Genomic DNA, 113,629 nt, shown 5'->3' on the forward strand with positions numbered 1-113,629 from the left:
CTGACACGGGCAAACAGCGCCAGGTCGCGATTGAGCTGGTAGTTGCCGCCCACCGAATACGAGGTGTGATGAATCTTGTAGTCGACCAGTTGTTCGTTGGCCGGTTCGTAGACCAGGCCATTGGTGGCGATATTGGCCGTGCCGTTGGCGCGCTGGCGATCCTGGCGCACGCTGGCGTCAAAGTTCAGCGGGCCCTTTTCCCATCCCACGTTCAAGTAGGGCGAGAGCAGCTTGTATTCCATGTCTACCGCGCGCATGCAGCAGCCGCCAAAGGCCGGTCCGACATAGCCGGGCGTGGCCGATGCGGTCTGCAGCAGCGCGGGGTTGTCGCCGGTAAGCTGCATCAGGTATTCGTTGAAGTTCCAGGTCAGGCCCAGTTTCTGCAGCGAGGTGTACAGGCCGCCCGTGGCGGTCAGCTTGCCGCCGTTGATGGTAAAGGTCTTGGCCAGTTTCAGGTCGTTCAGGGTATTGTCGGCGTTGTCGATCGAGGTGTTGAATACCACGGCGGAGAAGGCCATGCCGTTATAGGCCTTTCCCTTGTCCGGGCCGGTGGCGATCACGTAATTGCCGGCCACGCCGTTATTTGCCGGGAATACGCCGAGGAAGCGGCCGCTGTTGTTCGACTTGCGGAAGCTGTCGCTCAAGGTAATGCCGTTGCCAAGGTCGAAGGAAGCGGCAATGCCGAAGCTGTCGCTCTTGACGCGCAGGCCGTCGTTGACATTGCTCGATGCCTTGCCGTTTTCCTTGGTCAGCGAGATATCGCGCGTCCAGTAAGGCGAATAGAACGTGGTGTCGCGCGGATCGATGCCGGGGATTTCGCTGATGCGGCCATTGGTGACGCGCACCGGCACCGGCAGCGCGGTCGGGGCCTTGTCGTCCAGGTGCTTGAAGGATAGCCTGATCCAGCCGTTCGACAGTTCCTGCGTGATGTTGCCGCGGATCTGCCCACCCTCTTCCGTGTTCATGCCGGTATTGCGCTGGCCTTCGCCGGTGCGGTAATGGCCGCCGATGAAGAAGCGGGTCTTTTCCGCCAGGCGGCCGCCGTAGTCGAAGTCGTAGCGCGTTTCGTCGTAGCCCAGGCCGCGCTGGATGCCGATATTGCCGCCCTGCTGTTCGCCGGTCTTGCTGATGAAGTTGATGATGCCGCCCGGCGAGTTGGTGGCCAGGGTCGAGGCCGAGCCGCCGCGCACCACTTCCAGGTGGTCCAGCGAACCGTCGATCTTCACAAAGCTGTCCGGCGTGATGAAGTTGAAGTCGCCCGACTGCAGCACGGGCAGGCCGTCTTCCTGCATCTGCACATAGCGCGCACCGCCGGCAGAAATCGGCACGCCGCGCACGGTGATGTTGGCATTGCCCTCGCCGCCTGAGGACTCGGCGCGTACGCCGGGCACGGAGCGCAGCACTTCAGCGGCGCTGGTCGGGGCGGACAGGGAAATCGCTTCCGACTCCATGGTACTGACCGAGATACTGGAGCGCATCTTGGAACTGCGGCTGGCGGTGCCGGTGACCACCACGCGCTCCAGCTTCAAGCCATCGGCTGGCGCCGCGGCAGCAGACACTGGCGCTGGCGCCTGGTCGTCGGCGTGGGCTGGCTGCGGCGCAGCTTCCTGGGAATAGGCGGGGTGGGCGAATGCAGCAGCGATGGCAGCAGCCATGCAGCCACGCTGGGCTGTACGTAAAACCATTGTCTCCTCCGTTGATCGGGCTTATTCATCGGCCATCTGGCCGCGTCTGTTTATCTGCAGATGCCTCATTATTCATCAGCTTTTTGCAAATTGCAATCGATTGCAAAAATTATTTGCAGAACGCTCGTGCGCTAGTGCCGTGCGCAATGCAAACGGTTGCAATCAGCGCGAGCTGGCGCGCTGGATCAAGGAAGTGGGAAGTTCAATCGAGCGGGCCGCCTGGCCCTCGGTCTGTGCCAGCAGGGCTGCCACCATGGCGCGCCCCGCGTCGCGCACGGGCTGGCGCACCGAGGTCAGGGGAGGATGGAAGTAGGAAGAGAGCTCGATATCGTCATAGCCGACGACAGCCACATCGCCCGGCACCGAGCGGCCCTGCTCGCGCAAGGCGTTAATGGTCATCATGCCCAGCAAGTCGGAACAGGCAAACACCGCGTCGTACTGCACGCCGCGCCGCGCCAGTTCCGCCACCGCCTCGCGCCCGCCTTCCGGCAGGAAGGAAGCCCCCACGCACAGCTCGGGATCGAGCGCGATGCCGGCCGCCTGCAAGGCCGCGCAATAGCCGCGGTAGCGCTGCTCGACTTCCGGCAGGCGCGTATCGCCGAAGAAGGCAATGCGGCGCCGGCCCTCGGCCAGCAAATGCTCGGCAGCCAGGCGGCCGCCGCTCAGGTTATCGCCGCCGACGGTGCAATACAGCTGCTGCGGCATCTGCGCCCCCCACACCACCAGCGGCACATGGCGCGCCGCCATTTCGTTCAACTGGTCGTGGTGGCCCCACTGGCCGATCAGGATGATGCCGATCACGCGGCCCGTATCGAACGGCGTGGCGGCGGAGTCGAGCTGCTCCGCATCCACGCGCGACAGCAGCATGTCGAAACCCTGCTCCGTCAGCGCATCGGCCAGGGAGCCGATCATCGACAGGAAGAAGGGATCGGAAAGGCTCTGGTGCACCTTGGCATCGGATGGCACCACCACGGCCACCGAGCGGTTCTGTTTCAGGCGCAGGTTCTGTGCGCCGACGTTGATGGTGTACTTGAGCGAACGCGCCAGCTCCATGATGCGGGTGCGCGTCTCCTCGTTAACCAGCTTGCTGCCGGCCAGAGCACGCGACACGGTGGAGGTGGACACCCCCGCCAGGCGGGCGATGTCCGCCATCTGCAGGCGTTCCTGGGACGGTGGCTTGGCTGCCATGCGGGGCGGCGCTTACGCCTGCGGGACGGTGTCTTTGAAGGATTGGCGCTCGGACAGCTTGTCGTACAGGCGGCCCAGGTTAGGATGCTTGCCGCGCCAGTCGATATCCGGGAAACGGAAGCTCAGCCAGCCCAGGCAGCAGCCCACGGCAACGTCGGCCAGCGAATAATGGTTGCCGGCACACCAAGGATCGTCATCCAGGCGCTCGGACATCGACGCCAGGCCCAGTTCCACCTTTTGCATCTGGCGCGCAATCCAGGTTTCGCTCTGCTGTTCGGGCGGGCGCTGGTTGCGCTCGAGGCGCATCAGCACCGCGGCATCCAGCACCCCGTCTGCCAGCGCTTCCCAGCACTTGATGTTGGCGCGCTCGCGGCCATTCGGTGGCAGCAGCTTCGACACCGGCGACACGGAATCCAGGTACTCGACGATCACGCGCGAATCCTGCATCGCGTAGCCGTCTTCCATGATCAGGCAAGGCACTTTGCCGAGAGGATTCAGTTTCTGGATGGTGGTGTCGGGCGCCCAGACGTTTTCCAGTTCCAGTTGATAGTCGAGTTTTTTTTCCGCCAGGACGACACGAACCTTGCGTACATAAGGGCTGGCGAGAGAACCGATTAGTTTCATAGGTGCTGAAAGTGGAGAATTAGACAACAGTATAGCATCGCGCCCCGATAGCAGGCGCAGCGTAGTGGCGGGAGGACGACGACCGGCCAATGGTAAAATCCTGTTTTTTCCCGCCTCCCTTCCCTGCATTATCATGACAACTCCTTACTCCACCCTGTCGGCCCTGTCCCCGCTGGACGGCCGTTATGCTTCGAAAACCGACAAGCTGCGCCCGATCCTGTCCGAATCCGGCTTCATGCACCACCGTGTGAAGGTCGAAATCGCGTGGCTGCAAGCGCTGTCGCTGGCCGGTTTCGCCGAAATCAAGCCGTTTTCCGCGGCCGGCACCGCCCTGCTGGACAAGCTGGCTGCCGAGTTCACCGAAGCCGATGCCGCCCGCATCAAGGAAATCGAAGCCGTCACCAACCATGACGTGAAGGCGGTGGAGTACTGGCTGAAGGAAAAAGTAAAGGACGTGCCTGAGCTGGTGGCCGCCTCCGAGTTCATTCACTTTGCCTGCACCTCGGAAGACATCAACAACACCTCGCACGGCATGATGCTGAAAGCCGCCCGCGACGGCGTGATGGTGCCGGCCCTGAACGGCCTGGTGGCCCGCCTGAAGGAAATCGCCCACGCCAACGCCGAGCTGCCGATGCTGAGCCGCACCCACGGCCAGACCGCCAGCCCGACCACCCTGGGCAAGGAATTCGCCAACGTGATCGCCCGCCTGCAGCGCGCCATCGAGCGCATCGCCAAGGTGGAAATCCTGGGCAAGATGAACGGCGCCGTCGGCAACTACAACGCCCACCTGTCTGCCTACCCATCGTTCGACTGGCCGGCGTTCTCCAGGAACGTGATCGAGCAGCGCCTGGGCCTGGTGTTCAACCCGTACACCATCCAGATCGAGCCGCACGACTACATGGCCGAGCTGTTCGACGCCTTCGCCCGCGCCAACACCATCCTGCTGGACCTGAACCGTGATATCTGGACGTATGTGTCGCTGGGCTACTTCAAGCAGAAGCTGAAGGCCGGTGAAATCGGTTCCTCCACCATGCCGCACAAGGTCAACCCGATCGACTTCGAAAACTCGGAAGGCAACCTGGGCCTGGCTAACGCTGTTCTGAAGCACCTGTCTGAGAAGCTGCCGGTGTCGCGCATGCAGCGTGACCTGACCGATTCGACCGTGCTGCGTAATATCGGTGTCGGTTTCGGCTACACCCTGCTGGCTTATGACTCGTGCCTGCGCGGCCTGAACAAGCTGGAAGTGAATCCTGCCCGCCTGGAAGCCGACCTGGATGCGTCGTGGGAAGTGCTGGCGGAGCCGGTGCAGACTGTGATGCGCCGTTATGGCATCGAGAATCCGTATGAGCAGCTGAAGGAACTGACTCGCGGCAAGGGCATTACCAGGGAAGCGCTGCGTGAGTTCATTGGCGGCCTGGCGATTCCCCAGGATGCCAAGGATCATCTGCTGGCGATGACGCCGGCGAATTACACCGGTATTGCTGCTTCCTTGGCTAAGGCCATTTAAAACCGGTAAACCCGGGTCTGACCCACAGGGTCAGACCCAGAATGACCTCACGGCCAACGGGGTTGGTTCCAGGCTCTTGACCTTCTCAAAAAGTCAAAGGCCCAGAACCAATCCCGCGGCCGTTGCGCAGTCTGGGTCTGACCCTGCGGGTCAGACCCAGACTTTCCGGTTTTAAGGAAGCTGTAAGCAAGTTAAGTTACCCTCTGGTATATTAGTCCTAACACGTACTATCTACCAAGGGTCACAATGGAACGCTACACACGAACTGCTATCGCGCTGCACTGGCTGATCGCCCTGCTGATCGTAGCCGCGTTCATTCTCGGCCTGGTGATGACCGACATCCCCGGCCTGACCCCGACCAAGCTCAAATACTATTCCTGGCACAAATGGATGGGCATTACCGTGCTCGCCCTGGCTGCCGGCCGCCTGCTGTGGCGCCTGAAGCAGCAACCACCCGCCTTCCCCCGCTCCATGAGCCAGAGCCAGGTGAAGGCCGCCGAAGCCGGCCACTGGTTCCTCTACTTCCTGATGTTCGCCGTGCCGATTTCCGGCTACCTGTACACCACGGCCGCCGGTGTGCCGGTGGTCTACCTCGGCCTGTTCAAGATCCCATCGCTGTTTGAAGCCAGCCCGGCCCTCAAGGCAATCCTGAAACCGGTACATTACTGGCTGAACATGCTGCTTGCCGCCGTCGTCATCGGCCATATCGGCGCAGCGCTGAAACACCAATTCATCGACAAGGACGGCCTGCTCAAGCGCATGCTGCCATAACCTGGAGCCACACCCATGAAGAAAAGCGTATTACTGGCCGCCCTGCTGGCCGTGGCGGCTGCAGCCAGCGCCGCAGTCCTGAAAGCCGATCCTGCCAAGAGCAGCGTATCGGCCGTGTTCAAGCAAATGAACGTGCCGATCGAATCGAAGTTCAAGAAGCACAATATTGTCATCGACTACAACGCTGCCGCGCCGGACACTTCCAAGGCCACGGTCGAAATCGAAACCGCCAGCCTGGACCTGGGCGAAGCCGAGATGAACGCCGAAGTGGCCAAGAAAGACTGGTTCAACTCGGCCCAGTTCCCTAAAGCCACCTTTGTCTCGACCGCAATCAAAAGCGCCGGCCCGGGCAAGCTGAATGTCAGCGGCAAGCTGACCATCAAGGGCAAGGCCGCCGACGTCACCTTCCCGATCACTGTCAAAGCCGACGGCGGCAAGCAAGTGTTCGACGGCGCGCTGCCGATCAAGCGCCTGGCCTTCAACGTTGGTGAAGGCGAATGGAAAGACACCGGCATGGTTGCTGACGAAGTGACCATCAAGTTCCACGTAGTTGCTCAATAACCCCCTGGAGACACCATGAAACTGAAGTTCCTGACCGCCGCCCTGCTGGCCGTATCCGCTGTTGCCGCCAACGCCGCGACCTACAACATCGACCCGACCCATACCTTCCCAAGCTTTGAAGCCGACCACATGGGCCTGTCGGTATGGCGCGGCAAGTTCGACAAGACCAGCGGCACCATCCAGATGGACCTCGCCGCCAAGACCGGCAGCATGGACATCACCATTGACGCGGCCTCGATCGATTTCGGCATGGACAAGATGAACACCCACGCCAAGTCGCCTGACATGTTCAACGTCGAGAAATTCCCGACCGTGACCTACAAGGGCAAGAACTTCAAATTCGAAGGCGACCAGCTGGTAGCCGTGGAAGGCGAACTGACCATGCTGGGCGTGACCAAGCCGGTGACCCTGAAGGTCAACAAGTTCAAGTGCATCATGCACCCGCGCTACAAGCGCGAAGTCTGCGGCGCCGACGCCTCGGCTGAATTCAAGCGCACCGACTTCGGCCTGAACTACGCCACCCCAGCCTTCGCTCCCGAAGTGAAGCTGGCAATCCAGGTCGAAGCCATCAAGGCCGACTAATACTCCAGCCCGTGTCACACCCGAGAGCCTGACCCCATGGTGTGACACGAACGCGGCCGTTACGGGAGTTCCCGCTCGTAGGCCGCGCGCACCGCATCCCTGGCGTGTTCCCATGCCATGCGCGATTTGCCCTTCACCGTTTCCCAGTCACGTTCCAGCTGGTCTTTCAGCTCCTCCCACGTGCCGCGATAGCGTTGGCGTGCGGTGTAGCCGAGCATGTAGGCTGGCTCGTAATCGTCGTAGTCGAAGGTCGGGTTGAAGTAGGCTTCGTTGCGGTAGTGGTCCTGCCAGTAGACCCGTTCTTCGCTCGGGTTGAGCAGGGTGCCGATGCCCTGGCCTGCCATGCCGCCAGCCAGCGCGCCGATGGCGCCGCCCGCAGCCATGCCGACCGGCCCGGCCGCCGCACCGGCTGCAATGCCGGCTGCCGCTCCGCCGCCCGCACCGACGCCGGTGGCGAGGTTGTGGTCATCCTCATCGTCCTCCGCTTTCGGGTTGACGATTTCCGCCGTCCCCTTGCCGACAAAGGCGCCCGCTACGCCGCCGATTACGGCGCCGGCCACCATGCCCGGCAGGCCCGCAGGTGAGCCGGCAGCAGCGCCAGCCAGCGCGCCGCCGGTGGTGCCGACGCCGACGCCCACCACGTGCTCGCCTTCACTCTCTTTCCACGCGCTTTCAATATCGGCCGCGTCGACCGAATCGCGCGTATGCACGCCCATCAGGATGCCGCCGGAGCGGATGCCTTCTTCATAGTGCTTGATGCGTTCTTCAGGGATGCCGGCGCCGATCAGGGCGCCCACCAAGCCGCCGGCCACGCCGCCAGCGCCGGCGCCTGCCAGCGCGGCTGCCAGCGGACCAGCCACCACGACGCCAAGGCCGGGCAGCACCAGAGTGGTGCCCATGGCCGCCACGGCAGCGAGGGCGGCGCCGATCGCACCGCCAACGCTGGCGCCAATGCCGGCGCCTTCCCCTGCTTTCGAACCCAGCTCCGTACCCGGCTCGCCGCTGAAATAGCGCTGGCGGGTATCGTCGCTCATGACGACGTTGATGTCGTCCTTGCCGTAACCGCGGGAGGTGGCGTGCTGCCAGGCACGCTCGGCGCTGTTGCGGTCACGAAACAGGCCGGTCACCATGCGGGATTGCTTGTCTGCAGTGTTCATGGGAATTCCCCCTTTTTTGCATGAGTCCCGGACACGATAGGCCGCAGCGCCCTGCATATCTGTACGTTCGCGCACGGAATATCCGTCCGCGCATGTCCTACACTGGAATCATCAACAATAAGGGGGGCGGATATGAACTTCATTATCTGGATTGTGATTGGCGGCATCCTGGGCTGGCTGGCCAGCCTGGTCATGAAAACGGACGCGCAACAGGGCATGTTCCTCAACGTGGTGGTCGGTATCGTCGGCGCTCTCCTGGGCGGCTGGCTGTTGTCGCCGCTATTCGGAACAGGCACCATCAATACGGACGATTTCAGCGTACTGTCGCTGGCGGTCTCGTTCCTCGGGGCGGTGATCCTGCTGGCGATCGTGAACCTGGTCTTCCGCGGACGGGTCAGATAGGGCGTAAAGATTCCTCACAGGCCAGCGCTGCGGCGCTGGCTTTTTTTTCGCCTTTGCGGAACTTCCCGTGGTATCTGGCGTCCCACGCAGCACCAATAGCAAGGGAGGCTGCGATGGCACAGGGACCGACGGAGCATGACCGTATCAGCAATGTCGAAAAAGCGCTTGATGGACAGAACTTACTCGGGAGCAATTTCGAGACATCCTGAAGCGGATGGATGCTGCGCAAGTGCAGGCCGACGCGAAATACGAGCGCCAGTTAGCCCGGATGGATGCCGAGCACGCGCAGGGCGAAGCGAAATTTGAACATCAGCTAGCACGCAGCGATGCCCTGAATGCGGAAGGGCGGCGGCGCCACGATGAGCTGATCGCGCGAATGGATCGCAAGTTCGACCGCCTGACGATCCTGATCCTTACCTCCTGGCTCTCGACGCTGGCCACCGAACTCTACCTCCACTTGCGCTGACACAACCAATGCCGCAGTGCAACAATTCAACATCCCGGCAAATTTTCTTCAGTTTTGGGCCGTTTTTTTGGTGTTGACGCCAGGCGCCGCCGTGCCGATACTCTAGGGCGCCTGCAAAAAAGGCTGCCACAACAACCAATTCACGATCCATGAAAAAATCACTCCTCGCGCTCGCCGTCCTGAGCACCACCTCCGCAGCCTTCGCAGACGAAGGCATGTGGATGCCGCAGCAACTGCCACAAGTAGCCAAGCAACTGAAAGCCGCCGGCCTGAAGCTGGACCCAGCCTCGCTGACCAAGCTGACCGAGTTCCCGATGAACGCCATCGTCAGCCTGGGCGGCTGCTCCGCGTCCTTCGTGTCGCCGCAGGGCCTGGTCGTGACCAACCACCACTGCGTGTACAACAGCGTGGCGGTCAACTCCACCAAGGAACGCGACCTGCTGGCCAACGGCTTCGTGGCGCACAGCCTCGACCAGGAACTGCCGGCCGCGCCGGGCAGCCGCGTGTTCGTGACCAAGGAAGTGCTGAACGTCACCGACAAGGTCATCACCCCGGAAGTGGCCAAGCTGCAGGGCAAGGCGCGCGTGGACGCGATCGAGAAGAACCAGAAGGCCCTGGTAGCGGAATGCGAAAAGGATGAAGGCCACCGCTGCACGGTGTCGTCCTTCTACGGCGGCCTGGAGTTCTACCAGATCAAGCAGCTGGAAATCCGCGACGTGCGCCTGGTGCACGCACCGGCAGCCGGCGTCGGCAAATTCGGCGGTGACACCGACAACTGGATGTGGCCGCGCCACACCGGCGACTACGGCTTCTACCGCGCCTACGTGAGCAAAGACGGCAAGGCCGCCGACTACTCCAAGGACAACGTGCCTTACGAGCCCAAGTCGTTCCTGAAGCTGGCGAAAGAAGGCGTGAAGGAAGGCGACTTCGTGATGGTGCTGGGCTACCCTGGTCGCACCAACCGCCACCGCCTGCCGTCCGAAGTGTCGAACACCTTCGGCTTCGAATACCCGGCCTTCATCCAGAACTCGAATGAGACCCTGGCCATCATCGACCGCGAAACCAAGGGCGACCGCGATGCGGCCCTGAAGGTGGCCGGCCGCGTCGCCAACATCAACAACTACTACAAGAACCGCAAGGGCATGTTGAACAGCTACGAAGGCAGCGATGTCCTCGAGCGCAAGACCGCCGAACATGCAGCACTGAAGGCATGGGTGAACGCCGACGCCAAGCGCAAGGCAAGCTTCGGCGCCGACCTGGAAGCCGTGGAAAAGCTGATCGCCCAGCGCGACGCCGAGAACAAGCGCGACTTCTTCTACGACCGCTCCTCGCCAGCCATGCTGACCGTGGCGCGCGCGATGTACCGCCTGGCCAACGAAAGCACCAAGCCTAACGCCGACCGCAAAGCCGGCTACCAGGAACGCGACGTCAAGCGCATCGAGCAATCCGTCAAAGGCGCCAACAAGACGTATGTGGCCAAGGTCGACAAGGCGATCGTGCTGAACAACCTGAAGCAATACAACGCACAGCCGGCGGCCGAACACAACGCTGTATTCGACGCCGTGCTGGGCATCAAGGCCGGCATGAGCGAAGCCGAACTGTCGGCCGCGCTGGACAAGCTGTACGCCGGCTCCAAGCTGGAAGACGGCGAGTTCCGCGCCTCCTGGCTGGGCAAGAAGCCGGAAGACTTCAAGGCCAGCGACGACGCCTTCATCAAGGCAGCCGTGGCACTGTACGACGAAGGCATGAAGCAGGAAGCCGCCAACGAAGAACTGGCCGGCAAGATCCAGCAGTCCTACGCGAACTACATGAAGGCCAAGATCGCCTTCATGAATTCGAAAGGCCAGGCGGTATATCCTGACGCGAACAGCACCCTGCGGGTGACGTTCGGCAAGATCGCCAGCCGCGCGGAAGGCGCTGACGGCACCACCGGCTGGTCCGCCTTCACCACCGTGGCAGGCGTGAAAGCCAAGGCCACCGGCGAAGGCGAGTTCAACGCCCCGCAAGCGCAGCTCGACGCGATCAACAAGAAGCAGTTCGGCAAATACGTCGATCCCAAGCTGAAGTCGGTGCCGGTGAACTTCCTGGCCACGCTGGACATCACCGGCGGCAACTCCGGTTCCGCCGCGCTGAACTCGAAAGCCGAGCTGGTAGGCCTGGCGTTCGACGGCACGCTCGACTCGATCATCTCGGACTGGGACTTCAACAAAGCCAAGACCCGCGACATCCAGGTCGACCTGCGCTACATGCTGTGGAACATGAAGTACATCGACAAGGCCGACAACCTGCTGAAGGAAATGAACGCCGAGTAATCCACGGCCCAGCTCGTGTCACACCTTGGGGTCACACCCCAAGTGTGACACGAACACAAGCATTACACGGCTGAGCCCGTGTCACTCTCGGGGTGTGACCCCATGGTGTGACACGGGCTCAGCCGTTTGTGAGCTTGAGGCCGGCGATGCTGGCGATGATGGCGGCGATTAGCAACAGCCGCAACGGTGTGGCACTTTCGCCGTATGCGACGATTCCTACCAGGGCGGCGCCTGCCGCTCCAATTCCCGTAAAGACCGCAAACGCTGTGCCGACCGGCAGTTGGCGCAGGGCCATCGCCAGCAGCACGATCGCGCCGTTGGCGAACGCCAGGCCGAAGAGGCTGGGCCAGAGCCGGGTCCAGCCTTCGGCGTGCTTGAGCGCTACGGCCATGGCGATGTCCACTAGCGCCGCTGCCAGCAACAGGCCCCACGCGGCAATCATGGCTTTGCTGCGGCCAGGCCGCGCTGCACGGCCGGACGCGCGCCTATGCGCTCGACCCAATCCGCCACCGCCGGGAAATCAGCCAGCGTGACGCCCAGCTCGTGGTGCGAGCGTATCCACGGGAAGCTGGCAATATCGGCAATCGTGTATTCGTCGCCCGCCAGGAAGGCCTTGTCGTGCAGGCGTTCTTCGAACACACCCAGCAAGCGCAAGGTCTCGCGGCCGTAGCGTTCCAGCGCCTGCTCGTTGCGCGGACTTCCCTTGGCAACGCCATGGCGGAAGAACCACAACTGCCCTAGCATCGGCCCGATATGTCCCACCTGCAGGAACAGCCATTGCAGCGCCACGCTGCGCTCCACGCCGGAGGCCGGCAGCAGCTTGCCGGCCTTGTCGGCCAAGTGGATCAGGATCGCGCCCGATTCGAAGACCGGCGTGGTGTCGTCCACCAGCAGCGGAATCTTGTGGTTCGGGCTCATGGCACTGAACGGCGGCTGGTGTTGCTCGCCCGCGGACAGGTTCACATGGTGTACCTTGTGCGGCAGGCCCAGTTCTTCCAGCGCGATGGTGATCTTTTGCCCGTTGGGCGTGTCGGCGGTGTACAGGGTTAGCATGGTCGGCTCCTTTCGTGTTTTGATGGAGCCCAGTGTATGCCCCGCAAAAACGCATTAAAATTCCCTAAAACAGCAGAACGGTTAAGCAAATATGCAGAAACTTGACTGGGAGGACTTGCGCTACTTCGCTGCCGTCGCGCGCGGCGGTTCCATCTCGGCCGCAGCCCGTGAGCTAGGCGTCAACCATTCCACCGTGCTGCGCCGGATCGATAGCCTGGAGCAGTCGCTCGGCGTGCGCCTGTTCGAACGCCTGCAGTCCGGCTATGTGATGACCGGCGCTGGCGAGACCCTGCGCGGCCGCCTTGGCCCCATCGAGGAGGAAATCGGCAGCGCCCAGCGCGAAGTGGGCGGCCTGGATGAAGAACTGCGCGGCGCCATCCGCCTGACCACCACCGACACGCTGGCGCATGGCCTGCTGATGCCTTACCTGCACCGCTTCCAGGAAGCCCACCCTGCGGTGCAGCTGCAACTGGTTGTCAACAACAGCTTCCTTAACCTCACCCAGCGCGAAGCCGACATGGCGCTGCGTCCGTCGAACACGCCGCCGGCCAACCTGGTCGGACGCAAGGTGGGTGCCCTGGCGACGGCGCTGTATGCCTCCCACGCCTACCTGCGCCGCGCCGATCGCGAGGGCATCGCACGCGACGACTGGGCGGCGCACCGTTGGGTGGCGCCGGACGACAGCCTGTCCCACCTGGCGGCGGCCCAATGGCTGGCCGAGCGCGTGCCGCCATCGCAAGTGGCGGTGCGCACCGACAGCCTGGTGACCATGGTCGACGCCGCGCGCAACGGCATGGGCGTGGCGCCCCTGCTGTGCATGCTGGCCGACCGCGAGCGCGCGCTGGAGCAGTTGGCCCCGCCCGACCCGCGCTTCCATACCCAGCTCTGGGTGCTGAGCCACCGCGACTTGCGCAACGTGGCGCGCATCAAGGCCCTCAGCCAGTTCCTGTATGACGCGCTGCGACAGGACGCGCATGTTTTCCCCGCTTGATGTACATTGTCTGTTTTACAAGGAGCCACACCATGACCAAGAAAATCGCCCTCATCGTCGGCAGCCTGCGCAAGGATTCGCTGAACCGCAAATTCGCCAACGCGCTGGTGGAAGTGGCGCCGGCCGAGCTGCAATTCGAGTTCGTCGACATCGGCGACCTGCCGCTGTACAACCAGGACCTGGACGACGCCAACACTCCGCCTGCCGCCTGGACTGCCTTCCGCGACAAACTGCGCAATGTGGACGGCGTGGTCTTCGCGACGCCGGAATACAACCGCGGCACGCCCGGCGCCCTGAAGAACGCCATCGACGTCGGCTCGCGTCCATGGGGCAAGAGCATCTGGGCTGCCAATCCGGTAGGCGTGATTTCCGCCTCCATCGGAGCGGTGGGTGGTTTTGCGGCCAATATGCAGGTGCGCCAGTCCATGGTGACGCTGAACGCGCCCGTCATGGCCGGCCCGGAGGTCTACATTGGCACCGGCCAGAACCTGCTCGGCGAAGACGGCAAGGTCAATAACGACAAGACCAGGGAAGTGCTGGCCGGCTGGGCCGCCGCTTTCGCGAAATGGGTGGAGGCTAATGGCCGCAAGGGCTGAACCCGGGGCCAAATGGTAAAATCGCTGATCCCCCACATGCAGAAACCTGAGATCCAGACCATGCAAGAAATGCTCACGCCTTACGAAAAAGGCAATAAGAACCAGACTACCCTCTGGACCGAGTGCATCGCCTTCTACGAAGAACTGGCACGCCGCTTCCCGAATATCCTGAAATTTGAACAGGCAGCCGAGTCGGACGGCGGCATCCCCCTGCATGTGGGCGTGGTCAGCGCCGACGGCGTTTTCGACCGCGAAACGATCAAGCGTGAAGGCCGTACGGTCTTCTTCAACAACAACGGCATCCATCCTGGCGAGCCGGAAGGCATCGACTCCTGCATGGCGACCGTGCGCGACCTGTGCTTCAAGCCGGAGCTGCTGGCAAGCCTGGGCAAGACCGTGCTGCTGTTCGTCCCAGTCTATAACGTGGACGGCTGCCTGAATCGCCAGAACACCTCGCGCGCCAACCAGGACGGCCCGGAGATGTTCGGCTTCCGCGGCAACAGCCGCCACCTGGACCTGAACCGCGACTTCGTCAAATGCGACACGCTGAACGCGAAGTTCTTCAACCAGCTGATCACCGCCTGGGACCCGGACGTGATGGTCGACACCCACACTTCCAACGGCGCCGACTACAGCTACACCATGACCCTGATCCACACCCAATGCGACAAGCTGGGTGGTGAACTGGGTGCCTTCCTGCGCGACACCATGCTGCCGCAGATCTATGAGGACATGGCCGCCGCCGGGTGGCCGACCTGCCCTTACGTGAACCCTGTGGTGGAAACCCCGGATGACGGCATCGCCGACTTCTTGGAAACCGCACGCTTCTCGACCGGCTTCACCGCCCTGCATAACATCATCGGCTTCATGCCGGAGACGCATATGCTGAAGCCTTACGCCGACCGCTACGAGTCGATGCGCGCCCTGGTCGACACCGTGCGCAACTTCACCGTCAAGCACGGCGAACAGATCAAGGCCTTGCGCGCGGCCACCAAGGCCGCGCAGCGCAAGCAAAAGGAATGGGCCGTCACCTGGCGCATGGACGAAGAGAATCCAGGCACCTTCCACTTCAAGGGCTACGAGGCGCAGCGCAGCCCGTCCAGGCTGGGCGACTACATCCGCCTGTCCTACGACCGCAGCAAGCCATGGGCGCGCGACATCAAGTGGTTCAACCGCTTCCCCGCCGATGCAGTGATCAGGGCGCCGAAGGCCTACGTCGTGCCGCAGCAATGGCGCGAAGCGGTCGAGCGCCTGCAGTGGAACGGCGTGCAGATGACACGCATCGAAGCGCCGACCACGGTGCAGGCCCAGTACTACCACATCAACAGCGTGACATCGCGCCCGACCGCCTACGAAGGCCACATGTTCCACGACGAAGTGGAAGTCGAAAAGCGCGAGGGCACGTTCGAGCTGAGGGCCGGCGACTGGTACATCTCGCTGGACCAGGACAACGCGCGCTACGCCGTCGAGACCCTGGAACCGCAAGGCCACGATTCCTTCTTCCGCTGGGGCTTATTCAACTCCGTCCTGGAGCGCAAGGAGAACATCTCCGACTACGTGTTTGAAGACCTGGCCGCCGACATCCTGGCTGCCGAACCGGAAACCAAAGCCAAGTTCGAGAACTGGAAAGCCGCCAACCCGGCGCTGGTGAAGGACAAGGACGCAGTGCTGCACTTCATCTTCCACAACTGCCAGCGACAGCGCGAGCCGGAATGGCGCCGCTACCCTGTCCTGTCGATTGTGTAAGACGGGGACCATGCACTACGCACTAGACCCCCGCACCTTCTTCTACAGTCACTACTTCCACTTGGGCCTGCGCTTCGGCGCCGGCCTGGTGGGCGTTATTGCGCTGGCCATGTGGCTGACCGACACGCATACCGCGATGTCGATCGGCATTGGCGCGCTGTGCACTGCGTTGATGGACATGCCAAGCCCGCTGCGCCACAAATTCAACGAGATGATGGCATCGGTGCTGCTATGCACCGCCGTCACCCTGCTGATCAGCCTGTGCGGGCCTTATTACTGGCTGCTGATGCCGATGCTGGTGGCGGTGAGCTTCTTCGCCAGCATGATGGTCGTGTATGGCAAGAAGTCGATGCCGCTGCAACTGGCGACGCTGTTCATCATGACCATGTCGACCGAGCATGTGCTGACGCCGGCGCAGTCGTTCGCGCACGCCGGCCTGTTCATGCTTGGCGCACTGGCTTACCTGGCGTATGCCATGGGCATTGCCTGGGTGCTGCGCCACCGCATCAAGCAGCAGGTGCTGGCGGAGGCGCTGTTTGAGCTGGCGGCCTATATCGACATCAAGGCCGACTTCTACGACACGCGCTACAACCTCACCGAGCAGTTCAACAAGCTGGTGCGCCACCAGGCCTTGCTGGCCGACCGCCAGCAGGCCTCGCGCGACCTGATCCTGCGCGCGCACAACAACCGCAAGGATGCGGTGGTGGTGCAGATCCACGTCTGCATGCTGGACCTGTACGAGCAGGTGCTCGCCACGCACACCGATTATGCGGCGCTGCGTACCCACCTGCTCGACTCGCCCGCGCTGCGCACCCTGCACGGCCTGGCGTACAAGGCGGCGCGCGATATCGAATCCGTCGCGTATGCCGTGACCCGCAAGCGCGCTTCCTACCCGGAAGTCGACTACACGCCCGAACTGGCGGCGCTCGAGCAGCAGATCGCCGGCCTGCAGGACGACCTGGATGCCGGCAAGCCGCGGCGTGAAGCGGTCACCGTGCTGCGCGCGCAGCGCAACAAGATCACCGCCATCATCCGCATGATCGGCGAGCTGCACGTGTCGAGCCAGAAGGTCTACGAAGACACGCCGTTCTGGCGCGACATGGACATGCAGCCCTTCCTGTCGCAGCAGAAGTACGAACTGCAGCTCATGCTGTCGCACTTCCGCATGGATTCGCCGATCTTCCGTTTCGCCTTGCGGGTATCGATGGCGATTGCCGCCGGGCTGGCGATCGGCGCGATGCTGCCGTACAAGGCACACAGCTACTGGATCGTGCTGACCATCGTTATCATCCTGAAGCCCAGCTTCAGCATGACCAAGCAGCGCCGCTCGGACCGCATTGTCGGCACCATCATCGGCTGCATCATCACGGCCGTGGTGCTGAAGTTCATGGACCACCCGGCGGCAATCCTGACGGTGCTGGTGCTGTCCTGCATCGCCACCCCGACCTTCATCTACCTGCGCTACCGCTACGCGGCGATTGCAGTGTCGGTGATGATCCTGCTGTGGATGTACCTGGTCGCGCCAAGCAGCAACCTGATCTCCGAGCGCCTGGTGGACACCTTCGTCGGCGCCGCGATCGCGACTGCCTTCAGCTTCGTGCTCGCGAACTGGGAATACCAATCGCTGCCGCACCTGATCAGGCAAGTGCTGTCGGTGAACCTGAGCTATATGGAAGCCAGCTTCGACCTGCTGCAAGGGAAGTACCGCAACGACTTCATTTATCGCATCCAGCGCAAGCGGCTGATGGATTCGCTGGCCGCGCTGAGCGCCGCGCTGGTGCGCATGCTGGATGAGCCGGAAAGCAAGCAGCGCGCGGCGGAGGACATCAACCTGTTCATCGTGCAGAACTACTTGCTGGTGGCGCACGTTGCCGCCCTGCGCGCGATCCTGCGCCGCCACGTGCGCGACATCCCGAGCGATGCGGTAAATGCCATGCTGGATGCCAGCCACGCCTCCGTATGCCGCACGCTGACGGTGGCACTGTCGCGCCATACCGGCGCCACGCCTCCGGCAGCACCGCTGCGCCGCGAGCCGCTTGCCGAGCCGGAAGTCGCCTGGTCCGGCTGGCCGCTGGTGCAGCGACGCATCCGCCTGCTCCAGGCAGATGCGGATAAAATCATCGTTCATAGTGAAGCGATTGTTCGCAACGTTGCAAACGGTGATTGAGGAATGGGATGTCGCACTGCCAAAGCTGCGGCGCATGCTGCGCCAGTTTCAGGGTTTCGTTCTACTGGGGCGAAGCTGTTCCCGCACACCTGACGGTACCCATCACGCCTCACCGTGCCGCCATGCGCGGCACGGAATCCAGGCCGGTGCGCTGCATCGCGCTTGAAGGGGAGGTGGGCAAGGCTGTCGGCTGCAGCATCTACGCCGAACGCTCCTCCACCTGCCGCGACTTCACCGAATACACCCCTGAATGCAACAAGGCCCGCGCCATGCACGGGCTTCCGCCAATTTGAGGACATCATGAAAAGCCAGCTTGAGAAATCGAAGGAGTTCGAAGCACTGCATAGGAACGGCGCCTGTTTTGTCATTCCCAACCCGTGGGATTGCGGCTCGGCGCGATTGCTGCAGCATCTCGGCTTCAGGGCGCTGGCCTCCACCGGCGCCGGCTACGCTTTTTCCCAAGGGCGCAGCGACCTGAGTGTCGACGCGCAGGCCATGATGCCGCACTTGGCCGAGCTGGCCGCCGCCACCGACCTTCCAGTCTCTGCGGACCTGCAGAACGGCTTCGGAGACGCACCGGAAGCGGCAGCCCGGGCCATCATCGAAGCTGCCAGGGCGGGTGTGGTCGGCGGTTCCATCGAGGATGCCAGCGGCAATGCCGGCCAGCCGGTCTACGATATCGGCCTGGCTGCCGAAAGGATTCGCGCAGCGGCACAGGCAGCCCGGTCGCTCGGCTTCAAATTCATGCTGACGGCTCGCGCGGAAAACTACCTATACGGGCGCCCGGACCTCAGGGACACGATCCAGCGCCTGCAGGCCTACCAGGAAGCGGGCGCGGACGTGCTGTTCGCGCCTGGCATCCAGTCGAAAGACGATATCCGTGCCATCGTGTCCTCAGTTGACCGGCCGCTGAACGTGATCATGGGATTCCAGGGTGTCCAGCTCACTGTTGACGAACTGCGCGAGCTTGGCGTGGCCCGCGTGAGCTTGGGCGGTTCGCTGGCCCGCGCAGCTTATGGCGCCTTGCTGCGCGCGGCAACCGAAGTGCAGTCTTCCGGCACTTTCAGCTATGCAGAAGAGGCCATTCCGGCCAAAGAGATGAACCGCATCTTTTCTGCCGGCGACTTATTTGCCCGCTAGCCGTTCGCGGATCTTGCCGTCGACATACAGGGTCCGCTTCTCACCGGACACGACGTATTTGATCTCACAGTCGCGGGGAACAGTGCCGAACGAGCGTCCGTTGACGTAGACGATACGGTCCTTCAGCTCCACCGTTTCGCCGTTCATGACTGCGCTCCCGGTCTCGCGCGGATGACCGCCACGTTGTCGCCATGCTCCTGGCGAATCGATGCCGAGTTTGCCACCGGCTCCGCCGCATGGGACTGCATCAAGGCGAGCGCCAGGACGAGCGCCGCAGGATGGACAATTTTCATTCGGTTTCCATTCAAGCCTTGTTCGGTGCGACGTACAACTTCCCGCCTTTCACATCAAACACAACGCGATGACCGCGGAAAAAGGGCGCGCCCAGGATTCCGTCAAACGGTGCGCCATCGAGGTTGGTGTGATAGACCTTCATATCCAGCATCAGCGATCCGCTGATGTCGCGCAACTCGCAAGCCTGAGCCGTGTTGCAAGCCAGGCCGCGCTTGACAAGGTTGACCTGCGCGCCGGTATCCAGCACGAACTTGAGCTGTTTGCCGCCCGCGACCAGGGTTACCACCGGACCTTCTCCGCCGTATCGCAGATCAAGCGAGCGCCACTCCGGCGTCCCGAGCAGGGCCGCCTGTTCGGCATCGAGGATCGACATGGTCCGCCTCTTGTAATCGAACAGCAGCGGGAAATTGGCGAATGCCTCAAGGCCGATCGCACCGCCTTCACGCGCCCGTGTCAGTTCAGCTTCGGGTCCTTCCGGAGCGCCGCCCCATGTCGTGTGGGCCTGGCCGGCCACCGGAGCGAGCAGGGTCGAACCAACAATGACTTTTTCAGCCAGGAGGCGCGGCACCTCATAAACGTTGCCGTGAATGTCCTTGAACTTCTTCTTCTCGTCGAGGACCTTGACCGTGCCCGCCTTCTCGATGACCGCGGCAGGCAGCGATATGCCAAGCTTGCCGCCGGAATCGAACATGGCACGGGTCGACGCAGCCCCGACCGCGACGTTGATGAATGGAAGTCCGTTAATCAGTTCGACCGGAATGACGTCAGGCGCTGCGACGGCATGCTGGCTGATTGCTGCGGCGAGAACGAAGCTTGAGACGATACGCACTGGTTCGTGTCCTATGCATTGATGAAAGGGCAAGGATACCACCTGGCTTCAAGCGTGGCAGACCCGGTTGCGGCCCGATTCCTTTGCGCGGTAAAGCAGCGCATCAGCCTTTTGCAGCATGGTCTCGGCGCTGCCGGCCGCGATGTCGGCGTAGACGCCCATGCTCATGGTCACCTTCAGGTCCGGATGTACTTCATGCCATGGGAAGCCCTCAATCAGCGCACGCAGCTTGTCGCATAAGGCAACAGCTTGCGGTCCTCCGGTTTCGGGGAAGGCCATGACGAACTCCTCGCCGCCGTAGCGCGCAACCAGGTCCGACAGGCGCATATGCTTGCGCAAGATGCTGCCGACGTGGCGCAGCACAGTGTCGCCGGTGGCATGCGAATAAGTGTCGTTGATCTTCTTGAAGTGGTCGATATCGCAGATGACCAGCGCCAGCGGGCGCTTGTGCCGCACCGCCTGGTTGAACAGGGTGTTGGCCTGCTCGTCGAAGTGACGGCGGTTATAGAGTTGCGTCAGGGCGTCGCGGATACTGAGTTCGCGCAGCTGCTCCGCCTGTTCGAGGATAGTGGCGTGCGAGGTATTGAGCTCTTCGTGGCTGTGCGCCAGTTGCGCGCTCATGGCGTTGAAGGCAGTTGCCAGTGCGGCTACTTCGTCCTTGCCCTGCACCGGCACCTCCTGCCGCAGCTCGCCTTTCTGCATGCGCTTGGCGGCCCTGGTAAGGCCGCTCAGGCTGCGCGACAGGCCGCGGCTCAGCAGCACGCCGAGCAGCGTTGCCAGGCCTGCCGCGGCGGCAATGCCCCACAACAGCGAGTTGTACAGGGCATCCAGGTATTTCTGTTCCTGCGGCGTCGGTGCCAGCGTGCCCTCCGAGGACATGTAGGCGACGGTCTGGTTCTTTACCACGATGGCACGCGCCGAAGAACGCAGGTTTTCGGGCAGTGCTTCGCCATAGTGGAGCTGCCCGCCGCCAAGCAGCACACGGTAGCCAGCATCGGTCAGGATGAAGCGGAACGGAGGCGGTCCGTCGCGGCGCGGCGGCGGACCGGGAATCTCGCCCGGCGGGTGCTGCTCTCGCGCTTCCGGCATAGGACCAAAGCCATCGCGCGGCGGGCGCCGGACAGCGGGCAAGGTGGGATCTGGCGGCGCACCGCGATAATCAGGCGGCGGGAAGCCTCCATCCGGTGCGGGGGTGCCGCTGCTGCGGCGCGCGGCAGGCAAGTTCGGATCCGGCGGTGGTCCGCCGCCTTCGCGCGGCACATAGATGCCGGCCTGCGGCGGCGGCGCATATCGCGCCTGGTTGTTGATGCGCGGCGGCATGCGCTCCAGCATTTCGCTGGGCAGCTCGGCGCCGCCACGCCGCTCGCCTTCCTGGCGCCGCACGAAGCGGTCGAAGGATTCCGTTGCGATGGCGGTCTGCCAGTCGCCATACTCGGCCAGGTAGGCCGTCATGTAGGTATGGAAATGCTCTGCCGCCTGCTGCCGGCGCAGCGAGTCGACCTTGTAGTTTACGCTGACGTAGGCGACCGCGCCCACCAGGGCCACAGAACCAAGCCCTGTCGCCAGCAGGGCCGTCATCATCTTGTACCGCAATCGCATCGCTCGCTTACTCGCCCAGGTAACGTCCAAACCATTCGATGGTGCGCTTGCGCAGGTCCTGCTGGTGCTCCGGCTCGCGGATGCTGTGGCCTTCGCCCTCGTAGATCACCAGCGAGGTCGGCACGCCCATCGCCTTCAGGCCGTGCCAGAACTCCATCGACTGCACGGGCGGACATTCGACATCGCGTTCTCCGACGTACACCAGCGTTGGGGTGCGCGCCACCTTGATCGACTCGATCGGCGACAATTGGCGGTAGATCGCCGGGTCGTCGTAAGCGGAAGCTCCGAAGAATGGAATCATCCACTGGTCGATGCCGTTCTGGCCGTAGTAGGAGATCCAGTTCGCGATGCCGGCGCCGGCAACGGCGGCCTTGAAACGCTGCGAATGCGTCACTCCCCACATGGTCATGAAGCCGCCGTAGGAGTGGCCCATGAGCCCCAAGCGATTGGCATCGACCGGTGCCGCATCCGCCGCGGCGTCGATGCCGGCCAGGATGTCGCGCAGGTCGCCGCCGCCAAAGTCGCGGCGATTGGCGCGGGCGAAGTCCTGGCCCTGCCCGAAGCTGCCGCGCGGATTGGGCAGGAAGACGAAATAGCCCTTTTCCACCAGTTCGCGCAGCAGCGGGTTGCCCTGCTCGCCCGGCGATATGTAGCGCGGCGATGCCGCGGCAGCAGGACCGCCGTGCACCTGCACGATCATTGGATATTTCTTTCCCGGCACCAGGGTGCGGGGACCGATCAGCCAGCCCTGTACGTTAAAGCCTTCGCTCTTCCAACTGATATTCTGTACCGCGACTTGCGGTGCCAGGTGGGCATTGTCGTCGGTGATCGCGCGCATGGCGCCAACCGGGCCGGCCACGATGGCGGGTGCGTGCTCGAAGTCTTCCTGCAGTGCGGCGGCCTTGCTGCCGTCGTCGCTGAACGACATGCGTCCGTCGCCTGCGCCGGTCGACGCGGCGACGGAGCGCAGGATCGTGCTATGGCCCTGCGGATCCAGGGACAGCACGGTCGACTTCTCGCCCATCAGGGCATTGGCCAGCAAGTCCTTGCCGCGCCATGCGAGCGTATTGAAGGTGCCTTTGAAGCCAGGCGTCAGGTTGACCGGCTCGCCGCCCGCCAGCGGCACCGTGTAGACGTCGCCGCCCACAGAGCCGAAGTCGCTCATCAAGCCGCCAATGAAGGCCACGGTGCGGCCATCGGGCGAGACCCGCGGCATGTTCAGCTGCGTGGCAGGGCTGGCCACGATGCGCAGTGCGCCGCTGGCGGCATCAATTTGGGAAAGCTTGGCCATCCACCAGTTGTTGTCTCCATTGCCTTTGGCGCTGCTGGCAATGAAACCCTTGCCGTCCGGCGTCCAGTCGTATTCGTAGATGAAGGTATCGGCAGGCGACACCAGCTTGAGCGTGCCGCCAGCGGCCGGAATGGTGGCGATGCGCTGCGCATCTTCCTCTGCGCCGATCTCTCCTACCAGGCGCGCGCCGGCAGCCGTCGCGCCGGTTTCCTTTTTCGCGCCGATGGTGGCCAGCAGCGATAGCGTACGTCCGTCCGGAGACCAGCGCGCGGTACTGGCGACACCTTGCACGGTGGCCAGTGCTCGCGCCTTGCCGCCGGTTGCGATGTACAGCCACGCCGAAGAAGCGCGCTTGTCGCTGGCGACAAAGGCCAGCGCCTTGCCGTCCGGCGACCAGGACGGCTTGTCATAACTGCATGTGGAGCAAGGATCGAATTCGGCGGCGATGGCGCCGGTCGCGGCATTGCGAACGACCACGGTGGGGTGCGGGCGCTTGCCATTGCCGGTGTCGATGGATTCCAGCGACACGACGCGGTCGCCGGCTGGGGAAATCGCAACCGAGCGGTAGTCGCGGATGGCGGAGCCCGGAGACCCCGCCTGGGCAACCGCCCCAGAGATTATGGCCGTAGCCAGGAATGCTGTGTGGGCGATTGCTTTGACCTGCATTGTTTATACCTTGTTAAGCCTGGAGTTCCGGATTCCGTAGATGAAGTAGGTTAGCACCGCAACGACCATCCAGATAGTGAAAATCATCTTGGTGGCGTGCGACAGGTTGATCATCAGGTAGCCGCAGGCGACGATGCTCAGGCCCGGCACGAAATACGGGCCGAAAGGAACGCGGAAACCGCCCTTCTTGTATGTGCCAGCTGCGCGCTCCTGCGAACGCAGCACCGGCACCGCAATCGATACCACGATAAAGGCAGTCAGGGTGCCCATCGATACCATGTCCCACAGGAAGGTGGAATCGACGAGGCCGGCGACAATGCCAACCACCACGCTGACGATCAGCGTATTGGCAACAGGCGAATGGGACTTTGGATTCACGCTTTGGAATGCCTTTGGCACCAGGCCATCCTTGGCGATCGCATACAGGATACGGGTCTGGCCGTAGATCGTTACCAGGGTCACGGAGAAGACCGAGATCACGGCGCCGGCCGACAGGATCAGCGCAGGCCAGGCCTTGCCGGTCACGTTCTGCAGGATCACGGACAGGCCGGCGGCCTGGCCTTCGAACATATGGGCCGGCTGCGCGCCCATGGCGGCCATGGCGACCAGCATGTAGAACACGGTCACCAGCAGCAGCGCGGCAATGATGCCGATCGGGACGTTGCGCTTCGGGTTGCGCACTTCCTCGCCGGCGGTTGCGATGGTGTCCAGGCCGATAAAGGAGAAGAACACGGTTCCTGCTGCGGCGGCAATGCCGCTGGCGCCCGGCAGCCATTCGCCTGGCGTCGGCTTCAGGAATGGCGTGAAGTTATTGGTGTCGAAGCCGGTAAAGGCGACGGCACAGAAGAAGATCAGGATCGCCAGCTTGATCATCACCATGATGGCGTTGGCGGTAGCCGATTCCTTGGCGCCGCGCACCAGCAGGAAGCAGCACAGCGCCACCAGGATCACTGGCGGCAGGTTGAAGTGATCCATATGCCACACCGTTCCGTTCGGGGTCGAGACGATCATCGGCGAGCGCAGGTTTTCCGGGATCTGCCAATGGAAGGCGTTGACCAGGAAATTGTTCAGGTAGTCGGACCAGCCAATCGCCGTTGCACTGGCGGCAAGCCCGTATTCGAGCAATAGGCAAAAGGCGACGATGAAGGCCATGAACTCGCCCAGCGTGCGGTAGGCGAATGAGTAGGCGGAACCGGCTGCAGGCACGCGGAAGGACAGCTCGGCGTAGCACAGGGCGGTCAGGCCTGCGGTCAGCGCGGCCAGCAGGAAGGACAGCACGACGGAGGGGCCAGCTTTCGGCACCGCTTCGACCATGGTGAAGAAAATACCGGTGCCGATCGTGGCGCCGACGCCAATCATCGTCAGCGAAAACAGCCCGATGGAGCGGCTAAGGCCCTCCCCGTGCAGGCTCGTGCCGGCATCCGACTCCGCCGGGGCCGGCTTGGTACGGGTCAGCTTCTGGACCAGCGATTGATTCACAGGCATATCCTTCAGGACAAAAAAACCCCACGATTATAAGACCTCGCAGTTGCTGTACCTAAAGGATTTTGATGCCGGAATGGCAACCGTGGCGGGCGCCCCACGGAGCCACGTGTTTTAACGCTGCCCGAGGCGCGTTTCGCCGAACAGGTTTGTCAATTCCCGGGGCTGGGAGCGCCAGTACTGCGGCGGTGCAGCAACCTGGGCGCCCAGGGCCGCCGCCGCATGCCATGGCCAGCGCGGGTTGTACAGCATGGCGCGCGCCAAGCCCACCATGTCGGCCTGGTTGTTGGCGATGATCGCTTCAGCGTGCAACGGCTCGGTGATCAGGCCCACGCCAATGGTTGGCATGCCCGTTTCAGCCTTGATGCGCAGCGCAAAATGAACCTGGTAGCCGGGACCGAGGGGGATCTGCTGCAACGGCGAAACGCCGCCGCTGGAGACGTGGATAAAGTCGGCGCCGCGCCGTTTCAATTGATGCGCCAGCGCTACGCACTGTTCGATGTCCCAACCGCCTTCGACCCAGTCCGAGGCCGAAACGCGCATGCCGATCGCCACTTCGCGCGGCAGGGCGTCGCGCACGGCGTCGAACACCTCCAGCGGGAAGCGCATGCGGTTTTCCAGCGAACCGCCGAACTGGTCGCTGCGCTGGTTGGCCAGCGGCGACAGGAACTGGTGCAGCAGGTAGCCGTGGGCGCCGTGCAGCTCGATCGCTTCGATGCCGAGGGCATGCACGCGCAGCGCGGAACTCACGAAATCGGCCTTGACCTTGGCCAGGCCCGCTTCATCGAGTGCCAGCGGCGCAGGATCAGCAGCCGCATGCGGCAGCGCGGAAGGCGCAACCGTCTGCCAGCCGCCGCCCTGCCCCGGCGCCAGGGCCTGCCCGCCTTCGAACGGCGGCGCACTGGAGGCCTTGCGGCCCGCATGCGCAAGCTGCACGGCCAGTTTGATCGGCGAATGGCGGCGAATCGCCTGCACGATGGGCGCAAGCGCGCGCTGGTGCTCGTCCGACCAGAGCCCCAGGTCGGCCGGCGAGATGCGGCCTTCCGGCGAGATGGCTGTCGCTTCCAGGATCAGCAGGCCGGCGCCGGACAGCGCCAGGTGGCCGTAGTGGATCATGTGCCAATCGGTCGCAAGGCCGTCGTTGGCGGAGTATTGGCACATGGGCGCGATGGCGATGCGATTCGCCAGGTCCAGCGGGCCCAGGGCATAAGGGGAAAACAGATGGCTCATAAAGTTACAAGTGCTTACTATTGATACAGGCTTGCGCCTAGCTCGGCGCGGCATGCATTGATAAGCTGCGAAGCATGCAAAACCGCTACTGAGAAGGAGCCTGCCATGTACCGAAAAATCCCGACCGTTTCGACCCGCTTCAATCCGATGAAGGCGATTTCAGTGAGCGTGCTCCTGCTGACCATGGCTGCAACCTACGCCCTGCACGTCAGCATCTAACCTTCGTAAGGCCCCAGGTAATCGATCTTGCCGATCTTGACGCCCTGGTTCCGCAAGATGTCGTGCAGCGTCACGACATGGAAGTAGAAATTCGGCAGCGCGAAAGTCAGCAGATAGCTCTCGCCAGTAAAGGTTGGCCTGAAGCTGCCGAAACTCAGTGCCACCTCGCGCGTTTCGCTGTTTGCGAAATGCTCCTCCCCCACGCTTTCAATGTAAGCGATCGTGTTCGCGATGCGCTGCTGCAGCTGCTCAAAGCTGGCTTCGTTGTCGGGGAATTTCGGTGCGGCGATGCCGCTCAGGCGTTCGATGGAGAGTTTGCTGGTATCGCTGGCGCGCTGCACCTGGGCGGCCAGCGGCAGCATGTCGTCGGCCAGCCGGGCCGACAATAGCGTTTCCGGGACTTTGCCGGTTTCCTCCGCGTGGGCTTGCGCCTTGCGCAGCAGGCTTGCCATCACGTTCAGGCCGCGCACGAAAACGGGCGCGGAAACTTTATACATGGACAGCGACATGCGCTACTCCTTTCCGTTGAGTGTCCGGAAAGTGTAGCGCAATCCATCAATTCACGCGCGTGACCATCATTCCGGCCCGCAGGCCGACGCGGACGTCGGGGTTGGGGAATACCACCAGCTCTTCGTCGTGCTGCACGGTGTAGACGGTATCGCCGTCGCGGGCAATTTCATCGCCCTTCTTCAGCGCGGTGAAATTCTGCGTCTCCTTGCCGAAGGCCATCTTGAAGTTGTCGCTCAGCTTGATGATGTTCTGGGCCACCTTGAAGACGTGCGGTTCGCTGGCGGCTTGCAGCGGCGCCTTGCCGCGCAGCAGGCGGTCCAGGGCCAGCTTGGCGTCTTCGAACTGCGTGAGGTCGTTCTGGCCCAAGGTGCCAATGCGGCCCAGCTCAATCGTGGTGCCGGCGGCGGCGTGGTGCTCGGCGCTGTAGTAGCTGTAGGTGCCTGCCGACGACGGGTTCATGATGATGGCGCCGATGGCAGCTTCGCCCAGCCAGCCGACCAGCTGCTGCTTGGCGTCGTCCGCAATCAGGTCGGGGACGATGGCGAAGGTTGGGTAGACGCTCGGGCGGATGGCCGTGTGCAGGTCGAGGTGCCAGCGCTGTTTGCCGGCGCTTTCGAAGAATTCGGTGGTGGCGGCGATCATGACGTCGGCACGTGCGGCTTCGGCAGTGCCGGCCAGGGTGCCGCGTTCGGCGCGGAACATGCGGTTCAGGTCAGCGTCGATGAAGCGCTTGGCCTGGCGGATGGCGCCGATGTTGCCGACGCAGAGCATCAGGTCGACTTGCAGCGCTTGGGGTTCTTGCGCGAGGGCGTCGAGCAGGTAGGCTACCAGTTCGATCGGGCCGGTTTCGTCGCCATGCACGCCGACCGAGACCAGGATCGCTGGACGGCCTTGCTGCTTGCTGCGGATGGTGAGGATGCCGTCGGCGGGTTGGGCGACCGCGAAGCCGGCCTGTTCGAAACTGCGTGCAACCGCGCTGAAGTCTGCTTCAGCGAGGGCGCGGACTGCGGGGGGTAAGGTTTGGTTATCTGCCATTCTTTTGTTGCTGTTTACTTTCTGCTCCGCTAAAACCGGTAAACCAGTGTCAGACCCGCAGGGTCTGACACTTATACGCGGCGGCCGCATACTTGCATTGAGGGACGGGGGCTGGACCCAGGGCCAGTCCCCGCCGGTTTACCGGTTTCAGGCCGCCATGCCGACCGCGTTGACCGCTTCCGACAACGCCCACACGTCCAGCATTGCCTGTTCCAGGTCCGCCGACGCCGCGTAGCCCGAAAGGCCCAAGGTGCAGGTCACCAGCTCGACCGCTTCGACCGCGTCATGCCCGTTGGTCGCACGAGCCAGCACCTGCGACAGCAATTTCTGCTGCGTACGGCGCAAGGCCTGCTGCGCGTAGCTGCGCAGGTGTTCCTGCGACTTCGACACAGCAGGCAGTTTCAGCCCGCGCTCCAGCGTATCGATACCGGCCTGCGAACGCAGCGCCATGCCAACCGCCAGGAAGCCCGGCAAGTCCATGCCCGCAGGACGCTTGACCGACAGCGCCGCGAACACGAACGCCGCCACGCCTTCCAGCGCATCGACCGCATTCCACGCCTGCACGAATTCAGCGCGCAGCCCGCTGTGGGTAGCCGCTTCCGACTGCACGTCGGCCGCCATCTTGCGCACGGTGGAAGGATCGGCGAACAGCTTGGTCAGCTCGGCGATACCGGCACCGCGCAGTTGATCCTTCGGCACGCCCAACACGCCTTCCATCACCGCCTTCAACATGGCGCGGGTGCGCGCATCGACGCGCATCGCCACGTTGCGCGGCACATTCAATGCATCGGCATCCAGATCGTCGAAGACCGGCGCCAGGTCCAGCGCGGACCATGCCTGGCCCCACGCCAGGATCACGTCCTGCTCGCTGCAGTTGTTGGCAGCGGCCAGGTCGCGCATCATCAATGGGCCGCAACGGTTCACCACTTCATTCGCCAGCACGGTCGCCAGGATGGCATTGGACAGCGGATGGTTCAGCGGTGGACGGGTCGCCACCAGTTGCTCAGGGAAGTAGGGACGCAGCACCTTCTCCGCCCAGCTTTCGTCCGTCAGCGGCATAGCCGACAGCAGGCGCTTGTAGCGGTTCTTCACGTTGGCGATCACCACCGCCAGCTCCGGCGTGGTCAGGCCGCGGCCATCGGCCTTGCGACGCGCCAGTTCGGCCACGCTTGGCAGGTGCTCCAGTTCGCGCGACAGCGCGCCTTCTTCTTCCAGGTCGGCGATCAGGTCGGCATAGCCGTCCTGCACATGGGCTTCCGACTGGGCCTGGAATTCGCGCACCAGCAGACGGGTTTGCTGAGTGTTGTCGCGCAGGACCAGGCGTTCCACTTCCATGGTCATGTCGTTCAGAAGCTGGTTGCGGTCTGCCTCGGTGGTCTGGCCGGCGTTGACTTCCACGTCCAGCCACATCTTGCAGTTCACTTCGTGGTCGGAGCAATCCACGCCAGCCGAGTTGTCGATCGCATCGGTGAAGATGCGGCCGCCGGCCAAGGCGAATTCGATACGGCCGGCCTGGGTCGCGCCCAGGTTGCCGCCTTCCGCCACGACCTTGCAGCGCAGCGCATTGCCGCTGACACGGATGTTGTCGTTGGCGCGGTCTTTCACCTGCGCGTGGGTTTCACTCGAGGACTTGATGTAGGTGCCGATACCGCCGTTGTAGAACAGGTCCACTGGGGCCAGCAGGATGCGGTGCATCAGTTCTTCCGGCGTCAGCGAGGTTTCCTGGATGTCCAGCGCGGCGCGCACTTCAGCCGAGAGCTCGATGGTACGGGCGGTACGCGGGAACACGCCGCCACCTTTCGAGATCAGGTCCTTGTTGTAGTCCTCCCACGAGGAGCGCGGCAGCGCGAACATGCGCTGGCGTTCGGCGAAGGATTTCGCGGTATCCGGGTTCGGGTCGAGGAAGATGTGGCGGTGGTCGAAGGCCGCCAGCAGCTTGATCTGGTGCGACAGCAGCACGCCGTTGCCGAACACGTCGCCCGACATGTCGCCCACGCCCACCACGGTGAACGGGGTGGTGTTCATGTCGTGGCCCATCTCGTAGAAGTGGCGCTTGACCGCTTCGAACGCGCCCTTGGCGGTAATGCCCATCTTCTTGTGGTCATAGCCGTTGGAGCCGCCCGATGCGAAGGCGTCACCCAGCCAGAAGCCGCGCTTCACCGCGATGCTGTTGGCGATGTCGGAGAAGGTCGCGGTGCCCTTGTCGGCAGCCACCACCAGGTATGGGTCGTCGTTGTCGTAGCGGACGGTGTCCTCAGGCGGAACGATCTTGCCCAGCACGCGGTTGTCGGTCATTTCCAGCAGGCTGGCGATGAACAGGCGGTAGACTGCTTCGCCTTCCGCTGCCACCACGTCGCGCGGCGCGTCTTTCGGCATCTGCTTGCAGACGAAGCCGCCCTTGGCGCCGGCAGGAACGATCACGGCGTTCTTCACCATCTGCGCCTTCACCAGGCCCAGCACCTCGGTGCGGTAGTCTTCCATGCGGTCAGACCAGCGCAGGCCGCCGCGGGCGACCGGGCCGCCACGCAGGTGCACGCCTTCGAAGCGGCGCGAGAACACATAGATCTCGCGGAACGGACGCGGTTCCGGCACCAGGTGCAGGCTGCTGGTGTCGAACTTGAAGATGATCTTGTCGCCCTGTCCAGCATTCTGGAAATAGTTGGTGCGCAGGGTTGCCAGCATCAGGTCGATCATGGCCGCGAAAATCACTTCGGAGTCGGCGTGGTTGATCGAGGACAAGCGGCCCTTGATGGCCAGCAGCTTGTCCTTGGCTGCGGTGCGGGTCGCTTCCGGCAGGGCCGGATCGAAGCGCTCTTTCCATGCGTCGACCAGCTCCTTCACCAGCGCTGGATGGCGGCGCAGGATCTCCGCCATGTAGCGCACGGTGAACTGGGTGCCGGCCTGGCGCCAGTAGCTCATGTAAGCGCGCACCAGCTGCACTTCGCGCAGGCGCAGGCCGCCTTCGACAACCAGGCCATTCAGGCGGCCGTCTTCGGCTTCGTTGTTGAACAGGGCGTTGAACAGGTCTTCCGCCACCTGCACCACGCCAGGGCGGGACAGTTCGAGCGCGCTTTGCGCATCGACAGCCAGGCTGGTCACGTAGTGCTTCTTGCCGTCCGCGGTGCGGATGGTATGCGCCGATTCACGCTCGATCGCCACGCCGGCGTTGTGCAGCGCTGGCAGGATCGAGGACAGGGCCGGTACGCCGTCCACCGAGTACAGGCGGATGGTGGTGGCGGCGTTGCCTTCGGATGGCAGTTCGACGCGCACGGCGACGCGCTCGTCCACGCCATTGCGCAGGATCTTGTCCAGGTCGTGGAAGGCAACGGTCGGCGGCGTTGCGGCCACATAGTCGACCGGCAGGGTGGAGCACAGCTTGCGCAGGCTGTTGCGCAGCGGCTCCTCGCCGACCTTGTCGGCCAGCTCGGAGAACTGGTCATGCCAACCGTCCAGCACCGTCAGCAGCGGACGCTGGATATCGCTTTCCAGGTCCAGCGGATAGCGCGCTGCGTGGGCAATCAGGTAGAGGCGGGCCAGCGGACCGTCCGACACCAGGGTTTGCGAGCTGACATGGGTGGCGCCGGAGCTTTCCTGCAGGGCGCGCGCCAGCGCGTGCGCCACGGAGGCCGAATAGCGTTCGCGTGGCAGGTAGACCAGTACGTTCAGGTGGCGGGCGTAGACGTCGCGGCGGGCGAATACCTTGGCACGCGGCTGCTTGTACAGCGACACCACGGCGCCGCAGACTTCGGCCAGCCATTCCGGTTCCGCTTCCAGCGCTTCGGTGCGCGGCAGCGATTCCAGGATCTCGATGAATTTCTCGGCGCGGAAACCGGTTTCGCGCACGCCGGCGATCTTCAGCACTTGCGCGATGCGGCCGCGCGCGAATGGCAGGCGGGCCAGCGGGGTCAGGTTGGCGGCGCGGGTGAACAGGCCGACGAAGCAATGCTCGCCCAGGATGGCGCCCTTGCCGTCGGTGTGGCGCACGCCGATGAAGTCCAGCGACTGGTCGCGGTGCAGCGTGCCGCCCACGTCGGCCTTCACGATCGACAGGGTGTGGGCGCGCTTGGACAGGGTGTCGAAGTCGCCGGGGATATTGGCCAGGCAGGTGCCGTAGATCGGGTGCGCGGTGTCCTGCAGCACGCCGATGCGGCTAGGGATGTCGCGTTCCAGTTCGCGTGCGCCCGGCTTGACCTGGTAGTAGGCATAGCCGTGCACTTCGAAGCCTTCGTCGCGCGCCCACTGCAGGAAAGCTGCGACTTCCTGGCCTTCTTCGCCGTGGCCGGCCGAGTCGGTAGAGACGGCGGTGAGGCGGTCCTTCATTGCAGCCAGGTCGCGCTTCACGACGGCGGCGTCGCGCGCCACCATCTCGATGCGGTCGGTCAGTTCTTTCAGTGCGCCGTCTTCCAGCTTTTCGGACAGCAGGCACAGGACCATCGATTCCAGCTTGTCGCCTTTCTGGCCGACGGCTTCCACGCTGCCGTCGGCGCTGCGGCGCACCGGCAGCACGGCGTTCAGCACGCCGTTGGAGCCGACGCGCAGCTTGCGCATGGCGATCACGATGGAGTCGACCAGGTATGGCATGTCGTCGTTGACGATCAGCAGCGCGGTGGCGTGGCCGCCGCGCGCTTCTTCGTATTGGAGCTTGGCGATCTGGCAGCCGGAAGCGGTGCGCTTGGCAAGCTGGGTGAAACCTTCCACAAGGACCGGGGCCAGGCTGCCGGGGGACAGGTCGGCCAGGTCTTCGTCGTCCAGGGAGCCGAGCCAGGCTTCGATCAGTTGGGCGATCGGGCCGCTGGCCTTGACCAGTTCGAGCGTTTGCTTGCGCAACTCTTGTGGCATTTGTTTCATCTGCTTCTCCAAATACGTTGTGGGTATCTTCTTTCTTAAAACCGGTAGCTCGCAAGCCGTTGGCGCTGTTTGCACGACGGCCTTTGCGCAGACAGTGCCTGACCCTGCGGGTCAGGCACTGGTTTACCGGTTTTTACAGATCGTACAGGCCGGGTAAGCCCAGGATCTGTTCCAGCTCTTTCAATGCGGTGTGCACTTCTACAGCCAATTGCGGATCTGCCAAATCTTTCGGTTCCAGATGGTCGCGGTAGTGCTTCTCTACCCACGCGACCAGGCTATGGTACAGCGTTTCGGTCATCACCACACCCTGGTGCATGGCCGCTGCCTCTGCCTCGGTCAACGCCACGCGCAGGCGCAGGCAAGCCGGCCCACCGCCGTTGCGCATCGACTGGCGCAGGTCGAAGTGGATCAGCTCATCGACCGGGCCGCCGGAAGCGACCAGCTTTTCCAGGAAGGCCGCCACGGCCGGAATTTCCTGGCACTCATGCGGCGTGACCAAGGCCATCTTGCCGTCAGGCTTGGACAGCAGCTGCGTGTTGAACAGGTAGGAAGAAACCGCATCGGCCACCGACACTTCGGCCGTCGGAACGCGGATCGCCACCAGCTCGGCGCCCACGCCCTGCATGGCGGCGCGGATCGCAGCCAGCGCTCCCTGCTCGTCGGCGAAAGCCTGCTCGTGATAGAACAGCACATTGCCATTGCCCACCGCGATCACGTCGTTGTGGAACACGCCCTGGTCGATCACGTCCGGATTTTGCTGAACGAACACGCAGCGCGCCGGATCGAGGCCGTGCAGGCGGGCCACGGCCTTCGATGCTTCCAGCGTATGGCGGGCCGGGAATTTCTTCGGCGCCGGCGCGCTCGGATCGAATTCCACACGGCCGTACACGAACAGCTCCACAGCCGGATTGCCATGCTGGTCGCAAAGGCGGGTATGGTTGGCCGCGCCTTCATCGCCGAAGGCCGGCGTGCCAGGCAGTGCGTCGTGCACGGCGAAGAAGCGTTCGTCCTTGAAGATGGCGCGCAGGGCGCGAACCGACTGCACGTGCTCGAACGCGCGGTGCAGCTTGTTGTTCAGGTTTGCAGCGGTGAAGTGCACACGGCCATCGCGCGTGTCGGCCGACGGGCTGACGGTGGCGGCATTGGCAGTCCACATCGGCGAAGCCGAGTAGGCGCACGCCAGCACCACCGGCGAGTCGTTGTACGCCTGTGCGATCACTTCGGCATCGGTGCCGGCGTAGCCCAGGCTGCGCAGCAGGCGGAAATTCGGACGGTCTTGCGGCGGCAGCAGCGCCTGCGCGAAACCGCGCCTGGCCAGCTCGCGCATTTTGGCCAGGCCCTGCAGGGCAGCCTGCTTCGGATTGGACGCGCTCTTGACGTTGTTGAACGAGGCGACGTTACCGAACGACAGGCCGGCGTAGTTGTGCGACGGGCCAACCAGGCCGTCGAAGTTGTATTCGCGTGCAGTAGGCATGGCCATCCTCAGAAGTTCATGCCAGGCGACAGCTTGGCAGGCATTTCAAGGGCGCCGTTCTCGATCGAAGCGACCGGGTAGGCGCAGTAGTCCGCCGCATAGTATGCGCTAGGACGATGGTTGCCGGACTTGCCGACGCCGCCGAACGGCGCCGAGCTGGCCGCGCCGGTGGTCGGGCGGTTCCAGTTCACGATGCCGGCGCGGGCGCGGACCTGGAACTTCTGCCACAGCGATTCGTCGGTCGACAGCAGGGCCGCGGCCAGGCCGTAACCGGTGTTGTTGGCGGCGCGGATCGCGGCGTCGAAATCGTCGACGCGGATGATCTGCGCCAGTGGACCGAACCATTCTTCGTCAGGAATGCCTTGCGCGTCGGTGGTGTCCACGATGCCGGCGGAAACGAAGCCGGTGCCCGGTTCCAGCTGGCGCATTTCCAGCAGCATCTTGCCGCCCTTGGCCACCATGTCGGCCTGTGCCTGCACCAGTTTTTCTGCCACGGCGGCGGAAACCACAGGACCCATGAACGGCGCCGGTTCGGCAGCCGGAGCGCCTACGCCCAGCTTCGACGCCACTTCGACGAAACGCTTGACGAAGGCATCGCCCTGCTCGCCCTTCTGCACGATCACGCGGCGCGCGCAGGTGCAGCGCTGGCCGGCGGAGATGAAGGAAGACGAAATCGCCATGAATACGGCAGCATCGATGTCCGTCGGGTTCCAAACGATCAGAGGATTGTTGCCGCCCATCTCCAGCGCCAGCAGCTTGCCCGGCTGGCCGCCGAACTGCTTGTGCAGCGCCGCGCCGGTCTGGCTGGAGCCGGTGAACAGCACGCCGTCGATCTCCGCATTCTGGCCCAGCGCGATGCCGGTTTCACGGCCGCCGTTGACCAGGTTGATCACGCCCGCAGGCACGCCGGCCTTTTCCCACAGCGCGACGGTCTTGATGGCGGTGCGCGGTGCGTACTCGCTCGGCTTGAACACCACGGTGTTACCGGCGATCAGCGCAGGCACGATGTGGCCGTTCGGCAGGTGGCCCGGGAAGTTGTAAGGACCGAACACGCCGAACACGCCGTGCGGACGGTGGCGCAGCACAGCTTCGCCATCGGCAACCTTGTTGCGCGATTCGCCGGTGCGGTTGCCGTAGGAAGTGATCGAGATGTCCACCTTGTTGGCCATGGTGGTCACTTCGGTGCGCGCTTCCCACAGCGGCTTGCCGACTTCTTCGGAAATGGTCTGCGCCAGGTCTTCCGCGTTTTCCTTCAGCAGGTCGCGGAATTTGGTGACGATGGCGATGCGCTCTTCCAGCGGGCGGTAGGCCCAGGCTTCAAAGGCGGCGCGCGCAGCATGCGCAGCTTCCGCCACGTCATCGGCAGTCGACTCGTTCGACGAGTAGATATGCTTGCCGGTGGCCGGGTTGGTGGTCACGATGGTCTCGCCGTGGCCAGCTTTCCATTGGCCGTTGATGAAATTGCTCAGTTCAGACATTCTGGTTCTTCCTCACGTTGAGAGACAGGGTGCGCACGGTGTCGCCGGCATGGCAATGCAGCAGCGCTTGTTCTTCGGACGACAGGTCAATGCCGCCGTCGGATGGATTGGCGTCGGTCAGGATCATGCGGAAGTCCTGCATGACGGTGTTCGACACCAGGTAGGGTTCGGTGGTGTGCAGCGCGCAGGCATGCGCGGTATCGGTATCGCGCGTGACGGATGCCAGTTCGCTGTCGCGCATCGCGCGCAGTTCGGAGACGCGAGCTTGCAGCACCGGGCCGGCGTCGAAGATGTCGACATAGCCTTCGTAGTGCAGGCCTTCCTGCTCCAGCAGGCGGCGCGCCGGCGCGGTAGCCTGGTGCACCTTGCCGATCGCTTCCTGCGCATCTTTCGGCAGGTAGTCGACGTACAGCGGCTGGCGCGGCATCAGCTCGGCGATGAAGGACTTCTTGCCCAGCGCGGTCAGGTCGTCCACATGGTGGAAGTCCATCTTGAAGAAGTAGCGGCCCAGGCCTTCGTAGAAAGGCGAGCTGCCGTCTTCCGCCTGGTAGCCGCGCATCTCGGCGATAATCTTCTGCTCGAACAGGTGCGGGAACTGGGCGATGAACAGGAAACGGCTCTTCGACAGCAGCTTGCCGTTATTGCCCTGGCGGTAGTCCGGGTGCAGGAACAGGGAGCACAGCTCGGAGCAGCCGGTCAGGTCGTTCGACAGGTACAGCGTGTCCATGCGGGTGAACACGTTCAGCTCGCGGCTGGAGTGCACCAGGGTGCCAATGCGGTAGTTGTAGAAAGGCTCGGTCAGGCCGACCGCGCCCTTGATGGCGCACACGCCGGCCAGGCGGCCGGTATCGGTGTCTTCCATTACGAACATGTAGTCGCGTTCTTCCGGCGGGATGGTTTCGGCGAAGGACGCCACCGCCACGGCGACGCGGTCGCCCATCATCTTCATGTCCGGCTTGAGGGTGGTCATGCCGGTGCCCACCTGGCTGGCCAGGTTGAACAATCCGTCCAGGTCACTCGCTTTAATTGCGCGTACAACTAGCATAGGTTTTCTCGTTATTAAATGCGGACGCAGGTCACGGTGTCGCCCTCTTCCACGCGCAAGATGTCCTGGGCGTTCTTCGACAGGCAGACGGTATCGGTATTCTCCAGCGGTGCGCAGTTGATGGTCACCGCGCGGAAGCGCTGGTCAGGGCCGGTGGACACGGCGTAAGCCGCCACCGCGTCGCTGGCTTGCGTGCCTTCGGCGCTGGCCACGCGGCGCGGCAGCGAGGTGGTGAAGGTACGCAGCGCATGCTTGTGCGCCTGCAGGATCGGACCACCGTCAAAGATGTCGATGTACTCGTCGGCTTCGAAACCTTCGGAAGTCAGCAAATTGAATGCCAGTTCGCCGCTCGGATGGATCTGGCCCATCACGGCTTGCGCATCGCCCGGCAGCAGCGGCACGTAGACCGGGTAGTGCGGCATCAGCTCCACGATCAGGGTGCGGTTGCGGGCGCCACCGATCACGCGTTCGGCATCCAGGAAGTCCATTTTGAAGAACTTGCGGCCCAGCGCATCCCAGAATGGCGAGCCGCCGTTTTCATCGGTCAGGCCGGCCAGCGGCACGAAAAAGCGGTCGCCGAAACGGTGCGGCGCCTGCACTGCGTACAGCAGGCGGGAACGCGACAGCAGGGCCGCTTCCGGACGCTGCGCCACGCTGGCGTCGACGTAAAAGCCGGACAGCTGCGAGTAGGCGGTCAGCTCGGAGCACAGCGTCAAGGCGTGCACGCTGTGGCTGATGTTCAGGTCGCGCGAGACTTGCTGGATAACGTCGTTGCGGAAGGAGAAGTAGGTGCCGTTCGAGCCTGCGGAGGCGTGGATGGCGGCGGTGCCGACGATCTTCCTGTCGGCCAGCGACTCCATCACGAACATGTAGGACTCTTCGCTCGGGATGTCGACGTGGGCGGAGAAGGAAGCGATGGAACGCTCGACTGCCTGCTCGATCTTTTCACGCGTCTTCGGCAGGGTATGGACACCCGGCATGCTGACCGCGGCCAGTGATTCGAGGGCGGCGATGTCGGCGGTTTCTACCGGACGGACTACGTACATGGGTGCTCCTCTTTTATTCTTCTCTAAAACAGCAAAACCGGTAAACCTGTGTCAGACCCACGGGGTCTGACACTATGGGTGTCTGACCCTGCGGGTCAGACACCGGGTTACCGGTTTCAGGCCTTGGTCAGCTCAGCAACCGCCAGGCGAATAATGCGATCTGCCTCATCGATCTGCGCATCCGACACCACCAGCGCCGGGGCCAGACGCACCACGTCGGTACCGGCGATCAGGATCATCAGGCCCTGTGCTTCAGCAGCACGCTGGATATCCTTGGAACGGCCCTTGAACGGCTCGGCCACAACCAGGCCCAGCAGCAGCCCGGCGCCGCGCACGGCGGAGAACACCTGAGGGAAATCGCGCACCAGGCCTTCCAGCTTGCCGATCAGCTTCTCGGAAGCCTCTTTCACGCGGGCCAGGAAGGCTGGCTGGTTGATGGTTTCCAGCACGGTCAGCGCCACGGTGGCAGCCAGCGGGTTGCCGCCGTAGGTAGTGCCGTGGGTGCCCACTGCCAGGTGCTTGGCCAGTTCGTCGGTGGTCAGCATGGCGCCGATCGGGTAGCCGTTGCCCAGCGCCTTGGCCGAGGTCAGGATGTCCGGGGTAACGCCGTAGCCCTGGTAAGCGAACAGGGAACCGGTACGGCCCATGCCGCACTGCACTTCGTCGAAGATCAGCACGGCGTTGTGCTTGTCGCACAGCTCGCGCAGGGTCTTCAGGTATTCTGGATTGCCCGGCATCACGCCGCCCTCGCCCTGCACCGGCTCAACGATCACGGCGCACACGTCGTCGCCGATGGCAGCCTTGGCCGCTTCGATATCGTTGTAAGGGATGTGGTCGATCGATGGCGGCAGCGGCTCGAAACCTTCGGTGTACTTGGCCTGGCCGCCGACGGACACGGTAAACAGGGTACGGCCGTGGAAGGAGTTCAGGCAGGACACGATGCGCGGCTTCTTGTCGCCGAACTTGGCGTGGGCAACTTTACGGGCCAGCTTCAGGGCCGCTTCGTTGGCTTCGGCGCCGGAGTTGCAGAAGAAGGCGCGGTCGGCGAAGGTGGCTTCGGTCAGGGCCAGGGCCAGGCGCAGCACCGGCTCATTGGTGTAGCCATTGCCCAGGTGCCACAGGGTGTTGGCTTGGCGGGTCAGGGCTTCCACCACGACCGGGTTGCAGTGGCCCAGGGAGGCGACGGCGATGCCGGAGGTGAAGTCCAGGTAATGCTTGCCGTTCTGGTCCCACAGGTCCAGGCCCGCTGCTCGCACTGGCACCATCTGGGCAGGTGCGTAAGTCGGGACGATTACCTCGTCAAAAGTGGCGCGGGTTACAGGGCGGGTGGTAACAGTCGAGTCAAGCTTGGCGTTCATGGCAAATCCCCATCAATGGTAAGGTGTACTGCATTGTAAAAGCGGGGATGCTAAAACTCTTTTGAATCTGCGACAAGGATTTTCAAAATTGTCCAAGCAGCTTGAAAGTCGGGGTCAGGTCTGGCAATCCGCCACTTTTTCCGCAATGCGGAAAAAGTGGCGGATTGCCAGACCTGACCCCGACTTTAACCTTGCAATTTGCGCTGTCGCTCTTCGCGTGGCGTGTTGCCAAATAAGGTGCCAAAAGCGGTCGAAAAGTGCGACCCCGACGAGAATCCGCACATCAGGCCGACCTGCACTATGGAATGATTTGTTTCTAAAAGTAATTGCCGTGCCCGTTGCAGGCGCAGCTCCAAGTAGTAGCGCGAGGGCAGCGAGCCCAGGTACTGCTTGAACAAACGCTCAAGCTGGCGCCGCGACAAGCCCACCAGACCGGCGATATCGTCTGTCGACAGCGGCTCTTCGATATTCGCCTCCATCAGGGTCACCGCCTCCGACAGCTTGGGCTGCAGGGCCCCGAAACGCGCCTGCAGGGCCACCCGCTGCCGCTCTTCCGACGAACGCACGCGGTCGATGCATAAGGCTTCCTTGATCTCGGCCTGCACATTGGCGCCGAACAGCGCCTCGATCAGGGTCAGGGAAAAGTCGAGCGAAGCCGCCCCGCCGCAGCAGGAAATCAGCCGCCCATCGATCTCGAACAAGTTCGGTGTAAGTATGGCGCGCTCGGTGACATCCTCGGTTTCCGCATATAGCGCCCATGGCAGGGCAATGCGTGCGCCGCCCGCCGCTCCAGTCTGGGCCAGCCACAACACGCCGGCGCCGACCCCGCCCCAATATTCCGCCTCGCGGCAACACTCGATCACCGCGCGCAGTTCGGCATCGGCCGGGCGAGCCGCCCCCTCGTCCGCGACCAGCAGGGCCAGTTGCCAGTCGCCGGCCAGGCCGGATGCAGCGGCCAGCTGGGACGGCGTCATCACGTCGAGCTGGAAGCCGCCCTTCAGAAGGCGCTGGGCCAGCCGCAAGGGCTGCGCCAATCCGGACCAGGCCAGGCTGTCCGGTTCGCCTGCATTCACCAGCAGCATGCGCAGCGGCTGCTCCCGGGTCAGGCGACTAAGTTGGGCAAATGACATCTTCTATTCAGGGACAAGCGCCGACGCCGGGCGCTCAGGGGTATTCCATTGGCTGACAATCATACCGGAGATCAACAGTACCGCCCCCAGCAGCTGCATCACGCCCATCGTCTCGCTCAGCCAGAAGTAGCCGAAGATGGCAGCGCTGGCGGGTTCGAAGGCATAGATCACTGCTGCCTCGTTGGCGGTGGCGTGGCTCTGCCCCCACGTTTGCAGGGAAATGATGGCCGCCGTGGCGATCACGCCAAGATAGGCCAGGTTCCATTTATAGGTCGCCAGGCCTTGCCAGATGTAGGTGTAGTAGTCCTGCGCATCATGCGGCACGTCGATCACCCCGCGCGGCACTTCACGCAGCAGTATCCACAGCCCGGCAAACAGGGCCACGGTCCAGATCTGGGCCACGGTGAGCGTCATCAGGCGGTCCACCTTGCGCGAGAACTGCTCCATGACCTTGATGTAGAGGCCGAACAGGAAGGCCGCCGCCAGTGCCAGCGAGTCGCCGCGGCTCCAGCTGAAGCTGCCCTCCCAGCAGAGGGCGAACAGGCCGCCCACCGCCAGGACCAGGGCCAGCACGATGCGCTTGTCCGGCCACTTGCCCATGGCAATACCCAGCAGCGGCACCACCAGCACGTTCAGGCCGCAAATGAAGGCGTTGCGGTTGGAAGAAGTCAGGCTCAGGCCTTCGACCTGGGTCAGGTAACAGAAGAACAGCAGCACGCCGGCCAGGAAGCCATAGTGCAGGTCACGCCATTTGGCGCGCAGCAGGAAGGGGGACAACAGCACACCGGCAATCGCGAAGCGCGACAACACGATCCAGTTGGCCGACAGGTTGTCGGTCATATCCTTCATGGCCGGGAAGGTGGTGCCCCAGACAATGGTCACCACCAGCAGGGCAAGGATACCGCGTGCGTGCAGGGGCATGGCGTTTAGTACATCTTGTTATGAGTTTGCATATAGTAACCGATGGAGGCCGAGGCTGGCGGGCGCTATAATCCGGTGTCATGGGCGAACGATATTTGAAAAGCATCCGGCTGCTGGCCGAATGCATGCAAGGGTTTGAGAGGTGGTCCGGCGAACACGTTCGCCAACTTGGCCTCACCCACGCGCAATTCGATATCATTGCCACACTGGGCAACACCCCAGGCATGAGCTACAAGGAGCTGGGCGAACGCACCCTGATCACCAAGGGCACCCTGACCGGCGTCATCGAACGCCTGGAACAGAAGGGCCTGGTCGAACGGGAACGCAATGCCGACGACAAGCGCTCCTTTTTCGTGCGCCTGACCCCGGCGGGCGAGCAGCTCTTTGCCGAAGTGTTTCCTGTTATCGTCGCTAAAGGCGTACAGTTGTTTTCGGACTATAGCGACGCCGATTATGACGCCCTGGAACGCACCCTGGCCGGGCTGAAGGCCACAATCAGTGCCGGTACACCACTATAAAGAACGAGAAGAATGTTAAAGACCACCCTGCTGGACGGCATCAAGCCAGCCAAATTCGACAAGCAAATCACCGGCAACCTGCTGCTGGAAAACACCAGTGCCGACCTGGTGCGCAAGGAAAAACTACTGATTGGCATCCGCAATGAAGACGGCGAGATCTACCGCCTGATCGGCGCCACCAAGCACAACAGCTTTACCAATGCAGTGGAAGAACTCGAAGACCTGGAACTGGTCGACGAACTGGGGGATGTCGAAGGCACCGTGGAAGGGTGCGACGCCATCTTCGGCGAAGGCTAAGCTGGGCGTATAGCCGGTTTTTTCATCAAAATAACCACCCTGTCCTAGTTCCAAAGGGCAATTTCTGCATATAATTTTCGCATGGACAGACTGGAAGCCTTCAAAGCAATTGCAGCCCAAGCCGGCCGCGGTGAGCTTACATTCCCCACCAATATCGACGCGTCGATCAAGCTTCAGCGCGCGCTGAACGATGACAATTGCCATATCGACCTGGCAGCCAAGCTGGTGCAGGCCGACCCGCTGCTGGCGGCCCGCACGGTGGCCATTGCCAACTCGGTGGCCTACAACCGCTCCGGCATGGAGATTTCCAGCGTGAAGACGGCTGTGCAGCGCCTTGGGGTGCGCACCCTGCAGTCGCTGGTAACCTCGGTGATCGTGCGCCAGCTCGGCACCAAGATCCGCAATCCCCTGCTCAAGGCCAAGGCCAACCAGCTGTGGGAGCACACCGCCCACGTGGCGGCGCTGGCGCAGGTGATTGCGCGGCGCGTGTCCCACGTCGATCCCGATACCGCCATGTTTGCCGGCATCGTGCACGAGGTGGGCGGCTTCTACATGCTGTCGCAAGCCGAAGCCTATCCGGAAGCGATGGAAGGCGATCCGGAAGAATGGACCACCTACGGCGAAGTGCCGATCGGCCGCGGCGTCCTGCAAAAGCTGATGATTCCCGAGAACGTGATGAAGGCCGTGGAAGCCATGTGGGAAGGCATGCGCGCCCTGCCACCCGAAAACCTGGGCGACACGCTGCTGTTGGCCAACGACTTGTCCCCGATCGCCTCGCCGCTGCACGCCCGCCCGGGTGCAACCTCGGTGGCAGCCGCCAGCACCATCGACTTCGCCGTCGGCGACGGCACGCTGGCCAGCATCATGGAAGAGTCGGCGGAAGAAGTGAAATCCCTTACCTCCGCCCTGCTTCACTGAGACGTGCCCTTTAAAAGGGGTACGTCCCCATTTATTTTATAAAGTAACCGGAGACGCGCCAGTTGCCGTCCGGCCCTTTCATCGGGGTCACGGTTTCCACGGCGCTGGCCTTGTTCTCGAATTGGGTGGCGAACTGCAGGACGAAGTAGTCGCCTGCCGGGGCGCCCGGCAAGCTGTGCGTGAACTGGGCACTGGCCAGGCGGCGCGACTTTACTGTTCCCAAGGGCATGCGCACATTGCGCAGCGCCTGCTCCCAGCCCGGCTTGCTGATCGCGCCTTTGAATGCCGGGGCTGCCTTGTCCCAGCTCGCACCGTAGCTGCCGGCATCGGTCAGCGCCAGCCATTCGCTGGCGGCGGTTTTGGCGGAATCGCCTGACGGTGCATCTTGCGCAAACACGGCGCCAGACAGCAATAAACCAGCAATCAGCAAAACCGCGCGCATCGTCGTTCTCCAACACTGTTGAGGATTGCCAATTTTACATGCAGGCGCGGGCGATCGTGGCGGCGAATTGACGCAGTTCAGGCACCGCAGTCGCCTCCCAGTAGCCGGCCCGCAGCCAGGGGCCGATGTAATACAGGCCTGGCGTCGGTTTGCCGTCTGCGCCAAGCACGGTGCAGCCGGCGCCGGTTTCCACGCCGAGTCCCAGCGCGTCGGCCTGCATCAGGCCATCGGCCAGGAGCTGTCGCACCAGAGGCATCGATGCGCGGCGCGGGCTGGCGCAGCTGCCGGTACAGTTGATGATGCGGGCGGCGCGCAGTTCGACGACTGCTTCGCTGCCGCGCGGCTGCACCGCCAGGACCGCCAGTTCCGCCTCGTCGCGGATGCCCATGATGCGTCCAGCCGACACGCGCAGCGCGCAGCGCTCCAGCGCCGCCGCCAACTCCTGCTGCACCATTGGCGGCAACTGGTGCCGGTGCACGTCCCAATACGGCCGCACATGGCGCAGGAAGCGGCGCCGCTCGACCGCGGGCCAGGCTTGCCAGATGCCCGCGGACTGGTGGCGCAAGGCTGCCAGCGCATCGTGCCAGTCCAGGCCCGCCGCTTCAAGGCGCTCCACCTGCCGCATGAAAGCGTGCAAGGCCGCGCGAACGGTTGGCGCTTCGTCGCGCAGCAGCGGGCTGCCTGCCAGGTGGCCGCAAGGCGGCTTGCTGGGCTGCGGCAGCAGGCCATGGCGCGACAGCGCATGCACGCACTGCGAGGGATTGCGGCGCAGGAGCTGCAGCGCGATATCGACCGCCGTCAGGCCGCTGCCCAGCAGCAGCACCGGGTCGTGAACGCCAACGGTGGACAACAGGTCTGCGCGCCATGGATCCGGCACGTAATGCGCACTGTCGGCCAGCGTGCCGTGCGCCATTTCCGGCGGTGGCGCGGGAAGGTGTCCGAAGGCCAGCACCACCCGGTCCGCCTCGATCCGGCGGCCGTCTTCCAGCATCGCTTCCAGCCTGCCGCCAGTTTCGGTTTGCAAGCGGCATACGCTGCCGCTGATGCAATCGAGGCTGGCGTGGCGTGGCGCCTGGTCTTGCGCCTGGCGCAGTGCCCATTCCAGATAGTCGCCGTACACGCTGCGGGCGACGTAGGAACTCCCGGTCACGCGGCTGTCGCGCAGCGCCGCATAGCGCAGGAAGTGTTCCGGATCATCGGGCAGCACGCTCATTTTTGCCGCCACCACGTTGAGCAAATGCTGCTGGCTTTGCGTCCCGTATGCCATGCCGCGCGCCAGCCGTCCGCTGCGGTTCAACAACAGCAGGCGCAAAGGCTGGCGTCCCGCGAGGCGCAGCATCTGTATCGCGCACGCTACACCGGAAAAGCCTGCACCTACGATCAGCACGGTGCGCATGCTGCCCTCCTGCATCGCGTATATAGTCGCATCATGGACTCCTTGATCATATCGCGCCGCGAGCGCGAAGAAATGCATGGCCATCGCGGCGCGGTAGTCTGGTTCACCGGCCTGTCCGGCGCCGGCAAGACAACACTGGCCCGCGCCGTCGAACAGCGCCTGTTCCATGCCGGCTGCCAGGTCGTGCTGCTGGATGGCGACAGCCTGCGCCAGGGCTTGTGCGCCGACCTTGGCTTTTCTCCCGAAGACCGCAGCGAGAACCTGCGCCGAGCCGGCGAAACCGCCCGCCTGTTCGCCGAATCCGGCATCATCGTGCTGGCGGCCTTCATTTCGCCGCTGCGCGCCGACCGCGCCCGCGTGCGCGCCATGCAGGCCGGAGACGACTTCATCGAAGCATGGTGCAAATGCCCGCTGGAAGTCTGCGAACAGCGCGATGTCAAAGGACTGTACCGCCGCGCACGAGCCGGAGAGGTGAAACAGTTCACCGGCGTGTCCGCCCCTTACGAAGCGCCGCTGGCGCCCGAACTGTCGCTCGATACCGCGCGCGCGCCCCTGGCCGATTGCGTCGAGCTGGTACTGGCCGGGTTGCGCTCGCGCGGCGTGCTGCGCGCGCCGGGCAGCAGCTCGTCCAGCAGCTCCAGGCAGATGCGGGCAGCCTGGTCGCCCGCGTCCAGTTCCGCGTGCCAGGCCGATACCGACACGGCCACCAAGGGGTAGTCGCGCAGGCTGCGGAACAGCTCCGCCATCTCTTCCACGCGCGGTCCCGCCGGTACATGGTATTTGAGCGCTGGCATGCGCTGGGCTTCGTCCAGCACGTCGGTATCGAAATGCACGTAGAGGGTCTCGTGCGTCGACAGCTTGCCCAGCACCTGGTCCAGGGTGCAACGCACGATCGCCGATCGCTCCAATGCCACGTCTTCGCCAGGGTCAAGGTCGCGCGCATCGGACAGCAGCACCAGCTCTTCCGGGTAGGGACGCATGCCCACCGCTTCGCGCAACGCGGTGATGCTGTCGCGACGGTTCTGGCGCCGGTCCTGGCGGCCGACCAGCATGGCCAGCGGCATGCCGCCCAGGTATTGGGTGTGCGTGGTGGCCCAGGTGTGGAAGTCGCCGTGCGCGTCCAGCCACAGCATGCGTTGCGGTTCGCGGCCGACACGCTGCAAGCCTGCCATCACGCCCATGGTCGAGACGCAGTCGCCGGAAATGCTGACCGGCAGGTCGCCGGCCGCGGCCGCCGCGGCGACCTGTTCGGCCAGCACGGCATACACGCGGCCCATGCTGCGCATCTGTTCATCCTTGTCCACCAGTTCGGTGGCCGTCGATTGCGGCGACTGCAGCACGGCCCAGGGCTGCGAGTCGAGCAACTGCACGCGCTGCAGGCCGTCGCGCCGCTTGCCCATCAAGTAAGGCACCAGCAGGCGGCGGATCATTGCCACTGCTCCGGCGCCGCGCCGTAGCCCAGCGCGTGCATCATGTCGGCCACTTCCGCGCGCCGCGCCAAAGGCAGCAACTGGCTGCTGCGCTTGCGCCAGCGGCCGGGCGCGGGGGCTTCGGTCGCCATCGTCACCGGCAGCTCGGGCGGCTGCGGCATCGGAGGCAGGCCAAGCCATTCGCAAGTCCGCTCCAGCACGCCCGCAGGGTCGTACAGGAAGGATTCGAAGCGCACCGGCAGCGCCGCCACGCCGCTATCGACAATATGGCGGTGGCAGGACAGCCACTGGTTCAGGCACACCTCCTCCAGCGGCGCATTGATAAAACTGCGCCAGTTCGGCGGCAGGTCGAATTTCCACCAGCGCTGGCCGCCCTCGCACTGTTCGGAATAGCCGTGGATGGCCAGCGTCACGCCGTGCTTTTGCATGTCGTGCGCATGGAAGCCGAGCGGCGACAGCCAGCCGTCGATCAAGCCGTTGACGCAGGCGGCAACGCTGCGGACCAGGTGCACATAGCGCACCTGCGCATGCGGGAACAGTTGTTCATAGAAGCCGTGGCGATAAGCGTCGGAAGGGGTCTTGAACAGCAATACCTTGCTGGCGGCATCATCTTCGGTGAAATGCCGGGCACGCATGGCGGGCGAAACAAAGGGCGGCTCTTCGATCTTGGCGGCCTCGTTGAATGGCCGCCGTTCGCCCGGTCCGCGACCGCCGTCGTAGTAATCGCGCCGCCACGGTTCGCGCCAGAACACGGCGCCCAGCACGGCATGCTGCAATTCGTGCTCGCCGGGCGCGTCGGCGCCCTGGCTGGGCAGCAGCGCCTCGTCGAGGGCACGCTCCATCTGGGCAAAGGCCAGCGGTTGCGCGAACAGCGCAGGGAACTGCAGCAGCAGGCGCTTGCGCCAGCGCGCTTTCAACTCCGGCAACGGCGCCATGCCGCCTTCGGGCACGGTCAGGCTGTCGAAGATCTCGTCGGCCAGCGCATCGGGATTGCGCAGGCGTGCGATGGCATCGCTGGTGCATGCTGGATCGTAGCCGAAGCCGTCGCCGCTCAAGGCAAGGAAGGGCTCCGCTTCGCCGTCAAGGCTGGCGATGCCGGGATGGCGCGCCAGCACCGCCTTGAACAGCGTCGACCCGGAACGCGAACTGGTGAGGATGACGGCGACACGCCTTACCTGCGCACGCCAAGGCGCATGCGGCACTGCCCGCAACTGGCGGATGGTGTCAATCAGCCCGTCCATGCCTTGCCACCGGCTTGATCAGGAAAGCAAAGAACTGGCGCTCCTGGTCGCGTTCGGCCGCGCTGCGCGCCATCAGCCGGATGCTGAAGCCGGCCTGTTTCGCCAGCCGCCGCACCTCGTCCACCGCGCCGAAATTCGAGTGCGCGAAGTAGATGCGCCCGCCCGGCTTCAGGTAGCGCGCCGCCTGTTCGAAGAACTGGGTATTGGTGCGGAAATCGGTATCCCACTGCGAGCGCGCCACCACGTCGGGCGCCGGCTTGTCGCGGAACGGCAGGTTGGCGGTGATGACGTCGAACTGTTCATCGCCCACATTCTCGAACAGGTCGGAACGGCGCACCTCCATCACCCCCTCGAATCCGTGCGCCTTCAGGTTGTGGCGCGCGCTTCGGATGGCAGCCGGATTGACGTCCAGCGCCAGCACGCGCGACGCGCCCTGGTAGCAGGCGAAGATCGCAATCACGCCCGAGCCGGTGCCCACATCGAGTACGCTCTCCCCCGGCTTGATGCGGAAATTGCGCACCAGCGGCTGGCTATCGAGGAAGGGCCAGAAAGTATTCGGATAGACGTGGAATTTCTTGCCAAGATAAGTGATGGTGCGCCCGCCCTCCGGTACAGCCTTGAAGGCCTTTTGACGCGTGGCTTGCCAGCGGTCGACTTGTTCTGGCGTGGGAAGTGCAGATGTTCGCATACCTGTCCCCTTGTCTGATGCTTGCCATGCTATCGAGTCTGCCAGGCAAGGGCAAGCACGGATGAACCCGTGCGCGCGAACTGTTGGAACCTTACATTGCTCCCGGTTTGAAAGTCGGGGTCAGGTCTGGCAATCCGCCATTTTGGCGGATTGCCAGACCTGACCCCGACTTTCATCAAGGCAGCCACGCGGCGATGGCGCGGCCGATGGCTTCGGGGTGGTCTTCCTGGATGTTGTGCGTGCCTTCGCCGAGTTCAACCAGCTTGCAGTTTGCAAACTTCTCGGCGTAGCGCTCGGCGACCGGACGTGGCGTCAGCACGCCGTTCGGGCTGAACAGGATCAGCTTCGGATATTGAGCCGTGGCCATGATTGCTTCGTTGCGTTCGATCAGCTGGTACACATCGGCCGGCTCCCCGGCAATCGGCATCATGCGCGGGAAAGCCAGCATCGGCTTGCGCGATGCGGGCGTCGGGAATGGCGCGCGGTAGGCATCCATCTCTTCCGCCGTCAGCGGGCGCAGCGCGCCTTTCGGCAGCATCTGCTCGATGAAGAGGTTCTGCTGCAGCACGAACTCTTCGCCGCTGCCCGGTGCGCGCATCAGCTTGAAGCGCTCGCGCGCCTGTTCGAGCGGGTGGAAGTCTTCCCATGTCGGGCTGGGACGCACGAACTCCATCAGGGCCACGCCGCGTACCTTGGCCGGGTAGCGCGCCGCCAGGTGGATGGCCAGCGCGCCGCCCCAGTCCTGGCCGACCAGCGTGAACTCCTCGATCTCCATCTGCTGCAGGAAGGCCTCGAGGTAGGCCGCGTGTTCGAGGAAGGTGTAGGCGATATCGGGCTTGCCGGAAGCGCCGAAGCCGATCAGGTCGGGCGCCAGGCACCAGGCTTTGACGGCCACGTGCGGCATGATGTCGCGCCAGATGAAGGAGTGCGTCGGGTTGCCGTGCAAGAAGATCACGGCGTGCTGGCTGCGTTTGCCGAGCTCGCGATAAGCGATGGTGGAATTCAGTACGGGGAGGTTCTGCATGAGGTCTCTCTCAGAAAAAAATGCCCACTCCAAAGAGTGGGCCAAGTCCAAAACTAGGGATGTCCTGAAAGAGACGGTTCCATCTTATGTTCGGGACTGGCCGCACTCTGTGCGTCAACTCACACAAGCCTTAAAAAGGCCATGGGGTCTCGGTCTGCTGCCATGCAGGCAGTTGCTGCACCCGTTCGAACCAGGCCAGCAAATGCTGGTATTGCTCGACTGGAATTTTGGCGCGGCTCACATACATCATGGGCGCTGCAACGGCGAAGTCGGCCAGCGTGAGCTTGCCGCCGCTCAGCCACTGGCGTGTGGCCAGGTGCTTGTCGAGCACTGCCGCGTGCTGGTGCACGAAGGTTTCGCCTTTCTTGATCTCGACCGGATCAGGGTCCTGGCCGGTGACGAACTTCTTCCACAGGTACTCCCAGGTCAGGATGCCAATCGCCGGTGCAAAGTGCTGGGCGGCGAAGAACATCCAGCGGTTGACGTCGGCGCGCTCTTTCAGGTCGCGCGGATAGACGTCGTTGGCGCCGGCCTTGTCAGCCAGGTACTGCATGATGGCGCAGGATTCCCACAGCAGGAAGCCATCGTCTTCCAGCACCGGCACTTTGCCGCAGATGTTCACCTCGCTCAGGCGCTTGCGGTCGGCTTCGCTGGCCAGGTCGATGAAGACTTCCTCCAGCTTGATGCCGAGCTGGCTAGCCGCCAGCAATACACGGCGGGCGTTGGAGGACAGTGGGTTGTGATAGAGGCGCATCGCTAATCTCCTTGGTGGTTTGATCGAATGCGCCTATCGTAACCAAGGTCCCCTGACAGTTCCTGTCAGGAGTCGTCCTTAATCGCGTTTTCTTCGCGCCAGACTTTGAGCAATTCGTGGCGCGGTGCAGGGTAGCGTTCTGCAAGTGCTTCGGCGTGCGCGATGCGGTCGATGCGGAAGTGGCGGTTGGCCTTGCGCATCTCGCACCAGGCGGCAAGGATGCGGCGTCCTTCGAAAAAAGCCAGCGCAAATGGCCACACCGTGCGCTCGGACGAAGCACCGTTTTCGTCCTTGTATTGGATGCGCATCTTGTGATGGCGACGGATTGCTTCGCGCGCGGGCTGCACGAATTCATCGTGCTCCGGCGTGTCGCGCATCAGCGGCACCCACAGGCTGGTGTCGGCCATGTCGTCGCGCAGGTCTTTCGGCGTGGCGGTGGCGATCTTGGCCAGCGCGTTGGCTGCGGCTTGCGCCAGCGCCGGGTCGCCCTGGCGGCGCACCCAGCGCGCGCCCAGCACCAGCGCTTCCAGTTCGTCCGTGTCGAACATCAGCGGCGGCAGGAAGAAGCCGCTGCGCAGCAGATAGCCAAGGCCGGCCGAGCCTTCCACCGGCGCGCCGAGTTCGGCCAGGGTTTGCATGTCGCGGTAAATCGTGCGTTCGGATACACCCAGCTTTTCCGCCAGTGCGGCCGCAGTCACCGGACGGCGGCTGCCGCGCATGGCATCCATGAGCTGGAACAGGCGGCCGGTACGGCTCATTGCTGCTCCCCATTTTACGAGGCGTGCAGCTTAACATAGTTATAATCTGGGAATGAGCAAGAACCTCCCTACCAAGAACCCTGCCACCAAAAGCCGCGCACTCGGCAAAGTCACCCTGTCGGATGTCGCCGCCCTCGCCGGCGTCGCCCCCATGACGGCGTCGCGCGCCATCAATCAACCGGAGCTGGTGTCCTCTGTCCTGCGCGAGCGCGTGGAGAAGGCGGTGCAAGATCTCGGCTATGTTCCGAACCGCGCAGCACGCGCCCTGGCCTCGGCGCAGTCGAGGGTCATCGTGGTGCTGGTGCCATCGCTGGCAAACACGGTGTTCACCGCGGTGCTGGCGGGCGTGCAGGATGCGCTTGACCCGTGCAACTATCAGATCCTGATCGGTAACACGCGCTATTCGGATGCGGAAGAAGAGAAGCTGCTGGCGACTTATATGCAGTCGAACCCGGACGGTATCCTGCTGTGCGGACTGACGCACAGCCCGCGCGTGCAGCAGATGCTGGCCACTTCGCGCGTGCCTGTGGTGTCGATGATGGACCTGTCCTCGGAACCGGGCGCAATGTCGGTCGGCTTCTCGCAGGAGGATGCCGGCTACACCATCACGCGCTACCTGATCGAGAAGGGCCGCAAGCGCATCGGCTACATGGCCGCCCAGCTCGACGAACGTACCCTGAAGCGCGGCGATGGCTACCGCAAGGCCATGGAGGAAGCCGGCCTGGCCGACCCGATGCTGGAGCTGATGTGCCCGGACCCGTCCACCATCGCCCTGGGCGCTGAGCTGCTGGGCCGCATGCTGGCCAATATGCCGGGCCTGGACGCGATCTTCTGCTGCAACGACGACCTGGCGCACGGCGCCATCTTCCAGTGCCAGCGGCGCGGCATCAAGGTGCCGGAGCAGCTGGCGATCTGCGGCTTCAACGACCTGCCGGCTTCTGCCTGGATGAAGCCTTCGGTCACCACGGTCGGCACGCCGCGCTACCAGACGGGTTTTGAGGCCGCCAACCTGCTGCTGGCGACCATCCGTGGCAACGACGTGCCGGCGCGCCGCATCGACCTTGGCTTCACACTGATGGCACGCGAGAGCGCATAACGACATCAGTGCAAATAAAAAAAGCAGCCTCACGGCTGCTTTTTTTTCGAGCGCGGTTGTTTAAACCACTGCGCCGTCGGTCTCGTCTTTTTCCTTGATCGGCTTGATCAGGTCTTCGCGCTTCACGCCCAGCCACATGGCCACGGCAGCAGCAACGAACACGGAAGAGTAAATACCGAAGCAGATACCGATGGTCAGCGCAATCGCGAAGTAGTGCAGGGTCGGGCCGCCCAGGAACAGCATCGACAGCACCATCATCTGGGTGCAACCGTGGGTGATGATGGTACGCGAGATGGTGGAAGTGATTGCGTTGTCGATCACTTCATGCACGGACATCTTGCGCTGCTTGCGGAAGTTCTCGCGAATCCGGTCGAAGATAACCACCGATTCGTTGACGGAGTAACCCAGCACCGCCAGCACGGCGGCCAGCACGGTCAGCGAGAATTCCCACTGGAAGAAGGCGAAGAAGCCCAGGATGATCACCACGTCGTGCAAGTTCGCGACGATGGCGGCCACTGCGAATTTCCATTCGAAGCGGATGGCCAGGTAGATCATCACGCCAACCACCACCATGATCAGGGCGTTCAGGCCGTTCTGCGCCAGCTCATCGCCGACCTGCGGGCCGACGAATTCAACCTTCTGCAGCGACACGCCTTCGGAACCGTCGGCATGGATACAGGCGCTCTTCATTTCATGGGCGCCCTTGTCGGTCACCTTGTCGACCGACTTGACGCTGCCCTGCTCGGCCTTGCACAGCTCGCCGAACACCTTGGCAGCGGTATCGGCAGCGGTGGTGCCTGCAACGTTCGGCAGGCGGATCAAGGCGTCGCGCGCCGTGTCGATGCTCGACACCTCAGGATGGTAGCCCAGGCCATTCAGGGTCTCGCGCACCTTTTCCAGGTTGGCTGCCTGCGCGTACTTCACTTCCATCACGGTGCCGCCGGTGAACTCCACCGAGAAGTGCAGGCCCTTGGTAGCCAGGAAGAACACTGCTGCCACGAAGGTCAGCGCCGAAATCACGTTGAAGACCAACGCGTGGCGCATGAACGGGATGTCTTTACGGATGCGGAAAAATTCCATCTCTATTCCTTAGTTCGCAGGTTTCCAGACGGTGCCGATCGACAGCGACTGCAGTTTCTTCTTACGGCCGTACCACAGGTTCACCACGCCGCGCGAAACGAAGACTGCGGAGAACATCGAGGTCAGGATACCCAGGCTGTGCACCACGGCGAAGCCGCGCACCGCACCGGAACCGAACACCAGCAGCGCGATACCAACGATCAGGGTGGTCACGTTGGAGTCCAGGATGGTGTGCCAGGCGTGCTCGAAGCCGGCGGCAATCGCCGACTGCGGGTTGGCGCCATTGCGCAGCTCTTCGCGGATACGTTCGTTGATCAGCACGTTGGCGTCAATTGCCATGCCCAGCGCCAGCGCGATCGCCGCGATACCCGGCAGGGTCAGCGTGGCTTGCAGGCGGGACAGCACAGCGATCAGCAGCAGCAGGTTCACTGCCAGCGCCAGCACGCTGAAGGCGCCGAACATCATGTAGTAGATGATCATGAAGGCCGCGATGGCGGCAAAGCCGTACATCGTGGAGTGGAAGCCCTTGGCGATGTTTTCAGCGCCCAGTGCAGGACCCACGGTACGCTGCTCGATCACTTCCATCGGAGCGTACAGGGCGCCGGCGCGCAGCAGCAGCGCCAGTTCGGCGGAGTTCTCCGCGCTGCCCATGCCGGTGATCTGGAAGCGGCTACCCAGTTCGCTCTGGATGGTCGCCACGGACAGCACTTCGGCCTTCTTCTTCTCGAACAGCACGATGGCCATCTTCTTGCCGACGCGGTCGCGGGTTGCGTCGCGCATCTTGCGGCCACCGTCGCCGTTCAGGTCGATGCTGACGGCAGGCTGCTGGTTCTGGTCGAAAGTGGCGGTTGCGCTGGAGATGTAATCGCCGGTCAGCACCACGTCCTTGGACAGCACGACAGGCACGCCTTTGCCGACGGTGAACAGCTCCGAGTTGTACGGAATGGCAGCGTTCAGCTCAGTGCCAGGGGTGACGGTTTCGTCGACCATGCGTACTTCCAGGGTTGCGGTACGGCCGATGATGTCTTTCGCGTGCGCGGCATCCTGCACGCCTGGCAGCTGCACCACGATGCGGTCAGGGCCTTGCTGCTGGATCACCGGCTCGGACACGCCCAGTTCATTCACGCGCTTGCCCAGGGTGGCAATATTCTGCTGCACGCCGTTGTCCAGGGTGGCTTTCAGGGCGGCCGGCTTCAGGGTCACGACCAGGCGCAGTTCGTCGCCTTCGGTGGCGTCAACCACGTCCATATCCGGCTGCTGGTCCTTGATGATGCCCTTGGCCTGCTGGCGCAGTGCGTCGTCGCGGAACTTGACGATGATGGTGTCGTTCACGCGATCGATGCCTGCGTGGCGCACGTTCTTCTCGCGCAGCTGGTTCTTGATGGCAGCCTGGGTACCCTGGATACGCTTGGTGACCGCAGCCTTGGTGTCAACCTGCATCAGGAAGTGCACGCCGCCGCGCAGGTCCAGGCCCAGGTACATTGGCAGTGCGCCTACAGCGCGCATCCAGTCCGGGGTATTCGACACCAGGTTGACGGTGACGATATAGGTCGGGTCGTTCGGGTCCGGGTTCAGGCCTTTTTCAAGTGCCAGCCGGCCTTTGAACTGGGCGTCCGTGTCGGAGAAGCGCGCGCGCACGTAGGTGTGCATGCCGGCGCCGTCCAGCGCTACGCCGTCATTCTTGACGTTGGCTTGTTTCAGGAGCGTGTCCACCTGGGTCGCCAGGGCATTGGTGACCTTGACGGTGGCCTTGGCGCTGGTGATCTGCAGTGCAGGTGTCTGGCCGAAGTAGTTAGGCGCCGTGTACAGGGCGCCAAGCAGCACCACCACGACGATAAGGATGTATTTCCAGATTGGATAACGATTCATAGTCTTCAGCATTGCTATAACAAAACGGGCGGCACTGGCCGCCCGCGCCGGTTATCACAGGCTCTTCAGGGTGCCTTTCGGCAACTGGGAGGAGATGGCGTGCTTCTGCACCCAGACTTCGGTGCCCTGCGACACTTCGATAGCCACGTTCTGGTCGTTCACCTTGGTCACTTTGCCCATGATGCCGCCGATGGTCACCACTTCGTCGCCCTTGGCGAGGGCTTCCATCATGGCTTTCTGCTCTTTCGCGCGCTTCTGCTGCGGCCGAATCATCAGGAAGTACATCACCACAAACATCAGGATCAGTGGTGCGAAGGTGGTCAGGCTGCCCATGGCGCCGGCGTCGGCTGCGGTTTGGGCGTATGCGTTGGAAATGAACACGGGGACTCCAGATTCTAGTTAGGTAAAACTTATTGGGTAAAAATCAAGCGGTGTATTCTAGCACCCGCCACGCTGCCGACCTACATAAGGGCGGCTTGCCGTTTTTTAAATACCACGCGCGCGATCTGCGTGGAATTGCTGCACCCAGTCCGGGAAACGGTCGGCGTCGAGCGCGTCGCGCATCTGCTGCATGATGTCCAGGTAATAATGCAGGTTGTGGATGGTGTTCAGGCGCGCGCCCAGGATCTCCTGCGCACGGTGCAGGTGGTGCAGGTAGGCCCGGCTGAAGTTGCGGCAGGTGTAGCAGGAGCAGGTCGGGTCGAGCGGTTCCTTGTCATCCTTATAACGGGCATTCTTGATCTTGACGTCGCCGAAGCGGGTGAAGATCCAGCCGTTGCGGGCATTCCGGGTCGGCATCACGCAGTCGAACATGTCGACGCCGTTGGCCACGCCGTTCACCAGGTCCTCCGGGGTGCCGACGCCCATCAGGTAGTGCGGCTTGTTCTCAGGCAGGCGCGGGCCGACGTGCTGCAGGATGCGCATCATGTCTTCTTTTGGCTCGCCGACGGACAAGCCGCCGATGGCCAGGCCCGGGAAGTCGATTTCCTGGAGGCCTGCCAGCGATTCGTCGCGCAGGTTTTCGTACATGCCGCCCTGGACGATGCCAAACAGTGCGTTCGGGTTCTCGCCAGCCTTGAACTCATTCATCGAGCGTTGGGCCCAGCGCAGGGACATGCGCATCGACTTCGCCGCTTCTTCCAGCGTGGCAGGACGGCCATCGATTTCGTACGGGGTGCATTCGTCGAACTGCATCACGATGTCGGAATTCAGCACGCGCTGGATCTGCATCGAGATTTCCGGCGACAGGAACAGCTTGTCGCCGTTGATCGGCGAATTGAAGGTCACGCCTTCCTCGGTGATCTTGCGCATTTCGCCCAGGGAGAACACCTGGAAGCCGCCGGAGTCGGTCAGGATCGGCTTGTCCCAGCCCATGAAGCCGTGCAGGCCGCCGAACTTGGACATCACGTCGTTACCGGGGCGCAGCCACAGGTGAAAGGTGTTGCCGAGGATGATCTGGGCGCCGATTTCCTTCAGCTCCAGCGGCGACATGGCCTTGACGGAGCCGTAGGTACCGACCGGCATGAAGATCGGGGTCTGCACCTCGCCGTGATTGAGCTTGACCGTGCCGCGGCGGGCGTGGGTCTTGCCGGTGGTGTCTTTTTTGATGAGTTTAAATTCCAGCATCGGTATTCCTTATGCTCTGTTGTGCGTCGTCAGCAGCATGGCGTCGCCATAGCTGAAGAAGCGGTATTCGTTCGCGATCGCGTGCTGGTAGGCATGGCGGATCTCGGTAAAGCCTGCGAAAGCGCTGACCAGCATCAGCAGGGTCGATTTCGGCAGGTGGAAGTTGGTGATCAGCCGCGTCACCGTCTTGAATTGGTAGCCCGGGGTGATGAACAGGCTGGTGTCGCCGCTGCCCGCTTCCAGGCTGCCGCCTTGGGAGGCCGACTCCAGCGCGCGCAGCGAGGTCGTGCCCACCGCCACCACGTCGCGGCCGGCGGCGCGCGCTTCACGCACGGCGTCCACGGTTTCCTGCGGCATGGTGTACCACTCGGTATGCATCTTGTGCTCGGCCAGGTTTTCGGTGCGTACCGGCTGGAAGGTCCCGGCGCCCACGTGCAGGGTGACGTAGGCGAATTTCATGCCCTTGGCACGCAGCTTGTCGAGCAGCGCTTCATCGAAATGCAGGCCGGCGGTCGGCGCCGCCACGGCACCCGGCACCTTGTTGAACACCGTCTGGTAGCGCGTTTCGTCCACTTCGCCCGGCGCGTGTTCGATGTAGGGCGGCAGCGGCAGGCGGCCATATTGCTCGATCAGGTCGAACACATCTGCTTCGAAATGCAGGGTATAGAACTCGCCGGCACGCTCACCGACGGTGACATCGAAGGCATCGGCCAGACGGATCTTCACGCCGGGACCGGGCGACTTCGAGGCGCGCACCTGGGCCAGCACGGTGCGGGTGTCCAGCACGCGCTCAACCAGCGCCTCCACCTTGCCGCCGCTGTCCTTGACGCCGAAGAAACGGGCCTTCAGCACGCGGGTGTTGTTCATCACCAGCAGGTCACCAGCCTGGAGCTGGTCGACGATGTCGGTGAACTGGCGGTCGTGCAGGATCTTGCCGTCCACGTGCAGGAGGCGCGACGCGCTGCGGTCCGGCAGAGGAAATTGCGCAATTCGCTCTGGCGGCAAGTTAAAATCGAAGTCGGATAACGAGTACATTGACGGACTACTAAAACTGTTGGGCAACCCTCTATTTTACGACACCTGCCCAAAATTCACGCAAAAATGCCGGAAACGAAGCCGCCTGCCAAAAAAAAACCAGCCGCCACCGCCGAGAGCAAGCTTGCCAAGCTAGGCCTGCGCACGGACATGGACCTGGTGCTGCACCTGCCCATGCGCTACGAAGATGAGACGGAAGTCCTGACGATCCGCGAAGCCTGCATGCGCGGCGGCGAGGTAGCGCAGGTGGAAGGCGTTGTCACGTCGAACGAAATCGCCTACAAGCCGCGCCGCCAGCTGCTGGTCCATATCGCGGACGAGACGGGCGATATCCAGCTGCGCTTCATGAACTTCTACGGCAGCCAGGTCAAGCAGTTGGCGGAAGGCACCCGCGTGCGGGCGCGCGGTGAAGTGCGGCATGGCTTCTTCGGCGCCGAGATGGTGCACCCGGCCTACAAGATCGTGAACGAGGGCGCGCCGCTGCCGACTTCCCTGACACCGGTCTACCCTTCCGGCGAAGGCCTGTCGCAACTGGTGCTGCGCCGCGCGATTGCAGACGCGATGAAGCGCGTGGACTGGACCGACACCCTGCCGCCGGAAATCCTCAAGGCCATGCGCCTGCATCCGCTCGAGTCGGCCGTGCGCACCTTGCATTACCCGCCGGCCGAGATCGATGAGAATGCCCTGATCGATCGCAGCCACCCGGCCTGGACGCGCGTGAAGTTCGACGAACTACTGGCACAGCAGCTCTCACTGAAACGCGCGCAGCGCGCACGCCGCGCCAAGGGCGCCGCGGTACTGGGCAAGGCCGGCTCGCTGTCGTCGGCGTTTGAAGCCTCGCTGCCGTTCAAGCTGACGAAAGCCCAGCAGCGCGTGCTGAAGGAAATCCGCGCCGACATCAAGCAGCCCTACCCGATGCAGCGCCTGCTGCAGGGCGACGTCGGCAGCGGCAAGACCATCGTGGCCGCGCTGTCCGCGGCGCAGGCGATCGACAGCGGCTACCAGGCCGCCCTGATGGCGCCGACCGAGATCCTGGCCGACCAGCATTTCCGCAAGATTGCCGCGTGGCTGGAACCGCTGGGCGTGAAAGTCGCATGGCTGACCGGCAGCCTGAAAAAGAAAGAAAAGGAAGTCGCTTACGCGCTGGTGGAATCGGGCGAGGCGCAACTGGTGATCGGCACGCATGCCATCATCCAGGACACGGTGCAGTTCGCAAAACTCGGCCTGGTGATCGTGGACGAGCAGCACCGCTTTGGCGTCGGCCAGCGTCTGACCCTGCGCAACAAGGGCAATGGCGACAACGTGCCGCACCAGTTGATGATGTCCGCTACGCCGATCCCGCGCACGCTGGCCATGACCTACTATGCCGATCTCGAGGTATCGGTAATCGATGAGCTGCCGCCCGGCCGCACTCCGATCGTCACCGCCGTGGTCGACCAGAACCGGCGCGATGAGGTGATCGCCCGCGTGCATGCCGCCGCGCTGGAAGGCCGCCAGGCTTACTGGGTCTGCCCGCTGATCGAAGAATCGGAAGCGCTGCAGCTCCAGACGGCAACCGAAACCTACGAGACCCTCGCAGCCGCCCTGCCCGACCTGCGCGTCGGCCTGGTGCACGGCCGCTTGAAGCCAGCTGAAAAGGCGGAGGTGATGGACGCATTCGCCGCCGGCGACATCCATGTCCTGGTCGCGACGACCGTGATCGAGGTCGGCGTCGACGTGCCGAATTCCTCCCTGATGGTGATCGAGCACGCCGAACGCTTCGGCCTCTCGCAACTGCACCAGCTGCGCGGCCGCGTGGGCCGAGGTTCGGCAGCGTCGGTCTGCCTGCTGCTTTACCAAAGCCCGCTCGGCCCGATCGCCAAGCAGCGCCTGATGACGATGCGCGAAACCACCGATGGCTTTGAGATCGCGCGCCGCGACCTGGAAATCCGCGGCCCCGGCGAATTCCTGGGCTCGCGCCAATCCGGCCAGGCCATGCTGCGCTTCGCCGACCTGGAGACCGACGGCTGGCTGGTCGACCAGGCGCGCGACGTGGCGCACGCCCTGCTGCATGAGGCGACGCCCGCCAACAAGGCCACGGTGGAAGCCCACCTGGAACGCTGGCTGGGCGGCAGGGAAGAATTCCTGAAAGTCTGACGAAACGTGCGCCCGGCACCTGGGCCTGCTGATAAATTCTCCACGCGCTTCAAGCGAGGAGTGAATATGCTGATGAAATCGATCTGCGGCATCCTGCTGGCCGCATCAACGACATTAGTGCAGGCCGAGCCGGACCGCTGGGACTTTACCTGGGGCGGATTTTACGACTATATGCAAAACCGCTTCATCGACACTTTGGTCCACGGTTCATTCGAGGGCGTCGATGCAAACGGCAATGCAATCCTGGAGGCATCCGAGCTGACGACCTTCAAGGTAGACGGCCGCGAACTGCTTGGCTGCACTACCACGGCACCTTCGCCGTGCGGCGTCAGCGCATTCTCCTATGCTTTCAACGGCGACCTGTCATTCCGCGCCAACCATATTTCGTACACGGACTACGGTGGCTCGGACTGGTACTGGTCGGAAGTGCGATACGACACCGGCAGCGGCGTGGCCTTCATCACCCGTGCGCAGCAGCACTATGAGGAGAGCGGTTGGATGACGACGCCGCAAACCTTGCTGGCGGTTTCGCCGGTACCGGAACCACAACCCTACGTCATGCTGGCGGCGGGCCTGCTGCTGTTGCCGCTGCTTGCCGGGCGCCGCAACTGGCCGGGTCAGCGTTCGAAAATGCAGCCGACGTAGACCTGCACGACAGCCTGCATGCGATCGGTATTGCCGATCTGCCCTGGGAATCGCGCTGCCGTCTGGTTCGCGCAAAGGTCGCCGCGCTTGCGGATCCGGTCGATGCATTCGGCTTCGGACAGGCCGTACTTATTCCGCGCGCAGGACCTTTCCAGTTTGCTGCCTATGTCCTTCAACATGCTGACGTCGGCGCCGGATACCTGCAGCACTGCATTCGCGGCCGCTTCGCCGGAGCCTGCTTGCTGTTCGTCCTCGAGGACTTGTACTTCTTCCGTCTCGGCAGCTTGCTGGCGATGCTTGACCGCTGTGTTCAAGCCCCATCCCAGCGCAACCAGGACGGCCACTTTGGCCACCAGGCCAATGTTCCAGCTGTGCTTGACCGGGACGGGTTCCGGCGCTGCCCGCATGCGCTCGCGCAGGCCCGGATCCGGCATCGCTTGCGCCGGACTGACTGCCTTGGAATAGCAAACCCCGCAAGCAGGGCACTGCCACTCCGGATTGGTCGCGTCCTGGGGACGCACATGATCGCACTTCGGACAAATGACTTGCTTATCCATGGGCTTCCATTCAGTTCCTGCCGGTCGGCGTGGCGACCAGGGATTCAACTTCCGCGGTCAGGGAGATGATGCGGGGCACGCCGTCGACCAGCGCGATCTCGGCCTTCTGCTTGCTGAGCGACTCCATGCGCTCTCCCGGCAGCAGCACGACTTCTTTCGCGACGTCGCGCGCGGTGGCGCTGTGGCCATTGGCGGCCAACGATACTTCGCGCTTGCTGACCTCATAAGTCGACTGCAGCTGAACTTTCCACAAGCCTTCCAGCATGGCCTTGTACTCGTCCACGCTCATGCGCGAAAGGCCGCCGCCCCGGCCCGGCATGGAGACCATGATCATCGCGTTGGGCGCGAAATTGGCCATCAGGCGGTCGGAATCGTGGCGCTGGACCGAAGTTTCCACGTTTCCCATCACCGTGAGCACTTCGGCCTCGGTCAGCCGTTTGCCACTGCAAGCAGTAGTGGCGGCAAGCACTGTGATAATTGTTGCAATCTTTTTCATATACGCAATGATACATTATGTGACACGTGTCGCATAAACTCCTTGCCTTCGCGCGACACATGTCGCAGAATGCCGTCATACGTCACAAGGAGCTCCCATGGCCATTCCATCCATTACCGAATTAACGCTGCTCAAGGCACTTTGGAAACAGCATCCGCTCAGCGCCCGTGAAATCCATGACCGCGTGGAGGAAGAACTGGCCTGGTCCTTCTCTTCCACCCGCAAGACCCTGGAACGCATGCTGGAGAAAGGCATGATCAGCCAGCATTCCGCCCATGGCATGAACGTATACGCGCCAGTGGCCGAAAAGGTTGAAACGCTGGCTGAATTTGCCCACGATTTCAGCCATCGCGTGATGGAAATGAACGCGCCGCTGCCGGTGAACATGTTTACCGGCTCCAAGCTGGTCAACCAGCATGAGTTGAAAGAGCTGGAGCAACTGCTCAGCGAATGGCCGGAAGACAAGGAGTAAACGATGTTCGCCCTGGTATTCCTGCAGGCGAGCATCGTTAGCCTGCTAGCTGGCGCCGGCGCCTGGCTGTTGCTGCATGCCGCCGCGCGCGCCTGGCCCGGACTTGAGGCGAGGCGCACGCCGTGGCTGCTGGCCGTCGCCGCCATCGCCGGCACCCTGGCGCTCGGCCTGCTTCCCTCGGCCGCCCGGCCGAGCATGGTCCCCGCCATCGAGCTGCCCGGAGTGCGCGCCGCCGCCAATCCCGGTCCCGGCCACGGCCCTGCCGGCGTGCTGGCCACCGACCAGGGCGCAGCCGGCAACGATGCCGGCTTCGACGACGGCGATGCCGCATTGATCGCGCCGTCCCCCGCCCTGCTCTGGCTCGGCTATTCCTGGCTGGCCCTGTACACCGCCGGACTCGCAGCAACAGCAGCAAAATGGCTGCGCGCCAAGCGTCACCTGGACGCGCTGTTGGCCGCATCGACGCGTCTTGACCGTTCAGCCCTTGCTGCCCATGCAGGCTTTGAATCCCTGCACCGCGACCTGCCGGAAGTGCGCGAAATCGACGCCCCGATCGCCCCCATGCTGGCGGGCCTGGCGCGCCCAGTCCTGCTGCTGCCGCGCCACCTGCGCGACTTCGATCCGGCACAACAACGCCTGGTGATAGAACACGAACTCACCCACCTCGCCCGCCGCGACCCGCTTTGGATGCACGCCAGCTTCCTGCTGCAAGCGATCCAGTGGTTCAACCCGATTGTGGCCCGGCTTGGCAAGCGGCTGGCCTGGGCGCAGGAACTGGGTTGCGACCGCAATGTGCTGCAGGGTCTTCCTCCCGCACAGCGCCGTCACTACGCCGCAGCCCTGGTGACGCAAATGCGCGCGCAATCCTTGCCCGACCACGGTACTGCCCTGGCCTTCGGTAGCCGCACGGTCGATGCCGTCGCCGCCCGCATCCGCATGATCCGCGACGGCGTGCCCGCCATGCCGCGCACCGTCAACTCCGCCCTGAGCTACGCCGTCCTGCCTGCAGTGTTGGCCGCCAGCGTATTGCTGCAGCCGGCGCTGGCGTGGCGCCTCGACGATGCCGTCCCGGCTGCCCAGCCAGCGCCTGCCGCAGCTGCGCAGCCTGCCAGCCTGCCGCATTGGCAAGCCCCCATGGAAAGCATGCGTGTCAGCGCGTTCTTCGGCATCCTGCACGCTCCCACGGGCCGGCTGCACAGAGGCATGGATTTCGCAGTCCCGACCGGCACCCGAATCGTGGCGCCCGCCGAGGGCGTGGTCATCGCCTCGACCAATCACTACGCGGGCGAGGACAAGTGGGGCGAACTGATCGTCATCGAACACGCGAACGGCCTGCGGTCCTTGTACGCCCACATGGACAAGCGCATGGTCAGGCTGGGCGAACGCGTCGCCGCCGGCCAGCAAATCGGCACTTCCGGCGCCAGCGGCAAAGCCACCGGTCCTCACCTGCATATGGAAGTCAGCCTCGATGGCGATAACATCGACCCGCAAGCCGTGCTAGGCAAGCTCGAAGGCAACGCCACCAGGACCGCGCTGCGGCGCCTGAAGGCAAGCCGCGCCAGCTAATCCACCCCGCCGCCACTGAGCACATGCCGCGCGCTGCCCGGCAGTGGCGGCGCTCGTCCCAAGGAAACGCGATGTATAAGATTTTCATGCTTGCCGCCGCGCTGGCAAGCCAGGCCGCATCCGCACAACAGGTCATCGAGATCAAAAGCGCAAAGCTCGACCAGCGCAAGGAAGACACGGCCAGCACCGTCGTCCTGAGCCGCGAGGAGCTGGCCGCGCATGGCGACCGCACCGTGGCCGACGCCTTGCGCCGCCTGCCCGGCATTACCATCGGCGACAGCGCCGGCATTCGCATGCGCGGCCTTGGCAAGGGCTATACGCAAATCCTGCTGAACGGCCAGCCCGCGCCCAATGGTTTCTCGCTTGACAGCCTGCCGCCGGAAGTGATCGAGCGGGTCGAAGTGCTGCGCACCGCGTCCGCCGTGCTGGGCACGCAAGGCATCGCCGGCACCATCAACATCGTGCTGCGCAAATCCGTCAGCCGCGGCAACCGGGAAATACAGCTCGGGATGGACAGCCTGCACGGCGCATGGTCGCCGCGCCTCGCCGTGCAATCCACCGGCAAGGCGGATGGCTGGTCGCATAACGTCAGCGCCGTACTGTCGCGCAGCAGCACGCCTGCCGAGCGCAGCATCACCGACAGCGCACCCGGCATGCTGCGCACCATCCGTTCACACGAGAACAACGTCGGCGACTCGCTCAACCTCAGTCCGCGCCTGGGCTGGACCAGCGCCGGTGGCGACAGCTTCGCCCTGCAAACCATCGCCACCGTGAACCGCCGCGACATCGGCTACCACTCGCAAGAGGCGGTGCAGCTCGGCGCATCGGGCGACTTTGCGCAGGTGCACAGCCGCTTCCGCATGCGCGGCCATTTCCTGCGCAGCGAGCTGACATGGCAACGCAGCCTGGCCAGCGGTGCGCAATGGGAGCTCAAGATAGGCGGCAACACCGCGCCGCGCGATACCGATTTCGATTTCGTCGGCTTGCCGCTGGCCGGCCCTGGCCCGACCGTGCGCCATGTTGACGGCGACATCCGTGAACACGGCTTTAACTACGGCGGCAAGTATTCCCACCCACTCGGCAACGGGCATGCGCTGGTGGCAGGCTGGGACGGCTCCGCTCTCGATCGCATGCAGACACGCATCGAGCATGAATACAACCATGCCGGCGCGCTCAACTTCCTGCGCGACGACCGCTACGATGGCCGCATCGGGCGCCTGGCGGCTTTCGCGCAGGATGAATGGAAGCGCGATGCCGACTCCTGGTCTGCCGGCCTGCGCTGGGAAACCATGCACACCGAAGCCCACGACCGCAACACGGCGCCGGTGCGCCAGCGCAGCACCGTCGTCAGTCCCGTGCTGGAATGGATGCGCAAGCTTCCCGGCGACAGCCAGTTGCGCGCCGGCGCCAGCCGCAGCTACAAGGCGCCCAATATGCTCGACCTGATCCCGCGCCGCTTCACCTCGGACAATAACAACAGCCCGACCAATCCCGACACCCAGGGCAATCCCTCCTTGCGCCCCGAACTGGCCTGGGGCCTCGATGCCGGCATCGACTACTACTTCGCCAAGGACAGCCTGCTCAGCGCCAGCATCTACGCGCGCGATATCGACAACGTGATCCTGCCCACGCTGTACCGCGACGGCGACCGCTGGGTCAGCATGCCGGCCAACCATGGCGGCGCGCGCGTGCACGGCCTCACGCTGGAGTTGCGCAGCCCGCTGACGGCTTCGCTCACCATGCGCGCCAATGCCAGCTTCAACCGCTCGCGCCTCGACAGCGTGCCCGGTCCCGACAATCGGCTCGCGGCACAAACCCCGCTGAGCGGCAGCGCCGCCCTCAGCTACCGTCACGCCGCGCTCACGCTCGATGCCGAGTTCTCCTGCGAAGCCGGCGGCCCAAGCCGCGATTCGGCCAGCTTCGTGTCCAGCGCCCCCTGGCAGCGCAAGCTGGACCTGCGCGCCAGCTGGAAACTGTCGCCGCGCCAGGAACTCCGCCTGGCCCTGTCCGACGCGCTGCATCCCGACCGCGCCAGCAGCGACCGTTACGAAGGCCTTGCCTGGCGCCAGACCACGATCAGCACGCGCGGCGGCACGACCTTGCGGCTGAACTACAAGCAGAACCTCAACTAACGAAAGAAATATTGTCTGTTACTTACGAATTTGCCAGAAAGCACGCTGTTATGCGAAACTCGCCCGCTATGCCAAAGATCACCAACATCCTCCTGATGGCCATGCTGGCCGCCGCCAACATCGTGCAACCCGCCGCCGCAATGCCTGAGCCATTGGACATTCCGCTGCCGCAGGTGGAGAAAGAGCCGAAAGAGTCGCTGCTGCAGCAATGGCGCCTGCCGCTGGAAGGGGGCCGCGTCAGCAGCTTCTTCGGCGCAGCGCGCGGACGCCGCGCGCATGGCGGCATCGACTTCTCCGTGCCGCACAATACGCCGGTGATGGCAACCAACGACGGCACCGTGGTGGCATCCGGCATGGGCTACCTGGGCGACCGCAAATACGGCAACGTGGTGGTGATCGAACATGAAGGCGGACTGCGCTCGCTGTACGCCCACCTGAACAAGCGCAATGTGAGCGTAGGCGACACCGTGGCTGCCGGAGAATTGATCGGACTGTCCGGCGCCACCGGCCACGCCACCGGTCCTCACCTGCACCTGGAAGCGTACCAGGACGGCACCCGCATCGACCCGAATCGCTTCATGCTGGCCAACCTGGAAGACAACGCCCTGCCGTCCGCCATGAACGCCAAGCGCACCGGTGTCGAAGAAGTCCCGCCGGCGCCGCACAAGGCGGGCAAGGGCAAGAAGGGCAAAGCCGCGCGCGACGCCGGCGAGAAAACGTCGAAAAAGAAAACCCAGGTCGCCCAGAAGAGCAGCAAATCGCGCCGGCACGCTTAAGCCAGCCTAGCGCTCTTCGATTCAGAGACAGAGGTAAATGCGGTTGGCCAGGTCGAGCATGAAGGCCGGCCGCAGGTAAGCCATGAACGCCAGCGCCAGCACGGCTGCGCCGAGCGCCCACAGGCCGATACGGATCAGCCGCTGTTTCACCTCAAGCCGCCTTCAGGCCAGGTTCGCTGCGCAGCAGCGGGCGCTCGTCGATTGGCAGGTTGGCCAGGCCAGCAAAGATGCCCAGGCCGAGGGTAATGCCCCACACCACGTCATAGCTGCCAAGCCTGTCGAACAGGTAGCCGCCCAGCCACACGCCAATGAAGCTGCCCACCTGGTGCGACAGGAACACCACGCCCGCCAGCATCGACATATGCTTCAAGCCGAACACGCCGGCGATGATGCCGTTGGTAAGCGGCACCGTGGCCAGCCACAGGAAGCCGATGGCTGCGGCGAACAGGTAGACCGACCCTTGCGACAGGGGCGCCAGCAGGAACAGGCCAATCACCGCCGAGCGCGCGAAATAGATCGAGGAAAGCAGGTAGCGTTTGGGCATGCGCCCGCCCAGCTGGCCGGCGGTGAACGAGCCGAAAATATTGAACAGGCCAATCAGCGCCAGGGCCGTCACCGCCACGCCCGGCGTCGCAATGCCCTTGTCCTTCAGGTAGGCCGGCAGGTGGGCGCCGACAAAGACCAGCTGGAAGCCGCACACGAAATAGCCCGCCACCAGCAGCAGGAAGGAACGGTTGCCCATCGCTTCGCGCATTGCCTCGCCCACGCTCTGGTGGGCGGCGCCGCTTGCCACTTCATGCTTCGGCTCGCGCATGAAACTCGTCATGGGGATCATCAACAGGAACACCACGCCCGCCAGTGCGTAGAAGGCATGCTGCCAGCCAATGGTGGAGATCAGCTGCTGCTCGACGGGCATCATCAGGAACTGGCCGAAGGAGCTGGCCGCACCCGAGACGCCGAAGGCCCAGGAGCGCTTTTCCACCGGCGCGGCCCGGCCGATGATGCCGCTCACCGCGCCGAAGGCGGTACACGCCAGGCCAAGGCCGATGAATACGCCGGAGCCGATGATGAACAGCGTCGGCTGGGTCACCGTGGCCATCCACAGCAAGCCAGCCATATAGGAGATGGCGCCGGCGATCACTACGCGCGGGGTGCCCCAGCGGTCCGCCACCATGCCGGCGAAGGGACCGAAGGCGCCCCATAGCAGGTTTTGCAGCGCCAGCGCCAGCGAATAGGTTTCGCGGCTCCAGCCATTGGCCTGCGAAATCGGCTGCATCCAGAAGCCGAAGCCATGGCGCACGCCCATCGACAGCGTCAGCACGACGCCGGTAGTGAGCAGGATCGTCTTGAGATTGAGTTGGCGGTCGTTGCTTGGCATGGCGTGCATCCTGGCTGGCAAAGAAAGCCAGTGTAAAGGATGCCGCCGAATCCTGCTGGCGGCCCGCCAAAACGCTCTAACGCTTCCAGTAGCTCACGCGGCCGCTCATGGTGATCGTGCCGGCGCCGGTCATCATGTCTTCGGTGCCCTGCAACTGGCCGCCGCCGCTGGCGAATATGTACTGGCCGGTGCCGCCGACGATCTGGAAGGTGGCGCCGCTGAAGACGTAATTGGTGCCCTGGCCGGTCGGCACGAACTGGCCGCTGTAGTTGGCGTAGATCTGGTCGCCCGACAGCGTCATGATGATGAAACGGCCGCGGCTGAAGTTGTAGATGGCGCCGTCCTGCGTGATGCAATCGTTGGCGACGAAGGCGACACGGCCCAGCAACGTACTGCTGCCGTGGCCGGTGATGGTGCCGCCGAACTGGGAGGGGCAACGGGCCGACGGTCCGGGCACTTCCTGGATCACGCCCGTTACTTGAAGATCAGTAGTGACCCATTGTGCCGAAGCGGCGCTGGATGCCAATGCCAGCGCTGCCCCGCCCGCCAGCTTCAGGATTGCTTGATGCATACCACCCTCCCACCAAAGTTAAAAATACGATAATAACTTTATGATAAATGAAAGGGCCAATGGTTTTTTGTAAAGAGTTGTCGCGTGTGGCGCGGGCGACAATCGAGCTTCAATTCCCCGCTTCAATCCACGTTATAGCGCACGCCCAGCTGGGCCCGCAGCGCATCGAGCATGCCCATCAGCTCGACGGTTTCATCGAGCGGCATTTCCGGGCTCTCCAGCAGGCCTTCGCGCAGGCAGCGCCCGACTTCCATCGCCTCGTGGGCATAGCCGTTGCCGATGCGCGGGAAGTGGAATTCGCGCTCGCTGCCATCGTTCATGGCGATGGTGAAGCGTTCGGCGTGGTGGAAGCGGCCGTGCAGGCGCAGGAAGCCCTTGTCGCCGCACACGCTCAAGGTGGCCGGGGTGCGGGTGTTCAGGCTGCAGCTACAGGCGGAAAGCGAGCCGTCCACGTGGTTCAGCACGAAATTGGCCTGCACGTCGACGCCGTTCGGCGCCAGTTCGCCAAAGCCGCGCGCCGCCTTGACCGGGCCGAGGAAGAAGGCGGCCATCGACAGCGGGTAGATGCCCAGGTCGAGCAGCGCGCCGCCGCCCAGCGCAGGGTTGAACAGGCGATGTTCAGGACCGGCGTCGGCCGCGAAGCCCAGGTCCGCCTGCAGGTTGCGCACATTGCCGATTTCGCCCATGTCGATCATGCGCTTGGCTTCCAGGATGGCGGGCTGGAAGCGGGTCCACATGGCTTCCATCACGAACAGCTTGCGTTCGCGCGCCAGGTCCACGATTTCCCGGGCCTCGCGGCGATTCAGGGTGAAGGCCTTTTCCACCAGCAGCGCCTTGCCGCCCTTCAGGCACATGATGGCGTTCTCGTGGTGCATGGCGTGCGGGGTGGCGATGTAGATCACGTCCACGCCGGGGTCGTCGGCCAGCGCCTGGTAGTCGCCGTGGGCCCGTGTTGCGCCATATTCCCTGGCGAATTCGGTAGCGCTATCTACGCTGCGCGAGGCAACGGCCGCCAGTTCGATATCGGGGACGTCGCGCAGCGCCGTGGCGAAAGCCTTGGCGATCTTGCCGGTGCCGAGGATGCCCCAGCGGATAATCTTGTCCATTCAAAAGCTCCTTTCAAGCGGGCTTCCGCTTTGGACGGAATACCGTGTCGTCTGCGTAAAAAGCGTCGTCCTGCTGCGGCCACCAGCCGGGAATGCCCAGCACCGGCAACGGCGTGAAGCCGCCCTTGCCCAGTCCCTCGCCGGCCAGGCGCGCGGCCTCGTCGCGGTCCAGCCATGCGCGGCGGCCGGCTTCGTCCAGCGCCCAGTAGCCGTCGCCGGCCAGCACCACGCGGGTGTGGGCGGTGATCGCCTTGTAGGGCGCCACCAGCTTCTCCATCAGCGCGTGGCCGAACAGCCAGGCTTCCGCGTCGCGGCCGAACATGGCAGAGCGTTCCACGAAGGCTTCGCGCCAGCGGTGGTTGCGCAAGGCGTCCACCAGGGCCGCGCCTTCGACATCGTCGCGCACAACCAGCAGCGCCGAGTTTTCGTCATAAATAGTAGCAGCATCGCGCGCGGGGCCGCGCGATTTGCCCACGCCATCCTGCGCAATCTGCGCAGCCTGCAGGGCGTTGAGCTGGCGTTTGATGCGGGGGAATGTCAGCCACACCAGGCCGTTGAAGAAATCGTGCAGGTTGTCGCGGGTCGGCACCTGGCCGGTGGCGCCGATGAATTCTTCGTAGGCGGTGCCTTCCGGCAGTGAAGCCTGCGGCACGAAGCGCAGCGGCCGGCCTGCGTGGTTGACCAGCGCCAGGGCGGCCGCTTGTTCGCAGAAAGGCTGGACGACGCTGGGCAGGGAGAGGTCGATGCGGGAAGCGGCATCCCGCACCGAGGCGTACCAGGCGCGGGACCAGTCGATCTCCTGGAACACTTAGGCCATTTTCCAGTTGATCGTTTCGCCGGCGTTCAGCGGGATCAGTTTCGAATCGCCGAAAGGCAGGTCGGCCGGTAGCGTCCACTGCTCGCGCTTCAGGGTGATGGTGCCCTTGTTCGGCGCCAGGCCGTAGAAGGCCGGACCGTTCAGGGAAGCGAAGGCTTCCAGCTTGTCCAGCGCGCCGGCGCGGGCGAAGGCTTCGGTGTACAGCTCCATCGCGTGCAGCGCGGTGTAGCAGCCGGCGCAGCCGCAGGCCGCTTCCTTGGCGCCTTGCGCGTGCGGCGCGGAGTCGGTGCCGAGGAAGAAACGCTCGTCGCCGCTGGTCGCCGCGGTCACCAGGGCCAGGCGGTGTTCTTCGCGCTTCAGCACAGGCAGGCAGTAGTAATGCGGGCGAATGCCGCCCTTGAAGATCTCGTTGCGGTTGTACAGCAGGTGATGGGCGGTGATGGTGGCGGCGATCGGGCCTTCCGCTTCGGCCACGTATTGCGCCGCATCCTTGGTGGTGATGTGCTCGAACACGATGTTCAGGGCCGGCAGGTCCTTGCGCAGCGGGCGCATCACGCGCTCGATGAAGACGGCTTCACGGTCGAACAGGTCGATGTCCTGGTCGGTCACTTCGCCGTGCACCAGGAAAGGCATGCCTACCTCCTGCATGGTTTCCAGCACCTTGTAGCACTTGGCCAGGTCGGTCACGCCGGCGTCGGAATTGGTGGTGGCGCCGGCCGGGTACAGCTTGACCGCGTGCACGAAGCCGCTGTCGGCGGCGCGGACGATTTCGTCCGGCGAGGTGTTGTCGGTCAGGTAGAGCGTCATCAGCGGCTCGAAGTCCATGCCCTGCGGCAGGGCGGCCAGGATGCGGTCGCGGTAGGCGGCGGCCTGCGCCACGGTGGTGACAGGAGGTTTCAAATTTGGCATCACGATCGCGCGGCCGAACTGGCGCGCGGTGTCCGGCAGGACGCTGGCCATGGTGGCGCCGTCACGCAGGTGAAGGTGCCAGTCGTCTGGGCGGGTGATGGTGATGCTGTGCGGGATCTCGAAGTCACTCATGGCGGCAAGGCTTTCTTTTAAAACGAATCCCGCCATTTTACCTGTTGAACCCCACCTGCCGCGAGAATGTGCGATATTGGCGCTTCCCCCCGCAATCCCTTGAGGAGGCAAGCGATGGCTAGCAAGAATACAGTCTGTCTTTGGTATAACGGCGACGCACTGGATGCCGCCACCTTCTACGCAAAAACCTTCCCGGAAAGTGCCGTCGGCGCCATCAACCGGGCGCCGGGCGACTACCCGGACGGCAAGCTGGGCGACGTCCTCGTGGTCGAGTTCACGGTCGCCGGCATTCCCTGCATCGGCCTGAATGGCGGTCCCCTTTTCAAGCACAGCGAAGCCTTTTCATTCCAGATTGCGACGGACGACCAGGCGGAAACCGACCGCCTGTGGAACGCCATCGTCAGCAACGGCGGCCAGGAGAGCGCCTGCGGCTGGTGCAAGGATCGCTGGGGCCTGTCCTGGCAGATCACGCCGCGCGCCCTGATGGAGGCAATTTCCGATCCGGACCGCGCGGCTGCCAAACGCGCTTTCGATGCGATGATGGACATGAAGAAAATCGACATCGCCAAGATCGAGAAAGCGCGGCGCGGCGCCGCTTAAGCGCTGGGCGGCGCCGGATGCTGGTCCGCGTAGCGGCGCGCGGATTCCAGCATCGCATCCAGCTGGCGGCGGTCGTAGACCTTGCCGCGGCTGACTACCATGCGCACCTTGCGGATGTTGGCGATGTCCTGCAGCGGATTGGCGTCCAGCACGAGCAGGTCGGCTGCCTTGCCTTTGTCCACGGCGCCGTAGCGCTCCTGCTTTCCGAGGAAGCGCGGGCCGTTGATCACTGACGCTTGCAGCGCCTGCTGCGGCGTCAGGCCGTATTTGACGAAGATGCCCAGTTCATCGTGCAGGCCCCGGCCCGGATAATCGAAAGAATTCAGGAAGCCCGCATCGGTGCCGGCGATGATGTTGACGCCTTCCTGCTGCATCAGCGGCAGCAGCGAGGCTGCCTTCTCGTAGGCGGCATGACGGTAGGCGATAGCGGCCGCATCGTCCTTTGCCGCGCGCTGCACGCGCCACTCGTACGTCTTGCGCAGGCCCTGGCCGATGTATTTCAGGTAGGGGTCGCTGGCGTGGTTGTCCTGGTCCAGGTAGGCGGTCACTTGCGAGCCTACCAGGGTCGGCGTGATCGACATGCCGGCTGCCGCCATGCGGCGGAAGGTAGCGCGTGCGGTCGCTTCGTCAAAACTTTCCAGGCTGGCGCGCATCGCTTCGCGGCCAGTGATCTTGCCCTCAGCAACTTGCGCCGTCAGTTCGGCTTCACGCGGCGTTGAGCCGCGCAGCGCATAGGATTGATGTTCGATGCTGCCCAGGCCAGCCTGCATCACCTGGTCCAGCGTAAGCTGCACCGGCAGGTGGCCGGAGGTTTGCATGCCGCGTGCCTTGGCCTGGCGCACCGCTTCCAGGAAGATCTCCGGCTTCATGGTGTTCTCGGTGATCTTCACGAAGTCCACGCTGCGCGATTGCAGGTAGTCGAGCGCCTTGCTGACTTCCTCCGGCGTGCCGACTTCAATGGTGCCTTTCCACAGCGGCTTGTAGCCTTCCAGCTTGGGGCCGGAGGCAAGGATGGTCGGCCCCACCAGCTGGCCCTGGTTGATCAGGTCGCGCCAATCGAGCACTGTGTCGGACAGGTCGCCGGCGCAATCGCGCACGGTGGTGATGCCGTGAGCAAGGTAGAGGCCCAGCAGCTGCCTGTTTTCTTCGATCAGGGCGGAACCGCCGCCGAAGTGCACGTGGGTATCCCACAAGCCCGGCATCAGGTACTTGCCAGGCAGTTTGACCGTGCGCCTGGGCGAGTAGTCTTTCAACTTTGCGTTGCCGACAACGGCGATGATGTCGCCACCTTTCAGCAGCACGGCCTTGCCCCGCACCAGTTGGCCGGATGCCACGTCGACAATCACCGCCTGCGTCAAGGCCGCATCTGCAACCACGCGTCCCGCAGCTTGCGCGCTGCCGAGCGCCCCCAGCACCAGCAAGGCACCAACCGAAAGTTTCGTCGTCTTCATGCACCACATGGTACACAGCGGGCAACGCACACACTAGCCTAGAAAACAAAGCGCTACATCCCTGCTACATGCCGAAACATTGCGAAAGGCCAAAACCGGCAGGGCTTTCGGTGTGGCTTGCGCACCCCGTCTGTGGGAAGTGCCGAAATTGCCCATTTTGGCGTGCTGAGCAAGCCATTTTCAGCAGTTTTCAGCACCTAAAACAGCGATTTCAGCACCTCCCCCAGACAGCCGGTGCACGGTCACCGGATAATGGCGATGCGGCGCTGCATGCGGCGTACCAGCCAGGACATCAGCGTGCACAGGACGAAATACACCAGCGCTACGAAGATGTACATCTCGACCAGGCGTCCGTCGCGCTGGGCGATCTTGCTGGCTGCGCCGACGAAGTCAGGGATGGAAAGCACGTAGACCAGCGACACATCCTGGAACAGGACGATCGTCTGCGTCAGCAATACCGGCAGCATATTGCGGAAAGCCTGGGGCAACACGACTTTCCACATGGTTTGCCAGTAGTTCATTCCCAGCGCCTGCGCCGCCTGGACCTGTCCTTTCGGAATTGCCTGTATGCCGCCGCGCATGATCTCGCAATAATAGGCAGCCTGGAACAGGGTGAAGGTAATCAGCGCTGACAGGAAGGTCCCTACCTTGACCGGCTCCGACGCGCCGATGATCCAAGCGGCGATATAAGGCACCAGGAAGTAGAACCAGAAGATCACCAGCACCAGCGGCACTGCACGCACCAGGTTCACATAGCCCGCCGCGGCCAATGACAGCACGTGCAGCGACGACAGGCGCGCCATCGCCAGCAAGGTACCCAGCGCCACGCCGCCCAGCATGGCCAGCACGGTCAGCTTGAGCGTGAACACCATGCCGACCTGGAACAGGTAGATCCATGAATTGGCGATCACGCTGAAGTCAAAGTTCGAAAACATCACGCGGCCCTCCGCGCTTCGCCGCCGATCGTGCCTGGCAGCGCAAGGCGCCGCTCGAGCACGGCCATGCCGGCTACGACGATGATGTTGGCGATCACGTAGATCACGGTGGCGGCGGCGAACGCTTCGAAGAACTGGAAGGAGAATTCCTGCATCGAACGTGCGCTGGCAGTCAGTTCCATCAAGCCGATGGTGAGCGCAACGGAGCTGTTCTTTATGATGTTGAGGAACTCGCTGGCCAGCGGCGGCAGCACGATGCGCAAGGCAAGCGGCAGCAGCACGAATTCATAGGCCTGCACGCGCGACAGCCCCAGTGCAAGTGCCGCCAGACGCTGCCCGCCGGCCAGCGCGTTGATGCCGGCCGCCACCTGCACCGCAACGCGGGCGGACGTGAAGAAGCCAAGGCATAGCACGGCCGTGACGAAGGGCGCGTTGGGCAGGGCCTTGAGCCAGTCGCCGGCGGCACGCGGCAGCAGCTCGGGCAGCACGAAGAACCACAGGAACATCTGCACCAGCAGCGGAATATTGCGGAACACTTCCACCCAGCAGATGGCGAAGCGGCGCAGCCAGCGATTGGGCGCGGTGCGCAGCGTACCGACCGCCACGCCCAGCGCCAGTGCGATCACCCAACCTGCCAGCGAGGTGGCCAGCGTCCACGCCAGGCCGGACCACAAGGTATCCCAATAACTGTGCACACCGTCCGGGGACAGTTCCCAGAAGATGTGCCAGTTCCAGTTGTAATGCATGCTATCTGTATGCAGCGGGGTCCGGCGAATCGGTCGGCTTGGCCAGTACCGCCTTCAGCGTGGCCGGCATGGGGAAGTTCAGGTTCACGCCGCGCGGCGGGATCGGGCTCATGAACCACTTGTTGTAGATGCGCTGGATCTCGGCGGACTGGTAAACCTTGCGCAAGGCCTCGTCCACCGACTTCTTGAACGGCATGTCGTTCTTGCGCATCATGATGCCGTAGGGTTCAATCGACATCGCCTCCTTGCTGACGGCGAAATCGACCGGCGCCTTGGAGGTCGCCACCTGCGCTGCCAGCAGGATGTCGTCATTGGCCTCGGCTTCGGCGCGGCCCGTCTCCAGCATCAGGAACGATTCCGGATGGTCCTTGCCGATCAGGATCTTCATGCCGAGCTTGCGCTCGTTATTCATGATCGTCATCTGCTTCAACGTGGTGGTGCCGGCAGTAGCGACCAGCACCCTGCCCTTCATGTCGTCCATCGACTGGATATTGGCCGATTTCTTGGCCAGCAGCCGGCTGGAGATCACGAACATGGTCGGCGCGAACGCCACCTGCTGCTGGCGCTCCGCATTATTGGTGGTGGAGCCGCATTCGAGGTCGATGGTCCCATTGGCCATCAGCGGAATGCGGTTGGCGGAGGTGACCGGGTTATAGGCCACCTTCAGCCCCGGCATCGCGAGCTGCGTTTTCAGGTGTTCGACGACTTTCAGGCACAGGTCCACGGAATAGCCCTGGTACTGCTGCTTGTCATCGAGATAAGAAAAAGGGATGGAGCCGTCGCGTACGCCCAACACCACCTGGCCGGTGCGTTTGATCTTGGCGAGGGTGCCGGTGGGCTCCTGGGCGCTGGCCGCGGCGGCCAGGCAGAAAAGGGGAAGCAGGCGCAGAAAGGTCATGGTGTCCTCCGCTGGCGGGGACGATGACCCGCCCTGTTAGTGGATGATACGCGCTAAAAAGTCCCGTGCGCGCTCGGATCGCGGGGCGCCGAAGAATTCGTCCTTGCTGCAGTCTTCCAGGATGCGGCCCTTGTCCATGAAGACCACGCGGTTGGCCACCTTGCGGGCGAAGCCCATTTCGTGGGTCACCACCATCATGGTCATGCCGTCCTGCGCCAGCCCGACCATCACGTCCAGCACCTCGTTGATCATTTCCGGGTCCAGGGCGGACGTCGGCTCGTCGAACAGCATGGCGATCGGGTCCATCGCCAAGGCGCGGGCGATAGCCACGCGCTGCTGCTGGCCGCCCGAGAGCTGGTTGGGGAATTTGTCCTGGTGCGCCAGCAGGCCGACGCGGTCGAGATACTTCAGGCCTTTTTCGTTGGCTTCGTCCTTGGAGCGGCCCAGCACCTTTACCTGGCCCAGGGTCAGGTTGTCGCGCACGGAAAGGTGCGGAAACAGCTCGAAATTCTGGAATACCATGCCGATCCGGGCACGCAGGGCCGATAAATCGGTGCCTTTGGCGCCGACCGAGGTGCCATCGACAATAATTTCACCCTTCTGGAACGGTTCCAGCCCGTTGACCGTCTTGATCAGGGTCGATTTGCCCGAGCCGGACGGTCCGCAGATCACCATGACGTCGCCTTTGGCCACTTCGGTACTGCAGTCCGTGAGCACCTGAAAGTTGCCAAACCATTTACTTAAGTCTTTAATTGCGATCATCTTTTTCCGGTTTCAGCAGTTTTATTCTTGCTTGACAGTGGCCTAGAACCGCAAGGATACTTCGGGACTTGCTTAATAGCTCATCAAATAGCTATTCATTCTAACGGCAAATCCGCCCTACTTCAGGAATCTTGCTTATGGCCAACAAAAACCGCCTGACCACCTATATCCTCGTCGGCCTGGCGTTGGGTATCCTCACCGGCTACGCCATCAATGTCTCGCAAGCGGCGCCACAAGCGGCCGGCTTTGCGGAGTACATGACCCTCATCACCACCCTGTTCCTGCGCCTGATCAAGATGATCATCGCGCCGCTGGTGTTCTCGACCCTGATGGTCGGCATCGCGAAAATGGGCGACACCAAGGAAGTAGGCCGCGTCGGCATCAAGACCCTGGGCTGGTTCTTCATTGCGTCCGTGCTGTCGCTGACGCTGGGCCTGATCATGGTCAACCTGTTCCGTCCAGGCGACGCCCTGCTGGGCCACATTCCGGCCGATGGTGGTCTCGCTGCCGCTACGCTGCAGACTTCCAGCCTGTCGCTGAAAGAGTTCATCACCCACCTGGTGCCATCCTCGATCATTGACGGCATGGCCAAGAACGAGATCCTGCAGATCGTGGTGTTCTCGCTGTTCTTCGGTACCGCGGCCGCCGCCGTGGGCAAGAAAGCCGAACCGCTGATCGACGCCGTCGACGGCATCGCGCACATCATGCTGAAGGTGACCGGCTACGTGATGCAGTTCGCACCATTCGCCGTGTTCGCCGCCGTTGCCGGCACCATCGCCAAGAGCGGCGTCGGCGTGCTGCAGACCTACGGCGTATTCATGGCGGAGTTCTACCTCTCTATCGGCGTACTGTGGGCGATCCTGATTTTTGCCGGTTTCCTGTTCCTGGGCAAGCGCGTGCTGAAGCTGCTATCGGAAGTCAAGGAGCCGACCCTGCTGGCCTTCTCCACTGCCTCTTCCGAAGCCGCCTTCCCGAAAACCCTGGAAGGCCTGGAGCGCTTTGGCGTGCGTAACCGCATCGCCGCGTTCGTGCTGCCGATCGGCTACTCCTTCAACCTGGATGGCTCGATGATGTACTGCACCTTCGCGACGGTGTTCATCGCGCAGGCTTACGGCATCAATATGGACCTGGGCACCCAGATCACCATGATGGCCGTGCTGATGCTGACTTCCAAAGGCATGGCCGGCGTGCCGCGCGCGTCGCTGGTAGTGATCGCCGCCACCCTGACGCAATTCAAGATCCCTGAAGCGGGCCTGGTCCTGCTGCTCGGTATCGACCATTTCCTGGACATGGCGCGTTCCGCCACCAACGTGATCGGCAACTCCATCGCTACTGCTGTCGTGGCGAAATGGGAAGGTGAGCTGACCACCACCGACGACCGCGAACTGTCTGACCGCCCGCTGCCGTAAGGCATCTGCGCCCCAATGAAAATGCCGCCCACCTGGGCGGCATTTTTTTTCACTTGCGGGAACTCCAGGTCAACAGCGTGATCAAAGCAGTCATCCCACGCCAAAGGAGCCTAAAATGAACGCACCTACTCCGAAACCATCAGGTGACGATCTGGAATCCAGGGTCACTGTACTGGAGAAGAAAGTGGATGTGCAGCATCACGAGTTCGTCTCCTTGAAGCAATACATTGACAACAGCGTTGCCCAGTCGGAGTTGCGCGTCCGCAACGAAATCCAGGCTGCTGAACAAAGGCTTACGATTCACATCATCAATCGAAACGACTTCACGCAAAAGCGGCAGGAGGAGCAGTTCCGGTGGCTCTTCGGTATGCTCGTCGTCATTTTCCTGAGCAATTCAGCGATGATCGTTACTTTCATCAGCCTATTGATGAAACGCTAAGCGCTGTTTTTTAAAAGCTGGTGGTAGAAACGGATCATGTCCGCAAAGCCTTTCACCGACATGCGCTCATTGGTGCCGTGGAAGCGCGGCAGGTCTTCCGGCTGGGCGCGCACGGGGCCGAACTTCAGCACGCTGTCGCTCATGCCATCGAAGTAACGCGAGTCAGTGGCGCCAATCATCAGGCCCGGCGCGACCACGACATCAGGGAAGACCTGGCGGATGGTGCGATTCACCGCCGTAAAGGCTGCGCCGTCCTGGCGCGCCACACGCGAGGCTTCGGTATTGAAGTCGCCGTCCGGCGTAATGCGGACCTTGTCGTTGCCAATCACCTGGCGCATGTGCTGCTCAACGCCCGCCAGCGTATCACCCGGCAGCAGGCGGAAGTTGACGGTGGCGCTGGCGGTGCCCGGCAAGACGTTGTCCTTCACGCCGGCGTTGACGATGGTCAGCGCGGTGGTCGTGCGGATCAGCGCATTCGTGCTCGGGGACTTGGCCAGCATCCGTTCCAGCATCGGCTTGAACAGCCAGAAGTTCGACAGCGCCACGCGGTTCATGCCGGTCATTTCAGGCGCCATCATCTCGAAGCTTTGCTGCGGCAGGCCGGCCATGCGCACCGGCATCGGATTCGCTTCCAGCGCAACCAGCGCCTTGCTCATCATGCCGATGGCGGTGTCCTGCGGCGGCATCGAGGAATGGCCTGGCGCCGTCTCCAGTTCCAGCTTGTAGCTGGCATATCCCTTTTCCGCTACGCCAACCATGGCGGCACCTGGCTGCAGGCCGGGCACCATGCCGTGCACGATCATCAGGCCCTCGTCCAGGACGTAATCGAGCTTGACGCCGCGCGACTTCAGCAGCTCGGCGATCTTTGCCGCACCGCGCTTGCCGCCGACTTCCTCGTCGGCGCCGTAGGCCAGGTAGATGGTGCGGCGCGGCTGGAAGCCGGCGGCCAACAACATTTCGATGGCTTCCATCTGGGCGTAGAGGTTGCCTTTGTCGTCCCACGAGCCACGGCCCCAGATGAAGCCATCACGCACCACGCCGGCGAATGGTTGCTGTTCCCAGTTCTTTTCCGTGCCGGGCGCGATCGGCACGACGTCCTGGTGCGCCATCCACATCACCGGCGCGGCCTTGGCATCGCTGCCCTGCCAGGTGTAGAGCAAGGCTTTGCCGTTGACGTTCTCGCGCTTCAGCGCGGCGTGCAGGCGCGGGAAGCTGGCTTGCAGGTGGGCGTGCAGCTTGTCGAATTCGGCGGCGTTGGCGTCGGCATCCTTGTAGTCGGAAATGGTGACGAAGCGCAGGGCTTCACCCAGGCGCTGCGCCGCTGCCGCTTCGTCGATCGCCAGGACTGGCGCTTTCTCCACCACCAGTTGCTTGCTGCCGCTGCGCGCCGTGTTGACGCCGACCGCAACAGCCAGGACTCCAATTGCCGCAATGGCTACTGCCAGAACCTTCTTCACCGCCATCCCCGTCCTCCTGTCAGTTGACCAATTCGCCGCTAGACGGCGAAACCTGTTCCTGCTCGCCGCGCGCTTGCTGGCGTTCCCACATCTGGGCATACAGGCCTTCGCGCGCTAACAGTGCCGCGTGCGTGCCGCGCTCCACGATCCTGCCGTGATCGAGCACCAGGATCTGCTGGGCGTCGGCGATGGTCGACAGGCGGTGGGCAATCACCATCGTCGTGCGGCTCTTCGCAATCTCCTTCAACTGCGCCTGGATCGCCTGTTCAGCCCTGGAGTCCAGCGCGGAGGTGGCTTCGTCGAAGATCAGGATGGCAGGATCCTTCAACAGCGTGCGGGCAATCGCCACGCGCTGCTTCTCGCCGCCGGACAGTTTGAGGCCCCGCTCGCCGACCATGGTGTCGTAGCCGTCCGGCAGGCTGGCGATGAAGTCGTGGATCGATGCCGCGCGTGCCGCGGCGATGATCTCGTCCTTGCTGGCGCCGGGCCGGCCGTAGGCGATGTTGTATTCGATGGTGTCGTTGAACAGCACCGTATCCTGCGGGACGATACCGATCGCATGGCGCAGCGAGTGCTGCGTGATGTCGCGCAAATCCTGGCCGTCGATGGTGATGCTGCCGCTATTTACTTCATAGAAGCGGTACAGCAGGCGCGATAAGGTCGACTTGCCCGAGCCGCTGTGGCCTACCACGGCTGTCGTGGTGCCGGCCGGGATGGTGAAGTCGACGTCGAACAGGATCTGGCGCTTCGGATCGTAGCTGAAGTCCACATGGTTGAAGCGTACCTCGGCACCCTGCGGCTGCAGCGGCCTGGCGTGCGCGGCGTCATCCACTTCGCGGTTCTCGTTCAGCAGCGAGAACAGGCGCTCCATGTCGGCCAGGCTTTGCTTGATCTCGCGGTAGATCACGCCGAGGAAATTGAGCGGGATGTAGAGCTGGATCATGAAGGCATTCACCAGCACCAAGTCGCCCAGCGTCATCGTGCCGTCGATGACGCCCTGCGTCGCGCGCCACAGGATCAGCGTGACCGCAATCGCGATGATGGCCGACTGTCCGGTGTTCAGCAAGGACAGCGAAGTCTGCGATTTCACCGCCGCCTTCTCGTAGCGCTGCAAGCCCTCGTCGTAGCGATTGGCCTCGTAGTCCTCGTTGCCGAAGTACTTGACTGTCTCGTAGTTCAGCAGCGAGTCGATGGCCTTGGTGTTGGCCTTCGAATCGAGGTCGTTCATGGTGCGGCGGAAGTGCGTGCGCCAGTTCGTCACCACGATGGTAAAGGTGATGTAGATCGCCAGCGCCGAGAAGGTGATCACCGAGAACCAGATGTCGTAATGCGTGACCAGGTAGCCCAGCACCAGCGTGATCTCGACCAGCGTCGGCAGGATGTTGAACAGCGTGTACGAAATCAGCGAGCTGACGCCGCGCGTGCCGCGCTCGATATCGCGCGTCATGCCTCCCGTCTGGCGGTTGAGGTGGAAGCGCAGCGACAGCGAATGCAGGTGGCGGAATACCTTCAGCGCAATGGTGCGCACGGCGCGCTGCGTCACGCGCGCGAACAGGAACTCGCGCAGCTCGGTGAACATGGTGGTGGACAGGCGCAGCAGGCCGTAAGCCACCAGCGTTGCCAGCGGCAGCACCAGCAAGGCGTGCGGGTCGCCCGGCTTGATGGTCATGTCGTCGACCAGCTTCTTCAGCACGACCGGGACGCCGACGTTGGCGGCCTTGGCGCCCACCAGCGCCAGCAGGGCGGCCAGCACGCGCCATTTGTACACCCAAAGATAGGGCAGCAATGTTTTCAGAGTGGCAATGTCGCCGCGCGCATTGCTGCTGGACTTGCCCGGCGGAGGTGGTGGGGTATTCGAATAGCGTCGCATACGTGCGTGGGCTGGCTGGTTTAAAATCCCATCAATTGTAGTCCTTCATGAGAATTTGCGATGACCTCCCAAGAACAAACCTCCCGCGGCCTTCCTCCTGGAAAAATGCCTGAACTGCGCGTGATGCCCTCGCCGTCCGACGCCAACGTGTATGGCGACGTATTCGGCGGCTGGATCATGGCGCAAGTCGACATTGCCGGCTCCCTGCCTGCCACCCGCCGCGCCAACGGACGCGTCGCCACCATCGCCGTGAATTCCTTCCTGTTCAAGCATCCGGTCTTCGTCGGCGACCTGCTGACCTTCTACGCCGACATCGTCAAGGTCGGCAACACGTCGATTACCGTCAACGTGGAAGTCTATGCGGAGCGCAACCGCCTGCAGGCCAATATCGTCAAGGTCACCGAAGCCACGCTGACCTACGTCGCCACCGGCCCTGACCGCAAGCCGCGCCCGGTGCCGCCGCTGGAAACGCTGCTGTAATCCGATGCACGACAAGCGCCGCCTCCTGCTCCAGGCTGCGGCCCGCGTCGCCACGCTGGCAGTGCTGGCGCCCCATCTCCCCGCGCAAGCACGCAGCGCCGCCAATGGCGCCTACCCTTTCACGCTGGGCGTCGCCTCCGGCGCCCCCTTGCCCGACTCCGTCATCCTCTGGACCCGGCTGCTGCCCGATCCGCTGAACGCGGCTTCGATGCCGCCGATCGCCCAGCAGGTGCGCTGGGAAGTGGCGCACGATGAAGGCTTCACCCGCATCGCAGCGAAAGGCGCGGCCGTTGCCGCGCCTGCGCTGGCGCACAGCGTCAACGTCGACGTGCGTGGGCTGGAGCCGGACCGCTGGTACTGGTACCGTTTCATGCTCGGCGATGCCGTCAGCCCGGTCGGCCGCACTCGCACCGCGCCGGCGCCCGGCAGCATGCCGGCGGCATTGAAGCTGGCAGTCGCCTCCTGCCAGCATTGGGAATTCGGCCATTACGCCGCGCACCGCCACATCGCGCAAGCGGCGCCGGACCTGGTGGCCTTCCTCGGCGATTACATCTATGAATGGGGGCCTTACAGCCTGCAGCACCCGGCCACGGTCCTGCGCCGCAACGAGAGCTTCACGCTGGACGAATATCGCGCGCGCTATGCGCAGTACAAGAGCGATCCCGACCTTCAGGCCGCACACCATGCCGCGCCCTGGCTGCTGACCTGGGACGACCACGAAGTGGCCAACGATTACAGCCCGACGCGCGATGAATTGCTGTCGCCGGACTTCGTGCAGCGCCGCGCCGCTGCCTACCAGGCCTACTTCGAACACCAGCCGCTGCGCGCCCAGCGCATCTACCAGCGCTACGACTGGGGGCAACTGGCGCGCTTCCACGTGCTCGACACGCGCCAGTACCGTTCAATCCATGCCTGCCAGCCGACGGGGCGCGGCGGTTCCAGCTCGGTCTACCGCCGCGCCTGCGCCGCCCTGGCCGACCCGCGCCGCAGCATGCTGGGCAGCGAGCAGGAACAATGGCTGGCACAAGGGCTGAAGGAATCAAGGGCGCGCTGGAATATCCTCGCGCAGCAAACCCTGATGGCGCAGATGTCGCAGCTTCCCCTGGCCAGCGACAGCGACGGCCGCTTCTGGACCGATGGCTGGGACGGTTACGCCGCGGCCCGCGGCCGCCTGCTTGAATCCGTGCGCAGCGCGCGCAACCCGCTGGTGCTGTCGGGCGACGTGCATACTTTCTTTGCCGCCGATTTGCGGCGCGATCCCGCGCGCGCGGCCGGCCCCGGCAATGCGGTGGTCGCAACGGAATTCTGCGGCACTTCCGTCACCTCCAGTTCGCGCCCCCAGGCGCGCACCCAGCAATACGTCGACATGAACCGCGACATGCATTTCGGCCGCAGCGACAAGCGCGGCTTCATGCTGCTGGACTTGCGCCCCGAGCGTGCCGCGGTGCTGTTGCAGGGCCTGGACAATGTGCGCGACGCGAACAGCGCGCTGTCCACGCTGGCGTCGTTCTCGGTGGCAGACGGCAAGCCCGGCCCGCGCAGGGAGAGCTAGGCGCGGAAAGGTGCGCTTTCTTCCTTGCGCCGTGCCGCCAGCCCGGCATGCGGCACCAGGCGGCCTTCGACAGGCGCGCTGATATTGCGCAGCATGGCCTCTGCCGCGCCATCAAGGTCGCCGCAATCGATGCGGCGCAGCACCAGCATCGCGCCGCCAGCGCCGAGATTGTGCGTATAGCTGACCAGCGCATCGAACTGCGCCTGCGTGAGGGGGTGATGGCTGACCTGGCGCTGCACGGCGCGTTCTGCGCTGCGCACCGACAGGTCGAACGCTGCTTCGACCTGGTCGGGCGTCATGCCGGGACGGGAGACTTCGTAGTAGCCGCGCAGGCCTTCGCGCTGTCGCAGCGCGCGGCGGCCTTCGGTGCTGAGGGTGAGTGCGAAATTGTAAAGAAGGCCCATATGGTTTCCGGTGGCTGCCAAGGTGGTACGTTCCACTCTACAGCCGGTCCGGAGCCATATTCTGCGCCAGATCAAACTTGCCGGCTTATGCTGCTTTCTTTTCGTCGCGCAGTTGGCGGCGCAGGATCTTGCCGACGTTGGTCTTCGGCAGTTCATCACGGAACTCAATGTACTTCGGCTTCTTATAAGCGGTCAACTCGTGTTTGCAGAACTCGAGCAGCGCTTCCGCCGTCAGGTTCGGGTCCTTGCGGACGACGAACAATTTCACCGCTTCGCCGGAGTTCGCATCGGGTACGCCAACGCAAGCCACTTCCAGCACGCCCGGGTGCGCAGCCACCACGCCTTCCACTTCGTTCGGGTACACATTGAAGCCAGACACCAGGATCATGTCCTTCTTGCGGTCGACGATGCGCACGAAGCCTTTTTCGTCCATGATGCCGACGTCGCCGGTCTTGAAGAAGCCTTCCGGGGTGATCGATTTCGCGGTTTCGTCAGGACGGTTCCAGTAGCCCGCCATGACCTGCGGGCCGCGGATCGCGATTTCGCCGGCGGAACCGAGCGGCACTTCCTTGCCGTCGTCGTCCAGGATCGCCAGTTCGGTCGATGGAATCGGCACGCCGATGGTGCCGGTGAATTCCTTGATGTCGACGCGGTTGGCGGTAGCCACCGGCGAGGTCTCCGACAGGCCGTAGCCTTCGATGATCGGGGTGCCGGTCACTTTCAGCCAGCGGTCAGCCACCGACTGCTGCACGGCCATGCCGCCGCCGTTGCAGATCTTGTAGCTGGAGAAGTCCAGCTTGGAGAAATCAGGATTGTTCAGCAGCGCGTTGTACAGCGTATTCACGGCCGGGAACACGGTCACAGGGTACTTGGCCAGCTCTTTCACGAAGCCAGGGATATCGCGCGGGTTCGGGACCAGGATGTTCATGCCGCCCAGCTTCCAGCCCATGAAGCAGGAAATGGTCAGCGAATAGATGTGGTACAGCGGCAGCGCAGCGACGAACACCATCTGCTTTTCGCTGGGCGCCATCTGCAGCCAGGCTTCGTTCTGCAGCATGTTGGCCACCACGTTACGGTGCAGCAGCACGGCGCCTTTCGACACGCCGGTCGTGCCGCCGGTGTACTGCAGGAAGGCGATATCGTCAGGCTTCTGGTCGGCCGGCTTGAGGGTCAGGCGCGAGCCTTCGGACAGCACCTGCTTGAAGCTGACGTGGCCGGGGATGTTCCAGGCCGGCACCATCTTCTTCACATTGCGCACCACGAAGTTGACGATCATGCCCTTCAGGCCGCCCAGCAGGTCGCCCATCGACGCCACGATCACATGCTTGACCGGGGTCGACGCCACTACCTGCTGCACGGTGTTGGCAAAGTTTTCCAGCACGATCACGGCTTCGGCGCCGGAGTCGTTCAGCTGGTGCTGCAGTTCGCGCGGGGTGTACAGGGGGTTGACGTTGACCACCACGTAGCCGGCGCGGATGATGCCCGCCAGCGCGACCGGATACTGCAACACGTTAGGCAGCATGATAGCGACGCGCGCACCCGGCTTCAGGCCCTTGGACTGGAGCCAGGCGCCGAATTGCTTCGACAGCTGGTCCACCTCGGAGTAAGTCAGGAACTTGTCCATGCAGACGTATGCGTTGCGGCTTGCGTACTTCTGGAACGATTCCTCCATCAGGTGGGTCACGGAGCGGTATTGCGAAATATCGATCTCCGCAGGAACGCCTTCAGGGTAAGACTTCAGCCAGATTTTTTCCATCATGTTGCCTTTCGTGTGCCTTGCCGCTTACGCGGCCTTCTTGTCGTCCGCAGGCTTCTCGTCGCGCAGCATGCGGCGCAGGATCTTGCCAACGTTGGTTTTAGGGAGCTCGGTGCGGAACTCGATATATTTCGGCTTCTTGTAGCCGGTCAGGTTTTGCTTGCAGTGCTCCATCAGCGCTTCCACGGTCAGGTTCGGGTCTTTCTTCACCACGAACACTTTTACCGCTTCGCCGGAATGCTCGTCCGGCACGCCGATGCAGGCGCATTCCAGCACGCCCGGATGGGCCGCCACCACGTCTTCGATTTCATTCGGATAGACATTGAAGCCGGAGACCAGGATCATGTCCTTCTTGCGGTCCACGATCTTGACGTAGCCGCGCTCGTCCATCACGCCCACGTCGCCGGATTTGAAGTAGCCGTCGGCCGTCATGACCTTGGCGGTTTCCTCCGGGCGGTTCCAGTAGCCGGCCATCACCTGCGGGCCGCGGATCGCGATTTCGCCCGGCGTGCCAAGCGGCACTTCGCTGCCTGCATCGTCCAGGATTGCCACTTCGGTGGAAGGAATCGGCAAGCCGATCATGCCGGAGAATTCGGTGCTGTCGAAGCGGTTGGCAGTTGCCACCGGCGCGGTCTCGGACAAGCCGTAGCCTTCCACGATGGTGACGCCGGTTATCTTGAGCCAGCGGTCGGCCACGGCCTTCTGCACCGCCATGCCGCCGCCGTTGGCGACCTTCAGGCCGGAGAAGTCCAGCTTCGTGAAGTCGGGATGGTTCAGCAGCGCGTTGTACAGCGTGTTCACTGCCGGCAGCATGTTGAAGCGGTACTTGGCCAGCTCCTTGATAAAGCCGCCGATATCGCGCGGGTTCGGGATCAGCACATTCAGGCCGCCCTCGCGGATGCCCCACATGGCGCACACGGTCAGCGCGAAGATGTGGTACAGCGGCAGCGCGCAAATGATGGTGCGCTCGTCCGGCGGCAGGTCGGCCAGCTTCGGCGCCGACCAGGCCTGCATCTGCAGCAGGTTGGCGATGATATTGCGGTGGGTCAGGGTCGCGCCCTTGGACACGCCGGTGGTGCCGCCGGTGTACTGCAGGAAGGCGATGTCTTCATGGCGCAATTCGACGGGCGTCAGCTTCATGCTGCGTGCGTGGCCCAGCGCGTCCTTGAAGCGCACCGCGTTCGGCAGCGAGAACGGCGGCACCAGCTTCTTCACGTTGCGCACCACGAAGTTGACGATCATGCCTTTCAGGCCGCCCAGCATCTCGCCCATGTTGGCGACGATGATGTGCTTGACCTGGGTGCGCGGCAGGACCTGTTCCAGGGTGGTCGCGAAATTCTCGAGGATGATGATGGCTTCCGCGCCCGAGTCGTTGAGCTGGTGCTCCAGCTCGCGCGGCGTGTACAGCGGGTTGACGTTGACGACGGTGTAGCCGGCGCGCAGGATGGCGGCGATGGCAATCGGGTATTGCAGCACGTTCGGCATCATGACGGCCACGCGCGCGCCCTTTTTCATGCCGCGGCTTTGCAGCCACGCGCCCAGGCGCCTGGAATGCTGGTCAAGGTCGGCATAGGTGATGAATTTGTCCATGCACACGAAGGCATTGCGCGACGCGTACTTCTGGAACGATTCTTCAAGCAGGTGAACCAGGGAGCGGTATTGCGTGGCGTCGATTTCGCTCGGGACGCCGGGGGGATACGACTTCAACCAGATTTTTTCCATCCTGTGCCTCTTTGTCTCAGTTTTATATGTTTTATTTGCGAAAATAGAACGGCCGTGCTTTCCCGCACTCTAGATGCTATCGTGCAGCATGACACAGGGCAAGCTATTTTCCGGGTTTGGAACGGGTACTCTAGCGGGCCTCCGTGCTGCAAAGCAGCATAGATTGTGCGTCAATTGACGGCGCCCGGTTCCTTGGCAGCGGCGGCCGTCGTAGTCTCATTGGCTTGCGCCATAGAGCGCGCCAGTTCGTGCAGCCTGTCATGCCGTTCCACGGATGGCAGGTTGCTCATGCTCCGCACCGCAGCATAAAACTGTGGGAATGCTTTTTCTTTCACCAGCAAAGCGCGGAAACCTGGCAGCAAATCATTATAGGTTGCAACAGATGCCAAATGGGCATTATTCAACGGTTCCGCAAAGAATCGGTCATAGCCGTTGTAGCCACCCCAGTTGGCCTTGAGGACTTTGTACTCTTCCTGCAAGGCGGCAAAGATGCGCACCTTTTCCTCGCGCTTCTTCCTGGCGCTGGCCTTGCTCGCATAATTGTCTGCCAGCATCTGGCGATGCTTCACCAGCAGGTCCATGAAGTCCTGGCGCCGCACGTTGTAGCGGGCATAGGCTTCGCGCATCGCATCGTTGCCATACAGCTCGAGCCAGTGGTTGACGCCAGCCTCTTCCACCGCCGAGGCAAAGGCTTCGTTGAATTTGGAATCGCCCTGCACGTACACCACCTGGTGCGCCAGCTCGTGGAAGATCAGGCGCGCCAGCTCGGCATCGGAGTGGTTGATGAAGGTCGACAGCAGCGGGTCGCTGAGCCAGCCCAGCGTGGAATAAGCGGGCACGCCGCCGACCTGCACGTCGTTGCCTTCCTTGCGCAGCTCTTCGGCATACGCCTCGGCATCGGCCTTGTCGTAGTACCCGCGGTAGCTGACGCAGCCTGCGATCGGGAAGCACCATTGCACCGGGCGCAGCGACAGTTCGGGCGTGGCGACCACATTCCACAACACATACTGCCGGTTCAGGGGGGCGTAATTCTTGTAGCTGGCGTTGTCGGGCAGCCCAAGCTCCTTGACCGCGAATTTGCGGATCAGCTTGGCCTTCTCGAGGCGGGCTTTGAGCTTGGGATCGGTGGACGGGTCGCCGATCCAGTCGTCGACCGGACGGGCGTCAGACCAGAGCGCGTACTGGCCCTGGGCAGCCTGGAAGTAGTACTTGAATTGCGCACAACCCGCCAGGAGGCCGGCGCACAGACCCGCCGTCGCCAGGTATCTGGCGCGCAGTTTCAGGTGTGCTAACGTGCGCATAAATCATTCTCAGGCGGCTTTCTCGACTTGGACCAGTGTATCGTAAAAAGTCGGCGCGCGACCCATGTCAGTCAGCCGTTGGCTGGTGACCTCATTGGCGTTCTTGCCATCGCCGGCCAGCTTCTTCCACCAGATCGACAGCCCTACCACAAGGCCTTTGCGGGCCTTCGGCGTCACGCGGGCCTTGCACACGAAGGAACCGCGATCATTGAAGATGCGCACCATATCGCCGTGGTTGATGCCACGTGTTGCCGCATCGTCAGGACTGATGTCGAGCTGCGGCTCGCCCTCCGTGGCACGCAAGCTTTGCACGTTGACAAAGGTCGAGTTCAGGAAGTTGCGCGCTGGCGGAGATATCATCGCAAGCGGGTATTTTGCCGCCAGATCGGGGGCAGATGCTGCAGATTCGTAGTTCGCGATATAGGTTGGCAGCGGGTCCAGGCCATCCTTCTTCATGCTTTCTGAGTAGAACTCACATTTTCCGGAAGGTGTGGGGAAATTGCCGCATGCAAAGGGGGCATCGGGAACTTCCAGTTTCTGCCAGCCCTTCTGCTTGAGTGACTCCCAGTCGAATTGCACGAATGCCACCGATGCCAGCGCGTCATCGCTGTCGCGGAAACAAGGGTCGTCAAAGCCCATGCGTGCCGCCAGCAGGCGGAAGATCTCGGTGTTCGGCTTGGCTTCGCCCATTGGCGCGATAGCCGGGTTATTGGCCATCATGTACAGGTGGCCGTAGGCGCCGTGAGCATCGGTATGCTCGAGCTGCGTGGTGGCTGGCAGCACGATGTCGGCATAGTCGGCGGTGTCGGTCTGGAAATGTTCCAGCACCACGGTGAACAGGTCTTCACGCGCAAAACCCGCCTGCACCTTGGACGAATCAGGCGCCACCGCCAGCGGGTTCGAGTTGTACACGATGACCGCCTTGACCTGCGGGCCAAACTCGGGCGACGCCGGACGCAGCAGGTCGTCGCCGATGGTCGTCATATTGATGGTGCGCGGCTGTTTCGCCAGCAAGTCCGGGCGCTGGAGCGCCGCCAGGTTTTTCCTGAAGGTGCCGGATGCCGACAACTGCACGCCGCCCGCCGCGTGGCGCCAGGCGCCCACCAGGGCAGGCAAACAGGCAATATTGCGCACCGCCATGCCGCCGCCATGCACGCGCTGCACGCCGTAATTCATGCGGATGGCGACCGGCTCGCCGCGCTTGGCGGTTTCCCCATATTCGCGCGCCAGGCCTTCCACTTCCTCGACGGTAATGCCGCAGGTGGCCGCCACGCGCTCCGGCGTCCATTCCGCCACGCGCTGGCGCAGCTCTTCGAAGCCGATGGTGTAGTCGGCAATGTATTCATGGTCCAGCAGGTCCTCGCGCACCAGGATGTGCATCAGGCCCAGCGCCAGCGCCGCATCCGTGCCGGGCAGCAGCGCGATGTGCTGGTGGCATTTCTCCGCCGTCAAGGAGCGGTAGGGGTCGATGGCAATCAGCCTGGCGCCGTTGCGCTTGGCTTCCTGGGCACGGGTCCAGAAATGCAGGTTGGATGCAATCGGGTTGCCGCCCCAGATGATGAGCAGCCTGGCACGCTGGAATTGCTCGATATCGGTGCCGATCGAGGCGCCGACCGTGTATTTGTAACCGGTGGCGCCAGCCGTGGCGCAGATGGTCCGGTCCAGCAGCGAGGCGCCGATCTTGTGGAAGAAGCGGGACGACATCGATTCGCCCTGCACCAGGCCCATGGTGCCCGCGTAGCTGTAGGGCAGGATGGCTTCCGGCTCGGCCGCAGCCAGCGGTTTCAGGCGTGCTGTGATCTCGTCCAGTGCCTGCTCCCAGCTGATGCGTTCAAACTTGCCCTCGCCCTTCCTGCCGACGCGCCGCATCGGGTACAGCAGGCGGTCCGGCGAATAGGTTCGTTCGGTATAGCGGGAAACCTTGGTGCACAGCACCCCGGCGGTCGTCGGGTGATCCGGATCGCCTTTCACCTCGGTCGCCACGCCATCTTCGACGGTGACGAGCAGGGCGCAGGTATCGGGGCAATCGTGCGGGCAGGTGGCGCGGACTTGTGTGGTTGACATCTTGATCTGGGTTAGCGACGGCTGAAAACAGTATCGTAAACGATTCCGGAAAACCGCACCGGGAGGCTAGAATGGCAAGACCGATGGAGAACAACAATGAAACTGATCGACCCGATTATCGCGTTTCAGTCCGAGTTGCAGCAGATCCGACGCGACCTGCATGCCCACCCGGAACTCTGCTATGAAGAAGAACGTACCGCCGATGTCGTTTGCGCCAGGCTGACCGAATGGGGCATCCCCTTCGAGCGCGGCCTGGGCAAGACCGGCGTGGTTGGCATCATCCGTAACGGCACCTCCGAACGCGCCATTGGCCTGCGCGCGGACATGGACGCCCTGCCGATGCAGGAAATCAACACCTTCGCCCACGCCTCGAAGCACCCTGGCAAGATGCACGCTTGCGGCCATGACGGCCACACCGCCATGCTGCTCGGCGCGGCCCACCACCTTGCCAGGCACCGCAATTTCGACGGCACCGTTTACCTGGTGTTCCAGCCGGCCGAAGAAGGCGGCGCCGGCGCGCGTGAAATGATCAAGGATGGCCTGTTCGAGCGCTTCCCGATGGATGCGATCTACGGCATGCACAACTGGCCCGGCATGGCGCAAGGCGCGCTGGGCGCCTGTGAAGGGCCGATGATGGCCTCTTCCAATGAATTCCATGTGACCGTGCGCGGCAAGGGTGCCCACGCGGCGCAGCCGCACAAGGGCATCGACCCGATCATGATCGCGGTGCAGATTGCACAGGCGTGGCAGACCATCGTCACGCGCAACAAGAGCCCATTGGATACGGCCGTGCTGTCGATCACGCAGATCCACGCCGGCAGCGCCACCAATGTGATCCCCGACGATGCCAGGCTGGTCGGCACCGTGCGCACCTTCACCACCGAGGTGCTGGACATGGTGGAAAAGCGCATGCAGTCGCTGGCGGAAGGCATTGCCGCCGCCTTCGACGCGGAAGTGGAGTTCACCTTCCGCCGCAACTATCCGCCACTCGTGAATCACGCCAGGGAAACCCGCTTCGCGCTGGACGTCATGAAGTCGGTGGTCGGCGAATCGATGGTGGACGCCAACGTCGAACCGACCATGGGCGCCGAGGACTTTGCCTTCTTCCTGCAGGAGAAGCCCGGCTGCTACATCTTCATCGGCAACGGCGAAGGCGAGCACCGCGACGGCGGCCACGGCCTCGGCCCCTGCGTGCTGCACAACGCCAGCTACGACTTCAACGACCGCCTGCTGCCGATCGGCGCCAGCTTCTGGGTGCATCTCGCAGAAGCGGCACTGCCGCAAGCCCGTTAAGGAAGCTTGTCGGCCTGCGCGCCGAGCCGCACGCCTTCGTTCAGCCGCTCCAGCGCCAGCAGCGCGGCGGAATGATCGGCGCGCGGATAGACATCCTTGATCGACTCATAGCGCTCCGTCACCAGGCTGGTGACGGGCAGCGCCACGCCCGCCGCTGCAGCGGCAGCGAGGATATTATGCTGGTCCTTCAACTGCGTCAGCACCTGCCCGCCCGGCAGGAAATTCCGCTCCAGCATGCGCTGGCCGTGCACTTCCAGCACGCGGCTTTCCGCAAAGCCGCCGCGGATCGCCTCGCGTACCGCCACCGGATCGGCGCCTGCCGCCAGCGCAAGCAGCAAGGCCTCCGCCACGATGTTGATGGTACCGCCGACGATCAACTGGTTGCACAGCTTTGCCACCTGCCCGCTGCCGGCCGGACCAACCAGCTTGGGCTTGCCCATCGCTTCCAGCACCGGCCGCGCCGCTTCGAAATCGGCCGCACTGCCGCCCGCCATGATGGCCAGCGAACCCGCTTGCGCGCCGCCGACACCGCCCGACACCGGAGCATCGATGAAGCGATGCCCGCGCCCCGTCAGCAGCGCGTGGAATGCCTGTGCCTCGTCCTGCCGCGTCGAGCTCATGTCGATCCACAGCGTGCCGGGACGCAGCGCATCGAGCGCAGCATCGATCACGCCGCCGACTGCATCGCCCGCCGACAGCATCGATACCACCACCGCCGCATCGGCCACCGCATGCGGCAGCACGTCGTCCGGGTCCGCGCCGGCGGCCGCCAGCACGCCGGCCTTGCCCGCTGTACGGTTCCAGGCCGTGACCTTGAAACCTGCCGCCAGCAGGCGCAGGACCATCGGCTCGCCCATCAAGCCGATGCCAAGAAATGCAATTCGCAGATGATGCGTCACAATAAGCTCCAGATATGCCAATATTGCAGTGATTCTAACAATTAAGGGGTCGCCTGAAAAAAATTCAGAACGAAAGTAAAATTGCCGGCATTGCCTCAGCAAATATGAAGACTGCGGCAAGGACTAGAGAGAAAAACATGCAAATCAAAAAACTGTTCGCTATTGCTGCCGCTGCATTTGTAGCGCAATCCGCTTTCGCCTTCGACACCAATTCCGCCTACGTGGAGGCCGGCTCCGCTTCCAAAATCCGCATGGTGCGCCTGGGCGCCACGCAGGACTTCAACCCTGAATGGAGCTGGTTCAATTCCAACGGCACCCACGTCACCGGCTACTGGGACGCCAGCATCGGCTTCTGGCAGGCCCGCCAATGGCTCAACGTTCACGGCGACAAGGAGAACCTCTTCGACGTCGGCTTCACCCCGGTCCTCCGCTACGAGAATACCAGCAAGAAGGGCTTTTACGTGGAAGGCGGCATCGGCGCGCACCTGCTTTCCAAGACCTACAAGAACAACGATGACGGCCTGTCGACCGCCTTCCAGTTCGGCGACCATATCGCCGTCGGCTATGTCTTCGACAACAAGTGGGAAATCGCCCTCAAGGCGCAGCACTTCTCGAATGGCGGCATCAAGAAGCCCAACAGCGGCGTCGACGTCATCATGCTGAAAGCAGCGTACCACTACTGATTCACTTCTTGCGGTAGCGCTGCACGCCCTTTGGCAGCAGGTTAAACACGCGCACCATCGCGTGCAGCTGCCAGGGGAAGATGCAGCGCGCCTGCCTGCCCGCGATGGCGCGGGTAATGCGGCGCACGGCCTCTTCTTCGGTCTGCAGGAAAGGCTTGCGCTGCGCGCTTCCGCCATTCAGGTCCCTCAGCTTCTGCGTATCGACATAACCCGGAACCACTGCCGTCACATCGATGCCGTGCGGCGCCAGCGCCTTGCGATAGGAATCGCTGATGGCAATCGCGGCGCGCTTGCTCGCGCTGTACAGCGAGCCGTTCGGATATTCGTGCAGCAGCCCGGCAATCGACGCCACCACCACCATCTGGCCGCATCCACTGTGCAGCATGGCCTGCGCTCCCGCATCGAAAGCATGGCATAGGCCGGAGACATTGGTGCGCACCACAGGCAGGCTGCGCATGCGGTCCTGCGCCAGCGCCGCGGCATCGGCATACTGTCCTGCGGTGACGATCAGCAGGTCCAGCCCTCCTTGCGCGAAATCGCCGACCGCATCGAACACTGCCTGGCGGTCGCCGATGTCGAAGCCATAGCGCCGCAAGCCGGCTTGCGCGGCGATGGGATGCCCGTCCAGGCGCGACGGATCGCGCCCGCACAAGGCCAGCTCGGCGCCCTGCTGCGCATAGTGCCCGGCCAGGGCCAGCCCGATGCCGCTGGTTCCGCCGATGATCATTACCCTCATTGTCTTCCCCTGTTGAACCTCGTTGCGTGGCGCAGGCGCAGCCCCGGACTGGCATACGCTTCCATGCCGCGCTGGTAACCGTACTGCCATTGCGCCTCGACGTCGTTCGCATACTCCGCCAGGCTGGGCGGCATCACCAGCCTGATGCGGTTGCCCAGCCAGTCGATGCGCTTTCGCATGCCGCAGCCGCGCAGCGCGCTCGATATGTCGCTGGTGTCGACCCAGGCATGGGCATGCTGCGCGTGCACGTGCTTCAGCCGCGCGTTGCCATCGATGCCGAGAACCTTGCGCAGCGCCGGAATTGCCAGCGCCTGGCCGAACGGCGGCTTGGCTTCCATCGTCACGTGCCGTGCCAGGCCATGCGCGATCTCGATCGGGAACAGGTCGATCACGCCGCCCATATAGTGTTCGCCGCCATGCTGGTGGCAGGCGAAATAGAGCATGTCCGTGATCGAGCTGCGCACGGCGTCGGCAACCGGCATGGCGCTGTCCAGCAGCAGCCCGGGCGCGACCGCGCCGCAGCTCCATGCGGGCGAACTGGCCGGCGCCTGCCATCCTTGCAGCAGGCTGCAGGCGCGGTCGGGGCCTAGCAGGACTTCCGCGAACAGGGCGCGGTCGCCGCGCGCCTGGCCCGCCTGCTCCCGGCCGAACAGCAGTTTCGCTGCGACGATGGCAAGTGCCGGGGACTGCGGGCGCGCCGCCGGCAACGGCAGCGCTGCCGGCAGCTCGAACATGTAATCGTCGAACACGTCGGGCACACGGCTGGCCCGCCCGCGCGACAGGCCGCGCAGCAGGGCCGCTCCCAGCACCGGCAGCGCACGCACGTGCGGCGCTGCGCGCATGCGGCACAGGAACTGGTACATCTCGGGAGAGGCAAGCCACTGCTTGCGCTGCGCGGCATCCGGCAGGGCATGGATGATGGCTGCCGCCAGCGAACCTCCGCAACTGGCGAGGATGATGTCGGGCGCCATGCCGCTGTCTTCGGCCGCAGCGTGCATGCCAAGGTAATAGCCGAAGCGAAATCCTCCTCCCGCCATCACCATGCAGCGCTCGTACTTTTGATCTTCACTCATATCACGTGACATAATGCCATGAATGCAACTCCTGCACCTGATCATCAACGCCCTGCTATTCGGGCTTTGCTACACGCTCACGAACCTTGCTGCCGAAACGGCGCAGGTCCAGCGCACGCTGGCGCTTCCGTTCGAGCAAGCCATCCCGTTCCTGCCGTGGATGATCATTCCCTATGCCAGTTCGGGGCCCTTGCTGGCCTGGGCCTTCTTCAAGGTCCGCAAAGGAGACGCGCTGCGTGTTTATAGCCGCCGCCTGATGCTCGCCACCGTCGCCGCCAGCCTCGTGTTCGCGATTTTTCCTGCCCGCTTCCCCGCCGCCAGGGTGCTGCCCGAGCACGCGTTCCTGCAGCTGGCCTATGGCTTGCTTGACGCCTCGGACCGGCCCTACAACCAGTTCCCGTCCCTGCACATCACCTACTGCATCCTGCTGTGGCTCGCGCTGCGGCCAGCCATTGCCAGCCGGACCTGGCGCATTGTGCTGGCGTGCTGGCTGCTGCTGGTTGGCGCCAGCACGCTGCTGACCTGGCAGCATGCCGTGGCCGATATCGCCGGCGGCATCGCCCTGGCGGCCGCCGCCTGTCACGCAGTGCGCGCCGGCGCCACCGCCCGCCAAAGCGTCGCGTTCTACTACGCCATCATGGCAGGACTGGCGCTACTGGCCGCCAGCCTGTTCGCGCTCGCGTGGCTCTGGCTCTATCTGGCCGCCAGCCTGCTGCTGGTGGCCCTGGCATACGTCCGCCGCAACGCGGCCTTCCTGCGCAAGAACCAGGGCCGGCATCCACCCTGGATCTGGCTGCTGTTCTGGCCCTACCTTGCCGGCTACGCCGTCACCTGGCTGCTGGTGCGCTGGCGCCAGCATGGCAAGCCGCCTTTCGCGCAGGCGACCGATGGCCTGTGGGTAGGCCGCCGCCTGAGCGCCAGCGAAGCGCAGCAACTGCCGCCGGGCTGCAGCATCATCGACCTGAGCGCAGAACTCAGCGAAACCGAACTGCTGCGGCGCGGCCGTTACCGGCACCTTCCCCTGATGGACCTGCAGGCCCCAAGCCGCCAGCAGGTTCGTACCATCCTTGCCGCTATCGACACCGAACGCAGCCAGGGCCGCCCGGTCTACCTGCACTGCGCGATGGGTTACAGCCGCAGCCTTTTCATCGCCCGCATCTACCTTAACTCCTACACTTCATGAGCATTTCGATCTACCAGCTTAAACCGCGTTTCCAGCAACTGCTGCGTCCATTCCTCAACCTGCTCACCCGGCTCGGCATTACGCCGAACCAGGTCACCCTGGCAGCCATGGTGCTGTCGGTAGGCTACGGCGCGGCGCTCGCATTGGCGCCGCAATGCCTTGGCCTTTGGCTCGGCCTGCCCTTCTTCCTGCTGTTGCGCATGGCGCTGAATGCCATCGATGGCATGCTGGCCAACGCGACCGGCAACAAGACAGCCCTGGGCGCTTTGCTGAACGAGTTGTGCGACCAGGTGTCCGACGTTGCGCTGTACCTGCCAGCGGCCTTGCTGGCGGGCGTCTTCACGCACCTGCTGGTGCTGGTCGTGGTGTTTGCACTGCTGGCCGAATTCGCTGGCGTACTGGCCAGCAGCATCGGCGTCGCGCGCCGTTTCGACGGCCCGATGGGCAAGAGCGACCGCGCCTTTGCCTTCGCCCTGCTCGGCCTGCTGGTCTGGGCAGGCGTTGCGCCGGTCTGGCACAACGCCTTGCTTGCGGTGGTGCTGTTGCTGTCGCTGGTGACGGTATTTAACCGCCTGCGCCAGGCGCTGCGCCTTTCTCCGCAAGTGAAACAGTAAAGATACCTTCCAGCCCGATCATTGTTCGCAGCTTGCGGCAACCGGCCAGCGCGACCAGGCCGTCCATCTCGGCCTGCGCACGCGGGCGCATACGCCACGGCTCGCCGCGGTGGTTGGTCAGCGTGTAGGCGATCATGTCCAGCTGCGGGTGCCATGGCTGGCCGGTGTACAGCAAGCTGCCGCCTTCACGCAAGCTGGCCGAGACGCCACGCAGCGACTGCAGCACCATCGTGTTGTCGCTGAACAGCTCGTAGAGGCCCGATACCACGGCGATGTCGTAGCGGCCTTCCTGGCCCTGGTAGCTGTCGGCGCTGAAGGCATCGCGGCGGCAGTATTCGATGCGGGCGCTGACCTGCAGCTTTTCCGCCAGCTTCCTGGCCTGGTCCAGGTTGTGCTGTTCGTAGTCGCACAGCGTGACTTCGATCTCGCGGTCCTGGAAGCGCTTGACGGTCTCCAGCACGTAGCGCGCGGAACCTGCGGCGATGTCGAGGATGCGCACCGGACCAGGGCCCTGGTGGGCCGCGATCTGCTGCGCCAGCATCTGCTGCATCTGCACCTTGCGCAGGCGGATGCCGCGCCATCCCACGGCATCCAGGTAGCCGCGGTCCATGATGCCGCCGAAGCCAAGCTTGCCGTCCGCCTGGTTGCGATAGACATAGTCCAGCGATTCGCCCGAATCAAAACCGTGGCGCAGGCCGATCTTCATGCCATCGCTCAGCGGGCCCATGAGCTTCAGCATATTGCGCTGCAAGCCGAACCAGGCGCGCGTCAGCGCATTGCCGGTCCGGTTGTCCTGCAGCGCGGCGTAGTGCTGCGCACCTTGTCCTTCCCGGTCGGCAGCCGCGAAACGCACCGGCGATGCCGGCTGCGATGCGTAACATTCGTCGATAAAGCTGCGGCTTGCCTGCATCGCAACGGAAGTGTCTTCCTCGTAGAAGATGGCGTGGCGGCAGCGCTGTAGCCTGACATAACGCTTCATTTGCGAAGACAGGCGCTCGAAGAACAACTTCTGCGGCGCTTCATGCACGACATAGTCCTGGTCGGCGGCCAGCATCAGCACCGGCGTGTCGATGGCGGCGGCATCGTGCACGATGCGTTGCGCCGTATCGGCAAGCTCCAGCAGGATCTGGGCCGAGATGCTCTTGGCGATCAGCGGGTCTTGTTCATAGGCGCGCGCCTGCTCCGCCGAATGCGTCAGCATGGTCGAACGAATATAGCTGGTCACGAACAGCTCCGGCTTGAAGCGCCGCGCAAAGCGCAGGCCCGGCTTTGCCAGCGGCACATACAGCTTGATCGCAAAGGCCGCGGCAGCCATGACCAGGCCGCGCACGCGCGGAGCATAGTCATGCAGCCAGGTCGCCGCCACGACAGCGCCAACGCTGTTGGCGATGACCAGCACATCCTCGATCGCAAAGCCATGCTTGCTGCAGAGATGGCGCACGAAGGTATCCAGGTCTTCCACCATGGTGGCGAAACTTGGCGCGGAGCCGCGCTCACCCGGCGAATAACCGTGTCCGCGCGCATCGTAAGCAAAAGCCCAGTCGCCGTGGAAGCCGAATTGCTCGACCAGCGTGCCGATACGGCCGGAATGTTCATGCCCGCGATGCAGGAATACCAGCGCACGTGGCGCTCCGCTACGCGGCGCCAGCGGCATCCAGCTACGGTAGAACAGGCGCGTGCCGTCGGCCGCTTCAAATCCGGACTGGCTCTCACTCCAGGCAAGGCCTCGTTCAATCTTCATTCTTTTTTCCTTATCGATAATTGAGCAGCAGGTAAAGCAGTGGCGCCGTCACCACCAGGCTATCGGCGCGGTCCAGCATTCCGCCGTGGCCGGGAATCAGGTTTGAAAAGTCCTTGATGCCAAGCTTGCGTTTCGCTGCGGAGAACATCACGTCGCCGGCAAAGCCGCCAAGGGACAACAGCACCGCGATCGCCGCCATCCAGGCTGGCCGGCCCAGGCCGAAGTAGGCGCCCATGGCGAGCGACAGCAAGACGGAAACCACGACGCCGCCCAGCAAGCCCTGCCAGGTTTTCTGCGGGCTAATCAGTGGCACGATTTTCTGCTTGCCGAACAGCTTGCCACTGGTGAACTGGGCGATGTCATTCAAGGCCGTCACGATAAACAGGTAGAACAGCCAGGACAGGTTTTCCCTCGGCCCGAAAGGCAGCTGGACAAAGGCGGGGACGAAGCTGATGCCGAAACAGGTCAGCGCAAACAGCAGCCAGGGCAGGGCAGCCAGTTCGCGGGAGTGCAACAGGTACACAGCAGCGGCGCCAGCGGCCAGGGCGAATGCCATGGGCAGGAAAGCCGGCGCGTAAGTGCCCGCGCATGCGGCCATGAACAGGCTGGCGATGGCAGCGGTCCGGAAGCGGCCGGACGCCTGCCCGCAATATGGTGCAAGCTCCCGCGCAGCCAGGCCGCAAATGACGAGTGCAAGCAACGGCGCCCCAACCGGATAGAGGATCAGGCCGCAGCTGACAATGGGGAAGATGAACCACCAGGCATTCACCTGGTCACGCAACTGGCTGGTACGCGAGCCAAGCGCCAAACCCACACCCGTTGAAACGATACCCAGCAGCACATACAGGGCAGCCATTGCGTATCCAAGCTGCGCATTGAAGATTCCATTCATGACTTGCATTTTGCCAACAAGTGGACGATGCACAATCACACATTGTCACGACGCGCAAAAAAAAACCGCCAGGTTGCCCCGGCGGTTCCTGTGCATCGCTGCGCGGCTTATTCTGCCACGTCGGCGCCCACGTTAATGGCAGCGTAGGCGCGCTGGACTGCTTTCGCTTCGGCGCTATTGGCGCCGTATAGTTCCTGCGCTGCTGCCAGCACTTTCAAACGAGCGTCCGCGTAGTTGGTCGACGACGTGAACTTGGTGGTGTTCGCGCGGAACCAAATGCGGTAAGCCTTGTCGATGCCGATACCGGTCATGTTCTTAGGCTGCTGGGTCAGGTATTGGGAGTAGTAGTCGCTGCTCGAATTGGAGCTCGAACCCATGGCCAGGAAGTAGAACATGCGGTTGTTCGGGCCGCTGCTGTAGTGCACATCCAGGCGCTTGATGGTGGACTTCCACGCATCAGGCGACTTGCCATCCTTGCTTGGCTTGTACAGCCAGCGCAGCGGCTGGCCGTTCTTGGAAATTTCCTTGCCCATCACCCAGTCGTTGCCCGATGGGACAGGCAGCGAAGTACCGGTGCCGCCGGCGCGGGCGTAGGCTTCCACCGCTTCGCCCGAAATGTCGGACGAGGACTCGTTCAAGCCGCCGGATTCGCCGCGGTAGGTCAGGTTGGAGGTGGCGGCGGTGATGCCGTGGCCCATTTCGTGGCCGATCACGTCGATCGAACCCAGGTTATTGAAATAGGATCCGCCGTCGCCGATGAACATGCACTTGCAGCTGTCGGAGTAGTAGGCGTTGTCGTAGGCGGTGTTGACGTGCACCGCGATATAGGTCGCGGTATTGTTACCGTCGAGCGAAGACCAGTTCAGCACATTCTTGTGCATGTCGTAGGTATTCATCAGGCCCCACAGTGCATTCACCGCAGCGGTCTGGCCGTTGGCGTTGGTGGTGCTGCCGCCGGAAATGTACTGCTTGCCGTCGCCCCAGATATTGGTGGCGTTGGTGTACACCGCGCCGGCGCTGGTGCCGTGATTGGCGTTGGTGATCGCCATGGCGCCGAAGGTACCGCCGGTGCCGCGGCTGCCGTCGATCATCTTGTACACGCCGCCGGACAGGGTGGTGTTGATCGGCACGTCGCCGTTGTACTGACTGTGACCGGTGCCGACCACGTTCTGCATTGCGCTCCACTGATCGAGGATACGGCCATCGCGTGCGCTGACGACGGTGTCATGGAAGGCGCCGTGCTTGCGGGTCTTCACAATATAGGCCAGCTCATAGCCGGCAACGACGTCCTGCACGTCAACCGCGTTCAGGTCAGCCTCAGCCTTGTTCTCGGCGCCTGGGGCGCGCACGGTCTTCATCAGCGGGAAAATAACCAGCTCGGCGGATGGCGGATCGATCTCCGCGCCGAAGGCCGACACGCTGCGGCTGGCCTTGGCGATCGCGGCTTTACTGCTGATGGAAGGCTTTACATCGAAACGCTTACCCGACAGGCCCTGGCGGCGTTCGCCGACCGATTCGCTGACGATATTGCCGCCCTGGTCGGTGACCACAACGGTTTCGGATTCAAAGATGCGCACGCCCTTGTAGGTGTGGTTGATGCGGCTGATTGCCCTGCCCTGCTCGCCAGGGTGCTGGCTGGCGATGGCGTAGCCGTGATCGGCATCCAGGCCATATTTGCCCCGCTCACCGTTCAGGGTGGAGACCAGGCGTGCTTTCTCCTGGGCGGAGAAGGCAACAGGGCTGGCCATCATGCTTGGGGCGGCGCTGGCTTGTGCAGCAACCATGGCGATCGCGGCTGCGATCAGGCTTTTGCGAAATTCCATTTTTGTCTCCAAATGTCCCGATGAGGTAGGGTGTTGATGGGAATCTAACACTATCGGGGCCTGGAGGCTGAGTCAAAATTTCTACAAATTGAGACATATTTTTGTTGCTTGTCTCGGATACAACTTTCGAAAGCAAAAAGGCCCGCTAGCTTATGCTTAGCGGGCCTCTTCTAATAAGAGCCTGACGATAACCTACTTTCACACTGGTTGCAGCACTATCATCGGCGCAGAGTCGTTTCACGGTCCTGTTCGGGATGGGAAGGGGTGGGACCGACTTGCTATGGTCATCAGGCATGACTTGTCAACAATCGGGAAGAAGTAAAAGTGGGGGTAGTGTTCTCAAACACTGTGTAAGTGCTACATAACCGTCAAGGTTATAGGGACAAGCCGTACGGGCAATTAGTATCAGTTAGCTTAATGCATTACTGCACTTCCACACCTGACCTATCAACGTCCTGGTCTCGAACGACCCTTCAAGGAGCTCAAGGCTCCGGGAAATCTCATCTTAAGGCAAGTTTCCCGCTTAGATGCTTTCAGCGGTTATCTCTTCCGAACTTAGCTACCCGGCAATGCCACTGGCGTGACAACCGGTACACCAGAGGTTCGTCCACTCCGGTCCTCTCGTACTAGGAGCAGCCCCCTTCAAATTTCCAACGCCCACGGCAGATAGGGACCAAACTGTCTCACGACGTTTTAAACCCAGCTCACGTACCACTTTAAATGGCGAACAGCCATACCCTTGGGACCGGCTACAGCCCCAGGATGTGATGAGCCGACATCGAGGTGCCAAACTCCCCCGTCGATATGAACTCTTGGGAGGAATCAGCCTGTTATCCCCAGAGTACCTTTTATCCGTTGAGCGATGGCCCTTCCATACAGAACCACCGGATCACTATGTCCTACTTTCGTACCTGCTCGACTTGTCGGTCTCGCAGTTAAGCACGCTTATGCCATTGCACTATTAGCACGATGTCCGACCGTACCTAGCGTACCTTCGAACTCCTCCGTTACCGTTTGGGAGGAGACCGCCCCAGTCAAACTGCCTACCATGCACTGTCCCCGATCCGGATCACGGACCAAGGTTAGAACCTCAAACAAACCAGGGTGGTATTTCAAGGATGGCTCCATAGGAACTGGCGTCCCTACTTCAAAGCCTCCCACCTATCCTACACAGATTGGTTCAAAGTCCAATGCAAAGCTACAGTAAAGGTTCATGGGGTCTTTCCGTCTAGCCGCGGGTAGATTGCATCATCACAAACACTTCAACTTCGCTGAGTCTCGGGAGGAGACAGTGTGGCCATCGTTACGCCATTCGTGCAGGTCGGAACTTACCCGACAAGGAATTTCGCTACCTTAGGACCGTTATAGTTACGGCCGCCGTTTACTGGGACTTCAATCAAGAGCTTGCACCCCATCATTTAATCTTCCAGCACCGGGCAGGCGTCACACCCTATACGTCCACTTTCGTGTTTGCAGAGTGCTGTGTTTTTATTAAACAGTCGCAGCCACCAGTTTATTGCAACCTTTTCGCCCTTCCACAGTAAAGTGGTCAAGCTACCGAGGCGTACCTTATCCCGAAGTTACGGTACCAATTTGCCGAGTTCCTTCTCCCGAGTTCTCTCAAGCGCCTTAGAATACTCATCTCGCCCACCTGTGTCGGTTTGCGGTACGGTCTCGTATGACTGAAGCTTAGAGGCTTTTCTTGGAACCACTTCCGATTGCTTCGTGAGCAAGCTCACTCGTCCCAGTCCCTTGAATTACGCGCCCGGATTTGCCTAAGCGCCTTCTATGAACCAGGAACTGCCTATTCCAACAGGCAGACAACCTTCCGCGATCCGTCCCCCCATCGCATCATACGACGGTGCAGGAATATTAACCTGCTTCCCATCAGCTACGCATCTCTGCCTCGCCTTAGGGGCCGACTCACCCTGCTCCGATGAACGTTGAACAGGAAACCTTGGGCTTACGGCGTGCGGGCTTTTCACCCGCATTATCGCTACTCATGTCAGCATTCGCACTTCTGATACCTCCAGCATCCTTTACAAGACACCTTCGCAGGCTTACAGAACGCTCTCCTACCATATCCTTGCGGATATCCGCAGCTTCGGTGACTGGCTTAGCCCCGTTACATCTTCCGCGCAGGACGACTCGATCAGTGAGCTATTACGCTTTCTTTAAATGATGGCTGCTTCTAAGCCAACATCCTGACTGTTTTAGCCTTCCCACTTCGTTTTCCACTTAGCCAATCTTTGGGACCTTAGCTGGCGGTCTGGGTTGTTTCCCTCTTGACACCGGACGTTAGCACCCGATGTCTGTCTCCCAAGCTCGCACTCAACGGTATTCGGAGTTTGCAATGGTTTGGTAAGTCGCGATGACCCCCTAGCCATAACAGTGCTCTACCCCCGTCGGTGATACTTGAGGCACTACCTAAATAGTTTTCGGAGAGAACCAGCTATTTCCAAGTTTGTTTAGCCTTTCACCCCTATCCACAGCTCATCCCCTAATTTTTCAACATTAGTGGGTTCGGTCCTCCAGTGCGTGTTACCGCACCTTCAACCTGGCCATGGATAGATCACTTGGTTTCGGGTCTACACCCAGCGACTGGCGCCCTGTTCGGACTCGATTTCTCTACGGCTCCCCTATCTGGTTAACCTCGCCACTGAATGTAAGTCGCTGACCCATTATACAAAAGGTACGCCGTCACCCCTTACGAGGCTCCGACTGTTTGTATGCACACGGTTTCAGGATCTATTTCACTCCCCTCCCGGGGTTCTTTTCGCCTTTCCCTCACGGTACTGGTTCACTATCGGTCGATTACGAGTATTTAGCCTTGGAGGATGGTCCCCCCATGTTCAGACAGGATTTCTCGTGTCCCGCCCTACTTGTCGTACGCTTAGTACCACCGCTTGGATTTCATGTACGGGGCTATCACCCGCTATGGCCAGAGTTTCCAATCTGTTCCATTATCCAAACGACTATCACGTACAGGCTCTTCCCATTTCGCTCGCCACTACTTTGGGAATCTCGGTTGATTTCTTTTCCTGCAGCTACTTAGATGTTTCAGTTCGCCGCGTTCGCTTCACACACCTATGTATTCAGTGAGTGATGACCTATAAGGCCGGGTTTCCCCATTCGGAAATCTTCGGATCAAAGCTTGTTTGTCAGCTCCCCGAAGCTTATCGCAGACTTCTACGTCCTTCATCGCCTGTAATCGCCAAGGCATCCGCCATGTGCACTTATTCACTTGTCCCTATAACCTTGACGGCTACAGGTTCAAGCACTTACTACTGTGTTTGATGAGTTTTACTACTACCCTAAGTAATATCTTTCGATATCGCTTAATAAAACTTTTACTTCTTCCAGATTGTTAAAGAACGATGAACATTTAAGCGTTCAAACCTAAGCGGCTACGCTTACGTTTGAAAACTTGGTGGAGGATGACGGGATCGAACCGACGACCCCCTGCTTGCAAAGCAGGTGCTCTCCCAGCTGAGCTAATCCCCCATTGGTTTGGTAGGGCTGGTTGGGCTCGAACCAACGACCCCCGCGTTATCAACACGGTGCTCTAACCAGCTGAGCTACAGCCCCAACATTGCTGTTCTTCGTATTACAACAGTCGATAAGTGTGAACGTTTGAGTCTGATGCCGACTCTAGAAAGGAGGTGATCCAGCCGCACCTTCCGATACGGCTACCTTGTTACGACTTCACCCCAGTCACGAATCCTACCGTGGTAAGCGCCCTCCTTACGGTTAAGCTACCTACTTCTGGTAAAACCCGCTCCCATGGTGTGACGGGCGGTGTGTACAAGACCCGGGAACGTATTCACCGCGACATGCTGATCCGCGATTACTAGCGATTCCAACTTCATGTAGTCGAGTTGCAGACTACAATCCGGACTACGATACACTTTCTGGGATTAGCTCCCCCTCGCGGGTTGGCGGCCCTCTGTATGTACCATTGTATGACGTGTGAAGCCCTACCCATAAGGGCCATGAGGACTTGACGTCATCCCCACCTTCCTCCGGTTTGTCACCGGCAGTCTCATTAGAGTGCTCTTGCGTAGCAACTAATGACAAGGGTTGCGCTCGTTGCGGGACTTAACCCAACATCTCACGACACGAGCTGACGACAGCCATGCAGCACCTGTGTGCAGGTTCTCTTTCGAGCACTCCCGGATCTCTCCGGGATTCCTGCCATGTCAAGGGTAGGTAAGGTTTTTCGCGTTGCATCGAATTAATCCACATCATCCACCGCTTGTGCGGGTCCCCGTCAATTCCTTTGAGTTTTAATCTTGCGACCGTACTCCCCAGGCGGTCTACTTCACGCGTTAGCTGCGTTACTAAGTCAATTAAGACCCAACAACTAGTAGACATCGTTTAGGGCGTGGACTACCAGGGTATCTAATCCTGTTTGCTCCCCACGCTTTCGTGCATGAGCGTCAGTTTTGACCCAGGGGGCTGCCTTCGCCATCGGTGTTCCTCCACATCTCTACGCATTTCACTGCTACACGTGGAATTCTACCCCCCTCTGCCAAACTCTAGCCTCGCAGTCTCCATCGCCATTCCCAGGTTAAGCCCGGGGATTTCACGACAGACTTACGAAACCGCCTGCGCACGCTTTACGCCCAGTAATTCCGATTAACGCTTGCACCCTACGTATTACCGCGGCTGCTGGCACGTAGTTAGCCGGTGCTTATTCTTCAGGTACCGTCAGCAGTCGTGGGTATTAGCCACGACCTTTTCTTCCCTGACAAAAGAGCTTTACAACCCGAAGGCCTTCTTCACTCACGCGGCATTGCTGGATCAGGGTTGCCCCCATTGTCCAAAATTCCCCACTGCTGCCTCCCGTAGGAGTCTGGACCGTGTCTCAGTTCCAGTGTGGCTGGTCGTCCTCTCAGACCAGCTACTGATCGTTGCCTTGGTGAGCCTTTACCTCACCAACTAGCTAATCAGATATCGGCCGCTCCAGGAGCACAAGGTCTTGCGATCCCCTGCTTTCATCCTTGGATCGTATGCGGTATTAGCGTAACTTTCGCTACGTTATCCCCCACTCTTGGGTACGTTCCGATATATTACTCACCCGTTCGCCACTCGCCGCCAGGCCGAAGCCCGCGCTGCCGTTCGACTTGCATGTGTAAAGCATGCCGCCAGCGTTCAATCTGAGCCAGGATCAAACTCTTCAGTTCAATCTCTGTTTTTGCCGCATTTCTGCGGCAGGTCACTCACTCAAAATACTGACGAAATCTCATAAAGAGATTTACGTTTAATTTTGTGCGAGCGTTATAACGTATATTTTGAGCATCGGACCCGAAGGTCCGGGCATATCGTCAAACGCCCACACTTATCGACTGTTGATTTTTAAAGATCGCTGCCTTATCGTTGACAAAGCGTTGTGTTTGTCAGCAGCAGAGAAGCGAGATTATGCGGTACAGCGTGCAACTCGTCAACCCCTTCTTTTTCTCGTTTCGCTTTACTGATTTGTCAGTGCTGCGTTGCGAGGGACAGAACTATAACCAAACGCCTGGTGTTTTGCAAGTAAATAGTTCGCCATCACGACTGCGCAAGCGATCCAGGCCGACCACAATGTATGCGTAAGGAAGTGGGCACCGCGCAGTTGCTGCACAAAGCCGACCCCTAATGCAAACGCCATCGTCAAGGCGCCCACGCCAAAGGCCTTGCGCGGCTGATCCGGCCACCAGAAGGCCGACAATGCAATCAGCCACAAGGCGCTGGACGCGTGCCCGCCCGGCAGGCAGTGGCCCGCTTCGACACCGGCCGGCATCAGTTCGAGCAAGCGGATATAAGGCGCGTGGCCGCCATAGCGTTCCAGGTCCCACGGGCAATGCGAGGTGCTGGCCCGCTTCAGCAGGCTCACCACGACCGGTACACTGATGGCCGACATGCCTAGAACCCTTACGCCCAGGCGCTGTGCAGGAACCCAATGCAGCTGCGGACGCCAGATGTCCCACAGTGCCAGCACCACGGCGCCGCCGGCCATGCATGACAGCAGGGCCTTGAGGATGACATGGTTGAATTGCTCGGTAAACCAGGTGTGCTGCAAAGGGAAGACGCCACGCGCGCGGTCGTACACCAGGTCTGCCAGGCGCAAGTCAACGTCCGTGAACTGGCCGAGCAGCAGGATCAGGACGGCCGACGCGGCCAGCGCCAGCAATCCCCAGGATTTCTTAAGCATCATTGATACACGCATGGAACATGTCTAACTTGGGGTTGTAAACAGCGGTATTCACATTCAGCATGCCGAGCGTGGAATGGAATACGTTATCGTGCGAGAACGGCTGGCTGCTGCGCGCGGCCAGGCAGTTGCGGTCAAGGTGGAAGCGCTGGCTGAAACCGTCCGACAGCCACAGCATCATCGGCACCTTGCGCTGTTCCTCCGGCGAAAAGATGTACGGAGCACCATGCAGGTACATATTCTTCTCACCCAGCGATTCGCCATGGTCGGAGAAATACAGCATGGAAGCCGGTACCCCCGACTCTTTCAGCACCTTGATGGTCTTGTCGAGGAAGTAATCGGTGTACAGGATGGTGTTGTCGTAGGCTGCCGTGATTTGTTCGCATGTGCACTGCTCCAGTTCATTGGTCTGGCATACCGGGCCGAACTTCTTGAATTCGGGCGGGTAGCGCTTCCAGTACGCAGGGCCATGGCTACCCTTCTGGTGCAGCACGATGACCAGGTCCCTCCTGGCGTCGCGGATCAGCTCCGGCAGTCCTTCGAGCAGGTGTTCGTCGTAGCACTCTTCGGAATTGCACAGCGCATTGCCGGCGACAGGCTTGGACATGTCTTCAAAGCGCACACGGTCGCACACTCCCTTGCAACCGGAATTATTGTCGCGCCAGATCACCTCGAGCCCGGCGTGCTGCAGCACGTCCAGCAGGCCTTCCTTGCTGCGCGCCTTGTCTTCCGAATAATCCTCGCGCGTGAGGTCGGAAAACACACAGGGGACCGAGACCGCCGTGGCAGTACCGCACGAGCTCACATTCGTGAAGTTGACCAGCGACTGCACTTGCGCCAGGCGCGGGTTGGTTTCGCGCCCATAGCCGTTCAAGGAAAAATTCATGGCGCGCGCAGTCTCGCCGACCACGATGATGGTCACCGTACGCTGGCTGGTGCCCGCCGCGGCCCACAAGCTGCCTCTGGCGGCATCCGTGCCGAGGGGCGCAATCACGGTCGCCGTCGCCCATTTGCGTTTGAGGTAGCTGTTCGTAGCCTGGAACACATTGGTAGGCGTCAGCATGAAGCGCAGTTCGCGGTGTTCGCGAATGGCCGGCGCCAGGGTTTTGAACAGCACGATCAACAAGCCGGCAGCAAGCAGCAGCGAACCGGCCACCAGCCCAGTATTGACCAGCACCTCGCGACGCAGGGAACCATAGCGCACCGGCAGCCGCCAGATCAGCCACGACGGGATCACGCCCAGCAGCAGCACCGATTGCACCAGTTTCCAGCTAAACAATTCGCCGGCTTCGCGCACATCGGTTTCCACCACGTTCTGCACCATGGAGGCATCGACCACGATGCCGTACTGGGACATGAAATAGGCCGTCAATGAGGACAGCAGCAATAGCGCGATCACAACAGGCTTGAACAGGCCGCGGAAATTCACCAGCGCCAGCACCCCGTTGAACACCAGCACCAGCAGCAGCGCGGATCCAAGATAGACCAGCAGGTTGGCGAGCTGGAACCCGCCCGTAGCCGACACGAAGCCCTTCCAGAAGCTGATGTTATAGATCAGGACCAGGAAGGAAGCTGTGGCAAGGGGAAGAAAGGCGGAATGAATGCGAGGAAATTTCATCCTCGCACGATAGCTTGCAGTAGGTAAAGGCTACGTCAAGGCGGCGTTAAGATTGCGTTAAATCAGCTGGGAAGCCGATGGAGAAACGGGTACCGCCGCCCTCGCGTTGCTGGACATGCAACTCGGCGCCAAGATACACACAGATGCGCTGCACCAGCCCCAGGCCGAGGCCGGTGCCGGACGAGGCGCCATCGCCTTCCGGGCCCGATTCGCCGCGCAGGCGCGCCAGCGCTGCCGCAGGCAGGCCTGGCCCGGTGTCTTCCACCACGATCGAACGCTGCTCCAGGCGCAGCACGACTTCGCCCCGCTCCGTGTAGGCGCATGCGTTGCGCAGCAGGTTTCCGATCGCGGCCTGCAGCAGCTCGCGCGAGCCGTGGACGGTGAAGTCGGCTCCATCCAGATAGCGCAAGGTGACCGGCTTGCCGGCCACCAGGGGCTGGCAACGCGTGGCTTCGTATTCCGCCAGCTCGGCAACCGACTGCGGCGGCGCTTCCAGGCCTTGCGGCGAACGGGCCAGGCGAAGCAGCACGCTGGCCACGTCGCTGGCTTCGCGCGCGGCGCGGTAGATCCGTTCGGCCGGCGCTTGCAAGCCAGGCTCGCCCTCGGTACGCGCGATCAGCACTTCCGCCGCGCCGCTGATCACGGTCAGGGGCGTGCGCAATTCGTGGCTTACGTCCCCGGTGAAGAAGCGTTCACGGTCAAGGAATTGCTTGAGCTCTCCGGTGCGGCCGGCAAAGGCGCGCGCCAGCACGCCCAGTTCGTCGTTGCGCTCAAGGCAGGGCAATTCTTCCTGGCGCTGTTCGACCGCCTGCGAGAGCAGCGTCATCGGCGTGACAATACGGTTGGCGAGGAAGCGCGCCAGCACCAGCGAACAGATGACAAAAGTGAGGAAGCCTGCAGCGAACATCGAATAGACCACGATCTCGATCGTTTCATATTCGCTATCGTGATCCACCACGACGAATTCCCCATGGCCATCGTTCCCGGCCAGCACGTGCAGGTCGGTTCCATCGACTGTGATCTCGCGCACGCCATGCGGCAGCCCGCGCAGCGAGCGCGGGATGTCGGCGCCGTGGTGGAAGGTCAGGCCGGCCGGCATCTGCACCGGCATGCCGCCGGTATGGCGCGGGGCGGCCCATAACGCCACTTCTTCCAGGCGCTCGTCGACCAGTTTTTCCTCGATGCCTTCCACTGCCAGGGCGGCAATAACGGCAAACACGGCGGAGACTGCGACCGCGAAGGTCATGTAGGCGCCGACGATGCGTCGGCGCAGCGAATCAGTTTTCTTCATCTGCGTTCACCAGCTTGTAGCCGATGCCCGGGATCGTGCGCAGCATGGCAAAAGGATAAGGTTTGTCCAGCGCCTGGCGCAGCGCATGGATGTGGGTGCGCAACGCGTCGCTGTCGGGACGCTCGTCGCCCCACACCTCATGTTCCAGCGCATCCCGCGTAACGACGCGCGGTGCTTCCTTCATCAGGCTTTTGAGGATGGTATAGCCGGTGCGGGTCAGCCCCAACGGGCGTCCGGCGCGGCGCACCTCGTAATTGACAGTATCGAAAGTCAGGTCGCCGAACTGCAGCACCGGCGCCGCTGCCTGCACGCCGCGGGCGCGCCGCACCAGGGCGCGCAGCCGGATTTCCAGCTCCACCAGTGAAAAAGGCTTGACCAGGTAGTCGTCGGCGCCGCTCTCGAAGCCTGCGACCTTGTCTTCCAGCGTGTCGCGCGCGGTCAGCATCAACACCGGCGTGGCCTTTCCAAGCTCGCCGCGCAGCTTGCGACACAGCTCCATGCCGTTCAGGCCGGGCAACATCACGTCCAGCACCACGGCGTCGTATTCATGCTCGGTTGCCAGCGCCAGCCCACCGTAGCCATTGGCTGCCGTATCCAGTACGTAGCCCTTGGGCTCAAGGAAGCCGTACAGGTTGGCGACAATATCCTTATTGTCTTCAATGATAAGTATGCGCATACGGGCATTATAATTCCGCGATGACCATCCCACACATCACCCCACTCAAAGACGAAGCGCTCGCGGCCCGGCTGGATAGCGCCATCAACAACAAGACCAAGCCACTGGGCAGCCTGGGAGCGCTGGAGGCGCTGGCACACAAGGTCGGCATGATCCAGCAGACCACCAGCCCGCAGCTGCGCGAGCCTGCCATCCTGGTGTTCGCGGGCGACCATGGGGTGGTGGCGGAAGGGATTTCCGCCTTCCCGCAGGATGTGACCTGGCAGATGGTGGAGAACTTCCTTGCCGGCGGCGCCGCCATCAATGTCTTCGCGCGCCAGAACGGCTGCGCGCTGAAAGTGGTGGATGCGGGCGTCAAGCATGATTTCGGGACGCGCGAAGGCCTGGTTAACCGCAAGATCGCCCCAGGTACCGCCAATTTTGCGCAACAGCCGGCCATGTCGGTGCAGCAGTGCATGGAGGCGATCGAGTGCGGCATGGACCTGGTGGCCGAGCTGCCGGGCAATGTGCTGGGCTTCGGCGAAATGGGGATCGGCAATACCACCTCCGCCGCCGCGCTGATGCATCGCCTGACCGGCACTCCGGTCGCCGATTGCGTTGGTGCCGGCACCGGCCTGGCGCCGGAAGGCGTGCTGCACAAGCAGCACGTGATCGAAGCCGCCATGGCCCTGCACGCCGATGCGCAGGGCGGGCTGCAGGCGCTGGCTGCTTTCGGCGGCCTGGAAATTGCGATGATGGTCGGCGCCATGCTGAAGGCAGCCGAACGGCGCATGGTGCTGCTGGTTGACGGCTTTATCGTCACCAGCGCCCTGCTGGTCGCGTCGCGCGTGCAGCCGGCGGTGCTGGATTACTGCGTGTTCTCGCATTGCTCCGACGAGAATGGCCACAAGCGCATGCTGGACTTCCTTGGCGGCCGCCCGCTGCTGAACCTCGGTTTGCGCCTGGGCGAAGGCACAGGCGCCGCGCTGGCCGTGCCGCTGCTGCATGCCGCCGTCAACTTCCTGAACCAGATGGCGACTTTCGAGTCGGCCCAGGTCAGCGAGAAGTCCGAGTAAGCGCCCATGCAGCAGTTGCGCCTGTTCTTCATCGCACTGCAATTCTTCACGCGCCTGCCTATTCCTCGCTGGGTCGGTTTCGAGCCGGCCTGGCTGCACCATGCCTCGCGCTACTTCCCTGCCGTGGGACTGGTGGTGGCGGCGATTGCGGGCGGAGTGTACGCGGCGGCGGCGCTGGTGCTGCCGCCGCTGCTTGCCGTGCTGCTTTCCACGGCCGCCGGCATCTATGCCACCGGAGCCTTCCACGAGGACGGTTTTGCCGATAGCTGCGATGGCCTGGGCGGCGGTCACACGCGCGAGCGCGTGCTGGAGATCATGAAGGATTCGCGCATCGGCGCGTATGGAGCCATCGGCATCGGCCTGATGCTGGCAACCAAGGTGGCGGCGCTGGCCAGCATGCCGAAGCTGGCGGTGCTTGGTGCCCTGCTGGCGGCCCATCCGCTGTCGCGCCTCATGGCCTGTTCGCTGATCTGGCGCATGGAGTATGCGCGCGCGGAGGGCAAGGCCAAGCCGCTGGCGCAGGAAATGCGCGGCGGCGAGTTCGCCATCGCGACGCTGACGGCCGCGCTGCCCGCGGCGGGCGCGCTGGTCGTGGGCTGGCTGCCGCCGGCTGCATTGGGCGCCGGCCTGGCCGGCATGCTGCTGGCGACGCTCTGGCTGGCGCGCAAGTTCCGGCAACGCCTGGGCGGCTATACTGGCGACTGCCTTGGCGCTGTCCAGCAATTGACCGAAGCCGTGTTCTACG

General features: G+C 62.8%; 100 protein-coding genes, 2 tRNA genes, 3 rRNA genes and 1 pseudogene (2 of these 106 running past the window's edge). 35 read left to right on the top strand and 71 right to left on the bottom strand.

Annotation, left to right across the window (positions count from 1 at the left end; genetic code table 11):
- From ACN9MU_RS30550 to ACN9MU_RS30560, 3 genes are all read right to left on the bottom strand, one after another.
- Positions 1-1,685: the 5' portion of a TonB-dependent receptor gene (locus tag ACN9MU_RS30550; RefSeq protein ID WP_426336573.1), read on the bottom strand. 643 nt of this gene lie to the left of the window's left edge; only the first 1,685 of its 2,328 coding nucleotides appear in the window; the start codon lies at positions 1,683-1,685; its stop codon lies beyond the left edge, outside the window.
- Between the two features lie 162 nt (positions 1,686-1,847).
- Entirely contained in the window at positions 1,848-2,873 is a 1,026-nt protein-coding gene (locus tag ACN9MU_RS30555) for a LacI family DNA-binding transcriptional regulator (RefSeq protein ID WP_426336574.1), read from the bottom strand.
- Positions 2,874-2,885: 12 nt separating this feature from the next.
- Entirely contained in the window at positions 2,886-3,497 is a 612-nt protein-coding gene (locus tag ACN9MU_RS30560) for a glutathione S-transferase family protein (RefSeq protein WP_426165858.1), read from the bottom strand.
- 133 nt (positions 3,498-3,630) lie between these two features.
- Here ACN9MU_RS30560 and purB point away from each other — a divergent pair, with 133 nt between their 5' ends.
- The 4 genes from purB (at position 3,631) to ACN9MU_RS30580 (ending at position 6,918) form a co-directional block, all read left to right on the top strand.
- On the top strand, positions 3,631-5,004 hold the full coding sequence (gene purB / locus ACN9MU_RS30565; protein WP_426165860.1) for an adenylosuccinate lyase: 1,374 nt from the start codon (positions 3,631-3,633) through the stop codon (positions 5,002-5,004).
- A gap of 246 nt (positions 5,005-5,250) precedes the next feature.
- Complete coding sequence (locus tag ACN9MU_RS30570; protein WP_426319571.1) at positions 5,251-5,775, top strand: cytochrome b; 525 nt, start codon at positions 5,251-5,253, stop codon at positions 5,773-5,775.
- 15 nt (positions 5,776-5,790) lie between these two features.
- The gene (locus ACN9MU_RS30575; protein ID WP_426165862.1) at positions 5,791-6,336 is read left to right on the top strand and encodes a YceI family protein; all 546 of its coding nucleotides are present in this window, start codon (positions 5,791-5,793) and stop codon (positions 6,334-6,336) included.
- 15 nt (positions 6,337-6,351) lie between these two features.
- Entirely contained in the window at positions 6,352-6,918 is a 567-nt protein-coding gene (locus ACN9MU_RS30580; protein ID WP_426165864.1) for a YceI family protein, read from the top strand.
- A 59-nt stretch (positions 6,919-6,977) separates the two neighbouring features.
- Here ACN9MU_RS30580 and ACN9MU_RS30585 read toward each other — a convergent pair whose 3' ends face one another.
- Positions 6,978-8,075: a hypothetical protein gene (locus ACN9MU_RS30585; RefSeq protein WP_426165866.1), complete on the bottom strand. Its 1,098-nt coding sequence runs from the start codon at positions 8,073-8,075 to the stop codon at positions 6,978-6,980.
- Positions 8,076-8,207: 132 nt separating this feature from the next.
- On the opposite strand from ACN9MU_RS30585, the gene ACN9MU_RS30590 reads away from it, so the two are divergent.
- The 3 genes from ACN9MU_RS30590 to ACN9MU_RS30600 all read left to right on the top strand — a co-directional run bounded on the left by ACN9MU_RS30590 (position 8,208) and on the right by ACN9MU_RS30600 (position 11,255).
- On the top strand, positions 8,208-8,477 hold the full coding sequence (locus tag ACN9MU_RS30590) for a GlsB/YeaQ/YmgE family stress response membrane protein (RefSeq protein WP_130309989.1): 270 nt from the start codon (positions 8,208-8,210) through the stop codon (positions 8,475-8,477).
- A gap of 214 nt (positions 8,478-8,691) precedes the next feature.
- Positions 8,692-8,943, top strand: coding sequence for a hypothetical protein (locus tag ACN9MU_RS30595; RefSeq protein ID WP_426165868.1), 252 nt, complete (start codon positions 8,692-8,694; stop codon positions 8,941-8,943).
- A 149-nt stretch (positions 8,944-9,092) separates the two neighbouring features.
- Complete coding sequence (locus tag ACN9MU_RS30600; RefSeq protein ID WP_426343885.1) at positions 9,093-11,255, top strand: S46 family peptidase; 2,163 nt, start codon at positions 9,093-9,095, stop codon at positions 11,253-11,255.
- 118 nt (positions 11,256-11,373) lie between these two features.
- Here the strand turns inward: ACN9MU_RS30600 and ACN9MU_RS30605 are convergent, their stop codons facing one another.
- Positions 11,374-11,697 carry a DMT family transporter gene (locus tag ACN9MU_RS30605; RefSeq protein ID WP_426165872.1) on the bottom strand — a complete coding sequence of 108 codons (324 nt, stop codon included), beginning with the start codon at positions 11,695-11,697 and terminating at the stop codon, positions 11,374-11,376.
- The gene (locus ACN9MU_RS30610) at positions 11,694-12,308 is read right to left on the bottom strand and encodes a glutathione S-transferase family protein (RefSeq protein WP_426165874.1); all 615 of its coding nucleotides are present in this window, start codon (positions 12,306-12,308) and stop codon (positions 11,694-11,696) included. The genes ACN9MU_RS30605 and ACN9MU_RS30610 overlap by 4 nt, the downstream gene beginning before the upstream one ends.
- Positions 12,309-12,399: 91 nt before the next feature.
- Here ACN9MU_RS30610 and ACN9MU_RS30615 point away from each other — a divergent pair, with 91 nt between their 5' ends.
- The 6 genes from ACN9MU_RS30615 to ACN9MU_RS30640 are packed head-to-tail and all read left to right on the top strand — an operon-like array spanning position 12,400 to position 18,948.
- Positions 12,400-13,299 (top strand): LysR family transcriptional regulator, encoded by a 900-nt coding sequence (locus ACN9MU_RS30615; RefSeq protein WP_426343886.1) that lies wholly within the window; start codon positions 12,400-12,402, stop codon positions 13,297-13,299.
- Positions 13,300-13,331: 32 nt separating this feature from the next.
- Positions 13,332-13,895: an NADPH-dependent FMN reductase gene (locus tag ACN9MU_RS30620; protein ID WP_426343887.1), complete on the top strand. Its 564-nt coding sequence runs from the start codon at positions 13,332-13,334 to the stop codon at positions 13,893-13,895.
- Positions 13,896-13,931: 36 nt separating this feature from the next.
- Complete coding sequence (locus tag ACN9MU_RS30625) at positions 13,932-15,641, top strand: M14 family zinc carboxypeptidase (protein WP_426343888.1); 1,710 nt, start codon at positions 13,932-13,934, stop codon at positions 15,639-15,641.
- A 10-nt stretch (positions 15,642-15,651) separates the two neighbouring features.
- On the top strand, positions 15,652-17,808 hold the full coding sequence (locus tag ACN9MU_RS30630; RefSeq protein WP_426343889.1) for an FUSC family membrane protein: 2,157 nt from the start codon (positions 15,652-15,654) through the stop codon (positions 17,806-17,808).
- Positions 17,809-17,816: 8 nt separating this feature from the next.
- Entirely contained in the window at positions 17,817-18,101 is a 285-nt protein-coding gene (locus tag ACN9MU_RS30635; protein WP_426165884.1) for a YkgJ family cysteine cluster protein, read from the top strand.
- Between the two features lie 7 nt (positions 18,102-18,108).
- Positions 18,109-18,948, top strand: coding sequence for an isocitrate lyase/PEP mutase family protein (locus ACN9MU_RS30640; protein ID WP_426165886.1), 840 nt, complete (start codon positions 18,109-18,111; stop codon positions 18,946-18,948).
- On the opposite strand, the gene ACN9MU_RS30645 is transcribed toward ACN9MU_RS30640, so the two are convergent.
- From ACN9MU_RS30645 to ACN9MU_RS30725, 17 genes are all read right to left on the bottom strand, one after another.
- Positions 18,934-19,095, bottom strand: a complete 162-nt coding sequence (locus tag ACN9MU_RS30645; protein ID WP_426343890.1) for a hypothetical protein — start codon at positions 19,093-19,095, stop codon at positions 18,934-18,936. The genes ACN9MU_RS30640 and ACN9MU_RS30645 overlap by 15 nt on opposite strands.
- Complete coding sequence (locus ACN9MU_RS30650; protein ID WP_426343891.1) at positions 19,092-19,241, bottom strand: hypothetical protein; 150 nt, start codon at positions 19,239-19,241, stop codon at positions 19,092-19,094. Before ACN9MU_RS30650 ends, ACN9MU_RS30645 begins: the two co-directional genes overlap by 4 nt.
- Before the next feature lie 11 nt (positions 19,242-19,252).
- Positions 19,253-20,071 (bottom strand): hypothetical protein, encoded by an 819-nt coding sequence (locus ACN9MU_RS30655; RefSeq protein ID WP_426343892.1) that lies wholly within the window; start codon positions 20,069-20,071, stop codon positions 19,253-19,255.
- 48 nt (positions 20,072-20,119) lie between these two features.
- On the bottom strand, positions 20,120-21,670 hold the full coding sequence (locus tag ACN9MU_RS30660; protein WP_426165892.1) for a diguanylate cyclase: 1,551 nt from the start codon (positions 21,668-21,670) through the stop codon (positions 20,120-20,122).
- A gap of 7 nt (positions 21,671-21,677) precedes the next feature.
- Entirely contained in the window at positions 21,678-23,627 is a 1,950-nt protein-coding gene (locus ACN9MU_RS30665) for a S9 family peptidase (RefSeq protein ID WP_426165894.1), read from the bottom strand.
- 3 nt (positions 23,628-23,630) lie between these two features.
- Positions 23,631-25,106: an APC family permease gene (locus ACN9MU_RS30670; RefSeq protein WP_426319577.1), complete on the bottom strand. Its 1,476-nt coding sequence runs from the start codon at positions 25,104-25,106 to the stop codon at positions 23,631-23,633.
- A 117-nt stretch (positions 25,107-25,223) separates the two neighbouring features.
- Positions 25,224-26,339: an NADH:flavin oxidoreductase/NADH oxidase gene (locus ACN9MU_RS30675; protein ID WP_426319578.1), complete on the bottom strand. Its 1,116-nt coding sequence runs from the start codon at positions 26,337-26,339 to the stop codon at positions 25,224-25,226.
- Positions 26,340-26,554: 215 nt separating this feature from the next.
- Positions 26,555-27,067 carry a DUF1993 domain-containing protein gene (locus tag ACN9MU_RS30680; RefSeq protein WP_426319579.1) on the bottom strand — a complete coding sequence of 171 codons (513 nt, stop codon included), beginning with the start codon at positions 27,065-27,067 and terminating at the stop codon, positions 26,555-26,557.
- Between the two features lie 46 nt (positions 27,068-27,113).
- On the bottom strand, positions 27,114-28,103 hold the full coding sequence (locus ACN9MU_RS30685) for a succinylglutamate desuccinylase (RefSeq protein WP_426319580.1): 990 nt from the start codon (positions 28,101-28,103) through the stop codon (positions 27,114-27,116).
- A 147-nt stretch (positions 28,104-28,250) separates the two neighbouring features.
- Positions 28,251-32,951 carry an NAD-glutamate dehydrogenase domain-containing protein gene (locus tag ACN9MU_RS30690; protein ID WP_426343893.1) on the bottom strand — a complete coding sequence of 1,567 codons (4,701 nt, stop codon included), beginning with the start codon at positions 32,949-32,951 and terminating at the stop codon, positions 28,251-28,253.
- 133 nt (positions 32,952-33,084) lie between these two features.
- Positions 33,085-34,425 carry an N-succinylarginine dihydrolase gene (gene astB, locus ACN9MU_RS30695; RefSeq protein WP_426343894.1) on the bottom strand — a complete coding sequence of 447 codons (1,341 nt, stop codon included), beginning with the start codon at positions 34,423-34,425 and terminating at the stop codon, positions 33,085-33,087.
- A gap of 8 nt (positions 34,426-34,433) precedes the next feature.
- Positions 34,434-35,903, bottom strand: a complete 1,470-nt coding sequence (gene astD / locus ACN9MU_RS30700) for a succinylglutamate-semialdehyde dehydrogenase (RefSeq protein WP_426336584.1) — start codon at positions 35,901-35,903, stop codon at positions 34,434-34,436.
- Complete coding sequence (gene astA, locus ACN9MU_RS30705; protein ID WP_426165910.1) at positions 35,896-36,948, bottom strand: arginine N-succinyltransferase; 1,053 nt, start codon at positions 36,946-36,948, stop codon at positions 35,896-35,898. Before astA ends, astD begins: the two co-directional genes overlap by 8 nt.
- Before the next feature lie 14 nt (positions 36,949-36,962).
- Positions 36,963-37,994, bottom strand: coding sequence for an arginine N-succinyltransferase (locus ACN9MU_RS30710; protein WP_426336585.1), 1,032 nt, complete (start codon positions 37,992-37,994; stop codon positions 36,963-36,965).
- 116 nt (positions 37,995-38,110) lie between these two features.
- The gene (locus ACN9MU_RS30715) at positions 38,111-39,352 is read right to left on the bottom strand and encodes an acetylornithine/succinyldiaminopimelate transaminase (RefSeq protein WP_426165914.1); all 1,242 of its coding nucleotides are present in this window, start codon (positions 39,350-39,352) and stop codon (positions 38,111-38,113) included.
- A gap of 185 nt (positions 39,353-39,537) precedes the next feature.
- A complete protein-coding gene (locus ACN9MU_RS30720; protein WP_426165916.1) occupies positions 39,538-40,482 on the bottom strand; it encodes a GlxA family transcriptional regulator in 945 nt (314 codons plus the stop codon).
- A gap of 3 nt (positions 40,483-40,485) precedes the next feature.
- Positions 40,486-41,403: a DMT family transporter gene (locus ACN9MU_RS30725; RefSeq protein WP_426336586.1), complete on the bottom strand. Its 918-nt coding sequence runs from the start codon at positions 41,401-41,403 to the stop codon at positions 40,486-40,488.
- Between the two features lie 80 nt (positions 41,404-41,483).
- Here ACN9MU_RS30725 and ACN9MU_RS30730 point away from each other — a divergent pair, with 80 nt between their 5' ends.
- The 3 genes from ACN9MU_RS30730 (at position 41,484) to ACN9MU_RS30740 (ending at position 43,136) form a co-directional block, all read left to right on the top strand.
- Positions 41,484-41,921 (top strand): MarR family winged helix-turn-helix transcriptional regulator, encoded by a 438-nt coding sequence (locus tag ACN9MU_RS30730; protein ID WP_426165921.1) that lies wholly within the window; start codon positions 41,484-41,486, stop codon positions 41,919-41,921.
- Between the two features lie 12 nt (positions 41,922-41,933).
- Positions 41,934-42,218, top strand: coding sequence for a hypothetical protein (locus ACN9MU_RS30735; protein WP_130309964.1), 285 nt, complete (start codon positions 41,934-41,936; stop codon positions 42,216-42,218).
- Between the two features lie 81 nt (positions 42,219-42,299).
- Positions 42,300-43,136, top strand: a complete 837-nt coding sequence (locus ACN9MU_RS30740) for an HDOD domain-containing protein (protein ID WP_426165925.1) — start codon at positions 42,300-42,302, stop codon at positions 43,134-43,136.
- Positions 43,137-43,167: 31 nt separating this feature from the next.
- On the opposite strand, the gene ACN9MU_RS30745 is transcribed toward ACN9MU_RS30740, so the two are convergent.
- Together ACN9MU_RS30745 and ACN9MU_RS30750 are read right to left on the bottom strand one after the other, a co-directional pair.
- Positions 43,168-43,578 (bottom strand): DUF4019 domain-containing protein, encoded by a 411-nt coding sequence (locus ACN9MU_RS30745; protein WP_426165928.1) that lies wholly within the window; start codon positions 43,576-43,578, stop codon positions 43,168-43,170.
- 34 nt (positions 43,579-43,612) lie between these two features.
- Positions 43,613-44,974 carry an FAD/NAD(P)-binding protein gene (locus ACN9MU_RS30750; RefSeq protein WP_426343895.1) on the bottom strand — a complete coding sequence of 454 codons (1,362 nt, stop codon included), beginning with the start codon at positions 44,972-44,974 and terminating at the stop codon, positions 43,613-43,615.
- Between the two features lie 72 nt (positions 44,975-45,046).
- Here ACN9MU_RS30750 and cysC point away from each other — a divergent pair.
- A pseudogene (gene cysC, locus ACN9MU_RS30755) lies at positions 45,047-45,523 on the top strand (adenylyl-sulfate kinase); the annotation flags it as partial.
- On the opposite strand, the gene ACN9MU_RS30760 reads toward cysC, so the two are convergent.
- The 6 genes from ACN9MU_RS30760 to ACN9MU_RS30785 all read right to left on the bottom strand — a co-directional run bounded on the left by ACN9MU_RS30760 (position 45,475) and on the right by ACN9MU_RS30785 (position 50,869).
- A complete protein-coding gene (locus ACN9MU_RS30760; RefSeq protein ID WP_426336589.1) occupies positions 45,475-46,404 on the bottom strand; it encodes an arginase family protein in 930 nt (309 codons plus the stop codon). The pseudogene cysC and the gene ACN9MU_RS30760 sit on opposite strands and share 49 nt — an antisense overlap.
- Positions 46,401-47,645: a hypothetical protein gene (locus tag ACN9MU_RS30765; RefSeq protein ID WP_426343896.1), complete on the bottom strand. Its 1,245-nt coding sequence runs from the start codon at positions 47,643-47,645 to the stop codon at positions 46,401-46,403. Before ACN9MU_RS30765 ends, ACN9MU_RS30760 begins: the two co-directional genes overlap by 4 nt.
- The gene (locus ACN9MU_RS30770) at positions 47,629-48,333 is read right to left on the bottom strand and encodes a methyltransferase (protein WP_426336591.1); all 705 of its coding nucleotides are present in this window, start codon (positions 48,331-48,333) and stop codon (positions 47,629-47,631) included. Before ACN9MU_RS30770 ends, ACN9MU_RS30765 begins: the two co-directional genes overlap by 17 nt.
- A gap of 175 nt (positions 48,334-48,508) precedes the next feature.
- Positions 48,509-49,357, bottom strand: coding sequence for a haloalkane dehalogenase (locus ACN9MU_RS30775; RefSeq protein ID WP_426343897.1), 849 nt, complete (start codon positions 49,355-49,357; stop codon positions 48,509-48,511).
- Positions 49,358-49,487: 130 nt separating this feature from the next.
- On the bottom strand, positions 49,488-50,111 hold the full coding sequence (locus ACN9MU_RS30780; protein ID WP_426165944.1) for a glutathione S-transferase family protein: 624 nt from the start codon (positions 50,109-50,111) through the stop codon (positions 49,488-49,490).
- A 65-nt stretch (positions 50,112-50,176) separates the two neighbouring features.
- On the bottom strand, positions 50,177-50,869 hold the full coding sequence (locus ACN9MU_RS30785) for a helix-turn-helix transcriptional regulator (protein WP_426319587.1): 693 nt from the start codon (positions 50,867-50,869) through the stop codon (positions 50,177-50,179).
- Between the two features lie 52 nt (positions 50,870-50,921).
- Here ACN9MU_RS30785 and ACN9MU_RS30790 point away from each other — a divergent pair, with 52 nt between their 5' ends.
- Positions 50,922-51,965, top strand: coding sequence for a LacI family DNA-binding transcriptional regulator (locus ACN9MU_RS30790; RefSeq protein WP_426165949.1), 1,044 nt, complete (start codon positions 50,922-50,924; stop codon positions 51,963-51,965).
- Between the two features lie 60 nt (positions 51,966-52,025).
- Here ACN9MU_RS30790 and secF read toward each other — a convergent pair whose 3' ends face one another.
- From secF to queA, 5 genes are all read right to left on the bottom strand, one after another.
- Positions 52,026-53,045: a protein translocase subunit SecF gene (gene secF, locus ACN9MU_RS30795; RefSeq protein WP_426165952.1), complete on the bottom strand. Its 1,020-nt coding sequence runs from the start codon at positions 53,043-53,045 to the stop codon at positions 52,026-52,028.
- Positions 53,046-53,054: 9 nt separating this feature from the next.
- Positions 53,055-54,914, bottom strand: coding sequence for a protein translocase subunit SecD (gene secD, locus ACN9MU_RS30800; protein WP_426165955.1), 1,860 nt, complete (start codon positions 54,912-54,914; stop codon positions 53,055-53,057).
- 54 nt (positions 54,915-54,968) lie between these two features.
- Positions 54,969-55,295: a preprotein translocase subunit YajC gene (yajC, locus tag ACN9MU_RS30805; protein ID WP_090445410.1), complete on the bottom strand. Its 327-nt coding sequence runs from the start codon at positions 55,293-55,295 to the stop codon at positions 54,969-54,971.
- Between the two features lie 105 nt (positions 55,296-55,400).
- Positions 55,401-56,540, bottom strand: coding sequence for a tRNA guanosine(34) transglycosylase Tgt (gene tgt, locus ACN9MU_RS30810; protein WP_057262553.1), 1,140 nt, complete (start codon positions 56,538-56,540; stop codon positions 55,401-55,403).
- A gap of 9 nt (positions 56,541-56,549) precedes the next feature.
- Positions 56,550-57,575, bottom strand: a complete 1,026-nt coding sequence (queA, locus tag ACN9MU_RS30815) for a tRNA preQ1(34) S-adenosylmethionine ribosyltransferase-isomerase QueA (RefSeq protein WP_426319589.1) — start codon at positions 57,573-57,575, stop codon at positions 56,550-56,552.
- Between the two features lie 66 nt (positions 57,576-57,641).
- Here queA and recG point away from each other — a divergent pair, with 66 nt between their 5' ends.
- Both recG and ACN9MU_RS30825 read left to right on the top strand, forming a co-directional pair.
- Positions 57,642-59,711: an ATP-dependent DNA helicase RecG gene (gene recG / locus ACN9MU_RS30820; protein WP_426336596.1), complete on the top strand. Its 2,070-nt coding sequence runs from the start codon at positions 57,642-57,644 to the stop codon at positions 59,709-59,711.
- A 66-nt stretch (positions 59,712-59,777) separates the two neighbouring features.
- Entirely contained in the window at positions 59,778-60,356 is a 579-nt protein-coding gene (locus ACN9MU_RS30825; protein ID WP_426165969.1) for a hypothetical protein, read from the top strand.
- On the opposite strand, the gene ACN9MU_RS30830 is transcribed toward ACN9MU_RS30825, so the two are convergent.
- Both ACN9MU_RS30830 and ACN9MU_RS30835 read right to left on the bottom strand, forming a co-directional pair.
- Positions 60,329-60,913, bottom strand: coding sequence for a hypothetical protein (locus ACN9MU_RS30830; RefSeq protein ID WP_426165971.1), 585 nt, complete (start codon positions 60,911-60,913; stop codon positions 60,329-60,331). The genes ACN9MU_RS30825 and ACN9MU_RS30830 overlap by 28 nt on opposite strands.
- A 10-nt stretch (positions 60,914-60,923) precedes the next feature.
- Positions 60,924-61,409 carry a hypothetical protein gene (locus ACN9MU_RS30835; RefSeq protein ID WP_426165974.1) on the bottom strand — a complete coding sequence of 162 codons (486 nt, stop codon included), beginning with the start codon at positions 61,407-61,409 and terminating at the stop codon, positions 60,924-60,926.
- A gap of 97 nt (positions 61,410-61,506) precedes the next feature.
- Here ACN9MU_RS30835 and ACN9MU_RS30840 point away from each other — a divergent pair, with 97 nt between their 5' ends.
- The 4 genes from ACN9MU_RS30840 (at position 61,507) to ACN9MU_RS30855 (ending at position 66,355) form a co-directional block, all read left to right on the top strand.
- Positions 61,507-61,881 carry a BlaI/MecI/CopY family transcriptional regulator gene (locus tag ACN9MU_RS30840; protein WP_426165976.1) on the top strand — a complete coding sequence of 125 codons (375 nt, stop codon included), beginning with the start codon at positions 61,507-61,509 and terminating at the stop codon, positions 61,879-61,881.
- A 3-nt stretch (positions 61,882-61,884) separates the two neighbouring features.
- A complete protein-coding gene (locus ACN9MU_RS30845) occupies positions 61,885-63,447 on the top strand; it encodes a M23/M56 family metallopeptidase (protein ID WP_426336598.1) in 1,563 nt (520 codons plus the stop codon).
- A gap of 71 nt (positions 63,448-63,518) precedes the next feature.
- Positions 63,519-65,579 carry a TonB-dependent receptor plug domain-containing protein gene (locus ACN9MU_RS30850; RefSeq protein ID WP_426343898.1) on the top strand — a complete coding sequence of 687 codons (2,061 nt, stop codon included), beginning with the start codon at positions 63,519-63,521 and terminating at the stop codon, positions 65,577-65,579.
- Positions 65,580-65,647: 68 nt separating this feature from the next.
- A complete protein-coding gene (locus ACN9MU_RS30855) occupies positions 65,648-66,355 on the top strand; it encodes a M23 family metallopeptidase (RefSeq protein WP_426336599.1) in 708 nt (235 codons plus the stop codon).
- Between the two features lie 21 nt (positions 66,356-66,376).
- Here the strand turns inward: ACN9MU_RS30855 and ACN9MU_RS30860 are convergent, their stop codons facing one another.
- The 6 genes from ACN9MU_RS30860 to pyrC all read right to left on the bottom strand — a co-directional run bounded on the left by ACN9MU_RS30860 (position 66,377) and on the right by pyrC (position 71,268).
- A complete protein-coding gene (locus ACN9MU_RS30860; protein WP_426166048.1) occupies positions 66,377-66,505 on the bottom strand; it encodes a hypothetical protein in 129 nt (42 codons plus the stop codon).
- Position 66,506: 1 nt separating this feature from the next.
- The gene (locus ACN9MU_RS30865; protein WP_426319602.1) at positions 66,507-67,733 is read right to left on the bottom strand and encodes an MFS transporter; all 1,227 of its coding nucleotides are present in this window, start codon (positions 67,731-67,733) and stop codon (positions 66,507-66,509) included.
- A gap of 76 nt (positions 67,734-67,809) precedes the next feature.
- Positions 67,810-68,304, bottom strand: a complete 495-nt coding sequence (locus tag ACN9MU_RS30870) for a hypothetical protein (RefSeq protein WP_426166054.1) — start codon at positions 68,302-68,304, stop codon at positions 67,810-67,812.
- 122 nt (positions 68,305-68,426) lie between these two features.
- On the bottom strand, positions 68,427-69,410 hold the full coding sequence (locus ACN9MU_RS30875; RefSeq protein ID WP_426319604.1) for a Gfo/Idh/MocA family protein: 984 nt from the start codon (positions 69,408-69,410) through the stop codon (positions 68,427-68,429).
- 13 nt (positions 69,411-69,423) lie between these two features.
- Complete coding sequence (locus ACN9MU_RS30880) at positions 69,424-70,218, bottom strand: DUF3025 domain-containing protein (protein WP_426336602.1); 795 nt, start codon at positions 70,216-70,218, stop codon at positions 69,424-69,426.
- Positions 70,219-71,268, bottom strand: coding sequence for a dihydroorotase (pyrC, locus tag ACN9MU_RS30885; protein WP_426166062.1), 1,050 nt, complete (start codon positions 71,266-71,268; stop codon positions 70,219-70,221).
- 114 nt (positions 71,269-71,382) lie between these two features.
- Between pyrC and ACN9MU_RS30890 the strand changes: the two genes are divergently transcribed.
- A complete protein-coding gene (locus ACN9MU_RS30890) occupies positions 71,383-71,868 on the top strand; it encodes a VOC family protein (RefSeq protein ID WP_426166065.1) in 486 nt (161 codons plus the stop codon).
- Here ACN9MU_RS30890 and ACN9MU_RS30895 read toward each other — a convergent pair.
- The 5 genes from ACN9MU_RS30895 to ACN9MU_RS30915 all read right to left on the bottom strand — a co-directional run bounded on the left by ACN9MU_RS30895 (position 71,865) and on the right by ACN9MU_RS30915 (position 76,660).
- Positions 71,865-73,319 (bottom strand): amidohydrolase family protein, encoded by a 1,455-nt coding sequence (locus ACN9MU_RS30895; protein ID WP_426343899.1) that lies wholly within the window; start codon positions 73,317-73,319, stop codon positions 71,865-71,867. The two genes, ACN9MU_RS30890 and ACN9MU_RS30895, sit on opposite strands and share 4 nt — an antisense overlap.
- A 242-nt stretch (positions 73,320-73,561) precedes the next feature.
- Positions 73,562-74,254, bottom strand: coding sequence for an amino acid ABC transporter permease (locus tag ACN9MU_RS30900; protein ID WP_426166071.1), 693 nt, complete (start codon positions 74,252-74,254; stop codon positions 73,562-73,564).
- Entirely contained in the window at positions 74,254-75,000 is a 747-nt protein-coding gene (locus tag ACN9MU_RS30905) for an amino acid ABC transporter permease (RefSeq protein WP_426343900.1), read from the bottom strand. The genes ACN9MU_RS30900 and ACN9MU_RS30905 overlap by 1 nt, the downstream gene beginning before the upstream one ends.
- A 1-nt stretch (position 75,001) precedes the next feature.
- On the bottom strand, positions 75,002-75,898 hold the full coding sequence (locus ACN9MU_RS30910; RefSeq protein ID WP_426166076.1) for an amino acid ABC transporter substrate-binding protein: 897 nt from the start codon (positions 75,896-75,898) through the stop codon (positions 75,002-75,004).
- A gap of 36 nt (positions 75,899-75,934) precedes the next feature.
- Complete coding sequence (locus ACN9MU_RS30915) at positions 75,935-76,660, bottom strand: amino acid ABC transporter ATP-binding protein (protein WP_426166079.1); 726 nt, start codon at positions 76,658-76,660, stop codon at positions 75,935-75,937.
- A 137-nt stretch (positions 76,661-76,797) separates the two neighbouring features.
- Here ACN9MU_RS30915 and ACN9MU_RS30920 point away from each other — a divergent pair, with 137 nt between their 5' ends.
- Together ACN9MU_RS30920 and ACN9MU_RS30925 are read left to right on the top strand one after the other, a co-directional pair.
- On the top strand, positions 76,798-78,069 hold the full coding sequence (locus ACN9MU_RS30920) for a dicarboxylate/amino acid:cation symporter (protein ID WP_426166081.1): 1,272 nt from the start codon (positions 76,798-76,800) through the stop codon (positions 78,067-78,069).
- A gap of 115 nt (positions 78,070-78,184) precedes the next feature.
- Positions 78,185-78,508, top strand: coding sequence for a hypothetical protein (locus tag ACN9MU_RS30925; protein WP_426319616.1), 324 nt, complete (start codon positions 78,185-78,187; stop codon positions 78,506-78,508).
- Here ACN9MU_RS30925 and ACN9MU_RS30930 read toward each other — a convergent pair.
- Together ACN9MU_RS30930 and ACN9MU_RS30935 are read right to left on the bottom strand one after the other, a co-directional pair.
- A complete protein-coding gene (locus ACN9MU_RS30930; RefSeq protein ID WP_426319618.1) occupies positions 78,505-79,971 on the bottom strand; it encodes a M20 family peptidase in 1,467 nt (488 codons plus the stop codon). The genes ACN9MU_RS30925 and ACN9MU_RS30930 overlap by 4 nt on opposite strands.
- Positions 79,972-79,984: 13 nt before the next feature.
- The gene (locus ACN9MU_RS30935) at positions 79,985-81,835 is read right to left on the bottom strand and encodes an ABCB family ABC transporter ATP-binding protein/permease (protein ID WP_426166088.1); all 1,851 of its coding nucleotides are present in this window, start codon (positions 81,833-81,835) and stop codon (positions 79,985-79,987) included.
- Between the two features lie 60 nt (positions 81,836-81,895).
- Between ACN9MU_RS30935 and ACN9MU_RS30940 the strand changes: the two genes are divergently transcribed.
- Together ACN9MU_RS30940 and ACN9MU_RS30945 are read left to right on the top strand one after the other, a co-directional pair.
- Positions 81,896-82,315, top strand: coding sequence for an acyl-CoA thioesterase (locus ACN9MU_RS30940; protein ID WP_426166091.1), 420 nt, complete (start codon positions 81,896-81,898; stop codon positions 82,313-82,315).
- Between the two features lie 4 nt (positions 82,316-82,319).
- A complete protein-coding gene (locus tag ACN9MU_RS30945) occupies positions 82,320-83,867 on the top strand; it encodes an alkaline phosphatase D family protein (protein WP_426319620.1) in 1,548 nt (515 codons plus the stop codon).
- On the opposite strand, the gene ACN9MU_RS30950 is transcribed toward ACN9MU_RS30945, so the two are convergent.
- The 5 genes from ACN9MU_RS30950 to ACN9MU_RS30970 all read right to left on the bottom strand — a co-directional run bounded on the left by ACN9MU_RS30950 (position 83,864) and on the right by ACN9MU_RS30970 (position 91,114).
- Complete coding sequence (locus ACN9MU_RS30950) at positions 83,864-84,271, bottom strand: lysozyme (RefSeq protein ID WP_426166098.1); 408 nt, start codon at positions 84,269-84,271, stop codon at positions 83,864-83,866. The genes ACN9MU_RS30945 and ACN9MU_RS30950 overlap by 4 nt on opposite strands.
- A gap of 85 nt (positions 84,272-84,356) precedes the next feature.
- Complete coding sequence (locus ACN9MU_RS30955) at positions 84,357-86,027, bottom strand: long-chain-fatty-acid--CoA ligase (RefSeq protein WP_426172341.1); 1,671 nt, start codon at positions 86,025-86,027, stop codon at positions 84,357-84,359.
- A 27-nt stretch (positions 86,028-86,054) separates the two neighbouring features.
- Positions 86,055-87,749, bottom strand: a complete 1,695-nt coding sequence (locus tag ACN9MU_RS30960; protein ID WP_426319622.1) for a long-chain fatty acid--CoA ligase — start codon at positions 87,747-87,749, stop codon at positions 86,055-86,057.
- Positions 87,750-87,919: 170 nt separating this feature from the next.
- Positions 87,920-89,050, bottom strand: coding sequence for an aminopeptidase (locus ACN9MU_RS30965; protein WP_426166103.1), 1,131 nt, complete (start codon positions 89,048-89,050; stop codon positions 87,920-87,922).
- A 9-nt stretch (positions 89,051-89,059) separates the two neighbouring features.
- Entirely contained in the window at positions 89,060-91,114 is a 2,055-nt protein-coding gene (locus tag ACN9MU_RS30970) for a molybdopterin-containing oxidoreductase family protein (protein ID WP_426319625.1), read from the bottom strand.
- Between the two features lie 96 nt (positions 91,115-91,210).
- Between ACN9MU_RS30970 and ACN9MU_RS30975 the strand changes: the two genes are divergently transcribed.
- On the top strand, positions 91,211-92,407 hold the full coding sequence (locus tag ACN9MU_RS30975; RefSeq protein WP_426319627.1) for a M20 aminoacylase family protein: 1,197 nt from the start codon (positions 91,211-91,213) through the stop codon (positions 92,405-92,407).
- On the opposite strand, the gene ACN9MU_RS30980 is transcribed toward ACN9MU_RS30975, so the two are convergent.
- Entirely contained in the window at positions 92,404-93,306 is a 903-nt protein-coding gene (locus ACN9MU_RS30980; protein ID WP_426319629.1) for an NAD(P)-dependent oxidoreductase, read from the bottom strand. The genes ACN9MU_RS30975 and ACN9MU_RS30980 overlap by 4 nt on opposite strands.
- Positions 93,307-93,443: 137 nt before the next feature.
- On the opposite strand from ACN9MU_RS30980, the gene ACN9MU_RS30985 reads away from it, so the two are divergent.
- Entirely contained in the window at positions 93,444-93,989 is a 546-nt protein-coding gene (locus ACN9MU_RS30985; RefSeq protein ID WP_426319631.1) for an acyloxyacyl hydrolase, read from the top strand.
- Between the two features lies 1 nt (position 93,990).
- On the opposite strand, the gene ACN9MU_RS30990 is transcribed toward ACN9MU_RS30985, so the two are convergent.
- Both ACN9MU_RS30990 and ACN9MU_RS30995 read right to left on the bottom strand, forming a co-directional pair.
- Complete coding sequence (locus ACN9MU_RS30990) at positions 93,991-94,725, bottom strand: SDR family NAD(P)-dependent oxidoreductase (protein ID WP_426319633.1); 735 nt, start codon at positions 94,723-94,725, stop codon at positions 93,991-93,993.
- On the bottom strand, positions 94,722-95,798 hold the full coding sequence (locus tag ACN9MU_RS30995; RefSeq protein WP_426319635.1) for a patatin-like phospholipase family protein: 1,077 nt from the start codon (positions 95,796-95,798) through the stop codon (positions 94,722-94,724). Before ACN9MU_RS30995 ends, ACN9MU_RS30990 begins: the two co-directional genes overlap by 4 nt.
- Positions 95,799-95,820: 22 nt before the next feature.
- Here ACN9MU_RS30995 and ACN9MU_RS31000 point away from each other — a divergent pair, with 22 nt between their 5' ends.
- Both ACN9MU_RS31000 and ACN9MU_RS31005 read left to right on the top strand, forming a co-directional pair.
- Positions 95,821-96,981, top strand: coding sequence for a phosphatase PAP2 family protein (locus tag ACN9MU_RS31000; RefSeq protein WP_426319637.1), 1,161 nt, complete (start codon positions 95,821-95,823; stop codon positions 96,979-96,981).
- Positions 96,978-97,595, top strand: a complete 618-nt coding sequence (locus tag ACN9MU_RS31005) for a CDP-alcohol phosphatidyltransferase family protein (protein ID WP_426343901.1) — start codon at positions 96,978-96,980, stop codon at positions 97,593-97,595. The genes ACN9MU_RS31000 and ACN9MU_RS31005 overlap by 4 nt, the downstream gene beginning before the upstream one ends.
- Here the strand turns inward: ACN9MU_RS31005 and ACN9MU_RS31010 are convergent.
- The 12 genes from ACN9MU_RS31010 to ACN9MU_RS31065 all read right to left on the bottom strand — a co-directional run bounded on the left by ACN9MU_RS31010 (position 97,546) and on the right by ACN9MU_RS31065 (position 111,829).
- On the bottom strand, positions 97,546-99,336 hold the full coding sequence (locus ACN9MU_RS31010) for a bifunctional alpha/beta hydrolase/class I SAM-dependent methyltransferase (protein ID WP_426319641.1): 1,791 nt from the start codon (positions 99,334-99,336) through the stop codon (positions 97,546-97,548). The genes ACN9MU_RS31005 and ACN9MU_RS31010 overlap by 50 nt on opposite strands.
- Positions 99,337-99,346: 10 nt before the next feature.
- The gene (locus ACN9MU_RS31015) at positions 99,347-100,192 is read right to left on the bottom strand and encodes a phosphatidate cytidylyltransferase (protein WP_426166127.1); all 846 of its coding nucleotides are present in this window, start codon (positions 100,190-100,192) and stop codon (positions 99,347-99,349) included.
- A 143-nt stretch (positions 100,193-100,335) separates the two neighbouring features.
- Positions 100,336-102,051: a M4 family metallopeptidase gene (locus ACN9MU_RS31020; protein WP_426166130.1), complete on the bottom strand. Its 1,716-nt coding sequence runs from the start codon at positions 102,049-102,051 to the stop codon at positions 100,336-100,338.
- A 179-nt stretch (positions 102,052-102,230) separates the two neighbouring features.
- A 5S ribosomal RNA gene (gene rrf, locus ACN9MU_RS31025) occupies positions 102,231-102,343 on the bottom strand.
- Positions 102,344-102,429: 86 nt separating this feature from the next.
- Positions 102,430-105,301, bottom strand: a 23S ribosomal RNA gene (locus tag ACN9MU_RS31030).
- 178 nt (positions 105,302-105,479) lie between these two features.
- Positions 105,480-105,555, bottom strand: a tRNA-Ala gene (locus ACN9MU_RS31035).
- Positions 105,556-105,562: 7 nt separating this feature from the next.
- Positions 105,563-105,639: transfer RNA gene (locus ACN9MU_RS31040), tRNA-Ile, on the bottom strand.
- Positions 105,640-105,706: 67 nt separating this feature from the next.
- A 16S ribosomal RNA gene (locus tag ACN9MU_RS31045) occupies positions 105,707-107,237 on the bottom strand.
- The 16S, 23S and 5S rRNA genes sit together here with 2 tRNA genes alongside, the layout of an rRNA operon.
- A gap of 284 nt (positions 107,238-107,521) precedes the next feature.
- Positions 107,522-108,247: a phosphatase PAP2 family protein gene (locus tag ACN9MU_RS31050; protein WP_426166133.1), complete on the bottom strand. Its 726-nt coding sequence runs from the start codon at positions 108,245-108,247 to the stop codon at positions 107,522-107,524.
- Positions 108,237-109,862 carry a phosphoethanolamine transferase gene (locus ACN9MU_RS31055; RefSeq protein ID WP_426343902.1) on the bottom strand — a complete coding sequence of 542 codons (1,626 nt, stop codon included), beginning with the start codon at positions 109,860-109,862 and terminating at the stop codon, positions 108,237-108,239. Before ACN9MU_RS31055 ends, ACN9MU_RS31050 begins: the two co-directional genes overlap by 11 nt.
- Before the next feature lie 46 nt (positions 109,863-109,908).
- Positions 109,909-111,153, bottom strand: a complete 1,245-nt coding sequence (locus ACN9MU_RS31060) for a sensor histidine kinase (RefSeq protein WP_426166138.1) — start codon at positions 111,151-111,153, stop codon at positions 109,909-109,911.
- Complete coding sequence (locus tag ACN9MU_RS31065; RefSeq protein ID WP_426166141.1) at positions 111,140-111,829, bottom strand: response regulator transcription factor; 690 nt, start codon at positions 111,827-111,829, stop codon at positions 111,140-111,142. The genes ACN9MU_RS31060 and ACN9MU_RS31065 overlap by 14 nt, the downstream gene beginning before the upstream one ends.
- A 20-nt stretch (positions 111,830-111,849) precedes the next feature.
- On the opposite strand from ACN9MU_RS31065, the gene cobT reads away from it, so the two are divergent.
- Positions 111,850-112,884, top strand: a complete 1,035-nt coding sequence (cobT, locus tag ACN9MU_RS31070) for a nicotinate-nucleotide--dimethylbenzimidazole phosphoribosyltransferase (RefSeq protein ID WP_426166144.1) — start codon at positions 111,850-111,852, stop codon at positions 112,882-112,884.
- A gap of 6 nt (positions 112,885-112,890) precedes the next feature.
- Positions 112,891-113,629, top strand: the 5' portion of a protein-coding gene (locus ACN9MU_RS31075) for an adenosylcobinamide-GDP ribazoletransferase (RefSeq protein ID WP_426166147.1). The gene runs 29 nt beyond the window's last position; the window shows 739 of its 768 coding nt (coding positions 1-739); it begins with the start codon at positions 112,891-112,893; its stop codon lies off the right edge, out of view.

It is taken from the genome of Pseudoduganella sp. R-32, from assembly GCF_049913245.1.
Lineage (GTDB): Bacteria > Pseudomonadota > Gammaproteobacteria > Burkholderiales > Burkholderiaceae_D > Rugamonas.

Bases quoted from the DNA above. Each gene is read 5' to 3' on its own strand.
- ACN9MU_RS30555 (WP_426336574.1), bottom strand. From the start codon at position 2,873: ATGGCAGCCAAGCCACCGTCCCAGGAACGCCTGCAGATGGCGGACATC.
- ACN9MU_RS30560 (WP_426165858.1), bottom strand. From the start codon at position 3,497: ATGAAACTAATCGGTTCTCTCGCCAGCCCTTATGTACGCAAGGTTCGT.
- purB (WP_426165860.1), top strand. From the start codon at position 3,631: ATGACAACTCCTTACTCCACCCTGTCGGCCCTGTCCCCGCTGGACGGC.
- ACN9MU_RS30570 (WP_426319571.1), top strand. From the start codon at position 5,251: ATGGAACGCTACACACGAACTGCTATCGCGCTGCACTGGCTGATCGCC.
- ACN9MU_RS30575 (WP_426165862.1), top strand. From the start codon at position 5,791: ATGAAGAAAAGCGTATTACTGGCCGCCCTGCTGGCCGTGGCGGCTGCA.
- ACN9MU_RS30580 (WP_426165864.1), top strand. From the start codon at position 6,352: ATGAAACTGAAGTTCCTGACCGCCGCCCTGCTGGCCGTATCCGCTGTT.
- ACN9MU_RS30585 (WP_426165866.1), bottom strand. From the start codon at position 8,075: ATGAACACTGCAGACAAGCAATCCCGCATGGTGACCGGCCTGTTTCGT.
- ACN9MU_RS30590 (WP_130309989.1), top strand. From the start codon at position 8,208: ATGAACTTCATTATCTGGATTGTGATTGGCGGCATCCTGGGCTGGCTG.
- ACN9MU_RS30595 (WP_426165868.1), top strand. From the start codon at position 8,692: ATGGATGCTGCGCAAGTGCAGGCCGACGCGAAATACGAGCGCCAGTTA.
- ACN9MU_RS30600 (WP_426343885.1), top strand. From the start codon at position 9,093: ATGAAAAAATCACTCCTCGCGCTCGCCGTCCTGAGCACCACCTCCGCA.
- ACN9MU_RS30605 (WP_426165872.1), bottom strand. From the start codon at position 11,697: ATGATTGCCGCGTGGGGCCTGTTGCTGGCAGCGGCGCTAGTGGACATC.
- ACN9MU_RS30610 (WP_426165874.1), bottom strand. From the start codon at position 12,308: ATGCTAACCCTGTACACCGCCGACACGCCCAACGGGCAAAAGATCACC.
- ACN9MU_RS30615 (WP_426343886.1), top strand. From the start codon at position 12,400: ATGCAGAAACTTGACTGGGAGGACTTGCGCTACTTCGCTGCCGTCGCG.
- ACN9MU_RS30620 (WP_426343887.1), top strand. From the start codon at position 13,332: ATGACCAAGAAAATCGCCCTCATCGTCGGCAGCCTGCGCAAGGATTCG.
- ACN9MU_RS30625 (WP_426343888.1), top strand. From the start codon at position 13,932: ATGCAGAAACCTGAGATCCAGACCATGCAAGAAATGCTCACGCCTTAC.
- ACN9MU_RS30630 (WP_426343889.1), top strand. From the start codon at position 15,652: ATGCACTACGCACTAGACCCCCGCACCTTCTTCTACAGTCACTACTTC.
- ACN9MU_RS30635 (WP_426165884.1), top strand. From the start codon at position 17,817: ATGTCGCACTGCCAAAGCTGCGGCGCATGCTGCGCCAGTTTCAGGGTT.
- ACN9MU_RS30640 (WP_426165886.1), top strand. From the start codon at position 18,109: ATGAAAAGCCAGCTTGAGAAATCGAAGGAGTTCGAAGCACTGCATAGG.
- ACN9MU_RS30645 (WP_426343890.1), bottom strand. From the start codon at position 19,095: ATGAACGGCGAAACGGTGGAGCTGAAGGACCGTATCGTCTACGTCAAC.
- ACN9MU_RS30650 (WP_426343891.1), bottom strand. From the start codon at position 19,241: ATGAAAATTGTCCATCCTGCGGCGCTCGTCCTGGCGCTCGCCTTGATG.
- ACN9MU_RS30660 (WP_426165892.1), bottom strand. From the start codon at position 21,670: ATGCGATTGCGGTACAAGATGATGACGGCCCTGCTGGCGACAGGGCTT.
- ACN9MU_RS30665 (WP_426165894.1), bottom strand. From the start codon at position 23,627: ATGCAGGTCAAAGCAATCGCCCACACAGCATTCCTGGCTACGGCCATA.
- ACN9MU_RS30675 (WP_426319578.1), bottom strand. From the start codon at position 26,339: ATGAGCCATCTGTTTTCCCCTTATGCCCTGGGCCCGCTGGACCTGGCG.
- ACN9MU_RS30680 (WP_426319579.1), bottom strand. From the start codon at position 27,067: ATGTCGCTGTCCATGTATAAAGTTTCCGCGCCCGTTTTCGTGCGCGGC.
- ACN9MU_RS30685 (WP_426319580.1), bottom strand. From the start codon at position 28,103: ATGGCAGATAACCAAACCTTACCCCCCGCAGTCCGCGCCCTCGCTGAA.
- ACN9MU_RS30690 (WP_426343893.1), bottom strand. From the start codon at position 32,951: ATGAAACAAATGCCACAAGAGTTGCGCAAGCAAACGCTCGAACTGGTC.
- astB (WP_426343894.1), bottom strand. From the start codon at position 34,425: ATGCCTACTGCACGCGAATACAACTTCGACGGCCTGGTTGGCCCGTCG.
- astD (WP_426336584.1), bottom strand. From the start codon at position 35,903: ATGTCTGAACTGAGCAATTTCATCAACGGCCAATGGAAAGCTGGCCAC.
- astA (WP_426165910.1), bottom strand. From the start codon at position 36,948: ATGCTAGTTGTACGCGCAATTAAAGCGAGTGACCTGGACGGATTGTTC.
- ACN9MU_RS30710 (WP_426336585.1), bottom strand. From the start codon at position 37,994: ATGTACGTAGTCCGTCCGGTAGAAACCGCCGACATCGCCGCCCTCGAA.
- ACN9MU_RS30715 (WP_426165914.1), bottom strand. From the start codon at position 39,352: ATGAACGCCAAGCTTGACTCGACTGTTACCACCCGCCCTGTAACCCGC.
- ACN9MU_RS30720 (WP_426165916.1), bottom strand. From the start codon at position 40,482: ATGTCATTTGCCCAACTTAGTCGCCTGACCCGGGAGCAGCCGCTGCGC.
- ACN9MU_RS30725 (WP_426336586.1), bottom strand. From the start codon at position 41,403: ATGCCCCTGCACGCACGCGGTATCCTTGCCCTGCTGGTGGTGACCATT.
- ACN9MU_RS30730 (WP_426165921.1), top strand. From the start codon at position 41,484: ATGGGCGAACGATATTTGAAAAGCATCCGGCTGCTGGCCGAATGCATG.
- ACN9MU_RS30735 (WP_130309964.1), top strand. From the start codon at position 41,934: ATGTTAAAGACCACCCTGCTGGACGGCATCAAGCCAGCCAAATTCGAC.
- ACN9MU_RS30740 (WP_426165925.1), top strand. From the start codon at position 42,300: ATGGACAGACTGGAAGCCTTCAAAGCAATTGCAGCCCAAGCCGGCCGC.
- ACN9MU_RS30745 (WP_426165928.1), bottom strand. From the start codon at position 43,578: ATGCGCGCGGTTTTGCTGATTGCTGGTTTATTGCTGTCTGGCGCCGTG.
- ACN9MU_RS30750 (WP_426343895.1), bottom strand. From the start codon at position 44,974: ATGCGCACCGTGCTGATCGTAGGTGCAGGCTTTTCCGGTGTAGCGTGC.
- ACN9MU_RS30760 (WP_426336589.1), bottom strand. From the start codon at position 46,404: ATGATCCGCCGCCTGCTGGTGCCTTACTTGATGGGCAAGCGGCGCGAC.
- ACN9MU_RS30765 (WP_426343896.1), bottom strand. From the start codon at position 47,645: ATGGACGGGCTGATTGACACCATCCGCCAGTTGCGGGCAGTGCCGCAT.
- ACN9MU_RS30770 (WP_426336591.1), bottom strand. From the start codon at position 48,333: ATGCGAACATCTGCACTTCCCACGCCAGAACAAGTCGACCGCTGGCAA.
- ACN9MU_RS30775 (WP_426343897.1), bottom strand. From the start codon at position 49,357: ATGCAGAACCTCCCCGTACTGAATTCCACCATCGCTTATCGCGAGCTC.
- ACN9MU_RS30780 (WP_426165944.1), bottom strand. From the start codon at position 50,111: ATGCGCCTCTATCACAACCCACTGTCCTCCAACGCCCGCCGTGTATTG.
- ACN9MU_RS30785 (WP_426319587.1), bottom strand. From the start codon at position 50,869: ATGAGCCGTACCGGCCGCCTGTTCCAGCTCATGGATGCCATGCGCGGC.
- ACN9MU_RS30790 (WP_426165949.1), top strand. From the start codon at position 50,922: ATGAGCAAGAACCTCCCTACCAAGAACCCTGCCACCAAAAGCCGCGCA.
- secF (WP_426165952.1), bottom strand. From the start codon at position 53,045: ATGGAATTTTTCCGCATCCGTAAAGACATCCCGTTCATGCGCCACGCG.
- secD (WP_426165955.1), bottom strand. From the start codon at position 54,914: ATGAATCGTTATCCAATCTGGAAATACATCCTTATCGTCGTGGTGGTG.
- tgt (WP_057262553.1), bottom strand. From the start codon at position 56,540: ATGCTGGAATTTAAACTCATCAAAAAAGACACCACCGGCAAGACCCAC.
- queA (WP_426319589.1), bottom strand. From the start codon at position 57,575: ATGTACTCGTTATCCGACTTCGATTTTAACTTGCCGCCAGAGCGAATT.
- recG (WP_426336596.1), top strand. From the start codon at position 57,642: ATGCCGGAAACGAAGCCGCCTGCCAAAAAAAAACCAGCCGCCACCGCC.
- ACN9MU_RS30825 (WP_426165969.1), top strand. From the start codon at position 59,778: ATGCTGATGAAATCGATCTGCGGCATCCTGCTGGCCGCATCAACGACA.
- ACN9MU_RS30830 (WP_426165971.1), bottom strand. From the start codon at position 60,913: ATGGATAAGCAAGTCATTTGTCCGAAGTGCGATCATGTGCGTCCCCAG.
- ACN9MU_RS30835 (WP_426165974.1), bottom strand. From the start codon at position 61,409: ATGAAAAAGATTGCAACAATTATCACAGTGCTTGCCGCCACTACTGCT.
- ACN9MU_RS30840 (WP_426165976.1), top strand. From the start codon at position 61,507: ATGGCCATTCCATCCATTACCGAATTAACGCTGCTCAAGGCACTTTGG.
- ACN9MU_RS30845 (WP_426336598.1), top strand. From the start codon at position 61,885: ATGTTCGCCCTGGTATTCCTGCAGGCGAGCATCGTTAGCCTGCTAGCT.
- ACN9MU_RS30850 (WP_426343898.1), top strand. From the start codon at position 63,519: ATGTATAAGATTTTCATGCTTGCCGCCGCGCTGGCAAGCCAGGCCGCA.
- ACN9MU_RS30855 (WP_426336599.1), top strand. From the start codon at position 65,648: ATGCCAAAGATCACCAACATCCTCCTGATGGCCATGCTGGCCGCCGCC.
- ACN9MU_RS30865 (WP_426319602.1), bottom strand. From the start codon at position 67,733: ATGCCAAGCAACGACCGCCAACTCAATCTCAAGACGATCCTGCTCACT.
- ACN9MU_RS30870 (WP_426166054.1), bottom strand. From the start codon at position 68,304: ATGCATCAAGCAATCCTGAAGCTGGCGGGCGGGGCAGCGCTGGCATTG.
- ACN9MU_RS30875 (WP_426319604.1), bottom strand. From the start codon at position 69,410: ATGGACAAGATTATCCGCTGGGGCATCCTCGGCACCGGCAAGATCGCC.
- pyrC (WP_426166062.1), bottom strand. From the start codon at position 71,268: ATGAGTGACTTCGAGATCCCGCACAGCATCACCATCACCCGCCCAGAC.
- ACN9MU_RS30890 (WP_426166065.1), top strand. From the start codon at position 71,383: ATGGCTAGCAAGAATACAGTCTGTCTTTGGTATAACGGCGACGCACTG.
- ACN9MU_RS30895 (WP_426343899.1), bottom strand. From the start codon at position 73,319: ATGAAGACGACGAAACTTTCGGTTGGTGCCTTGCTGGTGCTGGGGGCG.
- ACN9MU_RS30900 (WP_426166071.1), bottom strand. From the start codon at position 74,254: ATGTTTTCGAACTTTGACTTCAGCGTGATCGCCAATTCATGGATCTAC.
- ACN9MU_RS30905 (WP_426343900.1), bottom strand. From the start codon at position 75,000: ATGCATTACAACTGGAACTGGCACATCTTCTGGGAACTGTCCCCGGAC.
- ACN9MU_RS30910 (WP_426166076.1), bottom strand. From the start codon at position 75,898: ATGACCTTTCTGCGCCTGCTTCCCCTTTTCTGCCTGGCCGCCGCGGCC.
- ACN9MU_RS30915 (WP_426166079.1), bottom strand. From the start codon at position 76,660: ATGATCGCAATTAAAGACTTAAGTAAATGGTTTGGCAACTTTCAGGTG.
- ACN9MU_RS30920 (WP_426166081.1), top strand. From the start codon at position 76,798: ATGGCCAACAAAAACCGCCTGACCACCTATATCCTCGTCGGCCTGGCG.
- ACN9MU_RS30925 (WP_426319616.1), top strand. From the start codon at position 78,185: ATGAACGCACCTACTCCGAAACCATCAGGTGACGATCTGGAATCCAGG.
- ACN9MU_RS30930 (WP_426319618.1), bottom strand. From the start codon at position 79,971: ATGGCGGTGAAGAAGGTTCTGGCAGTAGCCATTGCGGCAATTGGAGTC.
- ACN9MU_RS30935 (WP_426166088.1), bottom strand. From the start codon at position 81,835: ATGCGACGCTATTCGAATACCCCACCACCTCCGCCGGGCAAGTCCAGC.
- ACN9MU_RS30940 (WP_426166091.1), top strand. From the start codon at position 81,896: ATGACCTCCCAAGAACAAACCTCCCGCGGCCTTCCTCCTGGAAAAATG.
- ACN9MU_RS30945 (WP_426319620.1), top strand. From the start codon at position 82,320: ATGCACGACAAGCGCCGCCTCCTGCTCCAGGCTGCGGCCCGCGTCGCC.
- ACN9MU_RS30950 (WP_426166098.1), bottom strand. From the start codon at position 84,271: ATGGGCCTTCTTTACAATTTCGCACTCACCCTCAGCACCGAAGGCCGC.
- ACN9MU_RS30955 (WP_426172341.1), bottom strand. From the start codon at position 86,027: ATGGAAAAAATCTGGCTGAAGTCTTACCCTGAAGGCGTTCCTGCGGAG.
- ACN9MU_RS30960 (WP_426319622.1), bottom strand. From the start codon at position 87,749: ATGGAAAAAATCTGGTTGAAGTCGTATCCCCCCGGCGTCCCGAGCGAA.
- ACN9MU_RS30965 (WP_426166103.1), bottom strand. From the start codon at position 89,050: ATGCGCACGTTAGCACACCTGAAACTGCGCGCCAGATACCTGGCGACG.
- ACN9MU_RS30970 (WP_426319625.1), bottom strand. From the start codon at position 91,114: ATGTCAACCACACAAGTCCGCGCCACCTGCCCGCACGATTGCCCCGAT.
- ACN9MU_RS30975 (WP_426319627.1), top strand. From the start codon at position 91,211: ATGAAACTGATCGACCCGATTATCGCGTTTCAGTCCGAGTTGCAGCAG.
- ACN9MU_RS30985 (WP_426319631.1), top strand. From the start codon at position 93,444: ATGCAAATCAAAAAACTGTTCGCTATTGCTGCCGCTGCATTTGTAGCG.
- ACN9MU_RS30990 (WP_426319633.1), bottom strand. From the start codon at position 94,725: ATGAGGGTAATGATCATCGGCGGAACCAGCGGCATCGGGCTGGCCCTG.
- ACN9MU_RS30995 (WP_426319635.1), bottom strand. From the start codon at position 95,798: ATGAGTGAAGATCAAAAGTACGAGCGCTGCATGGTGATGGCGGGAGGA.
- ACN9MU_RS31000 (WP_426319637.1), top strand. From the start codon at position 95,821: ATGCAACTCCTGCACCTGATCATCAACGCCCTGCTATTCGGGCTTTGC.
- ACN9MU_RS31005 (WP_426343901.1), top strand. From the start codon at position 96,978: ATGAGCATTTCGATCTACCAGCTTAAACCGCGTTTCCAGCAACTGCTG.
- ACN9MU_RS31010 (WP_426319641.1), bottom strand. From the start codon at position 99,336: ATGAAGATTGAACGAGGCCTTGCCTGGAGTGAGAGCCAGTCCGGATTT.
- ACN9MU_RS31015 (WP_426166127.1), bottom strand. From the start codon at position 100,192: ATGGCTGCCCTGTATGTGCTGCTGGGTATCGTTTCAACGGGTGTGGGT.
- ACN9MU_RS31020 (WP_426166130.1), bottom strand. From the start codon at position 102,051: ATGGAATTTCGCAAAAGCCTGATCGCAGCCGCGATCGCCATGGTTGCT.
- ACN9MU_RS31050 (WP_426166133.1), bottom strand. From the start codon at position 108,247: ATGATGCTTAAGAAATCCTGGGGATTGCTGGCGCTGGCCGCGTCGGCC.
- ACN9MU_RS31055 (WP_426343902.1), bottom strand. From the start codon at position 109,862: ATGAAATTTCCTCGCATTCATTCCGCCTTTCTTCCCCTTGCCACAGCT.
- ACN9MU_RS31060 (WP_426166138.1), bottom strand. From the start codon at position 111,153: ATGAAGAAAACTGATTCGCTGCGCCGACGCATCGTCGGCGCCTACATG.
- ACN9MU_RS31065 (WP_426166141.1), bottom strand. From the start codon at position 111,829: ATGCGCATACTTATCATTGAAGACAATAAGGATATTGTCGCCAACCTG.
- cobT (WP_426166144.1), top strand. From the start codon at position 111,850: ATGACCATCCCACACATCACCCCACTCAAAGACGAAGCGCTCGCGGCC.